The organism is Erythrobacter epiphyticus, assembly GCF_034653295.1.
Classification (GTDB): Bacteria; Pseudomonadota; Alphaproteobacteria; order Sphingomonadales; family Sphingomonadaceae; genus Erythrobacter.
Genome location: NZ_JAYEEU010000002.1, coordinates 57,058 through 171,856 on the forward strand (window position 1 = coordinate 57,058; position 114,799 = coordinate 171,856).

Consider the following 114,799-nt stretch of genomic DNA (forward strand, 5'->3'; position numbering starts at 1 on the left):
TGCGGGCGATCAGATCTTCGAGACCATCGATGATCAGCTCTGAAAGGATCAGATCCTTCGACGGGAAATAGTTGTAGAGCGAGGCGATGCTGACATCAGCCGCGTTGGCGATGGCCTCCATCGATGCCTTGTCGACGCCATGCGCCTCGAACAGCGCGCGGGCGCTGTTCATGATCGCCGTGCGGGTCATCCTGCGCTTGCGCGCACGCAGGCCTTCAACGGGTTGGTCTTTGGTGGTGCGGGCCATGGTTCCTGTGCCGAATTCGCTTGGCCTGCACCCGGCCCCGGGTGAGGCCGGTGGGACAAGCGTCCTGCTTGATATGCGGCGACACCCCGCAGCACAAGCCAGGCTGCGTCGCGCACTTGACATGATACCTGTCATTTGAAAGGCTTAGGCGCAGAGAGGAAGCCCATGAAACGTTCCGAGCAGAAGGCCGCGACACGCGCTGCGGTGCTCGATCTGGCGGCGAAGCGCCTGCGTGCCGAAGGGCTGGCGGGCAATGGCGTGCAGCGGTTGATGCGCGATTGCGGCCTCACCCACGGGGGGTTCTATGTCCACTTCCCGAGCAAGGCTGCGCTTGATGCCGCCGCGCTGGAGGCTGCGATGGCCGAGCATGCCGCGACCCTTGCCGCGCTTCCTGAAGGCCTGTCGCGCACGGAACGCCGCAGGCTGCGCGCGCGCGCCTATCTTTCGCGCAGCCACCGCGACAATCCGCAGAGCGGCTGCCCGCTTGCCGCGCTGCTGAGCGAGGCGCCGCGCGCCCCGGCCGCGGTGCGCGCGGCGTATCAGGCGATGCTCGCCCGGGCGGTGACCGAGGGGGATGATGCGCGAGACCCGGCCCCGCCATCGCAGGAGTTGGCGCTTGCCGCGCTCGCAATGGGCGGCCTCGCGCTCGCCCGCGCGGTGCCCGATGGCGCGCTCTCCGATGCGATCCTTGCCGCGTGCCGGGATGCGGCCGGCCTGCTCGCCGATGCCTATGCCCAGGCCGAGGGAGACGCCCCATGAGCGAATGGAAACCGACCGCGTGCCTGATCTGCTCCTTGAATTGCGGGATCGAGGTGCAGACCGAAGGCGGCCACATTACCCGCGTGCGCGCGGACAAGGCGCACCCCATAAGCCAGGGCTATCTGTGCGAAAAGGCGCAGCGGATGGACGCCTATCAACAGGGGCGTGATCGCTTGTCCTCGCCGATGCGACGCCGCCCCGATGGGACTTACGAGGCGATCGACTGGGATACGGCAATCGCCGAGATCGCGCAGAAACTCGCTGCGGTGCGCGATGAACATGGCGGCGCGAGCATCTTCTACTATGGCGGCGGCGCGCAGGGGAACCATCTGCCCGGCGTCTATGCGCAGAGCACGCTCGCCGCCTTGGGGGTGCGCTATCGCTCCAATGCGCTGGCGCAGGAGAAGACCGGCGAGGCCTTTGTTCAGGCGCGGATGTTCGGCTGCGGAATGCACCACGATTTCGAGCATGCCGAAGTCGCGCTCTTCATCGGCAAGAACCCCTGGCAATCGCACGGCTTCCCCCGTGCCCGACTGGTGCTGCGCGAGATAGCCGCCGATCCGGCCCGCGCGATGATCGTGATCGATCCGCGCACAAGCGAAACCGCGGCGATGGCGGATTATCACCTTGCGATCCGCCCGGGGACTGATGCCTGGTGCCTCGGTGCGCTCGCCGCAATTCTGGTGCAGGAAGGCCTTACCAACCGTGACTGGATGGCCGAACATGTCGCCAATGCCGAGCCGGTGCTGGAAGCACTCGCGCAAATCCCGGTCAGCCAGTTCGCCGCAGTCTGCGGGGTCGATGAAGCGCTGCTGCGCGCTGCTGCGCGGCGGATGGCGGCGGCCGAGACGCTGGCCTCGATGGAAGATCTGGGGATGCAGATGGGCGTGCACTCCACGCTCGGCTCCTACCTTCACCGCCTGATCATCGGCCTCACCGGAGCCTTCGGGCGCAAGGGCACCAGCTATGCCTTTGTCCCGTTCCGCCCGCTTGGCGCAGGCGGAGGCGGTTCATCGTCCAAGGCATCCGGTGCCAAGGACACGGGTGAACGCAATTTCCGCCGCGCTCCTGTGACGGGGTTGCCCGTGATCATGGGCCTCATCCCCTGCAACGCGATCACCGAGGAGATCCTCACCGATCACCCGCACCGGTTCCGTGCGATGATCATCGAGAGTTCGAACCCGGTGCATTCACTCGCGGACAGCGCGCGGATGCGCGCGGCATTGCGCGCGCTCGATATCAGCGTGGTGATCGACGTCGCCATGACCGAAACCGCGCGCGCCGCCGATTATGTGCTTCCCGCCAGCAGCCAGTTCGAAAAGGCCGAGGCCAGTTTCTTCAATTTCGAAGCCGAGGCCAATGCCTTCCATTTGCGCCGCCCGCTCTTCCCCCCGCGCGAAGGCACCCGCGAAGAAGGTGCGATCCACGCCGCCCTGTGCGAGGCACTCGGCGTGTTCGGCGAGGCCGAGGTCGCACCCTTGCGCGCCGCGGCGGACAAGGGGCTTGATACGCTCGCCATGGCCTTCATGCAGACCATGAGCGCCAATCCGGTCCTCATGCCCTTTGCCTCGGTGCTGCTCTACCGCGCGCTTGGGCCGCGTCTGCCCGAGGGCATGAGCAATGCCGCAGGCGTGTGGGGCGTCGCGCAGCTGTTCGTGCAATCCTTTCCCGAAGAAGCGGCGCGCGCCGGGTTTACCGGGCCGCTCGCCGGCAACCGGCTGTTCGAAGCAATCCTCGGCTCACCCTCCGGCGTGGTCTTCGCGAAGCAGAACGGCGCAGACAGTTGGCAAAGGCTGCGCACACCAGGACAGCAGATCAATCTCCACATCCCCGAGATGCTCGAAGCGCTGCTTGCCCTCGATCCGGCAGGCCCGCCGAAGGATCCCGACTATCCGTTCATCCTCTCGGCAGGCGAACGCCGCACCGAGACCAGCAACACCAGCATCCGCAACCCCGATTGGCTGCGCAAAGGCGCGCTTGTCAGCGCCTTGCGTATCCACCCTGACGATGCCGCAGGGCTGGGCCTCACCGACGGCGCGGCGGTGGACATCGTCACCGCCCGCAGCCGCGCGCGCACCGTGATCGAACTCCATGAAGGCAGCCGCCGCGGGCACGTCTCGCTGCCCAACGGACAAGGGCTCGACGTGGTGGGCGAGGATGGCACGGTGCGCCGCCACGGGATCGCGCTCAATGAACTCACCGATTACCGCTGGCGCGATCCGGTGGTGGGGATGCCGTGGCACAAATATGTCCCGGTGCGGCTTGAGCCTGTCGCCTGACGCCCCGGCTGCGATCCGAACTGCGGGCTAGGCTTCTCCGCGCGGCAGCAGCAGATCGAGCAAATCATCAAGGATCCGGACACGGCGATCAGTGTCATCCTCACCTTCGAGCCGGGTGCTCATGGTGCAGATGCCCTCGACACTGGCAACAATCGCATCGGCCCGGTCGCGCAGGTTGATCCCGTCAGCCAGTGCGCCACCCGCTTCGGCCTGTTGCAGCAAATCATGGACGAGATCGCGGATACGGCGCGCGCGATAGGCCCGAAGCTCGCCGATTTCGGCAACCCACTGCCCACGCGAAATAAAGCCAAGCCACGCCGACCATTCGAGAATTCGCTCCGGCGAGCGCGGCAACAGCGCATGGGCGATCTGGCGGATCGCGGCGAGTGGGTCGGTATCGACAATCTGCGCTTTCAGACCTGCCTCAAGCTCATCAAGCATGTGATTGATCGAGAACAGCAGCATTTCATCCTTGTCGCGGAAGTAATGCGACAGAGTCCCGGTGGTGCACCCCGCCTGCCGAGCCACCGCGCGTAGCGATGCGCCGTCGGGCCCGATGTCGCGCAGCACTGCCCATACCGCGGCGGCAACATCCTGCCGACGCTGGTCGTGATCGCCAGAAGGGCGTCCGGCGCGGCGTTCATGGGGCTGCGAACTCTCGTTCATGGCGCCGATATGGCAGATTTATCCCGCCTGCCAACCCTTGGAGTGTTCATCTTCGGCTCACTCCCTTGACCACTCATAATTTATATTACATCAGTTGTGTGAATTGATTCTTCAAGGGGTGGCTTATGAAAATTACCACGGTATCAGGGGTTTCGCTGATCGCCTTGCTTCACACAGTGGGGTTGTGTGCGCCCGGTGCCTCTGCACAATCGCAAGCCTTGCCGCCGGAACCGGAGGCCGCGCAGCGCGAAGACGCGGGCCTATCCACGATCATCGTCACCGCAACCCGGCGCGAGGCGTCATTGCAGGATGTCGCCGTCGCGACCACAGTGCTGAGCGGTGACGACGCCAGCCGGGCGGGTGTTACCCAGACCAACCAGCTTGCCTTGCTGGTCCCCAATCTGACCATCGGCGGCACGGCGGACAGCCAGCCCAAATTCACCCTGCGCGGCATCGGCACAGTCGATCAGTTCCAGAACCTCAACCCGGGCGTCGCGATTTACACTGATGATGTCTATAACGGGCTCGGCGTCGCGCAGACCTTTGCCATGTTCGATCTCGAACGGGTCGAAGTGTTGCGCGGCCCGCAAGGCACCCTCTACGGCAAGAACGCGACGGGCGGCGCGGTCAACATCATTTCGCGCAAACCCGCCTTTGAAAACGGCGCGGGCCTGATGGCGGCGGTGGGCGCCTATAACCTCGGCTTTGCCGAGGGTTTCGTCAACGTCGCCCCGAGCGATACGCTTGCCGCCAGAGTCTCGTTCACTTTGCTGAGCCGGGACGGGTTTTCGTTCAACACATTCCGCGGCCGCGACGAAGATCGCGCGGATCGCTGGGCCGTGCGCGGCCAGATCCGGTTTGCGCCTTCCGACACAGCGGAGTTCAACCTGCGCGCTGATATCGGCCGGAACCGCGGCGATGTGAAAACCCGGCGCTTTGCAGGCGGGCTGGTGCCCGATGCCACCAACCCGCGCGGCTTCCGCGAAACCGGACTGCTGGACGGGATAGACACCTCGGCGCAAGGCGTGGTGAGCAACATCAACAACAATCCTGCCGGAACTGTCATCGGCTATTTCGACACGCCACAGATGCGCCGCTTCGCCAGCGATCTGGATCAGATTGACCGCATCAACCAATGGGGCGTTTCCGGCACGGGCCGCATTGCCCTGAGCGATACCGTGACGCTGAACTTTGTCAGCGCCTACCGCGATGTGAGCCGCGATACCGTAACGGATTCCGATGTCAGCGGGCTTGATCTGTTTGCCACCGGCCTTTCGAATGATTCGCACTTCTGGTCGCAGGAAATCCGGCTCAATGGCCAATGGGGCGCGATCGACTGGATTCTTGGCGGGCACTACTACAACGAGGAACACACGGGGCGAAACTCGGCCCGGTTGTTCGGCTGCTTCTTCGCCGCCCAGCCATGCCGTGTGAATTATGTGCCGCCCGGCTTCACCGCCGCGCAGCTCACGGGGCTTGCGCTGGTTCCGCGCGCATCCACCGTGCTGCTGCCGCGCTACGAACAGCGCAACGAGAGCCTTGCCGGTTTCGCCGAAGCGAGCCTGCCGGTGACCGGGACGCTGACCGTTACGGCTGGCTTGCGCTACACCACCGAGCAGCGCGAAATCACCGCCTCGCTCACCAGCAACAACCCCTTCCTCGGGGCAGCGTTCGGCCCGGCATCTTTCGCCAAGCGGTTCAATGATCTGTGGGGCCGGGTGATGCTCGAATACCGCCCGAACGCCGATGTGCTGGCCTATGTCAGCTATGCCACGGCCTTCAAGGCGGGGAACTTCAACGGCGGCTTTTCGCGCAGCCTGGCAGAACTGCAAAGCCTGCCACCACCCAGAGCCGGCCAGACGACCCCTGCGGATTTTGACCCCACCAAGCCCTATACTGTTGATCCGGAGAAGTTACGGGCGCTTGAAGGCGGGTTGAAACTGCAACCCGCGGGCAATCTGCGTGCCAATCTCGCAGCCTTTCATTACTGGTACGAGGATTTGCAGGTCACAACGATTGTCAACGCAGTTGCCTCGCTCAGAAATGCCTCGCAGGCGCGGGTCTGGGGTGCCGAGCTTGAAGTGGATTGGCGGCCTGTCCCGCAATTGGCACTGCGCCTTGCCGGGGGCTATCTGAACAGCCGCTACGAGGATTTTCTCGATCTCGAACGCAATCCCGTAACCGGGCAATCTTTGCTGATTGACCGTTCGGGCAACCAGTTGGTCAACGCGCCCGAATGGTCGGTGGTGATGGGGGCCGAACACACATTGCCGCTCGGAAGCAGCTGGCAGATCCGTTCTTCCGCCGATGCACGGTACCAGAGCCGCGTCTTCTTTCAGCCGGACAACATCGAACGGCTGAGCCAACCGGGCTATGTCCTTGCCAATGCCCGGATCGGGATCGAACGCCGCGACGGCACGCTGGGCATCGCACTGATTGCCGAGAACCTGTTCGACAAGAGCTATGTCGTCGATGGCAACCGCAATGGCAGCCCGTTCTTCGTCGATGCCCTGACCTTCGGCACGCCCCGGCTCTGGTCGCTCCAGATCAGCACGAAGTTCTGAGCCTGCCCGCCGATGACAAAGGATACGACACGCCCCGGCGAGGGCAGGACCATACTCGTGATCGCAGCGACCGGCCGGCAAGGCCAAGCTGTCGTGCGCAACTTGCTGGCAGAGGGGTGGCAGGTGCGCGGCCTGACGCGCAATCCGGCTTCACCGGCGGCCTTGGCGCTCGCCGCAAAAGGGGTGGAAATGCTTGCGGGCGATCTCGATCAGCCCGACAGCCTGCTCCCCGCGATGGCCGGGGCGCATGGGGTCTATTCGCTGCAGGATTTCTGGGAGACCGGCCTTGCCCGGGAAATCGCCCAGGGCAAGGCCGTTGCTGATGCCGCGCTGTTCTGCGGGGTCAGCCATCTGGTCTATGCCTCGGTTGGCGGAGCAGAGCGGACGGCGGGTCTGGGGATCACGCATTTTGAAGGCAAAACCCAGATCGAAGCCCATATCCGGGCGATTGGGCTGCCTGCGACAGTGCTGCGCCCGGTCAGCTTTTTCGAGAATTTCATAACACCGCGCTACATCAAGGCGATGGTCGACAAGGGGGTGTTTCGCTTCCCCTTTCCCGGCGGACGCCCGTTCCAGATGGTGGCGCTGGATGACATCGGACGACTGGCAGCGCGCAGCTTTGCCGATCCCGACCGCTTCATCGGGCAGGCTATCGAAGTCGCCAGCGATGCCCCGACTATGGAAGAATTTGCCTCCGCTTGCGGGGCGGCCATCGGTCGGGCGGTGCAATTCCGCGAATTGCCGCTGCCATTGATGGATATGGTTTTCGGGCTGATCGCGCTGGCCGGGAAATCAGCCCATTACAAGGTCGGCCCCTCGATCGCGGCACAAGCCCGTTGGAGCCGCACATCGCCAACGGGCGGGTGGAATGCCGATTTCGCCTTGCTTGATGACATACTGCCCGATCGCATGACAGCGGCCAGCTGGGCGCGCAGCATTGATTGGCATGGTCTGCGAAAGGCACTGGACGCATGATGATGGCAAGCGACTGGCCATTGGCCTTGCTCAAGCCCGCTGCCGCCCTGGTGATCTGGTCGCTGGTGATGTGGGGCTGGATGATGGCAACCCGGATCCCTGCCCTGCTGCGCGCGGGCTTTGATGTCTGGCGCCATGTCGGCGGGACGGGGGCAGACGCTGCCAGCCTTGTGCCTGACAGGGTTCAGTGGAAAGCGGATAATCACAATCATCTGATGGAACAGCCCACCCTGTTCTACGCCGTGATTGCCATTCTTGCGCTCGCAACGCCCACGCCAAGCCATATGGCCGCCGCGGTCACGCTGGCATGGTGCTATGTTGGCCTGCGGGTGATGCACAGTCTGATACAGGCCATCAGCAACCGCATCCTCTATCGCTTCACGACATATCTGCTTGCAACGCTGGCGCTCGCCGCGCTGGCGGCCTTGTGCGTGCCGACGCTCTGGCATGTGACCTTGTAGATGCCCAAGCGGGATTATGTGCCGATCGGGCGGGTGGCAATGCTCGCGCGCTATCCGGTCAAATCCATGGCGGGGGAACAGGTCGTATGGTCACGGCTGGAGCCGGGCAGCGGGATGCCGGGCGATCGCAACTGGGTGGTGCGCGATGAGGAACAGGGCGGCTTTCTGACAGGCAAGAAACTCGCCGGACTGATGCAGCTTTCGGCCACGACCCGGCCGCCGGATCAGAGGGGAACAGCAGCGGCGGTCAGACTGACTTTCGCCGATGGCCGGCAGGTGGATTCGGATAGTCCGTGGGTTCACGCGGCGCTCACAGCCGCGCTTGGACGGCGGGTCACACTGCAACCGCGCCGGGCCGCAGTGGAGCGGGATTTCTACCGCCTCGCCCGCCCGATGCAGGGAGCAGAGATGAGATATCTCCTCGGGCTGCGCGATGATGAACCCCTGCCAGACCTGTCGCCCTATCCGCTTGGCATGCTGCTGTCCGTGACGCGCTATGCTACTCCGCCGGGGATGCTGGTGGACGCAGGCCCCTTGCACTGTGTCACGACCGCCAGTCTGGATGCGCTCGCTGCGAGCGATGCCGCCTGCGATCCCGATCCGCGGCGGTTTCGCCCCAACATCCTGCTGCGGACGCTGCCCGATCTGACAGGCTTCATCGAAGCGGAATGGACGGGATGCACGTTGAAGATCGGCACCGCGGTTCTGCGGATCACCGTGCCGACCTTGCGCTGCGCCATGCCCGGCCACGCCCAACCGGGTCTGGAACAGGACGCGGCGCTGCTGCGCGCCATCAAGCGTGAGGCTGCGCAGAAGGTTGGAGTCTATTGCGAAGTCATGCGCGGCGGGGTGATCAGTGTCGGTGATCCGGTGCTCCTCAAGCCGTTGCCCTCTGCTGGCCCCGTCCGCACCATGGTCAGACAGATCGTCTCGCGCGGCAAAGCGCGTCTGATTGATCGTGTCACCGCGTCTGCGCCCCGTCAGCCACCGCCTGCGGCTGACCCACCGGGATACCGCGCCTTCCGCATCACCGCGCAGCGCAGGGAAAGCAGCGATGTGGTGTCGCTGATGCTCGAGGCAGAACGGCCGGAGCCCACGCCCGTACCTGCGCTGCCCGGCCAGCATGTGGTGATCGCCATTCCGGCAGGGCCAGACGGGCGGACGGTCTATCGCGCCTACTCGCTATCGGGCAATCCGCAGGCCAGATCGATACGGATCAGCGTAAGGCGTCAAGGCGCGGGATCGACCTGGCTGCATGGCCCCGATGTCGTAGGCAAGCAGGTCATGGTGCTTGGGCCGCGCGGACCGATGGTGCTTTTCCCTGATGATGTGGAGCCGATCGTGCTCGCGGCAACCGGCATCGGAATTACACCATTCATGGCCTTCCTGCATGCTGTTGCCGCACACAACCCGCAGCGCGCGATCCACCTGCTGGTGGGCGCGCGCGATCCGCAGGATTTTCCCTTCGACGAAGAGCTTGCACTGCTGCGCAACTGCTTGCCGCGGCTGCACATCACCTTCTCCTTCAGCATGGAGGGGCGCAGGTTGTGCGACGACGACGTCGTGTCCGCAGTGCGCGGCATGCCCGGCGCTGCAATCGCCTTGTGCGGTCATGAGGATTTCATGGAGCGCACGCGCCGGGCGTTGCTTGAAGCGGGCATCCCCGATCAACGCATCATTCTTGAACATTTCTCCGCGCCCGGCGGTCGCCACGAGACGGCAGGAGGTGTTGTGGAATTCCGTCGCAGCGGCCAGCGCATCGCGTGGACCGACGATTGCGGCAGCATCCTGGAACTTGCCGAACGGTCTGGCGTCAACCTGGCCTCTGGCTGCCGCTATGGCGCGTGTCAGACCTGCGCGGTGACACTGATCGAAGGGAAAGTCACCTATCCCGCCGGGACGGACCCTGCGCTCAATCGCTCTGTGATCCTCGCCTGCTGTGCCCTTCCCGACGGGGACATCGTGCTTGATCTGTAGATCCCACTATCGGACACAGCATGGAGCATTGAAACCCCGGCGCATCGGTGGCAGGCCTTGTGCTCCACCATCAACGGGACCCACTGACCCGCCGTGTCGCACCCACCCGCCTATCACGCCCTGCACGAAGCGGCTTGCGCACGCGGGGAGAAGACCTATTGCGATCCCGAAACGGGCTATCTGGTCTTCACCCGGATCGCGCATCTGGCGCGCGGCAAATGCTGTGGTTCGGGTTGCAGGCACTGCCCCTTCCCCAAGGGCTAGGCACCCAGCCGCAGGAAGAATTCCTCACGCTCGCGCCGCAATTCCGCAGCGCTCATGGCAGAAAGACCATCGAGTTCATTCCGCAGCGCCAGCGCCAGCCGTTTGATCGTTTCGGGCCCATCGCGGTGCGCTCCGCCCTTGGGCTCGTAGACAATGCGGTGGATCACCCCCAGCTTGAGCAGGTCGCCCGCCGTCACCTTCATCGCCTCGGCGGCATCGGCGGCCTGCGCCGCGCTGCGCCACAGGATCGAGGCGCAGCCTTCGGGCGAAATCACCGAATAGATCGCATGTTCGAGCATCAGCACGCGGTTCGCTGCCGCCAGCGCCACCGCCCCGCCCGATCCGCCTTCGCCAATGATCACCGCGATCAGCGGGACCGACAGCGACAGGCATTTCTCAGTCGAGCGGGCAATCGCTTCGGCCTGCCCGCGCGCTTCGGCATCAATGCCGGGAAAGGCGCCCGGCGTATCGACCAGCGTGATCACCGGCAGACCGAACCGATCCGCCAAGTCCATCAACCGGATCGCCTTGCGATAGCCTTCAGGGCGCGCCATCCCGAAATTGTGCTTGATCCGGGTGGCGGTATCCTCGCCCTTCACATGGCCGATCACCATCACCCGGCGGCCCTGAAAGCGGGCAAAGCCGCCGATCACAGCTTTATCATCGCCAAACCGCCGGTCGCCCGCCAGCGGCAGGAAATCGATGAACAGCCCGGCGGTAAGCTTCTCGAAACGCGGGCGATCGGGATGGCGGGCCACCAGCGTGCGCTGCCAGGGGGTGAGCCGCGCATAGAGATCAGCCAGCAGCCGATCCGCGCGCTCATCCAGCATGGCCGCTTGCTCTGCCCCGTCAGGCCGCGCGCGCAAGGCGGCCGCCTGCGCCGCCAAAGCCTCAATCGGCTTTTCGAAGGGCAGATATTGCGTCACGCCCCCGCTGCTTACACCGTCATCGACATGCCGCGATAGATCCGCGCACGATAGCGCGAATCCTCGGCATCGGGGAGCGGCGCGCCAACCAGCAGCACCGCGCGGGCGAAGCGGCGCACCTCTTCGAGATGCTCGTCGAGATCGCGCGGCTCTTCGGAACGCACCCGGCGGGTGAGGTTGATCTGGTTGACCGGCACATCATGCACCAACCGCTCGTTCTCCACCGCCAAGGTGGCGGTGAAGGCGTGCAGCGTCGTCTTGATGAAATTGGCCAGCGCAAAGGCCGGGCTGGTATCACCCATCGGGACATCGGGCGAAGTCAACACCAACTGGCAATCATCATAGAGCGATGCGAGCCGCGACACGCGGAAATGATGCGTGAGATTATCCGCTACCACTTCGCGGAATTCCTCGGGCGTCAGCGGGTTATCACGTTCGAACAGCTTGGTCGGCAACGGGGTGAAGGGTGTCGAAAGGATCGTGGTTGGCTTGCCCCACTGGACGAGGGCGGCATCCATCGCCGCTTCCAGACCCGTCTCGCACACCAGCGAAACCAGTTTTTCAGCGACATCACCTTCCAGCTGCGCCTTGATCGCATCGAACCCGGCTGCCGTGCGGGTGATCATCACGCAGCGCGCGGCGTGGCAATCTTCGATGAATGCGCGCGCGGTTTCGGCGAGGTAATCATCGAGATGCTCGCCGATGATCCACACGGTCTTGCCGCGCATCTGGTCGAGCCGCTCCTGTTTGGGACTGCCGAACAATTCGCGTTCGGTGGTCGAGCGTTCGACGCTGAGGCCGCCCGAAGGCATGAAGGTTTCGCCGCTGACGGCGCGGTCGGCGAGGAAGAAGACGGTCGCCTGCGCCACATCATGCTCGGTCGGCATCTTGCCGAGATAGAGCTTGGAGAGCACCCCGCTGCCGACCTTCTTCGCTTCCACCGCGATCTTGTCGGCAGGCAGGAACGGCGCATCGGCAGGCGGCACGCGCAGCAGCCAATCGGCATCAGCCTCAGGCGTGGCCGGGCGATCATTCCATTCCGGCGCATCAAGGAAATACCCGCCCTGCCGCAGCCGCGCGATCAGCGCTGCGGCGATCGACGGCGTCAGCAGGTATTGATCCCAGGTGCAGGTGCCATCGCCTTCGCGCGCACAGGCCAGCGCCAATTCGCGCAATTCGTGCGGGTTGTTGGTGTCATGGCTCATCTTGACGGTGTCATTGCGCGCCAGCCGCGAGAGCAGCGCTTCGACCCGCACCCCGCGCCGCAGCGCCTTGATGCTGGCAGCGTGGACGGCATTCAACCGCTTGTTTTCAAGGATCAGCTTGCCGCGCCGCTCGAACAGGCCGGGCTTGCCACCCGTGCCGGACAGGCGATCGCCATCGACCGGCCCCGGCGCAATCGCGTTGAACTGCACTTCTGGCCCGAGATAGCGCGCCATGCTTTCCACCATCGCGCGCTGGCCGGCCTTCGACACGGCGTAATCGGCGCGGTTGGGATAGGCGACCGCGAGATATTTCTCGCCGCCGAAATAGGACGAGACGTTGAGGATATAGCCCGAGCCCTGCTTCTTCATCAGCGGCACCACGTGGTGCATCAGGAAGTAGTTCGAGACGAGGTTCGCATCGAGGGTGTAGTTCCAGGCCTCGACCCCCATGTCGATCACCATGTCCTCCGCCCCCGCGACGCCTGCGTTGTTGATGAGGTAATCGATCCGCCCGAAGGCCTTGAGCGTCGCGTCAACCGCGCCCTTGAGGCTCTCGAAATTGCTGACATCGACATTGGCGAGCGTCTGCACCCGGCGTTCGACCCCGGCAAAGCCGATATCTTCCAGCTCGGACACGATCTTGGCGCGCGCCACGGCGAGTTCGCTTTCGCGGCGGGCGACCATCATCACCTTGCCGCCCGCGAGCGCGAGCAGACGGGCAACCTGCCCGCCGATCCCGGCCGAACCGCCGGTGATCAGCGCCACCTTGCCAAGGTGCAAGCCCGTGATGTTTTCCGAGAAGCCGGGCATGGCCTTTCGCGCCCCGGTCGCCTCGCCGATATTGGCCGGGACATAGAGCGAGATTTCCGCGAGCTTGCTTTCCTTGAGCAGGATACGCGCGGCATGGCCTGCGGTGAAGCGGATATTCTCGGCCTCGGTGTTGGTGAAGCGCACGATCTGGTTGCCCCACTCGGCCTGACGGCGGCGACCATGGGCCGTGTCGATCTCGCTTTCATCGCGCCAGATGCGGATCAGCTGCTCATTGGCCGCACGCAGCAGGTGGCCATAGATATCCCCTGCACCATCGCTGGTGTTGGTGAGGAAGACAAAACGCGGCTCCTGCAAAAGGTTGTCGTGCCGCTTCCAATAGCGGCTGAACGTGCGCGCCAGCGCCATATTGCCCGCAATTTCGGTATCAAGCACGGCTTCGACCGTGGCATCGTCAGCCCCGGTCAAGGTGCCTTTCAATTCGCCGGCGGGCAGCATCGGCAGGAACACCGCGCCGCTGATCGCGCCGTGGGCCTTGGTATAGGCCTCGAGCGCTTCTTCCATCGCGGCCGGATCCTTCCGGTTGAAGCGGATGATGGTGAGGCCTTCGGTGATACCGAGCGCCTTGCAGCGCTTCTCCGCGATCGCCACGTCCGCCTGACGCGGCACGCCGAGCGCGACTGCCGCGCCGCATTGCAATTGCACCTGCGCGATTTCGAGCGCTTCGTCCCAATTGTCACCCGCGGCCACCAGCACGGCGAGCCCTGTCCCGTCCATCGAACGCATGGTCGGGCGCGCAAGGTAGGTCGAACGCTGTTCCTTTCGCACCGTCATCCCGTGGGTGACTTCGAAATCGTGGCCATTGTAAGCCGCGCTTTCGTCGCTGCCGAGGAACACGCAGGTCGTGGCGATATCGGTGGGCGTGGGGAAGGTCTTGGCCTTGGCATTGCCGCCGGTGGCGCGCTCAAGGCTCATCATGTCGAAGAATTGGGTGGCGGTGGTGCCCGCCTCATCCCCGCGCGCGGCATCCATCGCGGCAAACACCGAACGGATACGCTCGCTCTCGATCGGGCCGGGATAGACCAGATTGACGCGGATACCCTTGGGGCCAAGTTCAAGCGAAAGCTCACGGCTGAGCGCGTTCATCGCTGCCTTGGGCACGACATAGGCCGCGCGCGCATAGTACGGCGTGCGGCTGAAGATGGTCGAGACATTGATGATCGAGCCGCCTTCGGGGATATGGGGCGCGGCAGCGCGGGTCACATTCCACGCCACGGCGAGGATGTTGCGCAGCGCATCGCCGACTGTTTCGCTATCGCTCGCACCCTTTTTCTGGAGCGCGGCGAGCTCTTCCGCTGTCAGGGGGAGCTGCTCGATGGGCTGCTTCGGCCCGGCGCTGCCCGCATTGTTCACGAGGATATCGATGCGGCCGAATCTCCTGGCCACTTCGTCCATCGCCGCGCGCACCGATGCGGGATCGCCACCATCAAGCGCGACAGTCGCGACGCGCGCGGCATCCACGCCCGTTGCCTTGACCAGCGCGGCGGCGGCGGCCTCGGTCCGTTCGGGCGTGCGGCCCGTCATCACCACCGTTGCGCCTTCTGCAAGATAGTGCGTGACAATATGCCCGCCCAGATTGCCCGCCGCCCCGGTGACGACGGCGATCTTGCCTGCGAGGCGGCCGGTGGTGGATGTGGCTTGCGATTTGGCCATGGCACTCTCCTCATGAAATTACGCCGTGCGCGGCACGGACTTTCTGATCTGTTCAATCTTCCGGGGAGGAGAAGTGGGAACGTTTCAAAATTCGCAATGCGCAAGTCAGGTGTCGGGTTCCCCCACACTTGCATTTTGTGCAGCCTGCTGTGCCGCCCAGGCTTCGAGCAGCGCATCGCGGCTCATCAGCCCCAGTTCGGGCAAGGCGTGGTTCACCACATAGGTCGAACCCGTGTGGCGGTTGTCCCACATCGCCTGATGCGCCTCCGGCAGGCCATCCCACGGCACGACTTCGGGCATGGTCACTTCGAGCAGGCCCGCGGCAATCATGTCGTTCATCCGCGCAACTTCAAAGGCATTGCACAGGTGCGTGCCCAGAATGCTCGCCGTCGGCATGATGATCTTGCGCTGACGCGTCCAGACTTGCGGGGCGTAGAAGGTGAAACGGCTGCCTGCGAGATCTTCGGCGAAGATCACGCGGCCTGTGAAGGGCTTTACCAGCGAAGTTGAAATACCGAGCGTATCCTGCCCGACCCGCTCGAACACCAGATCGGGGCTGCCGCGCGGATTATCGGGCGAACGCAGGATCTTGCCCACGGCCGAGCCGAACGGCTTCATCACCCGGTCCTGATAATCGCGCACAGCCGCTTTGAAGACTTCGATGTCCGCCTTGGCATCGGGCAGGCGCGGCATGGTGTCGGGCCAGTAGAAATTCGCGCCCTCGCGCCGCTTGATCGTCTCGAGGCTGACGATCCCTTCGATCGCATCTTCAAGCCCGAGCGATTGCAGGAATTCGCGCTGGCCATCGGTGGTGGTGGCCACCACCGAACGCGCGTTGAACAAGCGCGCGGCTTCGATCATCTCAAGGCCCGTCTCGTCGAGCAGTTCGCTCGACCCCGGCCCGTAGAAGATCAGCACCGCCTCGCCCCCGCGCACCGCGCCACGGCGCAGCATTTCCTCAGGCGAGGCCGTCCCCGGCTTGCCCATGAAGCTGAAGTGATAGCCCGACGAAGCCCCGTAGAAGGCGAGCGTGCCGCCCTCTGCGAGCAGTTGGAAGCTGCGCGGGAAGGCGGTTTCACCCGCATGGCTCACCACGTAATCGGCCAGCTTGCCGCCGTTCAGCGCCTTGTATTCCTCGACCAGCGAAGTGCCTGTGGCTTCCCACGCGCGGGCCTGCGCAGCATCTTCGGGCACCACGCTGTAGAGATCGGCGAAGCGCGCATCCTTGCGGTTGATCGCGCCGACGGCGCCTTGCACCTGCGTGATGAACTGCGCGCGTTCCTCGGACGAAACGAGGCCCGTCACCTGCAAGCCGGTACGCACCGAAGACCGCAGCGCATCGAGCCCGGTGCCGGTGGCCGCACCTTCGACGAACAGGGTCCGCCCCGGCGCGATCTGGAGTGTGGTGAACAGGCAGCGCGCGATGGTGCCGAGGTTCAGCACATAGCTTCCCGCCTGTTCGAGCGTGAGATCAGGCGGGATCGCGTGCATCTGCGGGGCCTGCACCGTAAGGAACTGGGCATGGCTGCCCGTCTCTGTCTCGTAGCCCTGAATGGAGAAATCGGCATACATCGGATCATTGCCAACCTGCGGCGAGAGCAAATCATTGGTGCCGGAATAGACCGTCACCAGATCGCCGACCTTGACCCGGCCCTGCGCCCGCGTCTCGGAGCCAAGCGCCGCAACCAGCGCGATCCCGCCCGATCCGGTGATCTGCACATCTTCCTCATGCGCATCGAAGGGCGAAACCGGAATGCCGGTCAGCGCCCAGATGTCGTTGAAGTTGACCTCGCTCGTCAGCATGTAGAGCAGCGCTTCGTTGGGCGCAGGCTCGGGCACTTTGACGATCAGTTCCTTCTCGTGGCTTTCCGGCGGGCCGAAGCGCGGCGCGCCGGTGTCGGGATCGCGTGCGATGCCGAAAGCATATTGATAGGGCGGAATGGGGGTCACACCGGGGAAGAACGGCGCGCCAACGGGCAGCAGATCACCTGCGTCCTCCAGAGCCTGCGCCTGTTCCGCGTGGCGATCATAGTCCCACACGCCGTCGCGGCGGACGGGGAGTGGCGGCGCGACCTTGTCGATGAATTGGCGGATGCCGGTCTTGCCGCCTTCAGGATCGACAATCGCATCGGCAAACAGCGCGGCCTCTTTGGCAAGGCCCGCCGTGATCCCCTGTTCGAGCCCGACGCGCACCGCCTCGATGGCGCGCTCGCCCGCCTTGCCGCGCCCGGCCCAATCAAGCTGGCGGAGCACGCGCTGGAGAAAGGCATCCTCCATCACCGGCGCGAGCGCGACCGGCGCAGGCGTATCCCAGCGGCTGATCGCGGCCTGCCGCGCGGCAAAGGCCTTGCCGAGTGCCGAATGCTCACCATGCTTCACATAGGCGCGCACCGCGGCGTGGGCTTCGGCAAGCGCATCGCGCGCACCGTTTACCAGCACATCGACAAGCCCGATTTCGGCGGCTTTCTCGGCATCAATGCTGCGGCCGCCAAGGATCAGATCCATCGCATCGCGCAGGCCGGTCTCGCCGAAGCGATCCACCAGCAGGCGCGGCAGGCGCTGCGTCCCGCCATAACCGGGGAGCAGCCGCAGCCGGATTTCGGGCTGGCCGAAACGCGCCACTGGCTCGGCCACGCGGTAATCGCAGGCGAGCGCGAACTCCATGCCGCCGCCCAGCGCCACGCCCTGAACGGCGGCGACGCAGGGCTTGTTCATCCGCTCGATGATGCCGAACGCAAGCTGCGCATTGTTGGGCAGCACGAGCGCTTCTTCGCGGGTGTGGATTTCCTCGAGCATCTGGCGGATATCCGCCCCTGCCACGAAAGATGCCGTGCCCTGACCGGTGAACACCACCGCGACAACATCCTCGGCGCGCGCGAGGTGCTCCACCACCAGCACCAATTCATCAATCGCGCGTTCGTTAAGCGCATTGACCGGCGGATTGGTGACGGTGACCGTCGCAATCTGCTTGCCCGGCGCGACATCATTATACTGCACCAGGAAATAGCGGTGGCGATCGAACAGCGCCTGTTCATCGCTCATCCGCTGCTTGCGCTGCCAATCGGTGATGACGGTGCGCAGTTCGTCGAGCGCTTCGGGGTTACGGAGCGTCGTCACGTCGCCAACGTCCTCGCCCACCACCAGCGCGCGCACCATCCGGCGCATATATTTCCCGCTGCGGGTTTCGGGGAATTGCGAGACTTCGATAAAGTCCGCCGGCACCGCGACCGCGCCCTTTTCGGTGCGCACGAGATCGAACAGGCGGCGCTTGTCCTCGATCGTCAGCTTGCGGCCCGCCACCGGCACCACAAAGGCAAGCGGGGTCAGGCCCTTCTCGCGGTGCGGCGCGCCGACGACCAGCACATTGCCAACCGGCGAGTCCGGCGCGAGCGCCTTGTCGCGCAGCACCGCGCCTTCGATTTCCTCGGTCCCCATGCGGTGACCCGAGACATTGATCACATCATCCGACCGCCCGTGGAGCGAGAACGAGCCATCCTCATGGGCAATCGCGAAATCGCCCTGGGTGTAGGCCCAGACGCCCTTCCAGCGCTTCCAGTAGCCTTCTTCCCACCGCTTGGCATCGCCCTTCCACGCGCCGAGCACGCAGCCATTTTCGACACGGAAATTGTCCATGTCGCCCCAGATCGTGCGGGCGAGATAGGGATAAGGCGCGGTGATGACGATTTCGCCCTTTTCGCCCATGTCAGCGCGCCGCCAATTGACCCCGCCCGCGTCCGCTGCGCGCGCAAAGGGCGCATCGGCGCCGCCCGCATCGTCATCCTCGACCCAGACATCGCCCACCACCCAAGGCAGCGGGAAGGCATGGGCATCGGGTCGCAGCGGAAAATCGCGGTTGCCGTAAAAATGCGTCCAGGCGATGCCGCCATGCTCGGTAGCCCAATAGGAATTGATATATTGCGGCGTGACATGCTCCATCCCGAAGGCCTGCACGCTGGGGCTGACCGGCTCGGCACAGAAGGTCGCGACGCGCAGTCCGCTCATGTCGTAGCGCTGCACATCGGCGAGGTTCGAGGGATCGCTCATCACGCTCTTGAGGAAGGTCACCCCCGCCTTGAAGATCGTGACATTGTGCCGCTCGATCATCGAGGCAAAGCGGCCCGCATGCGGAAAGACGGGCGAACCTTCGAACACCACGCTCGTCACCCGCGTCATCAGCGGGGCGCAGATCAGATAGCTCTGCCCGGTGATCCAACCCGGATCGGCCACCACGAACAGCGTATCGCCGGGGCGCGCATCGAAGCTCGCCGCCATCGTCTCGGCGACGCCGGCGGCATAACCGTGCGAATGGACGATCCCCTTGGGCTTGCCGGTCGAACCCGAGGTGTAGATGAAGAACATCGGGTAATCGGCATCGACCGGCATCGGCGGTGACGCCGCCCAGATCGCGCGGACGAAATCGCCATCAGACAGCGCCATCAGATCGGCCTGCGAATTGACCGCGAAGCCGACGCCGCGCGCCTTTTCAAGGATGGTGTCGAGCGCCGCATCTGTGAGTTCGTGGCTCCACCGGTCGCGTTCCTCGCGCCAGATCATGTCGGCCGTGCCGGTGTGGCGGCACACGATCACCGCCTCGACGCGCGGCGGCAGGGTGACAAGGCTGGAAGCAATCGCGATCCGCACCCGCGCGGCATCCGCGCTGGATATGCGGCCCTCGTTGCCCAACTGTATCAGCGCCTTGCCGACGCCGCGCATCACATCGGAGCGATCGACCGTGATTTCTCCGGCGAGCGCCTCGCGCACCGTGTCGAGGATTGTCTGTTGATCGGCAGCTTGCAGTTCGAGTTCGAGCTTGCCGAGAATGGTGAGCGCCGTTGTCACCGGCACGAAATTGTCGAGCGCGGGATCGGTATAGGCGTTCTTGAACGGGGCAACCTGCGCGGTGCGAAAAGAGCCATCCGAGGTGACAATCACCTTGGCGCCGGTATCGGCGATGCGATCCGACAGGGTCTTGTCGGAAAAACCGCCGAACACCGCCGTATAGACCACGCCCATCCGCTTGGCGCCTTCGGTCCAATAGATTTGCGGCACGATGCTCGGCATGTTGAGCGCGATCCGGTCTCCCGGTTGCACCCCGAGCGCCTGCAAGGCGACCGCGCACTTCGCGCTTTCGAGCAGCAATTGGCGGCGCGAGACGGTGAAGCAATCGAGCGGCGCACCCTTGCCGCCCAATGCGGACATATCCCAGCGATCACCTTCAAAGATCAGCGCGGCTTCCTCGCCGTGGCCCGCCAGCACGTGGCGATCCATCTCGGAAAAGGCCGCATTGGTGCGCCCGCCGACAAACCAGCGCCAATGCGGCGGGTTCGAACCATCAAAGGCCTGCTCCCACGGCGCAAAATCGGCTGGAAGCGCGGGGCTGACAGGGGCACAGGTGGCCGCGTCCCAGCCGGTCCATGCGCCGTCTTCACCCTTGGCGAGCCACGCACCGCTTGGCCCGCAATCGGCCACGAACCAATGCATGTTGCGCGCGGCAATCTGCCCATGAAAGGCACCGGGATCAGCCAGCACGGCGGCGCGCATCGCGTCCCAGTCCGCGCGGTTGCCGATGGGATTGGTCAGACGGGCGGCAGCCACCACGCCGGTATCAGCTTCAGCCAAGAACTCTTCCTCCCCGAGACCGCTGCAAGCAGCAGCCATGCGCGCGCCGAAAGCTCATGAGTCTGAAGCAAAATTGCGCATAAGCGCGCAATCAGGCAACAAACTGCATGATCAGTTTCAGGTTTTGCAACGCCGCATTGCAAAAAGCGTTCCGCAACCCGATTCGCCCGGGGAGGAGATCAGGATAGTCTAACCCAATTCAGCCGCGACCGCGATAGGGGGCTACGCCCTGATCGGGCACCCACAGGCCTTCGGGTGCAGGGCCGGTCTGCCAGAAGACATCAATCGGGATCCCGCCGCGCGGATACCAGTATCCGCCGATGCGCAGCCAGCGCGGCTGCATTTCTTCGGAAAGCCGCTGGCCGATGCCGACGGTGACATCTTCGTGGAAGCCATTGTGATTGCGGAAAGACCCCAGAAACAGCTTGAGGCTTTTCGATTCCACAATCGTATCGCCCGGCGCGTAATCGATCACCAGATGGGCAAAATCGGGCTGGTCAGTGACCGGGCACAAGGAGGTGAATTCCGGCGCGACAAACCGCACCAGAAACAGCGCGCCCTTGCGCGGGTTGGGGACATAATCAAGCTGCGCTTCTTCGGGCGAGCGCGGCAGCGGGCTGTCCTTGCCGAGAAAGGCGGGATTGAGCGAAGGCGTGTCAGAGGGCGTGTTCATAGGCTGGGCTGTTGCCGCGAAACCGGGCATAGCGCAAGCAAGGAACTGGACGCAGGCGGCCCTGCCGTTATGGGAAGCGAACCGCTGTGCACTCTCAAGCGACCATGGCTTTGCGAATGACCTCATCCCGACCCCGGCTGCCTCGCGCCATGACAGCCACGATCCTGGCCGCGCTTGGCAGCACAGGCGCACAGGCCGTGCCGCCATCGGCACCTCTGCCCGAGGCGCAACCCTCTCCGCAAGCGAGCCCGCTCGCCCTGCCTCCGGCACCCGTGGCAACGGCATCGCCCCCGGCTGCTGCCCAGCCGCAACCACGCAGCACGCCAGCACCCGCGCCCATACCCGCGCCGCGCCCCTCGATTTCCACGGCGGTGCCAACATCCGACCCAGCGAGTGCCAGCACCCCCTCGCCCACCCCGGCAATGCCCTCCTCACCTGCCGGCCCCGGCTTTGGCGACAGCCTCATACCGCCTGAGGCCAATGCACCTGTCGCGCCATCCTCGGCGCTCGGAGCAAGCATCTGGCCCGGCCTGTGGCCGTGGCTGGCAGGCGCGCTGGCTGTCATCGTCGCCCTGATTGCTGCGCGCATCCTTCCGCGGCGGCGTCAGCCCAAGGTGCCGCGCCTCGCCGCGCCAGCCAAGCGCCCGGCCGCCGCCGCAGCGGAGCAGGCTGCCGCCACACCGCTGCGGCTGGATTGCCAGCTCGACATCACCGGCGCTGCGCGCAGCGTGATGATGTTCAGCATCGATTACCGCCTCGAAGTGGCCAATCGCGCCGATCGGGCGGTGCGCGATCTGGCGATCACCATCCGGCTCGACCAGCCGCGTCAGGACAGCACAGATGCGTCGCTGGCCGATACGGCAGAGGAGCATCAGACGATTCCCCGGATCGGCCCGCAGCAAAGCCGCAGCATCACCGGCACACTGCGTCTCCCGCTCGCCGCGATAGCCCCGCTGCGGCAGGGCTCGGCCCCGCTGCTGATCCCGCTGCTTCACGTGACGCTGGAGAGCCCGGACCGCGAGACGGAACAGCGCACCTTCGTGGTCGGCACGCCCAGCCCCGCCACCATGGGCAGGCTCCAGCCGATCCGGCTCGACGTGGCGCCGGGCGGGATCGCCGGGCTAAAGGCCCAGCCTGTCAATGCGCCCTGAGCGGATCAGACGGGCGCGGGCCTTGGCGGAAGGGCCCCGCGCCGCTAGGCTCGGCGCATGACCGAACACCTCCCCCCGCTCGTTTCGACCGCATGGCTGGCCGACCATCTGGATCAAGCTGATGTGGTGGTGCTTGATGCCTCGCATCACTTGCCCGCCGCCGCGCGCGATGCCCGCGCTGATTTTGCATCCGAGCACATTCCCGGCGCGCAGTTCCTCGATCTGGCGAGCCTGTTCGATGCCACCTCGCCTGTCCCCTATGCGCTGCCGCAGCCCGAACAGCTTGCCGAGCGGCTGGCGAGCCTCGGCGTGCCACCGGGCGCGCGCATCGTGCTTTATGATGACAGCGCGATCCGCAGCGCCGCCCGGGCATGGTTCATGCTCACGACCAGCGGCTGGGCGGAGGTTGCGATCCTCGATGGCGGGCTCGCCAAGTGGCGCAGCGAAGCGCGCCCGCTTGCGGGCGGCGCAACGGATATCACCGCCACCACGCCTGCCGCACTCCATGCCCCCCGCGCTGTCCGCAGCAAGGCCGACATGCTGGCCAATCTCGACACCCACGCCGAACAGGTGCTCGACGCGCGCAGCGCCGACCGGGTCTATGGCTCGGGGATCGATCCGGTGCATGGCGGACAGAACGGGCGGATTCCCGGCGCGCTCAACCTGCCTTTCACCGAAGTGCTCAACCCCGATGGCACTTACAAGGCGGTGCCCGAATTGCGCGCTGCCTTTGAACGCGCCGGGGTCGATCTCGCCCGCCCGCTTGTCGGCACCTGCGGCAGCGGTGTGACGGCAAGCGTGCTGCTGTTCGCGCTCCACCTTATCGGCAAGGATGATACCGCGCTGTATGATGGGAGCTGGAGCGAATGGGGCGCCGATCCCGCCACGCCCAAGACGCATGGGCCGGACGCATGAGCAGCGACGGGGATGACAGCAAGCGCCGCCCTGCAACACGGGTGGTGCGCGGTGGCCGGAAGAGCGCGTGGACTGGCCCGGTCGTCAACGTGCCGGTCTGGCGCGGTTCGACTCACCTTTACGACACAGACGCGGATCGGCAGGCCGCGGGGCGCAACAATGCTGACGGGCAGTTCTTCTACGGCAGGCGCGGTGCGCCGACCCAGTGGAGCCTCGCCGAAGCGCTGACCGCGATCGAGCCGGGTGCCCATGGCACCGTGCTCTATCCCAGCGGCGTTGCCGCGATTGCAGGGATCATGCTGGCGGTGCTCAAGCCGGGTGATCATCTGCTGATGAGCGACAATGCCTATGACCCCAGCCGCAGCATGGCCACCGGCCTCTTGGCGCGGATGGGGGTGACCACCACCTTTTTCGATCCGCTGGATATCTCCGCCTATCGCGCGCTCTTTGCCAAGCCGGTGCAAGCGGTGTGGCTCGAAAGCCCCGGCAGCCTGACCTTCGAGGTCTGCGATGTGCCGCAGCTCGCCGCGATGGCGCGCGAACACGGCGCGGTGAGCCTGATCGACAACACCTGGGCCAGCCCGCTTGGCTTTGCCGCGCTCGATCATGGCTGCGATATCGTGATGATGAGCCTGTCGAAGCATGTCGGCGGCCATTCCGATCTGATGATGGGCAGCGCGAGCGCGGGCGAGACATGGTATCGGGCGCTCCGCCGCACCGCGCAGGATCTGGGGCAGGTCGTCTCGCCTGATGATGCCGCGCTGGCCGCACGAGGCCTGCGCACGATGCAGGTGCGACTCGCCGCGCAAACGCAAAGCGCGCGGCGGATCGCCAGCTGGCTTGCCGCGCAGCCGCAAGTCGCGCGCGTGCTATGCCCGCTGCTGCCCGACGATCCAGGCCATGCGCTATGGGCCCGGGACTTCACCGGCGGCTGCGGCCTATTTTCTTTCGTGCTGGCCAGCAATGATCCCGCCGCAGCGGCGCGGGTTGCCGATAATCTCGACCTGTTCGGGATCGGCTATTCCTGGGGCGGTTATGAAAGCCTCGCCCTGCCGATCAAGCCAGCCGATTACCGCAGCGTCATGGCGGATCAGACCGGCGGGCGGCCGGCATTGCGAGTGTCCATCGGGCTTGAGGATACAGATGATCTCATCGCCGATCTCGCACAGGCGCTGGCGCAGGTCTGATCGCGAGCCGCAATAGCTTTGCTTCATCGCTGGCAAAGCATTCTCGCTGGAAGGCGCGCGGCGCATCGCCCAAGTGGGCAGCATGCAGCAGATCGGCACCATCTATCTCGTCGGCGCGGGGCCGGGTCCGGTGGACCTGCTGACCCTGCGCGCCGTCCGCCTGATCGAGCGGGCGGAAGTGATCGTCCATGACGGGCTGATCGGCCCGGACATTCTCGGCCTTGCCAGGCCCGATGCGCGGCTGATCTCAGTCGCCAAACAGCGCGCCCGCCACACCTTGCCGCAGGAGGCAATCAACGCCCTGCTGGTGCGCGAGGCGCTGGCCGGGCGTGATGTGGTGCGCCTCAAAGGCGGTGATCCCTTCATCTTCGGGCGCGGCGGCGAGGAAGCCGAAACTGCGCGCGCGGCGGGCGTTCCGGTCGAAGTCGTGCCCGGCATTTCAGCGGCCAATGGGGGTGCGGCCGCCAGCGGCATTCCGCTCACCCACCGCGACGCGGCCAGCATCGTCAGCTTTGTCGCGGGCCAGTGCAAAGGGCTTTCCGAGCAGAACTGGTCAGGCCTTGCCGGCAAGGGCCGCACGCTGGTGATCTACATGGGCGTTTCCACCGCCGCTGCCATCGCCGAAAAGCTGATGGCCGATGGCCTTGCGCCAGACATGCCCGTCGCCGTGATCGAGAACGCGGCGCGCCCCGAAATGCGGGTGTTGCGGGGCTTGCTCGCCGGGCTCCCCGATCTGGTCGAGCGGGAGGCGGTCAAAAGCCCCGCCCTCATCGTCATCGGCGAGGTTACGGCGCGCCTCAGCCGTCATCCTGACGCAAGTCAGGATCGGGTCGAGGTAAGCGCCTTGCTGGAAGCGATCCCCGGTCAAGCCCGGGATGACGGAGATATTGTATGAAGATCCTCACCGGCAATGATCTGCGCAGCGGTGCGGTGACGTGGTGGAACGGCACGGGCTGGTCGCTCCACGTCAATGACGCGGTCGATGTCGGCGACATGGCCGAGGAAATCATGGCCCGCGAAGTCGCCGCGCGCCGCGTCAATGTGCCTTACGCGATCGAGGCGACCCGCACCATCGACGGTTTGCGCCCCGCCCACATCAAGGACCGTATCCGCGCGCTCGGCCCGACCGTGCGGCCCGATCTCACATTGAAGCCGCAAGACCCGCAAGCCATCGACTGGGTGATCTGACATGTACCGTTACGATTCATACGATCAGGCGATGGTCGACGCCCGCGTGGAGGAATTCCGCGATCAGGCCCGCCGCCGCCTTGAGGGCAAGCTGACCGAAGACCAGTTCAAGCCGCTGCGGCTGATGAACGGGCTCTATCTCCAGCTCCACGCCTACATGCTGCGCGTCGCCATCCCCTATGGCACGCTCAACGCGCGGCAGATGGAGGCGCTGGCCGACATCGCGGAGAAGTATGACCGCGGCTACGGCCACTTCACCACCCGCCAGAATATCCAGTACAACTGGATCAAGCTGGAGGACGCTGCCGATATCCTCGCCGATCTGGCGAAGGTCGAAATGCACGCGATCCAGACCAGCGGCAATTGCATCCGCAACATCTCGGCGGATCACTTCGCAGGGGCCGCGGCGGACGAGGTGGTGGACCCCCGCCCCTATGCCGAGCTGATGCGCCAATGGTCGAGCTTCCACCCGGAGTTCACCTACCTGCCGCGCAAGTTCAAGATTGCGGTGATCGGCTCCGAAACCGACCGCGCAGCGATGCGCCTGCACGATATCGGCATCCGCATCGTCAAGCGTGACGGAGAGATCGGCGCGCAGTTCTACGCCGGTGGCGGCATGGGCCGCACGCCGATGATCGCGCCGCTGATCCGCGACTTCGTGCCGCTCGATCAGCTGATCACCTATGCCGAGGCATGCCTCAGGGTCTACAACCGCTACGGACGGCGCGACAACAAGTACAAGGCGCGGATCAAGATCCTCGTCCATGAACTCGGCGCAGCGGAGTACACCCGGCAGGTCGAGGAAGAATTCGCCCATATGCTGAGCGTGGGCGTCGAGCCGCCGCGCGAGGAGCTGGCGCGAATTGCGGCGCATTTCGAGCTGCCCGAACCCCTCCGCCGTCCCGGCCCCCGAGCCGGGACCCCGCTCACTCCCGAGCGGATCAGGGACATCGGGGCCCCGGATCAAGTCCGGGGCGGGGGGTTTGAGGCTTGGGCCTTGAACAACACCCACCCCCACCGCCACCCCGATTACGTTTCCGCCGTAATCAGCCTCAAGCCCGCAGGCGGTATCCCCGGCGATGCGACCGCCGAGCAGATGCGCGTCGTCGCACGGCTGGCGCGCGAATATTCGTTCGACGAGCTCAGGGTGATGCACACGCAGAACCTGCTGCTGCCCCATGTCGCCATCGCCGACCTTCCGGCGGTGTGGCAGGCGCTCGACGCCGCAGGCCTCGGTTCGCCCAATATGGACACGATCGAGGACATCATCGCCTGTCCCGGCCTTGATTACTGCTCGCTCGCCAACGCCCGTTCGATCCCGCTCGCGCAGCGCATTTCAGAGCGCTTCGCCGCTTCGGGCCGCACCGAAGTGGTGGGCGAATTGAAGCTGAAAATCTCCGGCTGCATCAACGCCTGCGGGCACCACCATGCGGGCCACATCGGCATCCTCGGCGTCGACAAGAAAGGGCGCGAGAATTACCAGCTTTCGCTCGGCGGTTCCGAGGCGGAGGATGTGAGCCTCGCCAAGATTACCGGCCCCGGCTTCGACGAGGATGGCGTGATCGCCGCGGTCGAGACAGTCACCGACGTCTACCTCGCACAGCGCGCCGAGGGCGAGCGTTTCCTCGATACCTACCGCCGCATCGGCATGGAGCCGTTCAAGGAGGCCTTGTATGGTTGATACCACCAACCTCGGCACCTCGCCCGACGAAGTGCAATTCCGCTTCCGCGACGATGAGCCCGTCGATCACGGTACGGTGACGGTGGACGCCTGCTGCGACCAGACCAACGCCGCCGCCGTCCGGATCGAGCCGGGCGACGATGCGCGGCTGCTCTTGCCCTTCCTTGATCGCCTCGCGCTGGTCGAGATCAACTTCCCGAGCTTTGGTGACGGGCGTGGCTATTCGGCGGCGCGCATCCTGCGCGAGGCGGGCTACACCGGAGAGCTGCGCGCGGTCGGCGATGTCCTGATCGATCAGCTTTCGCACATGCGCCGCTGCGGCTTCGACAGCTTCGCCCCCGACAAGCGGCTGGATGAAGAAGACGCCGCGCGTGCCTTTGCGACGTGGGACAACGTGTACCAGCGCGCGGCCGATCGCCGGTCCACCATTGCGGATAAGCGCCATGAAGCCTGAACTCGGACTCTCCCGCCAACCGCCGCGCACCCGCGACACGCTCGACCTCGCGCCGCGCTTTACCGAGCATGACGCCGTGCGCCTCAACCGCATGTTCCGCGGTGCCTCGACGCTGGACATGCTCGAAGCGGTGATCCGTGACGGGCTGGCGGGCGATCTTGCGGTGGTCTCCAGCTTCGGCGCGGAGAGCGCGGTCTTGCTGCACCTGATCGCCAGCGTCGACCCGACCGTGCCGGTGCTGTTCCTCGACACGGGCAAGCATTTCCCCGAGACGCTGGCCTATCGCGATGAACTGGTTGCGCGCCTCGGCCTCAATCTGGTGGTGCTGACGCCGGATGCCGAAGAACTGGCCAAGCGGGACGAAACCGGCCTCCGGTGGTCCTACGATCCCGATGGCTGCTGCGAGATCCGCAAGGTGAGGCCGCTGGAAAAGGCGCTGATCAATTTCGACGCCAGCTTCACCGGCAGGAAGGCCTTCCAGGCCGCGACCCGCGCCAATCTGCCGCGCTTTGAAGTGGACACCTCGGACGCGCAGGGGCGGCTCAAGATCAACCCGCTGATCGATTGGGACGCCGGGCAGATCGAAGGCTATTTCATCCAGCACGATCTCCCCCGCCACCCGCTGATCGCACAGGGCTACCCTTCGATCGGCTGCTCCCCCTGCACCTCGCAGGTCGCGCCGGGCGAAGACCCGCGCTCGGGTCGCTGGAAGGGCTGGGACAAGACCGAATGCGGCATCCACAAGCCGGGCGAGGAACCGTTTTTGTAAGCCACCCCCTCGTCATTGCGAGGAGCCGAAGGCGACGCGGCAATCCAGAGCGTTCCGCGCGCAGCTCTGGATTGGTTGGCCACGGCCAGCTTCGCTTCCGCTGCGCTCGCAATGACGAAGCGAAGGGCTACAACCACCCCTCGCGGGCGTACCATGCGGCGGTCGCCTTCAGACCTTCCTCGCCACTGATCCGCGGCTGCCATATGCCGGCGGGCGGCTTGCGATCCGAACGGGAAACCCAGTTGGGATGGCACATATAGCCCACACGGTCGGCGGTGAGTTTCGCGCGGTCGCCGCGCAGCAGCCGGTCGGCCGTGGCCGTGGCTTCCAGCACAGCGCGCGGCAAGTGCGGAGCGAAGACGGAACGCTTGCCCACGGCTTGGCCGATAGCTTGCGCCAGCTCCTTGTGGCTCCACCCGCCCTCGCGCCCGTCGTCAGGTTCGTAGGTCTGCTTCTTCGTCGCAGCGGCGTTGCTGGCCGCCAGCGCCACCAGCAGACGCGCGAGATCGTCGGCATGGATGATTGAGCTCGCCCCACCCGGCGGGAGGGGGACAAAGCCCCATTTGGCGGTGCGGAACATCTCCAGATAGTCGACATCGCGCGGACCATAGACCCCGGGCGGCCGCACCGTGGTCCAGTCGAGACCGGAGGCCTCCACCAGCGCCTCAGCCTTGGCCTTCGACGCGCCATAGGCCGACAGTTCGGGCTTGCGCGCCGATAGCGAGGAAACAAACACCAGCCGCCGGGCCTGCGCCTGCTTCATCGCGGCGATGACGTTGGCGGTGCCGGTGACGTTGGCCGCTTCGAAGGCGGCGGGGTCCGGCGTGTTGGTGAGGCCCGCGACATGGATCACCGCGTCCGCGCCCGCGACCAGCGCGGCGAGCGCGCCCGCGTCGCCCAGATCGCCGCGCACCCATTCCACGCCAGCGCGCGCCGTTTGATCGCGGCGGGCGAGCGCACGCACCTGATGGCCCTCGGCCAGCGCCGCGTCGAGCACCGCAGAGCCGACAAAGCCGGTCGCGCCGGTGATCGCCAGCAGCGTCACAGCAGCACCATGTGATCGCGGTGGATCACGCAGGAGCGCGGCGCGTAGCCCAGCCGCTCGGCCTGATCCTCGGCGCGCTTGCCCGCGATCAATTGCACTTCGGCGGCGTCATATTCCGCAAGACCCTGCGCCAGCCGCTCGCCCCGCAGCGACAGCACGCTGACGAGATCGCCGCGCCGGAACTGGCCCGAGACGCCGACCACCCCCGCCGCAAGCAGGCTCGCCCCGGCTTTCAAAGCCTCCGCGCAGCCCTTGTCGACGCGCAGCTCGCCCGCAGGGGCGAGCCGCCCGCCAAGCCACGCCTTGCGCGCGGAATCGCTGCGCACGGGCAGGAACAGCGTCCCCGTGCCCGCGCCGAGCGCATGGGCGATCGGCGCGTCATGCGTGCCGTTGAGGATCGCCAGCGCAATGCCTGCGCGCGTCGCGATCTGCGCGGCTTGCAGCTTCGACACCATCCCGCCCGAACCCAGCCCGGATGAAGACGCGCCGCTCGCCATGGCCATAATTTCGGGCGTGACCGCCTCGACCACGGGCACCAGCGCGGCACCGGCCTCGCGCGGGTCACGGTCATAGAGTCCGTCAACATCCGACAGCAGCAGCACCAGATCGGCATTGGCTGCCTGCGCCACCCGCGCGGCCAGGCGATCATTATCGCCAAAACGGATTTCCTCGGTGGCGACGCTGTCGTTCTCGTTGATGACCGGGATCGTCCCCGCGCTCAGCAGCCGATCCAGCGTGGCCGAGGCATTGAGATAGCGCCGCCGATCTTCCAGATCATCAAGTGTCAGCAGCATTTGTGCCGCGGTAATGCCATGCGCCCGGAGCGCTGCCGACCACAGATCGGCAAGCTGGATCTGCCCGACCGCCGCTGCCGCCTGCGCATCGGCAAGGCTCGCCCGGCCACCCTTGGGCAAGGCCAGCCGCGCCGCGCCGAGCGCGATGGCGCCCGAACTGACAACAATTACCTGTCCGCCGTTCTTGCGCAGCGTGACCAGATCACCCGCCAGCTTGCCGAGCCATTGGCTGCGCGGCTTGCCGCCTTCGATCAGCAACGCGCTGCCGATCTTGACGACTATGCGCTGCGCGCGTGCCATGTCGGCCGACCGCTCCAGCATCAGCGTCTCTAGATCGGGGACCATTCGTCAGACGCGCCGCTCGGCGCGTCCTCGATCTCGCTGCCCTTGGTCTCGGTGGCGGTGCGATCGGGCAGATAGGACAGCACGGCATCCATCAGTTCGGGGATGCCTTCACCCGTCGCGCCCGAGACGGCAAAGACCTGTGTGGCGCCTGCCGCCTGCAATTCCGCGGCAAAGCCTGCCACCAACTCGGCATCGGCAAGATCACGCTTGTTGAGCGCAATCAGGCGCGGCTTTTCAGCGAGCCCGCCGCCATAGGCCTCAAGCTCTTCCTCGACGATGCGCAAGGCTTCAGCCGGGTCGGCGTTATCCGTGCCGGTGATGTCGATGAGGTGGATCAGCACCCGGCAGCGTTCGATATGGCCGAGGAAACGATCCCCGATCCCCGCGCCATCGGCTGCGCCTTCAATCAGGCCGGGAATATCCGCCAGCACGAATTCGCGGCCCTTGTGGCGCACCACGCCGAGCTTGGGCACCAGCGTGGTGAAGGCGTAATCGCCGACCTTGGCCTGCGCGTTCGAGACCGCGTTGATGAAGGTCGATTTGCCCGCGTTTGGCAGGCCGACAAGGCCGACATCGGCGAGCAGCTTCAGCCGCAGCCACACCCACATTTCCTCGCCCGGCATGCCGGGCTGGTGCTGGCGCGGGGCGCGATTGGTGGAGGTCTTGTAGGAGGCATTGCCGCGTCCGCCCATGCCGCCATGGAGCAGCACAACGCGCTGGCCGACTTCGGTGAAATCGGCGAGCACTTCTTCCTGATCATCGGAAATGATCTGCGTGCCGACGGGCACCTTGATCACCAGCGGCTTGGCGCTGGCGCCAGTGCGGTCCCGGCCCATGCCGTGCCCGCCGCGCGGTGCCTTGAAATGCTGGGTGTAGCGGAAATCGATCAGGGTATTGAGCCCGGCGACCGCTTCGAACACGATGTCGCCGCCGCTCCCCCCGTTGCCACCATCGGGGCCACCATATTCGACATATTTCTCACGCCGGAAGCTGACAGCGCCCGGCCCGCCGCCGCCTGACTTGATATAGATTTTGGCCTGATCGAGAAAATGCATGGAACGCTCCTCTATGCATTTCTGCGGCGGATGGCGAGGGGGATGATAGCAGCGCTGGCAGAACCGGTTCGCGCGCGGATGATACACCTGGTGGAGCCGAGGGGGATCGAACCCCTGACCTCGTCATTGCGAACGACGCGCTCTCCCATCTGAGCTACGGCCCCGTTCAGGTGTGCTGACCGCGCAGGGGCGGCCACAGCAGGCGCGCGACTTAGCGGCAAGCGCGCGCGCTTGCAACGGCGATTTTCGGTGTGGGCCTCTCGCGCCTAGCGCCGCGCCTTGGGCGTGGCCGCGGGCTGCGGCACCGCGAGCGGTTCGACCACCGGCTGCGACACGAAGCCTTCCTGCACCGGCACCACCGGCACAGCTTCACCGGTTTGCGGATCGACCACGGTCTGCGTCACCGCGGCAGCGGCCACCGCCGTGTAGGTCGGGACGTCCTCACCATTGGCGCGGGCCTGCTGCACCGCAACCCAGCCTGGCTGCGAGGAACCATAGCGCGCGCCATACTTGGCATCCCACTCCGCCGAGGCGCGCTGGTAGGCTTCGTACTGATTGAAGAAGTCCTCCATCGGCACCATCATCACCTGGAAATTCTCCTTGGCGAAGGCGAGCGGGAGGCTCTTCGGCGCAGCGAGATAGCGGTTGGCGACATCCAGCGCGGCGAGGCAGAACCCGCTGCGCGCTGCCGGGTTGGCGAAGAAGTTATAGACCTGCGTCGATTCCGCATCGCGGGCGACAATCGCATCGCGGCGGGTGCGGAAGCGGCTCTGATAGGTTTTCTCGATCCGGTCATTCACCGCCTTCAGGCCGCGCACGTTGTTGCTGAGGAACGCGCGATAGCCTTGCAGGATCGGATCATATTCGGGCGCAAGACAATTGAGTGCGGCAACATTCCACGCCGAGCGCAGGTGCCACACCAGCCGATCATCGGTGAGATTGCTGTTGACCGTGATCCACTTCCCATCCGGACCACGCGGCGGCATCTTCATCACGTAGGACGCGCCCGAAGGCGGCAGCGGGCGATAGGGCACGACTTCGGCAGCCTGCGCCTGCGGTCGGGGCGCGGCGGGCGGCGGCGCGCTCGTCGGCGTGGTGCAGGCGGCGACCAGCGCCGTGCCGATGGCCAGTGCGGCAACGCCAAGGCGACGGAACGTGAGGGGCGCGGTGTGCGAGGATTGCGCTGGGGTGGTTGCGGGCGAAATCATGTCAGGTCAGCCTCATTGTCCGAGCATATTATCGCAGGCGGATGAACCATGCCTGCACATTTTCATAGGGTGCGGCGATAGCTTGCTTTGCCGCCAAAGCAAATGCCCGGAGCCTTTTGCAAGACTCCGGGCATCCGAGATTTCAACCGTCCGGTTGCAGCCTTTCGCAATTACTCGCGATTGCCGAGGAACTGCAGCAGGAACATGAACATGTTGATGAAGTCGAGGTAGAGGCTCAGCGCGCCCATGATCACGGCCTTGCCCATGAACTCGGTGCCGCGCAGCTGGTCGTACTGCATCTTGAGCCGCTGCGTGTCATAGGCGGTGAGGCCAGCAAACACGAGCACGCCGATCGCGCTGATCACGAAAGACATCGCGCTCGATTGCAGGAACAGGTTCACGAGGCTGGCGATGATCAGACCGATCACGCCCATCATCAGGAAGCTGCCGAGACCCGACAGGTTCTTCTTGGTGGTATAGCCGTAGAGGCTGAGGCCCGCAAAAGCGCCCGCCGTCGCGAAGAACGTCACCGCGATGCTTTCACCCGTGAACACGAGGAAAATCGTCGAGAGCGACAGGCCCATCACGATGGCATAGGACCAGAACAGGATGTTCAAGGTCGACTGGCTCATCTTGTGGAGGCCGAAGCTCATCGCCAGCACGAAGCCGAGCGGGGCGAGCGCCACCACCCACATCAGCGGGCTGCCAGCCAGCGCCAGCGTGATGCCGCTCGACGCAGCCACCATCGCCACTATGCCGGTGAGCAGCACGGCCGAGGCCATGTAGTTATAGATCGAGAGCATGTAGGAGCGCAGGCCCTCGTCATAGACCGCGCGACCCGCGACATCGCCGCCGGCGCGCGGCACGGAGCCAAGGCGCTGCCCGGTGCCGAGGTTGTTGTTCCAGTCTGCCATCGTCGTTTCCAATCTCCAAACGCAGCGCTCCGGGAAAGCCGGACGCTATCGATGCTGCGAATATCGGGGTTTCGGCCCGCCATTTCAAGCAAAACCGGAAAGTGTCGCGTGAATTTCGTTCAGATTAACAATCATTAATCTGAACTGTAAGATCAGGAGTCAGTTCGCGGCATTCTGCGAGAGCTGCGCGCCCTTGTCGCGGGTGGCGCGCAAGGTCGCGATCATCAGGGTAACCAGCGCGCGATCATGGTCGAGAATGTTGAGCCCTTCGCGGGTCATGCCGCCGGGGCTCGCCACCCGATCAGCGAGCGTTGCGGGCGGGGCATCGGCCCTGGCTGCGAGCGCTGCGGCGCCTTCCACCATGGCAAGCGCCAGCCGGTCGGCAAGGCCGCGTTCGAGCCCCAGCTCGGCAGCGGCCGAAGCCAGCGCATCGATAAAGCGATAGACAAACCCCGGCCCCGATCCGGCAAGCGCGGTGACAAGGTCAAATTGCGCCTCATCCGCCAGCCACAAGGCTGTCCCCAGCCGATCGAACAGCGCCAGAGCCTCAGCGCAGCCGGCATCATCAAGCCCGCGTTCCGCAAGGATCACGGGCGATTTGCCAATGGCTGCCGCCAGATTGGGCATCACCCGCACATGCGCTCGCGCTGCCGGAAAGGCACTGACGAGTTGCGCAAGCGTGATCCCGGCGAGCAGCGAATGCACCGTCACGCCCGCTCCGCAGAGGTCGGCAAGGCCGGGGGCGAGGCTGGCGAGTTGCTGCGGCTTGAACCCCAGCAGCACGGCGTCAAAACCACCCGCCGCGCGCGCTTCGGCGGGATTGCGATAAAGCCCAACCCCGCCCGGTGCAGCCGCCAGCGCGGGATCAAGCACGGCAAAGCGCGCCGGGTCTTCTCCGGCTGCGAGCCATCCGGCGAGCATCGCCCCGCCCATATTGCCGCAGCCGATGATGAGCAGGTGCGGTGCCATCACGCCTCGCCCGCAGCGTCCACCATCGCGGCCTCCAGCGCGGCACGCGGCGTGCGATCGCCCCACAGCACGAACTGGAACGCGGGATAGAAGCGATCGCATTCATCAATCGCACATTCGACCAGCGCCTGCGCCTGCGCGAGGCTGAGGGTGCCTTCATCGCCAAGCAGCACGCCATGGCGATAGAGGAGCACATCCCCGTTCGACCAGATATCGAAGTGGCCGAGCCACATCTGTTCGTTGATCAGGCCGAGCAATTCGAACGCTTGCGGCTTCTTGTCCGCCGTTACCCGGATATCGGGCAGGCAGAGGAATTGCAGCACCCGATCCTGCGCCCGCCAGATCGCGCGCAGCTGATAATTGGCCCAGCTGCCCTGCACTTCGCCGCTCATCTCGTCATCGCTGACCATTTCGCAGGGCCAGCCGCGCGCCTCGAACAGCGCCAACAGCATCTCGACCGGCGCGGTGTCGTCCTCATGCGAGAAGTCCTTCTCGCGCGGTTTCATGGGCGGAGCCTCGGATCGGGAAAGGGGCGCTTTGTCATCAGTGGCACGCATGCCTGCCATCGATGGCGGTTGGCAATCCGCAGAGGCAAGGCGCTTGGGGAGAACCGCACAAGCCTGTTCATAGCCTGTGCAAAGAAACGCGAAGCGAGGCGCCAAGCCTTATTTAAGAACCTGAATTTCCTCGCCTTCGGGGCTCGCATAGAAGAAGGAATCAACGCCTTTCTCCTTCAGCCGCTTCACCAGATCGCGCGCCTTTTCGGGGCTGGTGAGCGGGCCGACCAGCAGGCGGTTGGCTTCGCCCCAGCGGGTGGTGTGGGGCTGCATGCCCTTGAACAGATCACCGCCCTTGCGCTCGAACCGGCGCCAATCGAATTTGAGCGCGGCAAGCTGGCGCCCGGTCGCGATCTGCACCCAATTGCGCGCGGGATGGGCGGGCTTGGCCGGTTCCTTGGGCTTGGCTTCGGGCTTGGGCTCGGGCCGCGCGGCGACTTCGCGCGGGGGCTGGATGCGGGTGATGTCCACCCCGCCGCCGCTCGGCCCGCTCTGGGGCAGCGCGCCGCCCAGATCCGCAAAGGCATCCGCCACGCGCGCGAGCGGCGCGGGCGGCGGTGGCGAAGCCGGCAGCGGTGCCGGGGCAGACGGAGCAGGCTGCGCAACCTGCGCAGGCGCAGGGGCGGGAGCAGGCGCAGGTGTGGGCGGGTTGGGAACAACCGTCACCCGCGGCTCTGCCGCTGCGACACGGCGGGCGCTGCGCACGCTTGAGGGCACCACCCCCGGCTGTGAGGGCGATGGCTCTGATCCAGCCCGGGCACTGACGCGCGCGGGCCCTACACCAAGCGGCTTGCCCGAAGGTTGCAGCCGGCTATCAGACTGCCCCTCGCGCGCGAACCGCGCGAGCCGCGGATCATCGCGCCCGATATCCGCCGCGCGCGGGAAAATGCCGAGATTGGCGGCTGCCGCCTGTTGCGGCTTGGTCAGGCGCGGCATGAAAGCAAGGTAGGGGACGAGCCGGCTGGAAAGGTCGCGCGGCATGACCTGATCGACAATGGCCGCGGCCCGTTCCTGCTCGCCGAAAATCGCCAGGCCAAACGCGCGGGTCCGCAGCGCGGCGATATCGCGTTCATCGAGCAGAGGGCGCAGGGTATCTTCAAACCCGCCACGATTGCCCGCAATGGCAAAGCTGAGCGCGAGGCGGCGGCGCGCCTCATTGTCGCGCGGATCGACTTCAAGCGCGCGGCGATACGCCGCTTGTGCGGCGGCCTGATCGCCCGTCATGTCAAAAGCGAGACCCCGGTCTGTCAGCAGCGTCGCCTCAGGAGCACCGGCGCGCACGGCCTTTTCAAAGCGCTCCAGCGCACCCAACGCATCGCCTGATCGCAGCGCCACCCGCGCCAGCCCAAGCGCAGCGCGCTGGTTGGTCTGCTCCACCACCAAGGCCCGCGCGAAGAAGCCATTGGCGGCTTCAAAATCATCGACCGCCAGCGAGGCTTCGCCCGCCTCGAGCAAGGCGGGCAGATCGCGCGGATCGCGGGCGAGTTGTACGAGCGCGCGGTTGAGGCGCTGCACCTCGCCCGAAGGGAGCGGCTGCACCACCTCGCGCGAGGTTACCTCCTGTGCCTGAACCGGGTTCGCCAGCATCGCACAAGCACTGGCGAGCACACCACTGCCCAACGCACGGCGGAAAGAACGGGCAAAGGGAAAAGCTTTGGGGGACATGATCACGACCGGGGCAAGATTTGTTCTATCCTAGCCCCGTGATGCCACAATACCAGCCCCGCCCCGCGCCCAGCAAGCCGAGCGGGGCACGGCCTGCGCCGGGATGCGGACCAGAGGGACAGGCTTACTGGTTGTTCTGGCGACCAAGGAAGCGCGGGATGCTGAGCGCCGGGCCACCGCCGCCATCACCATCGCCGTCATCCTCATCGTCATCGGCGCTGCTGGTTGTGCTGCGCGAAAGATTGGCCATCCGTTCGAACAGCGTGCTGCCTGCGCCTGCCGCGCCGCCACCACCACCGCCGATCAGACCCCGACGGCGACCGCCACCAAGCTGGGCTTCGACCGGGCGATCATCCGAAGCGAGCCGATCGGCATCGGCGAGGAAATCATCCTGCACCGGCGGCGAGAACGCCCCAGCCGGGCCGCCACTCGGGCGCGATCCGTACCCGTCATCATAGGCTTCGCCGAGATCAAGCGTGTCATCATCCGCAACAGCCTGACCATAGGGATCAGGCTCGGCGCGGGTCAGGCCAAGCTCGACATCTTCCACGCCGCGCAGCCCGGCGAGCGGATCGACAATGCCATCGACATCGTCGTCATACTCATCGCCGTAATCATCATCGCCCAGCCCTTCGACCGCCTGCATCCCGGTGAGATCGAACGGTTCTGCCTCGGCGATTTCCTCCGGCAGGAAATCTTCGTCCAAGGAAACCGCAGCGGCAGCCGCCACGCCCACGCCTGCCAACGGGGCAGCCGCGAAACCGGGGGCTTCGGGGGCTTCATCGCCGAGTTCGAGCACCGGCCGCTTGGGCGCACGCGCGCCGCCGAGCGAAGTCGGCAAGGCCCGGTCCGCAGCACCGAGCGCGCCTTGCTCGATCCCGGTGGCGACCACCGAGACGCGGATCTTGCCCTTGAGATCGGGATTGAACGCCGAGCCCCAGATGATGTTGGCATCTTCGTCGACCAGCTCGCGGATGTGATTGGCCGCCTCGTCAACTTCGAGCAGGCGCATGTCTTCGCCGCCGATGATCGAGATAATCACGCCCTTGGCCCCGGCCATGCTCACGCCATCGAGCAGCGGGTTGGCAATCGCCTGCTCGGCCGCTTCGAGCGCGCGGTTCTCACCCTCGCCCTCGCCGGTGCCCATCATCGCCTTGCCCATCTCGCTCATGACGGAACGGACATCGGCAAAGTCGAGATTGATGAGGCCCGGCATCACCATCAGATCGGTGATCGAGCGCACGCCCTGCTGGAGCACTTCATCGGCGAGCTGGAAGGCTTCCTTGAAGGTGGTTTCGGCCTTGGCGACAAGGAACAGGTTCTGGTTGGGAATGACGATCAGGGTGTCGACATGCTTTTGCAGCTCTTCGATGCCCGCTTCGGCCGCGCGCATCCGGCGGGTGCCTTCGAACAGGAACGGCTTGGTTACCACGCCCACGGTGAGCACGCCCATGCGGCGCGCGGCTTCGGCGATCACCGGCGCGGCGCCGGTGCCCGTGCCGCCACCCATCCCGGCGGCGATGAAGCACATGTTGACGCCTTCCAGCGCCTGTTCGATCTCGGCAACGGTTTCCTCGGCCGCGGCCTTGCCCACTTCGGGACGCGCACCGGCACCAAGCCCGCCGGTGATGTCCGGGCCAAGCTGGATACGCTTTTCCGCCGGAGAGGTGCTGAGCGCCTGGGCATCCGTGTTGGCGACAATGAATTCGACGCCTTCGATCTCGGACGCGATCATGTTGGCAATGGCATTGCCCCCAGCCCCGCCAATGCCGATCACGGTTATCCGCGGGCGCATGTCGTCAATCGCTGCCGGTCCGATATTGATGCTCATCAGTGTTCCTCCAGCCGCAGATCGCGGGCCTGCGCCGCCCCCTTATCCGCACTACCATTCCTCTTTGACACAAACCCCGTATTGTTTTGATAGGGGGATAATCCTTATCCACAGCCCTCAGTTAACCCCGATCAGGCCGAAACTGAACCCGTTGCGGGCCGCAAGCAGGCTCAGAAATACTCCTTCATCGCCCGCATCAACCGCCCTACCGGAAACAGGCTGCGTCCGGCATTGCCCAGGCTGGCGCGCATGGCGCGCGGCGCATTGACCGAGCGGATGTCGACCGGATCCTCGGCCGCGTAAAGACACAGGCCCGCCAAGGTCGCAAAGCCGGGTGTCGCATGGGCTTCGGGCAGGCCTTTAAGCTCAGGCGTGCGCCCCAGCCGCACCGGCACGCCCAGCGCACTCTGCACGAATTCGGCCATGCCAGCAAGTTCCGCACCGCCGCCGGTCAGCACCACTTGCCCGGCGCGGGTGCCGGAAAAGCCCATATCCTTAAGCGCCTTGCCGATTTCCGTGGTCAGCAGCGAAAGGTGCTGGGTGACAACCGAGACCAGTTGCGCGCGCGAGATGCGGTTTTTCTCATCCGCGCCGCGCGCCACGGGCTGCGCGCCGGGCGCAGGCTGCGCGTCTTCACCGGCAGCATCATTGGGGCCGGTCACCGGGATCATCTCGCGGTGATCGGAACGGCTCGCAATCGCCGAGCCATAGACACATTTGAGCCGTTCGGCCTGAAAGCGGCGAATGCCGAAAGCCGACGCAATCGCATCGGTGATGTCGCCCGAACCCATCGGCACCGCCCGCAGCCCCAGCAACATGCCCGCCGCGAACACGGCGATATTGGTGACATCGGCCCCGATCTCGACCAGCGCGACCCCGAGATCGCGTTCCTCATCGGTAAGGCAGGCATAGCCCGCCGCGAGCGGCGCTGCGACCACCCCTTCGACATCGAGATGCGCGCTTTGCACCGCTTCCATGAGATTGCGCACCGGCGCGCCATCGGCCAGCATCACATGGATATCGACCCCGAGCCGTTCAGCGTGCAGGCCGCGCGGATTGGCCACGCCATGCGCGCCATCAAGCGTGTAATGCGCCGGCTGGGCATGCAGCACCGTGCGTCCGTCAGGCTGGATCATGCCGCGCGCCTGATAGAGCAGCAGTTCGACATCCTCTTCCTCGATCCGCCGCCCGCCGATCTCGATGTCAACACTCGCGACATGGCTGCCAAGCCCTGCGCCCGCGCAGGCGATCCACACGCTTTGCACGGTCAGGCCCGCGCTCTTTTCGGCGCGCTCCACCGCATCGCGGATCGCATAAGTGGCCGCGCGCATATCGGTGACATAGCCGCGCTTGATGCCCGCGCTCGCCCGGTGGCCCGAGCCGAGCACGATCAACTCACCCGTTTCGGTCTCGCCCATGATCATCGCCGAGATGCGGAACGATCCGATATTGACCGCGCCCAGCACCCGCGTCAGCCGCGCCTTGGCGATCTGCTGATTGCGTGCGGCCGCCTTGCCCGCTGCCCGTGATGCCATCACTGACTGCTCCCTTTCTCAAGATTGGCGAGCGCTTTGGCCCGTTCGCTCTGACCGGGCACACGCATGTAGATGCGCGGCGGGGTGCGCATGTCGAAAGCGGCAACCTTGCCGCCAATCAGCCGGTTCTGCCCGTCGAGCCGGGCAAATTGCACCAGGGCCGTGGCCGCTTCGACTTCGCCTTCGGGCAGCGCCAGCAATTGATCGCTGCGGAACACAAGGTTCCAGCGGCGATTGCCGACCCATTCCGCCGCCTTGACCTGCGGCTGCAAGGCGGGCGCAGCGGCCAGCAATTGTTCGAGCTGTGCAACCTGCATCGCCGCGCCAGAGCCGGAAATCCGCAGCATTCCCTTGGCCTTGGCCTCGGCAATCGGGGCGAGTTCAACCCCCGAACGGTCAATCAGCATGAGCCGATCAGGCCGCGCGAGCACGGCATGGGGCTCCCGTTCGACGATGTCGATTGCCAGCGTATCGGGCAGCTGACGCGAGACCCGCGCATCGCGGACCCACGGCAATGTCAGCAATTGGGTGCGCAGCGCGGCGATATCGACATCGGGCATGGCGCGGCTGCGCTGGGCCAGCGCGAGCGCATAGACCTCGCGCTCGTCCATCCGGTTGGTGCCGGTGACCTTGACATGGCGCACCGCAAACCCCGCATCAGTCGCGGCCTTGGCGATCTGCGCTTCGGCGAGCGCGGGGACGCCGGCAAGGCTTGCAATCACCACGGCGAGCGCGACGCCGCCGCCAATGATGATCGTCAGCCAGATCCGGCTCCATTGGTCTTCGGTGAAGGGCAAAAGCCCCATCGCGCCATCGATCAGCCCGCTCGCCTGCCCGCGCGCGCGGCGCGCGGTAACCGCGCGGTTTTCAGCGCGCACGGCGCGGCGCACACCGCGGGTATCGCTACGCTTGATCTGCGCCATGGCGACCTCGCTTGTTCGCTTTGGCAGCATGAACCCTGAGCGCTTCGTGCACCAACAGCTCGACCAGCTCGCCATAGCTGATGCCCGCCTGCGCGGCCTGTTCGGGTACGAGGCTGAGCGGCGTCATGCCCGGCTGGGTGTTGGTTTCGAGCACGAACAGGCCTGCTGCGCCCAGTTCATCGTCCCAACGGAAATCCGTGCGGCTGGTGCCGTGGCAGCCAAGCACCTGATGCGCGCGGATCGCGTAATCTTCGCACAGCTTGGTGATGTCAGCCGGGATCTGCGCCGGGCAGACATGAACCGTGCGCCCTTCGGTATATTTGTGCTCGTAATCGTAGAAGCCGTTTTCGATCACCAATTCGGTGACCCCGAGCGCGCGCGGGCCATCAGGGCCATCGAGCACGGCCGCAGTCAGCTCGCGGCCCTTGATGAAAGGCTCGGCCAGCAGTTCGGCAAATTCCTGCCACGGGCCAGTCGCCTGCGGGTTGATCGGATTGCCCACGTTGCTGTCGGCTGTAACGATCGCGACGCCGACCGAAGAACCTTCGTTCACCGGCTTCAAGACAAAGGGGCGCGGCAAGGGATCGCCCTGATAAAGCTCTTCCCGCGTGACAATGCGCCCGCCCGGCATCGGAATGCCGTGCGGCACCAGCGCTTGTTTGGTGAGCTGCTTGTCGATCGCGATCACCGAGGTGGCGAGACCCGAATGGGTATAGGCCAGCCCCATCAGATCGAGCAGCCCCTGCACCGAGCCATCTTCGCCCGGCACGCCGTGGAGCGCGTTGAACACCACGTCGGGCGCGGCCTCGTGCAGGCGCAGCGCCACATCGCGGCCCATGTCGATACGCGTCACGCGAAAGCCGCGCGCTTCGAGCGCATCGGCGACACCATGGCCACTCATCAGCGAAACCGGGCGCTCATTGGCCCAACCGCCCATCAGGACAGCAACGTGGAGAGGCTTGTCAAACATCATTCAAATCCGTTCGGGCTGAGCTTGTCGAAGCCCTGCACTTCACTTTTGCTGCGGCGAAAAAGAAGGACGGCCCTTCGACAAGCTCAGGGTGAACGGAAGTGGTTGCCTCGTCCATCACGGCCGTCCCACCCGCTGGATTTCCCATTCGAGCATCACGCCCGCATGCTCATAGACTTTCTGGCGCACCAGTTCGCCCAGCCCTTCGATGTCAGCGCTGGTGGCATCGCCGGTGTTGATCAGGAAATTGGTGTGCTTCTCGCTCACCTGCGCCCCGCCGAGAGTGAGGCCACGGCAGCCCGCCGCATCGACGAGTTGCCACGCCTTGTGGCCTTCGGGGTTCTTGAAGGTCGATCCGCCGGTCTTGGTGCGGAGCGGCTGGCTCGCCTCGCGCGCGGCAGCGATGCGGTCCATCTCCGCACCGATTGCCGCCGGATCGCCGGGATGCCCCTTGAACCGGGCCGAGACCACAATCGCGCCTTCGGGCAGCACCGAATGGCGATAGGTATAGGCCAGATCGGCGGCGGGCAGCGTGACAAAGGTGCCATCGGGCAGGATAACCGCGCAATCGACCAGCACATCGGCGACTTCGCGGCCATAGGCCCCGCCATTCATCCGCACGAAACCGCCGACCGTGCCGGGAATGCCGCGCAGGAATTCCAGCCCGGCAATGCCCAGATCGCGCGCAGTCGAAGCGACGAGGATGCCGCTTGCCCCGCCCCCGCAGGTGAGTTCGTTTTCGCCGCTATGCTCGACCCCGGCAAAGGCCTTGCCGAGCCGCACCACCACGCCGGGGACACCGCCATCGCGTACGATGAGGTTTGATCCGAGCCCCAGCGCCATCACCGGAATATCGCCGCCCAGCCGTTCGAGAAAGGCGCGCAGATCGTTGAGATCCGCGGGTTCGAACAGCCAGTCGGCAGGCCCGCCGGTCTTGAACCAGGTGTAGGGCGCAAGCGGCGCCTTGCAGGTCAGCTTGCCGCGAATACCCTCAAGCGAGACCGGCGCAGCGACCGCGCCTTCGACGGCACAGGTCGGCGCCCCACCATCGTCCCAGATGGGTGCCTCGCCGGGCTGGATGCTCATCATCATGCCGCGGCCTTGCCTTGGGCGGCAATCGCGCTGGCCACACCTGCGGCCCAGCGGGTGATATCGCCCGCGCCCATGCAGACGACCAGATCGCCCGCCGCCAACTCGCCCGCGAGTGCGCTGGCCAGCGCATCGGCGCCCTCAATCAGCCGCGCCGCGCGGTGCCCGCGCGCCTTGATCCCGGCCACCAGCGCCGCCGCATCCACCCCCGGCAGAGGTTCTTCCCCTGCGGCATAGACCGGCGCGACATAGACGATATCGGCATCATTGGCGCAGGATTGGAAATCCTCCATCAGATCATGGAGGCGCGTGAAGCGGTGCGGCTGGATCACCGCGATTACGCGGCCATCGCTCTCGCCCACGGCCTCGCGCGCTGCCGCCAGCACGGCGCGGATTTCAACCGGGTGGTGCGCGTAATCATCGATCACGCCTGCCTCGCCGCCACCTGCGAGCGCCACCGTGCCGACACGGGTGAAGCGGCGCCGCACCCCGCCAAACTTGGCAAAGCCCGCGCGGATCACTGCGTCCGAACAGCCCATCTCGATCGCCACGGCAATCGCGGCGAGCGCGTTCTGGACATTGTGCCGCCCCGGCATGGGCAGATGCACGCCTTCGATGCGGCGATCCTCTGCCCCGCGCTGCCGCACGATCACATCAAAGGTGCTGCCTCCGCGCGCGGGGACAACATTGACCCCGCAGATATCGGCTTGGAGCGAAAAGCCATAAGTCACGACCTTGCGATCGCGCACTTCGCCGATCACCGCCTGCACCTGCGGGTGATCAACGCACAGCACCGCCGCGCCATAGAAGGGCACGTTGTGGATGAATTCCACAAAGGCCCGCTTCACCCCTTCGAAGTCGCCATAGTGATCGAGGTGTTCAGGATCGATATTGGTGACGACCGCGATCGTGCCGTCCAGCCGCAGGAAGCTGCCGTCGCTTTCGTCCGCTTCGACCACCATCCAGTCGCTATCGCCGAGCCGCGCGTTCGAGCCATATTGCTCGATAATGCCGCCGTTGATCACCGTGGGATCGATGCCGCCGGTATCGAGCAGGCTGGCGATCATGCTGGTTGTCGTCGTCTTGCCGTGGGTGCCTGCCACTGCGACAGTTGATTTGAGCCGCATCAGTTCGGCCAGCATTTCGGCGCGGCGCACCACCGGCACCCGCGCTTCGAGCGCGGCGGCGACTTCGGGATTGGTGCGGCGCACCGCGGTAGAGGTGACCACCACCGCCACGCCTGCGACGTTTTCCTTGGCATGGCCGATATGCACGGTGATGCCGCGCGCGCGCAGCCGCTCGACACTCGGCCCCTCGGCAATGTCCGAGCCTTGGACCGCATAGCCGAGATTGTGCATCACCTCGGCAATGCCGGACATGCCGATCCCGCCGATGCCGACGAAGTGGATGATCCCGATATCCGTGCCGACACCCTTCATGCGTCGGCTCCGTGCTGGACCGCATCCTTGGCGGCCTTGCGGCTTGCCGTCTGCGGACGAGCCGCCGTTTGCGCGGCGCGGGGTGCATTTTCGCCGACGCGGATCACATCCATCAGATCAAGCCCGCCCATGCTCGTCACCAGATCGGCCAAGTCCTTGGCCGCATCGGGCCGCCCGCAATTGAACGCGCAATGCGCGGCATTGGCGAGGCTTTGCGGGTTCTGCGCCATCGCCTGAATCTGCTTGGCGAGTTCCTTGGGCTGGAAAGCCTCCTGCCGGATCATCCGCGCCCCGCCGGCTTTGACCATCTCGCGGGTGTTGACCGCCTGATGATCATCGGTCGCAATCGGTAACGGCACGAGGATCGCCGGGCGGCCCACGGCGGTAAGTTCGGCAATGGTCGAAGCGCCCGCGCGCCCGATGAACAGGTGTGCACCCGCCAGACGTTCGTGCATGTCTTCAAAATAGGTGCCGAGCTCGGCAGGGATATCATGCGCGGCGTAGCGCGCGCGCACCGCTTCGAGATCTTCGGCGCGGCATTGCTGGGTCACCTGCAAGCGCTGGCGCAAGGCGGGCGGCAGCATCGCGAGCCCGTCAGGCACCACTTCCGACAGCACCCGGGCACCTTGCGAACCGCCGGTCACCAGCACCCGGAACAGGCTTTCACCGGTCAGCTGCGGGAAATCCTGCTCGCGCAGCGCGAGCACTTCGGGCCGGACCGGATTGCCGGTGAGATGCACCTTGCCGCGATGCTTAGGCTTGAGCCGGTCAACCGCCGCATACGAGGTTGCGATGGCATCGACGCGGCCCGCCAGCAGCCGGTTGACCCGGCCGAGCACCGCGTTCTGTTCATGGATGATGCTGGGAATGCCTGCCGCGGTCGAGGCCAGCAAGCCGGGCAAGGCGGGATAGCCGCCAAAGCCGACCACTGCCGTCGGTTCGAAGGTTTCGAACAGCCGCAGCGCCATGCTGCGTCCTGCCAGCACGGCGCGCAGCCCCCCGATCCAGCCGAGCGGGTTCTTGCCGAACCGGCCCGCCGGGATGATATGCGAGGTCAGATAGGCGGGCTTGCCGGGCAGTGCGGCGCCGCGCTCGTCCGTCAGCAGCGCGACATGATGGCCGCGCGCGTGCAGTTCCTCTGCCAGCGCAAAGGCCGGGATCAGGTGCCCGCCGGTTCCGCCTGCGGCAAGAACGAAGTGGCGGCTCGCCCCACCGGGCGCGGGATGTGCATTGGCGCCGGTCATGGGCGCTCCTCCTTGCTGTCCAACAATCCGCGCAGACCCCGCCCCTCTTTCGCGAGGAACGGATTGCGCCGGGTGATCGCCAGCAATAGCCCAAGCGTGAAGCACACCGCCAGTGCAGATGAACCGCCATAGCTGATCAGCGGCAAGGTCATGCCCTTCGACGGGAAGAGCTGGAGGTTCACGAGGATGTTGATGAAGGCCTGTCCGCCGAACTGGGTGATGAGGCCCGCCCCCGCGAGCAGGGCAAACAGGTTTTCTTCGTCCACCAGCCGCATCAGCACGCGCACCACGATGCCGCAATAGATCAGCACGATCATGCCGCAGGCGATCAGGCCAAATTCCTCGCCAATCACCGAGAAGATGTAATCGGTGTGGGCTTCGGGCAGGTTCATCTTGCGGATACCAAGCCACAGCCCGCTGCCGGTCCACCCGCCTGCCATCAGGGTGCGCTGGGCGAGATCGACCTGATCAAAGGCCGTCCCGCCGCCGAGGAAGGAATCAATGCGGTGGCGGGCATTGTCGTAGAGGAAATAGGCCAGTGTGAGGCCCGCGACGCCGACGCCCATCAGCGCACCGATGCGCTGCACCGAAACCCCCGCGAGCAGCACCATCACAAACCAGATGCCCGCAAACAGGATGGTGTCGCCAAGATTGGGCTGCGCCATCAGCAAGGCCGCGATCACGCCGAGCATCACAGTGGCAAAGGTGATAACCGGCAGGCCCGGATCGCGCAGCCGCCAGCTCAACACCCAGGCAAGGATGATCGCGAAGGCCGGCTTCATGAATTCGCTCGGCTGCACCGAAATGCCCACCTCGATCCAGCGCCGCGCCCCGTTCTTGACGGGGCCGATGATCGGCACCAGCACCAGCAACACCAGCATGATCGCGCCGACAATGATCCCGAGCCGCCGCGCATCATCGCGCGAGGCAAAGGAAATCCCGATCATCCCGACAATCCCGGCGAGCTGGAACAGGATATGCCGCTTGAGGAACATGAATTCATCCAGCCGGACGCTGCGCGTCGAAAGCTGTTCGGCGCTGGCAGGCGAGGCCGCTGCCACCGCCACCACACCCAGCGCCATCAGCAGCAGGATCAGCGCCAGCAAGACCTTGTCGATCTCGCGCCACCAGATACGCAACCCATCGCTCCAGCTGCGCTGCACCGGAACGGGTGCGGCCAAGCGTCCGCCGCGCGTGGGAGCATAGCCGCGCGAGGTGCCGAGCGTGCTCATGGCGCATCTCCCTGCGGCTCACAGCCGGTCATCGCCAACACCATCTGGCGGAAATAGGCGCCGCGCTTTTCATAATCGCGGAATTGGTCATAGCTGGCACACGCGGGGGACAGCAGCACCACATCGCCCGGCAGCGCCGCGTCCCGCGCGCGGCACACCGCCTCGCTGATCAGCTCGCAGCGTACAACCTTGATTAGCCCTTCAAGCAGGTTGGCAAACATCGGCCCCGCTTCACCCACGGTGTAGGCAGCCGCCACATTGCCGAGATGCGCGGCGCAGGCACCAAGCCCGTCTTCCTTGGGCAGGCCGCCCACGATCCAATGAATCCGCGGCGTGCCGCCATGGATCGCGGGATCAGGCGGAAAAGCGGCGAGCGCAGGCGCGGCCGAGGCGGCGTTGGTGGCCTTGCTGTCATTGATGTAGGTGACACCCCCGGCATCGCAGACCCGCTCCATCCGGTGGGGCAGGCCACGATAGGTGGCAAGGCCATGCGCGATCTGCGTATCCGTCAGCCCAAGCTCGCGGCAGATGGCCTGCGCGACGCTCGCGTTCTGCGCATTGTGCGGCCCGGCGAGCGAGGGCGAAACCGGCACCGTCACATCCGCGCTGCGCACCCGGATCGGCGGATGGCCCGCCGCCTCAAGACTGGCGGCGATCGCATGGGTCGGCGCGTCCTCGTCGCAAATGATCGCGGTGCCGTGCTGCTGCATCGCGAAGAGCCGCGCCTTGGAAGCGGTGTAGGCCGCGAAATCAGCATAGCGATCGAGATGATCGGGGGTGATGTTGGTGAGCGCGGCAATATCGCAATCGAGTGTGAAGGTCAGATCGATCTGGAAGCTCGACAATTCGAGCACATAGACGCCCCCCTCGGGCAGCGGCTCCTGCGCCATGATCGGCTCGCCGATATTGCCGCCCATCACGCTCGGCACGCCCGCCTCGTGCAGAATATGATGCACCAACGCGGTGGTGGTCGATTTGCCATTGGTGCCGGTGATGCCCACCACCTTGTGCGGCGGCAGGCTGGGCCGTGCGAGCACAAACAGCTCGATATCGCCGATGACGGGCAGGCCATATTGCCACACATGCGGCCCGATCGGATGGGTGTTGAGCGGCACGCCCGGCGAGATCACCACACCGGCAAAGCCCGTGAGATCAAGCTCGAGCGGATCGATCAACCGGCAGCGCCCTTCAAACGGCGCACGGGCCACATCCTGCCGATCCCATGCGATCACCTCTGCCCCGCTGGCAATCAGCGCTTCGGCGGCCGCCGCGCCCGAACGGGCTAGGCCAAGCACCGCAAACCGCTTGCCGGCAAAGAGAGGCGAGGTGATCACGGGCCGGCGCGCTCCCTCTTACCTGAGCTTCAAGGTGGCAAGGCCGATCAGCGCCAGCACGATCGAGATGATCCAGAACCGGATCACGACCTTGCTTTCGCTCCAGCCGAGCTGTTCGAAATGGTGATGGATCGGAGCCATGCGGAACACCCGCTTGCCGGTGCGCTTGAACCAGAAGACCTGCACGATCACGCTGACCGCTTCGAGCACGAACAGGCCGCCGACGATCGCGAGCACGACTTCGTGATGCGAGGCGACCGCAATCGCGCCCAGCGCACCGCCAAGAGCCAGACTGCCGGTATCACCCATGAACACCGCCGCCGGTGGGGCATTGAACCACAGGAAGGCGAGCCCCGCGCCCATGATCGCCGCGCAGAAAATCGCCAACTCGCCCGCCCCCGCCACATGGGGGATGCCAAGATAGGCGCTGAAATCCGCGCGCCCCACCAGATAGGCGATGATCGCAAAGGTGCCCGCAGCGATAATCACCGGCATGATCGCCAGGCCATCAAGCCCGTCAGTCAGGTTCACGGCATTGCCCGCCCCCACGATCACGATCGCGGCGAACACATAGTAGAAGGGGCCGAGCGGGATGCTGAAATCCGAGAAGAAGGGCACGTAAAGATTGGTGTTGATCTGGCTGACGATCAGCCACGCGGCAAGGCCCGCCACCACGAATTCGCCTAGCAAGCGCACCCGCGCCGGCACCCCGGCATGGCTGTTCTTCGAGACCTTGTCGTAATCATCCAGAAAGCCGATCAGCCCGAAGCCGATGGTCACGGCCAGACACGCCCAGACAAACGGGCTCGACAGGTTCATCCACAAGAGCAGCGCCAAGGTGAGCGAAGTCAGGATCATCAACCCGCCCATTGTCGGCGTGCCGCGCTTGGCAAGATGGCTTTGCGGGCCATCCTCGCGGATCGGCTGGCCTTTGCCCTGCCGCACGCGCAGCAGGTTGATGAAGCGCGGGCCGATCACCAGCCCTATCGCCAGCGCCGTCACGAGCGTCGCCCCGGCGCGGAAGCTCTGGTAACGCACCAGATTGAAAATGCCTTCAAACCCGAACAGTTCGGCAAGCCAGTAGAACATTCATCCGTCCTTTGTGCCCCGTGAACGCCCTGCCCGATGACCGCTCGCTGCGGCGGGTTCAGGCGCCTTGGGTCAAGCGAGCCACGAGCTTGCCAAGACCCACCGAATTGGAGCCTTTGACCAGCACCGCGTCCCCATGGCCGAGGCCAAATTCTGCGAGGGCGGCTATCGCCTCGTCTGCGCCTTGGCAATGCGCGAAGCTGATGGGCTTGCCAAGCGAATTGCCGAGGCCTTTCCCCAGTTCCGCAGCGAGCGCGCGCATCTCCTCGCCAACGAGGATCGCGTGGGTCACGCCCGCATCGCCCAGCGGCTCGGCCAGCTGGCGGTGGAACCCTTCGGAAAAGTCCCCCAGCTCCTTCATGCTGCCCAGCACCGCGACGCGCCGTTGCGCGGGGGTCTGCGCCAGCGCCTTGAGCGTCGCGCGCATCGAAGCGGGGTTGGCATTGTAACTTTCATCGATCAGCAGCGCGGTACCACCGGCGACCTTGAGCACATGGCGCTGCCCGCGCCCTTTGAGCCCGCCCAGCTCGGCGAGGGCGAGCCCCGCGCTTGCCAGATCGCCGCCTGCGGCCCGCACGGCTGCGATCACGCCGAGGGAGTTCACGATCCAGTGTTCGCCCGGCTCGGCAATGGTGTAGCACAGGCGGATGTCGCCCAGATCGGCGGTGATCAGGGATCCGCCGCCTTGGACAGGAATGGCATCAAGCAGGCGCACATCAGCCCCGGCCTTGCGCCCGAAGGTGATCACCTTCGCGCCAGTGACCTCGGCGTGGCGCACCATGCGATCTGCCCAGTCGCTATCGGCCGGGATGATCGCGGTGCCGCCCGGCATCAGCCCGGTGAAGATCTGCGCCTTCTCATCGGCAATCGCCTCAAGGCTGCCGAGGTTTTCGATATGCGCCGGCGCAATCGTGGTGATCAGCGCGATGTGGGGGCGGACATGGCCTGTCAGCGGAGCAATTTCGCCCGCGTGGTTCATCCCCATTTCGAAGACGCCGAACCTCGCGCGCGCGGGCAAGCGCGCCAGCGACAGCGGCACGCCGACATGGTTGTTGTAACTGCGCACCGAACGATGCGCCGCCCCGCGGCTCGCGCGGTCAAGGCAGGCGAAAATGGCTTCTTTGACGCCGGTCTTGCCGACCGAACCGGTCACCGCGATGCGCACCGCTTCGCTGCGTTCGCGCGCGGCGTGGGCCAGCGCGTGCAGCGCTGCGGTGGTATCGGCCACCAGCACATGCGGGTAATCGACCGGGCGATCGACAATCGCCGCCACCGCGCCCTTGGCGAAGGCGGCTTCGAGGAAGCGATGGCCATCCATGCTCTCGCCCTTGAGCGCCACGAACAGATCGCCGGGGCGCACATCGCGCGAGTCCATCTCGACGCCTGCGGCCTCAAATTCCGCGCTCGCGGTGCCCCCGCAAGCCGCAGCGATGGCATCGCTTGACCACAGCGCGAGCGGCAAGGCATCGCGCACATCCTGCGGCCATGCTTTCAGCAGCGGATGCCGGGCGAGCTTTGCGATAGGCATTATCCGACGCTCCCGGCACCGGCGCATTGCCGCGCCACTTCGACATCGTCGAAAGTTTCAATCCGCATAGTGTCTCCAGACCCGAATATTTGTCCTTGCTCGTGGCCTTTGCCCGCGATCAGCACAATGTCCTGCGCACCGGCATCCCCAATTGCCGCAGCGATCGCGGCGCGGCGGTCACCGATTTCGCGAGCCTTGGCGCCCGCACCCGCCATGATCGCAGCGCGGATCGCGGCAGGATCTTCGCTGCGCGGGTTATCATCGGTGACAATCACCCGATCAGCGCCAAGGGCTGCGGCTGCACCCATCAACGCGCGCTTGCCCGCATCGCGATCACCGCCTGCCCCGAACACCACGATCAGCCGCCCGCCTTGGCCGACATGCGGACGCAGCGCCGCCATCGCGGCTTCGAGCGCATCGGGGGTGTGGGCATAATCGACATAGGCCGGCGCGCCCGCCATATTGATCGCCGCCCGTTCGAGCCGCCCGCGCACCGGCTGAAGCCGGGTGAGCGCATCGAATACCGCCGCAGGCGCCATCCCGGTCGAAAGCGCAAACCCCGCGGCGACCAGCGCATTGGCGGCCTGATAGGCCCCGATCAGCGGCAGGTTCACCTTGCGCTCGGCACCCGCAAAGGCAATCGTCAGGGTCTGACCCAGTTGGGTCGGCGCGCGGGCGATCAGCTTGAGAAAACTGCCACCCTCGCCCACGGTGCGGACATCAAGACCGCGCGCGTTGGCAAAGGCGACGGCCTGCTCCATCCAGACGGTATCCTCAGCCCCGATATGGATGATCGCGGGCGAGCCTGCGGTGACAACCTCGGAAAACAGCCGCAGCTTGGCCGCGAAATAGTCCTCCATCGTGCCGTGGTAATCGAGATGATCGCGGCTGAAATTGGTGAAAGCGCTGGCCGCAACCGGCAAGCCTTCGCTGCGATACTGGGCCAGCCCGTGGCTCGATGCTTCATAGGCGACATGGGTGACGCCTTCCCGCGCGAGGCCCGCCATATTGCCCAGAAAGGTCACGATATCCGGCGTCGTCAGCCCGGTCGCCACACTGCCATCGGGCGTGGTGACCCCGAGCGTGCCGATGCTGGCCGCGCGCTCACCGCACATGCGCCAGATCTGACGGGTCATCTCGACGGTCGAGGTCTTGCCGTTGGTGCCCGTCACCGCCACCAGCACAGCCGGCACTGGCTGGAAGAACCCGGCGGCAAGGCGGGCGAAGGCCCGGCGCGGCTCCGGGTCTGCAATGTGGAGCGCGCCAGCAACCGCCGCTTCCGGGCGGGCCACTACTGCCACCGCGCCCGCTTCGACTGCGGCGGGGATGAACGCCTCGCCATCAAACTTTGCGCCTTGGAAGGCGCCGAACACGGTGCCGGGCGCAACCTTGCGGTGATCGATGGCAAAGCCCGTCACCACCACGCCATCGGCGCCAGCAGGGGCAGGCAGCGCCGCCTGATCGAGCAGATCGGCCAGTGTCACTTGGGCCCCTCCACCAGATAGCGCAGATCGGAAATATCCACGTCGCGGCGGGCATCAGGCAGCACGTCGAGCATCGGCCCGATCCGCGGCACGAGCTTGCCCACCACCGGCGCAGCGGTATAGGCCGCCGTGCGCTGGAACGAGCTCGCCGCGGTGCCGCGCGGTTCGTCCATCACCACCACCACGACATAGCGCGGGCGATCCAGCGGAAAGGCCGCGGCAAAGGACGAAACCAGCGAGGTCTTGTTATAGACCCCGCCGCTGTTCTTTTCCGCCGAACCGGTCTTGCCGCCGATCCGGTAACCGGCGGCATCGGCGCTCCGCCCGGTGCCATACATCGCGATCATCCGCAGCATCTGGCGCATGCGCGAGGAGGTTGATTCCTTGAACACCCGGCGTCCGCGCGGGGCATCCTTGGCATCGATCTTCATCAGCGTGGCCGGACGCCAGATCCCGCCATTGACCAGCGCGGCATAGGCGCTGGCAAGATGCAGCGGGGTGACAGCAATGCCGTGGCCATAGCCCACCGTCATATTGGTGATCCGCGCCCAATTCCCACGGGGAAACAGCGGCTTGCCGCGCGCAGGCAATTCGATGAAGGGGCGCTGATCCATGCCGAGATCAATCAGCGTGCGGCGCAAACGTTCCGCCCCCAGTTCGTCAGCGACGCGGGCGGTGACAGTGTTCGAGGAATAGACCAGCGCCTGCGGGACATTGAGCCCATTGCCCTTGGGCTTCAGGTCCTTGAGCGTGCGCCTGCCGACCTGCACCGGGGTGGCATCCCACGTCCGCGACAGATCGCGCACCACACCTGCATCAATTGCGGCGGCCACCGTGATCGGCTTGAAGGTCGAGCCGAGCTCATAGACCCCGTTGGTGACGCGGTTGAAGACATTGTCCGCGCCGCTTGCCCCTGCGGTGTTGGGATCGAATTCGGGTAGCGAGGCCATCGCCATCACTTCGCCGCTGTCGACATCAAGCACGATGCCCGCTGCGCCAATGGCATTGGTGGCAAGCATCCCCTTGCGCAATTCGTCCTCAAGCGCGCCTTGCACGCGGACATCGATCGAGAGGGCCACCGGCTGGCTGCGCAGATCGGGGTGCGTCAGGCGCTCTTCGAGCACCTGCTCCATGCCGAGCTTGCCACCCTCGTTCTCGACGACATAGCCCAGAATATGCGCGCCAAGCGTGCCTTGCGGATAGTGGCGATCGCTCTCGCGCGGGATTTCGAGCGCGACTTCGCCCAGTCGGAACACCGCATTGGCCTCTTCCGGCAGGAGGCGGCGGCGCAGATAGCCCGAACGGCCCGAGGCCAGCCGTTCAGCAAGGCGCGATTCGTCCATGTCGGGGAAGATGCGGACCAGCGCGCGGGCGACCTCCTGCGGGGATCGCACCAGCGGCGCACCGCTATCGCCCATCGCGGCGGGGTTGAACCACAGCGCATAGGCCGGAAAGGCGCGTGCCAGCGGCACGCCGTGGCGATCAGTGATCTCGCCGCGCGGCGGAAGCAGGGCTTCTTCAAGACTGGTGCGGCGCGGCGCATCACCCGCAAAGCCGAGCCAGACGATGCGCACCAGCGCCGCAAAGGCGACGACGCTGAAAATCCCGGCGATCCACAGCACGCGCCAGCGCGCTGTCAGAACCGCCCGGTAACGCAAGTGGACAAGTTCGATCCGGCCCGCCGGAATTGCCGGCTGCGCGGCAAAAAGGCTCATTCGCCGGTTCCTGCGACGCTCGCCTGAACGCTGGCGGCAGCGCTTTGCGCCCTTGCGGGCCGGATCGGCGAGGCTTCGATCAGGAAATCACCAAAGGCATCGGCGAACATCGCCCCGGCATCGGCATCAGCCCGGGCTGCGGCCAACGTGACCTTCTCGCCCGAAAGCGGCGACACCATCGCGGTTTGCTGACGCCCGGCAGAGGCGGCACTCTCGTCGCTTTCGGTGGTCGCGCGGGCAAGACGGATTTGCGCCGGCGCGCCCGGGCCAAGCGGCTGGCCGAGGCTGGCAAGCTGGCGCTCGCCTTCAAGGAACTGATCAGCGCGCGGTGCCACAAACCCGAATTCGACCGCGTTCCACTCGACCAGCTGGCGTTGGCTCGCGCGGGTCTCGAACTCGGTTTCGAGCAACATGCTTTCCCGCTTGAGCGCAATGATCTTGCGCTCGGCGAGCAAGACCTCGCTTTTGACGGCGTGCACCCGCACGCTCAGCACGGCAAACACGCCAAGGCACATCGCCAGCACGGCGGCCCAGCCCAGCGAGTGCATCTGTCCGCGACCGACGCTCATGCTGCCAACTCCAGCGCCGGGGCGGCGGTGCGACGGGCGTAACGCAAGGTCGAAGAGCGGGCGCGCGGGTTGCGCGCGATTTCGGCTTCGGACGGACGGATCGCCTTGGACACCTGCGCGAAGGTCGGCTGCGGACCGATCGGCTCGCCCGGCAGGTGGCGCGATACAGCGCGGCCTGCGCCGCTGGTGGTGCGCAGGAACTGCTTGACGATGCGATCTTCAAGGCTGTGGAAGCTGACCACGGCCAGCACCCCGCCTTCGCGCAGCAGCGCTTCGGCGGCGGCGAGGCCGGCGCGCAGCTCGCCCAGTTCGTCATTCACATGAATGCGCACGGCCTGAAAGGTGCGGGTGGCAGGGTCTTTCTTGTCATGCGGCTTGTGACCGAGCGCGCGGCGCACCACGCGGGCAAGTTCACCCGTGGTTGCCAGCGGCCGTGCCGCGACAATCGCACGGGCGACGCGGCGCGATTGCCGCTCTTCGCCATAGTGATAGAGCACATCGGCAATTGCGGCTTCATCGGCGGAATTGAGGAAATCCGCCGCGCTTTCACCATCCTGGCTCATCCGCATGTCAAGCGGGCCGTCATGCATGAAGGCAAAGCCGCGGCTGCCCTGATCGAGCTGCATCGAGGAGACGCCAATATCCATTACCACCGCATCGACCTGCGGGACGCCGATGCGGGTCATCGCTTCGCGCATCGCGGAAAAGCGCTGGGGATGGAGCGTCAGGCGATCGGGGTAACCCGACACCATCGCCTCGCCTGCTGCGATGGCGTCGGGGTCCCTGTCAAAGGCGTGGACGCAAGCGCCCGCCTCAAGCAGCGCGCGGGTGTATCCCCCCGCGCCGAAAGTCGCATCAATAATAGTCATGCCCGGCGCGGGCGCAACCGCCGCCAGGACTTCATTCAACAGCACGGGGATGTGAGGCGCGTCCTGCATCATGCGCCCTTTCGTGCTGCGGCAAGCAGTTTGGCGCAGGCGGCCTGCGCGCTCTTCCATTCGGGGCCCATGCGATCGAGCTCGGCCGGGTTCCACACGAAGAAGAATTCACCCGCCGCCTGAAAAAACAGGCCATCATCGACCTTGCCAAGATCGCGCAGGTGTTCGGGCATCACGAACCGGCCGCTGTCATCGAAGGGGAGCTGTTCAAAGCCGAAGAGTTGCGCGGCGCGCACATCGCGATCGAAGCTGGCGTCGGCCATGCGGATCGCGCGCTCTTCCTCGCGTTCGAGCTGGGCGTTGAGTTTTTCGGTGCGCGAGAGGCCAAACCCGATCAGGCAATCGAAGCGGTCATGCGCGGCAAGACACAGGATGCGATTGCCGCCCGAGCTTTCCTTGACAGCCTTGCGGAAGGCGGGCGGCAGGACAAAGCGGCCCTTGTCGCCGGCGGGCGAATAGGCTTGACCAGAATATCCTGCAAAGCCCGACACGCGCGCGCAACCTCCCCAATTACCCCGCCGTTGCCGCGCCCTCCCGCACGCAAACGGCCTTGAACCCCGCCAAGCCTTCCCCGCCACCGCCCTCGCTGGCTGATGAGCGAGCGCGGCCGGTGCGCTCATGCCTCGGGCACACGCGCAGCAAACAGGAATGCTTGATGGATTGAGGTCATATCGAGGAAGAGGCCGGGATGGAAGGGAATTTTACGGGAAATCGCGGGATTACTTGTCAAAATACTGAATCTACGTAATTTTCTATCCCGGGATCAGAGACAGTCCGTGCCAGCTTCATCCCGGAAGCGCCCGAAATCAGAGGCAAAAAAGGCTGATTCCCGTGATGTCCCGCCTGAAAGACGCTGCGAGTCCCCCGCCGAGTCCCGGCTCGGTTGCGCCTTTCCCGCATTTTCCCCGATGCTGATCAATCGAAGGCAAAAGCCAGCAATGCCGCGATGCCGGATGACGCTGCTCCCTCTAGCGCGGCCTGTTCGAACACAGCCGCATCGGCCAGGACGGTCACCCGGCCCTTGCCCACATCACAGCGCGCAGCCGCGCCTTCAGCCACGCGCATGCAGCGGCGCGTGGCTGCCGGATCGAGCGCAATGCCCCCCGCCAGCGCGAGCGGGATCAGCCCCTCACCCAGCGGCACCATCCGGAGTGTGGGATCCTGCGTCTCGTCAAAAGTGATCGCCAGCCCCCAGCGCGCCACCACCGGCGGGATCAGCGCCACATCCGATGGCCGCCGTGCATCGCCCAATGGCAGATCATAATCGCCGGTCAGCAGCGGATCGAGCACCAGCAGCAAATGCCCGCCCGCCTGCACCCAGGCATCCAACGCGACATTATCAGCCGGGGCCAAGCCGCGCGGCTGGATGATCGCAAGACGGGTGAGGCCGCTGAGCGGATCGGCTTCCGCTCCGCCGTCGGTCAGCGCCGCGATGGGCGAGAGCGTATCGAGCAGCACCAGCCGGTGATCCTGTTCGAGCGCCGCGCGCTGCCATGGCGGCGCCACGGTTCCGCCCGCCAGATCGGCAAGCTCGGCGCCAAGCGGCCAGTAAAGCGGCAGGCTGGTCATCAGCCCGAGCGCGGGGCGATCGGGCGCGGTAGCCTCAGCTGGCGCCTCGCGGGACGGCGCTTCCCCGGCTCCACACGCTGTCAGCAAGAGCGCGAGCAGGGCAGCGCGCAAGGCCTCAAGTCTAGGGATTGCCACTGGGATTGGCGGCGGGTGACGAGGTCGGCGGCGGCAGGACCAGCGGATCGAGCAAAGGCGCAGGGCTCGGTTCGGCCGGGATATCCGGCACCACGGCGCCATTGGTGGCAGGGCCGCCGCCCGCTTCGGCAGGGCTCGGCTCGGTGGTCGGAGCAGCATCGGGCACCGCCGCTTCCTCCGCCCGATCAGCCTGACTGCCGATGATGCTTGCGAGCCCGACCAGCAGCACGGTCACCGCGATGCCGAACAGCCCGACTTGCAGGCGCTGGATGCCCTCCGCGCGGGTCGCGGGGGCGGGATCGCGCACGGCATCATTCTCGCCGGTGACGGGGTTGATTTCAACGCTGAGACCAAACAGCTTGCGCCCGGTGCGGCTCATGACGCGTCCTCATCGGCCAGCCAATCAAACACCGGCAGGCCTTTGCTTGTCAGCCACGCCGGGTTGTACAAGGTGGAAAGATAGCGGAAGCCCGTGTCGCACAGGATGGTGGCGACTTGCGGCTGCTTGCGCCCTTCGGCGACCAATTGCTTGCCCAGCATCACCGCGCCCGCCACGTTGATGCCCGAAGACAGGCCAAGGCACAGCCCTTCCTCGCGCAGCAGGCGAGCGACCCAATCGAGCCCTTCCTCGTCGGAAATGCGGAACTGGGTGTCGATCGGCGCGCCTTCGAGATTGGCGGTGATGCGCCCCTGCCCGATGCCTTCGGCCACCGACGACCCTTCGGCGGCCAGTTCGCCGTGGGCGTAGTAATTGTAAAGCGCAGCGCCGTGCGGATCGGTCAGCGCGATGCGGATGTTCTCGTCAAAGGCCTTGAGACCAAGCCCCACGCCCGCAATCGTCCCGCCCGTTCCGGCCGCGCAGGTAAAGCCATCGATCCGGCCCGCCATCTGCTCCCACAATTCGGGCGCGGTGCCTTCGATATGGGCGCGGCGGTTGGCGATATTGTCGAACTGGTTGGCCCAGACCGCGCCGGGGGTTTCTTCCGCCAGGCGGCGCGAGGTGTGGACGAAGTGCCCCGGGTTGGAAAACTTGGTGGGCGGCACCAGCACCAGTTTCGCACTCAGCGCGCGCAGCGTGTCCATTTTTTCCTTGGACTGGTTGTCGGGCATCACGATGATCGTCTTGTAACCGCGCGCATTGGCGACAAGCGCGATCCCGATCCCGGTGTTGCCCGCCGTGCCTTCGACCACGGTGCCGCCGGGCTGCAATTCGCCGCGGCTTTCCGCATCGCGGATAATGGCGAGCGCAGCACGATCCTTGACCGAGCCACCGGGGTTGGCAAATTCGCACTTGCCCCAGATGTCGCAGCCTGCGGCCGCGCTCGGGCCAGCGAGCCGCACCAGCGGCGTGTTACCGATCAGGCCGAGCGTATCGGCAAACGGACGCGTAATGTTCATGCAGGTGAATTAGGCGCTGATAGCGTGCAGGGCAATGTCGAAGGCGCCAAAGCCGCTCATGAAGCGAGGCGCAAGGTGGCTTCGACCTCGCAGCCCTCGGTGATTTTCTCTGCCTTGCGCACCGCGGCCTTGAGCGGCAGCAGCCAGCCGCCTGCGGCTTTCGAAGGGAACAGCGAGGTGCGCCATGTGGTGGCACCGATGGTCGCCTCGACATGGACCGAACCCCACGCCGCGGCATTGGCCGCATGCATGCGGATCGCCTGCGCCGTCGCGCCGTCCACAGTCAGGAAATACCACGCGCCTTTGGTGGGCGCGCCGTCGCTGCCTTGCCACTGCCAGACCGATCCACGCACCTGCCACGGCCCGCCGGGGCTTTCGGGCGCGTGCCCCAATTCATCGCGCAGAAAACGGGCCAGATCGGCGTCCACCGGCCCGTTCCTGCCCGCCTTGGATCAATCTTCCGGGGCAATCGTGACGTGCAGGCCGTCCAGCGCATCGGTGAACGGAATCTGACACGACAGGCGCGAGGTCGGGGCGCGGTGATCGGAGGATTCCAGCAGATCATCCTCGTCCTCGCTGATCGGCGGGAGCTTGTCCGCGAAGGCCGGATCGACATGGACATGGCAGGTCGCGCAGGAGCAGCAGCCGCCGCACAGCGCCAGCAGTTCGTCGAAGCCATTGTCGCGGATCGCTTCCATCACGGTCAGACCATCCTCGACGGAAATCTCGCTGGTGGCGCCTTCGCGGTTGGTGACGACCAGTCTGGGCATGGGTTCGGCTTCCTTTTCGGGCTAGGGCGCAAGGCTTGCGCACTGTGAGAGTGGTTGCCGCGCTGCTAAGACACTCTCGGAGCCAAGGCAAGTAAAGGAAAGTGACAGTGGGGCTGACAGGCGAAAAATTGCGCGCTGATCTCGATGCCCTCGCCGCGCGTGAGCCGCGGCTGGCGGCAGAGCTGGCGCGCATCGGCTATCCCGAAGCGCGCATCCGCGCGCGCGGCACCAAGACGCTGCTGCGCACCATCGTCGGCCAGCAGGTTTCGGTCGCGGCCGCGGCCTCGATGTGGCGCAAGCTGGAGGCAGAGCTGGGCGAGGACTTCACGCCCGCCTGCCTGCTGCAACGTGATTTCGAGACGCTGCGTGCCTGCGGCCTGTCGCGCCAGAAGCAAGGCTATGCCCGGAGCCTGTGCGAACTGGTCGAGGCAGGCGAACTGGATTTCGACCGCCTGCCCGCTGATGACGAGGAAGCGATTGCACTGCTCACCCGGATCAAGGGGATCGGCCGCTGGTCGGCGGAAATCTATCTGCTCTTTGCCGAAGGCCGCCCCGATATCTGGCCGGCGGGGGATCTCGCGGTGCAGGAAGGCGTGAAGCGCCTGCTCGCCCTGCCCGAACGTCCTGCCGAAAAGGCCACCCGCGCGCTTGCCGCGAACTGGTCACCGCAGCGCGGCAGCATGGCGATTTTTACGTGGCATTACTATGCCGCAAGCCGCGAACCGGTTTGAGGGTCAAAGCATCCTTTCCCGCTGCGTCGCCCCGGACTTGATCCGGGGCTTGGCTTTTCCTCTGACCCGATGAGGCAACAGAAGTAGCCCAGCCCCGTGTCAAGCAAGGGGCGACGGGGAGGTGCACAGCATTGCCCCACTCGCCCACGGCCAGCTCGTGCGCACGTGTCGGCGCCACTCCGGCGCTGTGGTGCCCGCATCGGATCTGCACGCATCGGCGTTGGCAGATTGCCCGGCTTGCAGTATGGCCGCAGCTGTCTTGAGGGGATGGCCTGACAGGGCATGTCGGGCCTTTGAGGAGAATCACGATGCGCGCCATCACCCGGCTGCTTGCCACCACGGCTGCCGTCGTCACGCTTGCCCTGCCGGGCGTGGCTGCGGCTGATGCGGGCGAAACACCGCCCGCCGCTTTTCAGGGAACCACCATGACCACTGCTGCTACCACTGCGACGGCCACCCCCCTGATCCCGCGTCAGGCCCTGTTCGGCAATCCGACCCGGGCACAAGGGCGCATCAGCCCGGACGGCCAGTGGCTGAGCTGGACCGCCCCGCACAATGGCGTGATGAATGTCTGGATCGCACCGGCCAGCGATCCGTCAGCCGCGAAGGTCATCACCAACGCGACATCCCGGCCGATCCCGCAGCATTTCTGGGCACCGGATTCGCGCAGCATTCTCTATGTGCAGGACAAGGCCGGGGACGAGAATTTCCTGCTCTACAAGATCGACGTTGCAACCGGCGCGGAAACCACACTGACCCCCTTTACCAACACCCGGGTCGAGATCATCGGCGGTTCCTACGCGATCAAGGACAAGCTGCTGATCGGGCTCAACAACCGCGATCCGCAGTGGCACGATGTGCATCTGCTCGATCTCGCCACCGGTAAGCTGACGCTGGTGCTCGAAAACAACGCCTATGCCAGCTTCATGGCGGATGACAGCCTGACCTTGCGCATGGCGTTCCGCCAGAACGCGGCGGGCGGCACGGATTATTTCCGTGTCACCAACAACACGGTCGACGCAGCGCCCTTCGAAAGCACGGCGATGGAGGATTCGCTCACCACCGCGCCTGCGGGCTACACCCATGATGGCACCGTGCTCTACTGGCTCGACAGCCGCGGCCGCAACACCGCGGCGCTGTTTGCGCAGGATACGGCAAGCGGCACCAAGACCTTGCTCGCCGAGGATGCCCGCGCTGATCTCGGGGACACCCTGCGCAATCCGGCAACCGGCACGGTTGAAGCCTATGCGGTCAATTATCTCGTCAACCAGTGGGTCGCGATGGACCCTGCGGTGAAGGCCTCGCTCGATTGGCTGGATAGCCAGCTCGACGGCAGTTTCGGCATCAACGCGCGCACCGATGATGATGCCACCTGGATCGTCTGGAATGATCCGATCACGGCGCCGACCAGCGTCTATATCTATGATCGCAAGGCGAGCACGCTCACCCCGTTCTATGTCAGCCGCCCGGAACTTGCCGGCATGCCGCTGCAAAAGATGCACCCGGTCGAAATCACCAGCCGCGACGGGCTGACCCTGCCGTCCTACCTGACCTTGCCCGCGGGCAGCGATCCCGACGGCACCGGCATCCCTGCCAAACCCGTGCCGCTGGTGCTGCTGGTGCATGGCGGGCCGTGGGCGCGCGATGGCTATGGCTTCAACCGCGAACACCAGATGCTCGCCAACCGCGGCTATGCGGTGCTGGCGGTGAACTTCCGCGGCTCGGCCGGCTTCGGCAAGGACTTCCTCAACGCAGGCAACAAGCAATGGGGCCTTGCGATGCATGATGATCTGATCGACGCGGTGAAATGGGCTGTCGGCAAGGGCATCACCAGTGCTGACAAGGTGGCGATCATGGGCGGCTCCTACGGCGGCTATGCGACGCTCGCCGGCCTGACTTTCACGCCCGATACCTTTGCCTGCGGGGTTGATATTGTCGGGCCGTCCAACCTTGAAACCCTGCTGGCCACGATCCCGCCCTATTGGGCACCGCTGGTCAAACTGTTCCACGAACGCATGGGCGATCCGGGCACGCCCGAAGGTCTGGCTCTGCTCAAGGCAGCCAGCCCGCTCTACAAGGCCGACCGGATCAAGAAGCCGCTGCTGATCGCGCAAGGCGCCAATGATCCGCGCGTCAAGCAGGCGGAAAGCGATCAGATCGTCAGCGCGATGAAGGCAGCGGGCATTCCCGTCACTTACGTGCTCTACCCCGATGAAGGCCACGGCTTTGCCCGGCCGGAAAACAACATCGCCTTCTATGCACTGGCCGAGAATTTCCTCGCGTCATGCCTCGGCGGGCGGGCCGAGCCTGTGGGCGATGCGCTGAAGCCTTCGACCGCGCAGATCATCGAAGGTGCAGCCTATGTGAAGGGGCTGGACACCGCGTCGGGCAAGTAGGGGCTGACAAGGGCGATCCGCCTCTTTAATGCGTTGCAAAACGCAATTGAGAGGGGGATCACCATGGCTGAACGGCGCTGCATTTTCATCACCGGAGGAGCATCGGGCATTGGCCGCGCCACCGCGCGGCTGTTTGCCGAGCGCGGCTGGTTTGTTGCGATTGCCGATGTCAATGTGCCCGGCATGGAGGACACGCTGGGCCTGCTCGACGGCGGGTTCAAATATATGCACCGCCTCGATGTGCGCGACCGCGCGGCGTGGGATGACGCGCTGCAAGCCGCCTGGACCGCCGCTGGCCAGCGTATTGATGTGGTGGTGAACAATGCCGGTGTCGGTGCGGGCGGATCGCTCAGCGAAATGGCGCCCGACGAAATTGATCGCTGCCTCGATATCAACCTCAAGGGCGTGCTGTACGGCGCGCAGGCCGCCTATCCCTATCTCCAGAAGACCGCGCCGGGATCCGCGCTCATCAACATGGCGAGCGCGGCGGGGATTGCCGGATCAGGCGGGATGAGCGTCTATTGCGCCACCAAGTTCGGGGTGCGCGCCGTGTCGGAAAGCCTCGATGCCGAATGGGCGGCAGAGGGCATCACCGTCGCCTCGATCTGCCCGAGCTTCATCGAAACCCCGCTGCTTGATGGCACCGGCAACCGCAATTCGAACGAACCGATCCGCGAACGGGTGCGCGCCGCCGGGCTGGAAATCACCCCGGTCGAGGAAGTCGCCAAGGCCGTGTGGGACGCCGTCCACGGCGACAAGCTGGATTACTTTGTCGGCAAGACTTCCAAACGCATGGCCTTTGCCAAGCGCTGGATGCCCGGCAAGGTGCGCAAGCAGCTGCGCAACAGTGTGCGGCCGCTGGGGAGATAATCTGAAATAGCTGTCAGCAGCAGAACCGAAACGGTCGTGTCAGCGACCGCAAGGCCGACCGGCCGCCCGCAGCGACGCGGCCTTCAGGCCGCATGAGCAAGGATACCGCACGCCGGACGGCGTGCGAAACTAAACAATCCCGTCAATGCTGCGGGCCAGCCGCGCATCGCGCGCGGACAGCCCGCCGACATCGCCCGCATCATGCGTCGTCAGCGTCACTTCGACCTTGGCATAGACGTTGAACCATTCAGGATGGTGATCCTGCGCCTCGGCGAGCAGGGCAACCCGGCTCATGAAGCCCCAGGCTTCGGAGAAATCGCGGAACTGGAACGTGCGGGTGATCGCCTTGCCTTCCCGCGCGAGGCTCCATTGCGGGTGATCCGCCAGCAATTGCGCGATTTCGGCAGCGTCGAGTTCGGGAACAGGCATGGGAAGACTCTCCGGTTGGGGTGCTGGCTTGTTCGGACGCGCCTTTTTCCCTAACGCGAAGGCCAATGCAAGCACCCGCCAGCCCTGTACTTGAAGCCCGCGACCTCGCTTGCCAGCGGGGGGATCGGCTGCTGTTCCGGCGGCTGTCCTTCGCGCTCGGCCCGGGCGCGGCGTGCCATGTCACCGGGGCGAACGGCGCGGGGAAGACAACGCTGCTGCGCGCGCTCGCCGGGCTGACAACGCCCTTCGCCGGTGAGGTGGTGCGCAGCGGCACGCTCGGCCTGCTCGATGAAGGCTCTGGGCTCGATCCCGAATTGCCGCTGGCGCGCGCGCTGGCGTTCTGGTTTACCGTTGATAACGCCCCTGATCCTGCCGCCATCATGGCGCGCCTGCGGCTGGCACCGCTTGCCGAAGTTCCGGTGCGCTATCTTTCGACCGGGCAGAAGAAACGCGCCGCACTGGCCCGACTGATCGGCCAGCAGGCCGCGATCTGGCTGCTCGACGAGCCGCTATCAGGCCTCGACACCGCCTCGCAAGCCATCGTCAGCGCGCTGGTGCGCGCGCATTGCGCCGGCGGCGGGATCGCGCTGATCGCCTCGCACCAGCCGCTTGATGTGCCGGGGATGGGCAGCTTCGCGATCGAGGATTTCGCGCCCGCGCCTGAACCGGCTGACGCGGACGGGGGGGAGGCAGCACCATGATCCTTGCGCTCCTGCGCCGCGATCTCGCGCAATTCTTCCCCTTTGCTGGCGGCGGCGCAGCCCTGCCGGTGGTGTTCTTTGTCGCGGTGGCGATGCTCTATCCCTTTGCGGTGGGGCCGGATGCCAATGTGCTGGCACGCACCGGCGGCGGGGTGGTGTGGATCGCGGCGCTGCTTGCCGCCATTCTCCCGCTCGAAAAGCTGGTGGCGCGCGATATTGCGCTCGGCTTTTTCGATCAGCTGCGGCTGCGCGGCCTTGCCGAGGAAACCATGATGGCGGTGCGGCTGATTGCCCACTGGCTGAGCTTTGGCCCGGTGCTGGTGGCCGCAACCTTCCCGGCCGCTGCCCTGCTCAACATCGAAGGCGAAACCTTCCGCCTGCTGGTGCTTGGCCTGCTGGCCGGGACGCCGGGGCTCGCCGCCATCGGCCTGATCATCGCCGCGCTCACCGCCTCGCTGCGGGCAGGTGCCGCGCTTTCGGGGCTGCTGCTGATCCCGCTGGCCCTGCCGATCCTGATTTTCGGGGCGGGTGCGCTCGCCCGGCAGGATCAATCGAGCCTTGGTTTCGTTACCGCCCTGAGCCTTGCGCTGGTGGCAATCGCGCCATTTGCCGCCGGGGCTGCGGTCAGGGCAGCACGGGAGAATTGATGCGCGCGCCGGAAAGCCATGTCAGAGCCAATCTGCTGATGGGGCGCATTGCGGCGGGGCTGCTGGGCTTCACGCTGCTGGCTTTCGCGGCCAAGGCTGCGGTGCACCCGGCAGTGCAGGCCCGCTACACTCCGCTGGTGGTGTTTCACGCGGTGACGATGATCGGCTGGCTGGGCCTGCTCACAAGCCAGAGCCTGCTCGCCGCGCGCTACAAGCTGTCCACCCACCGCGCGATGGGGCGCGCCTCGCTGGTGCTGGTCGCGGCGATGCTTGCCAGCGGCAGCGTGATTTCGTGGCGGATCGGGCTGGAGCTGGGCCGCCCCGAGGTGACGATTGTGAACCTCGCCGCTTTCGTGACTTTCGTGCCGCTTTATGGCGCAGCGCTGTGGTTTGCCCGCAGGCGCGACTTGAAGGTGCATCGACAGGCCATGCTGATTGCGACGCTGGCACTGATGACGCCGGCCTATGCCCGCGTGGTGCAAGTGCTGAGCCTGCCCGATCCGGTGGCGATCGGGGTGCAAGTGCCGATCACGCTGGCGATTGCAGCGGGGTATGATTGGGTGCTGCACGGACGCATCACCCGCGCGACCCTGGCGATGCTGGGTTATTCGCTGGCCGTGGTGGCGGTGATGGTCGCGGTGCTGGCGGTGTGGTTTCTTTAGGCCTCGACAAACATCGTCTCCCCGGCCTTGAGCCGGGGGCCCGCTTTTTCAGTTCATGATTTGGTCATAGAGATCACGCCAATCCGGATTGGCCTTCTCGATCAGCGCGAATTTCCACTCGCGCCGCCAGCGCTTGATCCGCTTTTCCTGATCCATTGCCTCCTGCATGGTCGGCAGCAATTCCGCCAAGACCAGTCGGGTCAGGCCATACTCGGCACAAAAATTCGAGCCTTGCCCTTGGCGATGTTGGAAGACGCGGGCTGCAAAATCGGCGGTCGATCCGACATACATCGTGCCGCGATAGCGGTCCGCCATGATGTAGACCCAGCCGCCCTGTTGTTCGCGATCCATAGGTCGACAAAAAAGGAAGCGGGGCCCCGGGTCAAGCCCGGGGAGACGCTATTTCAATGCCATAGCTTAAAAGTAAGGCGGGCAGTCCCGCCCGGTCGGGCTCTTGGTGAAGATCTCGTTCCCCGTCTCGGTGATCGCGATCGAATGTTCGAACTGCGCCGAAAGCGACTTGTCGCGCGTCACCGCAGTCCAGCCATCGCCCAGCACCTTCGCCCACGGCTTGCCGAGGTTGATCATCGGTTCGATGGTAAAGAACATCCCCGGCTTCAATTCCGGCCCGGTCCCAGCCTTCCCGGCATGCACCACTTCAGGCGCATCGTGGAACAGGCGGCCGAGGCCATGCCCGCAGAATTCGCGCACCACGCCATAGCGGAACTGGTTGGCATGGGCTTCAATCGCCGCGCCGATATCGCCGAGCCGCGCGCCGGGCTGCGCCGCCGCAATGCCCAGCATCAGGCATTCATAGGTCACTTCGACCAGCTTCTTGGCCTTGAGCGAGGGTTCGCCCGCATAGAACATCCGGCTGCTGTCCCCGTGCCAGCCGTCAACCAGCGGGGTTACATCGATGTTGAGGATGTCGCCATCCTTCAACACCTTGTCGCCCGGAATGCCGTGACAGATCACATGGTTGATCGAGATGCAGGAGCTGTGCGCATAGCCGTGGTAGCCGAGCGTCGCGGGGATCGCGCCCGCATCAAGCATCATGTGCCGGATCGCGGTATCAATTCTTTCGGTCGTCACCCCCGGCCTGACCAGTTCGGCGCAGGCATCGAGGATGTCGGCGGCAAGGCGGCCAGCCTTGCGCATCCCGGCAAAGCCTTCCGGCCCGTGGAGCTTGATAGTGCCGTCGCGGTAGACGGTCTGGTTGCCGTCAACGATCTGATATTCGTGCATCGCCATCATATAGCGAGACCGGGGGCGAAAAGCTACTCGGCGGTTTGGCCGCCCGGCCCGCATCTTTCGCGTGACAAGCAGTCCTGCGCGATTATGAAACCTGCATGACTGATCCCACCGCTCTCATCCAGCCTGATCGCGGGCAGGACGCGATTGCCATTCACCTTGTCACCAAAGACGGCTTTGCCGATTTTGCCAAAGGCCTTGCCGAACCCCTGCGCGCCAGTCTCGCTGCGCAGAAGTTCGAAGGCGGCGCAGGACAAGTCGCGATTGTGCCCGATGGCACGGGGTGGTTCGCCGCCGCAGGCGTGGCCAAGCCCGAGGCGCTCGGCAGTTGGTGCCTCGCCAAGCTGGCCGAAGAATTGCCCGAAGGCCATTATCGCCTGTCCAACGGCGAAGCGGGCGCGGCAATGTTTGGCTGGGCGCTCGCGCAGTATCGCTTCACCCGCTACCTTTCCGAACCCAAGCCGCCTGCCCCGCGCGTGCTGCTGACCGGGCAAGTCGGGCGGATCGATCCGGTTCTGGCCGAAGTCGCCGCCGAAACGCTGGTGCGTGATCTCGTCAATACGCCCGCCGAGGATATGGGGCCCGAAGCGCTCGAAGCGGAATGCGCCCGGCTCGCCAAGGCGCATGGCGGGGAATTGCAGGTCACGCGCGGCGACACGCTGGAGCATGACTTTCCGATGGTCCACGCGGTGGGCCGTGCCGCCGCGCGCCACCACGCGCCGCGGATGATGCATCTGACATGGGGCGATCCGGCGCACCCGGTGCTGGCGGTGGTCGGCAAGGGCGTGACCTTCGATTCGGGCGGGCTCGATATCAAGCCTTCCTCCGGAATGCGGCTGATGAAGAAGGACATGGGCGGGGCCGCGCACGCCATCGCGCTGGCCGGTCTGATCATGGAGGCGCGGCTCAAGGTGCGGCTCCATCTGCTGGTGCCTGCTGCCGAGAACGCGATTTCCGGCCCCGCCTTCCGGCCCGGTGATGTGCTGAAAAGCCGCAAGGGGCTTTCGGTCGAGATCCACAACACCGATGCCGAAGGCCGCTTGCTGCTGGGCGATGCGCTGACCCGTGCGAGCGAGGAAAACCCCGATCTGATCGTTGATTTCGCCACCTTGACGGGTGCCGCGCGGGTGGCGCTCGGCCCCGATTATCCGGCGATGATGGCCCGGATCGATGCGACCGCAGACGCCTTTCTTGAAGCGGGCAAGGCCCATGATGACGAGCCGTGGCGCTTGCCCCTGCCCGAAGCCTATCGCGAATACCTTGCGTCCGACATTGCCGATATCGCCAATTCGCACACCAACGGCTTTGCCGGGGCCAGCGTGGCAGGCCTGTTTCTCGATCGCTTTGTCGGCAACAAGGACGACGGGACACCGCTCGACTGGGTGCATTTCGATACCTTTGCCTGGCAGCCCGCGTCCAAGCCGGGCCGCCCGCGCGGCGGTCGCGCTTACGGCCTGCGCGCATCGTGGCACGCGATTGCCAAGCGCTATGGAGCCTGAGCTTGCCGCGAGGGCAGCAAACGTCTAGTGGCGCATCCCACGCACGGCCTGGCAGCAGCACAGGCCGCCACGGGACAACAAGGGCACTAAGGCGAGAATGAGCAAGGCTGGGGGCAATCCGCAAGGCTATACCGTGCCGGAGGGCGTGCTCGGCCTCAAAGGCCCGGTGGACAAGCCTGCTCCCGGAACGCTGCCCTTGCGCGGCGATCTGGCGCATATGGCGCTCGCCGCCAGCCACCTTGCGGCCCATTATGTCATTCCCCATCCGCGCATGGTTGGCGATGAAGGGGCCGCCCTGCATCTTGCCCCGCGCAGCGATGCCGAAGTGCACCACCACCTCGCCCCTGCTACCGCGGTCGAACTGCTCGATATCGCCGGCGATTGGGCGTGGGTATGCCTCGGCCCGCAGGGCCCCTCGGGCTATTGCCTGACAGCGCAGCTCGCCCCGGCTGAGGCTTAGGCCCGGTGACGACCCGGCTGTTCATCGATGGTGCGGTCGGCACCACCGGGCTGGAAATCCGCGCGCGGCTGCAAGGGCGCAGCGAATTTGATCTGATCATCCTCGATGATGCCCAGCGCAAGGACGAAAGCGCGCGGCGCGATGCGCTGCATGCCGCCGATATCGCGATCCTGTGCCTGCCCGACGAGGCCGCGAAAGAAGCGGTGAAGCTGGCGAAAGGGTCGGGCACCCGCATGATCGATGCCTCCAGCGCGCACCGCGTCGCGGAGGGGTGGACCTATGGCTTCCCCGAGCTGATCGGTCACGAAGCCATCGCCAATGCCCAATTTGTGAGCAATCCGGGGTGCTATCCGACCGGGTTTCTCGGACTGGTCGCGCCGCTGGTGCGCGCTGGCCTGCTGCCTGCCGACTGGCCCTACACCGTCAACGCGGTGAGCGGCTATTCGGGCGGCGGCAATGCGCTGATTGATCGGTTCGAACATGATCCCGCGATCGCCTTCAGGGCCTATGGCCTGACGCTGGGGCACAAGCATCTGCCCGAGATGCAGACCTATGCGGGCCTGACCCACGCACCGGTGTTCTCCCCGGCGGTTGTCCCGGCGCATCGCGGGATGGTGGTGGATGTGCCGCTGCCGCTGGCGGCGATGCAGGCAACCGGCGGCGCGGATGATCTGCGCGCGGCGCTGGCTGCGTTTTATGCGGGCAGCGCCGTGGTGCGTGTCGCGGATGATACGCCTGCCGAAGTGCTGTTGCGGCAAGGCACAGCGCCGGGCGATGGCATGGCGCTGCATGTTTTCGGCAGCGCGGATGGCACGCAGGCGCGCCTCGTCGCGGTGCTCGATAATCTCGGCAAGGGCGCATCGGGCGCAGCGATCCAGAACCTCAATCTGATGTGCGGCCTGCCCGAGGAAACGGGGCTCACGCTCGGCGTGACGCCCGAATAAGCAGCAGCCTTGCACAAAAATTAGACAAAGGGCTTGGCCACCCACCTGCGCCATTGCGCAGTGCATCATAATGTTGCACGGTCCCGCGCGAGCAAGACAGGGAAATGCTCTCGGGAATCGCCACGCGGCAAGGATTGTTCGCACCACTTGGCACGTTTCTTGTTAGCCTTTCCTTGAAGGGATCCACTCGGCGCGTAGCGGGCCACGCGAGCGGGGCCAATCGAACGGGGACAATGTGAAAAAGATCGAAGCGATCATCAAACCCTTCAAGCTCGATGAGGTGAAGGAAGCACTGCACGAAATCGGCGTGTCGGGCATCACGGTCACCGAAGCGCGCGGCTTCGGCCGCCAGAAAGGCCATACCGAGCTGTATCGCGGTGCGGAATATGTGGTTGATTTCCTTCCCAAGGTGAAGCTTGAGGTGGTAGTCTCCGACGACCAGGCCGAGCGCGTCGTCGAAGCGATGGCCGCCGCCGCCCGCACCGGCCGGATCGGCGATGGCAAGATCTTTGTCACCGCCATCGAAAGCGCCCTGCGCATCCGCACCGGTGAGACCGACGAGGATGCGGTCTGACCAGCCTTCTGATTCACCGCAGCAGCCGACTTTCAGCCCGCCACTGCGCAAAATTTAGCCATTACCCAGACTGGAGACACAAGACATGTCACGCGTGAAAGAGGTTCTGAAGCAAATCAAGGACGAGGAAATCGAGTGGGTCGACCTGCGCTTCACCGATCCCAAGGGCAAGTGGCAGCACCTCACCATGGTTGCCGGCGTGATGGATGAAGATGCGCTGGAAGATGGCCTGATGTTCGATGGCTCGTCGATCGCGGGCTGGAAGGCGATCAACGAAAGCGACATGATCCTCAAGCCCGACCTCACCGAAGTGTGGGTCGATCCCTTCAGCGCCACGCCGATGATGATCATCAACTGCGATATCGTCGAACCGTCGACGGGTGATTGGTATGCGCGCGATCCGCGCACCACCGCCAAGCGCGCCGAGGCCTATCTCAAGTCCACCGGGATTGGCGACACCGTCTATGTCGGCCCCGAAGCCGAATTCTTCATGTTCGACGACGTGCGCTTCGAAGACGGCTACGCCGGTTCGGGCTTTGCCATCGACGACATCGAATTGCCGGGCAACACCTCGAAGGAATATGACAACGGCAACATGGGGCACCGCCCGCGCGCCAAGGGCGGTTACTTCCCGGTCGCGCCGGTCGACAGCGCCGTGGATATCCGCGCCGAGATGGTCACCACCATGCTTGAAATGGGCCTGCCCTGCGACAAGCACCACCACGAAGTCGCCGCGGCCCAGCACGAACTCGGCCTGACCTTCGGCACGCTGGTGCAAACTGCTGACCGCATGCAGATCTACAAGTATGTCGTGCACCAGGTCGCCCATGCCTATGGCAAGACCGCGACCTTCATGCCCAAGCCGATCAAGGCCGATAATGGCTCGGGGATGCACACCCACATCTCGATCTGGAAAGATGGCAAGCCGATGTTTGCCGGCAATGAATATGCCGGCCTGTCGGAGATGTGCCTCTACTTCATCGGCGGCGTGATCAAGCATGCCAAGGCCTTGAACGCCTTCACCAACCCGACCACCAACAGCTACAAGCGGCTGGTGCCGGGCTTCGAAGCGCCGGTGCTGCTCGCCTATTCGGCGCGCAACCGTTCGGCTTCGTGCCGCATCCCCTATGGCAGCGGCGACAAGGCGAAGCGCGTCGAGTTCCGCTTCCCCGATGCGATGGCCAACCCCTATCTGTGCTATGCGGCGCTGCTGATGGCGGGCCTCGACGGGATCGAGAACAAGATCCACCCGGGCGAGGCGATGGACAAGAACCTCTATGATCTGCCGCCGGCCGAGCTCGCCGAAGTGCCGACCGTGTGCGGTTCGCTCCGTGAGGCGCTCGACTCACTGGCTGCCGATCACGAATTCCTGCTGAAGGGCGATGTCTTCACCAAGGATCAGATCGAAGCCTATGCCGAGCTCAAGTGGGAAGAGGTGATCCGCACCGAAACCACCCCGTGCCCGGTCGAATTCGACATGTATTACTCGATGTAATCACGCCGGATGCAAAAAGCGCCCCTTGCCCGGACCGGCAAGGGGCGCTTTTTTGTGCGCGGCTGCTATCAGCGCGGCATCAGCATCCCGCGCCGCCCTGCCGAAATGAAGGTGGCCAGCAGCGCCAGCACATAACAGGCGGTGAGCAGGTCGAGCGGCTGCGGCCCGGTGACATAATCGAGATGCGCCAGCATCCCCCAGCCACCCAGCACCACCAGCATCAACCCGTACGTCAGCGCGCCTGCTTCGAGATTGATCGCCAACAGCAATTCATCCGAACTGCGATAGGTTTTCCAGGCGAACCACAGCCCCGACACCAGCCCCACGGCGGCAATCACCAGCGCCGCCGGGGTCGGCAGCGGGCCGACCGGCGCTGCAAGCGCCAAGGCCATCAAGGCCAAGCCCCACAACACCATGCCGAGACCGGAATTGAGCAGCTGCGATTGCAGCTCGCGCACCTCGGCCTCGTCTTCGACATTGAGGAGCATCGCCCCGATCCTGGGGCTGAGCGAACCGGCCAGAACAATCACGGCCATGACGATATAGATCATCGCCACGGCGCCCGCGATCGCAACCGAGAACGACGGCCCTTCCGATTGCGCGGCATCAAGATAGCGGTCTGCAAGATAGCCGAAGCCGAAGCCGACCAGGCCGCCAAACACCATGCCCGCAGCAAATTGCAGCAGCAGTTTACGCCATTTTGGCGCAGCATTTGGGGCAACTACTTTGCTTGGCTGGGTTTCAATCTCGCTCGTCATGCTTCGGGTTCCCAGTTGTCGATGAACAGCTCCGGCACTGCCACTGCAAACAGCCGCGCCATGCGCAGTGCGAGCGGAAGCGAAGGATCATATTTGTCAGTCTCGACCGCGTTGATCGTCTGGCGCGAGACACCGAGCCGCCGGGCCAATTCGCCCTGACTCCAGCCTTGCGCCTCGCGATACTGCCTTACGCGGTTTTCCACCGGCCATTCCTCTGGTTGCGGTTTGCGCCAGACCCGAACGGCGATGCGGGGTAAGAACCTCGCCGATTCGGGCCTGACAAGCATTCTTTACTGTAAAGAGCTCTTGTCAGTCAAGAGCTCTTGTCAGGCACGGCGTGCGAACGCGCAGCGCAGCATTTTCCTACCCGGCATTTTTGTGCCTAATTCCCGCACCTTGTCCCCTGCGTCCACAAGGTGCCCCTTATGAATGATATCCCTTCACCCACCCCTGATCGTCCGCTGCTGGTGCTGCTCAAGCGCCTGTGGGCATGGCTCTTTGACGAACGCGGCGATCCCGCCACGCCCACGCCGTCGCCCCCGCCCCCGCCATCGCCATCGCCTGCCCACAAAGAGGCCGGTTTTCCTGTTCATGACAGTGTCTCAATTGTCTCCAACAGCAAGGAAACCGGCACCCAATCTGAACACATGCCCCGCAGCATCGGCCCGCGCGGGATCGCGCTGATCAAGCGGTTTGAAGGTTGCGCGAGGATCCGGGCTGATGGTCTGATCGAAGCCTATCCCGATCCCGGCAGCGGCGGTGAACCATGGACCATTGGCTGGGGCGCGACCGGCGCGGATCATGGCCATGGCGGGCGGATCGGCCCTGACACCGTGTGGACACAGGCCCAATGTGATGAACGGCTGGCCCGTGATCTGCGGCGCTATGCCTCGGAGGTGGCGCAAGCCCTCAAAGGCGCGCCCGCGACGCAAGGCCAGTTCGATGCGCTCGTCAGCTTCCATTACAACACCGGCGCGATTGCGCGTGCGACCCTGACAAAGAAACACATCGCGCGCGATTATGCCGGGGCTGCGGCGGAGTTCGCGCGCTGGAACAAGGCAGGAGGCCGCGTGCTGCGCGGTCTCACCCGGCGGCGCGCGGCGGAAGCGGCGCTTTACCAGTCTTGAGCGGGGTGGGCGGGGGGTCCGAAAGGCACCCCCCTGCTCAATAATCCTTGCGAACCTGTGCGAGGATCGAGTCGCGCCCGATGGTCGAGACCAGACCCAGCAACACCAGCCAGTTGGTGATGCGATATTCGACCTGGGTCGCGTTGTAATCGCGCCCGTCGGTGATGAGCTCGACATAGATCTTGCGAGTCAGGTTCTTGCCGAGCGCCACGCTGGTCTCGCGCCCGATGATCGGATCAGCCGCGATGATCCGCAATTGATCGAGCCCGATCGAGTTGCGCAGCGAACCGATCGGATCAAGCCCGCCGCCGCCGCCCTGCAACGAAGCGAGCGCAGCGGCCAGTTGCAGCGCATCGGTTGCCGAAAGCGACGTGACCGGCCCGCCGAACAGCAAGCGCGAGAGGATTTCCTCATCCGGCAGCGCGGGGGAGGAGGAAAAGGCGATCTGCGGCGCCATCGCATTGCCGGTGATCCCGATATCGACCTGCGTGCCCGAACGGGTCGTTTCCGCGAGGATATCGAGCTGCGGATCAATGGGCCCCTTCTGGTCGAACACGATCCGGCCCCGGGTGAGTTCAAAGGCGCTGCCCGCAAAGGTATATTCGCCGCGCACGAGACTGGCCGTGCCGCCGATGCGCGGATCATCCACCGTGCCTCGCAGCGCGATATCAATGCCCCATTCGCTCTCAAGTCCCATGCCCTCGACCAGGACGCGCGATGGCGCCGTGGCGTTGATCAGATAGCGCCAGCTATCGGTGCGGCTGGCGCGCTGCGCGCTGGGTGGCCCGTTGAGCCGGTTGATCTCGCGCGTGGCGATCTGCGGCAGGGCATAGTCCTCCGCCGCGGTGCCAAGCTGCCAGCTTGCCCGGTCAATCCGCACGCGGCCGGCAATCGTGCCGCCAACCCCGTCCGAAACGATGCGCAGCGGGCCGGTGACGCGCGCATCGAGCCCCGCGGCGTTGACGAGCCGCGCATTGGTAGCGGCGGCGCGCAGATCGATGCGCGGGCCGCGCTGCGCGCTCATCCCGGCCAGATCAATCGTGCCCGAACCGATGATCGAACCATTGCCCGCCGTGGTTCCGGCAAAGCGGGTGATCGCCAGCCGCGATCCGGAAAAGCGGCCCTGCGCTGCGGCCTTAGTGATATCGGTGCCCGACACCGCGCTCTGCACGCGCAGATCATCGCTTGCAATGCTGCCTGTCAGCAGCGGATCGGCCAGCGTCCCGCGCGCCGTGGCGGTCACCGCCAGTGGCCCGGTGATATCAAAGACCTCGATCCCGGAAAGCCGCCACAAGGCCTCGGCCGGGCCATTATAAGTCAGATCGGCCTGCAAAGCGCCCCGCATCAGCCGGGTTGCAAAATCGCCGGTGCCCGCCAGCTTGGTGATACGTGCCTTGACCTGCCCCAGCCGCTTGCCATCGTCGAGCAGGCGTGCCCCTGCGCTCAGCCCAGCGCGGGTGAGATCGGCCACCGCGACGACATTGACCGGCTGCGACGACAGCACCAGCCCGGCGCGGCTGAACCCGTCGATCCGCACCCGCGCGGTACCTGTCGGCGGTGCGCGCCCGGTCTGGGCAAAGGTGATGATCCCCGACAGCCGCCCGCCAAAGCCCAGCTCGCTGCCCGCAAGATCAAGCAGGCGCAGCGGCATCCGCGCGACATTGGCCGTCAGCCGCGTCTCCGCGCCGCCAAAAGCGCCGGACAGGATGACATAGCCGCGGGCATAACCGATCTGCGCGGGCGCGAGGCTCCACCCGCCGTCGGCCTCCTGCGTCAGCACCGCGCGGCGCGGCATCCGGATCGCACCACCGGCATACTCCCCCCGCACCAGAGGCGCGATCCGGCCCGGCGCAACATCGGCATCGAGCTTGATCGCAAAGCGTTCCGAACGGCGTCCGGCGAGCGTTGCGGTAACCTTGCCCGCACCATTGGCAATGGCAGCACGGGCATCAAGATTGGCCACCCGCAGCGCGCCATATTCGAGGCCCGCGCCGGTGAGCTGGCCGTCAATATAGCTGCCCCTTTCATCGAACCGCCCGCTCGCGGTGATATCGGCACGGGCAAGCGCGATCGGAACCGCCCCGCCAAAGCGCGCTTGCCGCGCGGCCAGCGTCAGACCGAAGCCTTGCGACCCGCCAGCGGCGGGCGCGAGCGTCAGCGTGCCGTTCACCCCGCCGCCCGCCACCGCAAGTTCGCCCGCGATCCCGGCTTCATCAAGCGCGAGTGCCCCCGTCAGCCGGGTGCGGAAGATGTTGAGTTCGTCCACAGCGATTCGGGTCGGCCCGCCTTCGGGCAAGACCAGCCCGATACGGCCGGTGAAGTCACCAAGCAGCGAGCCGCCCGACAGATCAATCGCAAAGCCATCCCCCGCCGGCGCGAGCGCGACACGCACATCGGCCAGCCCTGCGGCGGGCAGCGGATCGGCCAGCACCAGCACCGCACGCGGGCCGTCATTCGCCAACTCGGCCTCAAGCGTAAAGGGGCCATAGTCCGCCTGTTGCCCACGCCCGGCGATGGTGGTGCGCGCGCCGCCGCTTCCCGGCACGAGCTTGCTATCAAAGCGCGCTGTCAGCCGCGCACTGTCGAGCGCGCCGTCGCGCAGGATAATCGGTTGGCCCGCCCCCATGCCAAGCGCGCCCCTGAAGCGAATATCCGGCCCGGCGAGGTTGGCGATCGAGGCATTGCTGATCCGGGTAAGCCGCCCGGCGACGTTGGCGCGCAGGCTCCACGGGATGCTGGGGCCGAACTTGGCGAGGATCTTGGCATCACCTGCCACCACGCCCACACTGGCGAGTTTGAAGCCTGCCAGATTGACGGGCCCGGCGACAGCATAGGTTCCTGCGGGCACATCGCCGCGCAGCGACAGGTTGGCCGCCAGCCCGGGGAAGGCGACGCGGGCCTCGTCGGCGGCGAGTTTGCGCCCGTCAAAAGTCACGCGGGCGTTGAGCTTGCCCTTGATCAGTCGCGGATCGATCTGCGGATTGCCGGTGGTGATCCGCTCGGCAGTGGCGGCCACCGGCAGCGTGAGCTTGCCGCGAGTGTAGCGCGCCATGCCCGCCTGCCGCAGCTCCGTCACGCTGATACCATTGGCTTCAAGCCGGCCCACCGCAAGTTGATGATCAAGCGCGAGATCGCTGAAGCGCCCGGTGATCGCCGTGGCAAAGCGGGCCTGCTCCAGCCGCACCTCCGGCCCGAACAGCGCCGGATCGCGCAGCCGTGCCCGCAGCAGCAGCCGTTCGATCGTGCTTGCCCGGATATCGACCCCGCCTGCCAGTCGGACATCAAGCGCCGGGCTGATCACTGTCGCCCTGCCCGTCACCAGCCGATCTTCCAGCATGAACGAGACAGCCAGCGCGGTCTTGCGGCCCAAGGCATCCGCGACCAGGCCCGAGCCGGGATCAAGCGGTGCGCGCACCTCGCCGAGAATACCGAAGCGGCCGGCATCATTGGTCAGCCTGAGCGCGGCGACCGGCCGCTGGCGCACCGCTGGAGAAGCGGTTTCCGGCCAGCGTGTCGCCAAGATCTGGCCGCGCCAGCGCTGCCATGTCCCCTCGCCCGCCAACCGCGCGGCATAGCCATTCCGGAGCCCGGTCAGCCCCGCCAGCACGCCGCCTTCAGGCGCGAGATAATCCAGCCCCATATCGAAGCGATCGCCATCGGGCTCGGCATCGAGCATCAGCGCCAACCGATCCTCCTTGCCGAGACTGGCGGTGGCATTGATGAATGCCCGCCGTTCGAGGATCAGCGCCGAGGCCGTCAGATTGACTTTCTCGGGCTGCGCCGTCGCCACGCCCTCGGCCAGCACCCAATCGCGGATGGTGAGACGATCAACCCGGATATCGAAATCGGGGAGCAGCGGCGCATCGGGATCGCCCGGGTTCAGTTCGGGAAGTCGCATCAACTGTCCGCGCGATGCGGTCACCTCGCGGATATCCAGCCCGCTCCACAGGAAGGCAAGCGGACGCCAGTCGAGCGTGATTTCGGGAATCTTGAGGAATGCGCCCTTGGGATCGCTGATCACGACATTGCGCAGCCGCGCGGCGCCGTAGATATCGCCCTCGATCCGCCCGATGCGGAAGCGCAAGCCGTTTTCGGGCTGAAGCAGCGCGATCTGATCGGCCACGAACCGCTTGCCAATCGGCGAGCTGAGAAACGCCGCGCCCAGCACCAGCGGGGCCAGCAACAGCGCCAGAAGCCAGCCAAGCCGCTTGAACCAGCGGCGACGGCGGCCTTCGGCGTCGCGCATTGCAGCAGGCTCGGGGGCGATCGTGTCCGCCATCAGAATGCCTGTCCCAGACCCACGAAGACCACCACCGGCGCATCGAACTCGCTGCGGTTGAGCGGCACGCCCACATCGATGCGGATCGGGCCAAAGCTTGTCTTGTAACGCACGCCGAGCCCGGCGGCGTAGCGGATGAAATCGAAATTGGGCACCGAACGGCGGCTCACGCTGCCAATGTCGAAGAAAGGCACGACTTGCACCGCACCACCCAACAGGCCGGTATTGATGCGCGCTTCGATGGAGGCTTCGAGCAACGCCGCACCGCCGGTGGCCTCGCCGCGCTCATCGCGCGGGCCAACGCCCTGGAAGCCATAGCCGCGCACCGATGCGCCGCCGCCGCCATAGAGCCGCCGCGACGGCGCCACATTGGCCAGGTCCGCGCCCTGGATGGTGGCCGCGCGCACCCGGCCCGCCAGCACCGTCGCGTCGCCGATCGATTTGTAGGCCGCCGCATCCAATTGGGCACGCAGATAGAAATCCTGCACGCCTTCGCTGCGCGAGGATTCCGGAGCGAGAAACAGGGTGGCGCGATAGCCGCTCGTCGGATCGAGCAGATCATCGCTCTGATCGATCGTGGCGCTGCCGAACAGCCCGGCGATGGTGAAGCTGCGGCGCGGCGTGGCCGCATCGGGCGCAATCCGCACGGTGCGGTTGCGCTCTTCGGTGAACAAGGCTTCGGCCCCGATCTGCCAGCTGAATTCCTTCTGGAACAGGAAGTTGGACAGCCGCTCGAAGGTGCCGCGCACCCCGAGCGTGCGCGACTCCACCGCCACCGTGTTGATATCGCTGGCGAACAGATCGAAGAACAGCACCTGATCGCGGCCGCGGAAATTGTTGCGCTTGAAGCCGATATTGGCGAGCAGTTCGCGCGTGCCGACAATGCCGCGCAGCCGCAAAGCGCCTTCGGGCGGGAACAGGTTGCGATGCTCCCACGTCGCCTCGGCCTTGATCCCGTCCTCGGTACCATAGCCGATACCGGCGGTCACCGTGCGCAGCGGCGCCCGTTCGAACGCGACATCGATCGCGACCTCGCCCGGTTCCTCGCCGCGGGGAGGCACGCTTTCGCGCGGGGTGATGGTGACGCTGGAAACAAGGCCGGTTGCGAGGATCGCCCGCCGCAGATCGGTTTCGAGGCTTTCGCGGTAGAGATCACCCGGCTCAAAGCGCGCAATCCGTGCTAGATGCCGCCCGCTCAGGAAATCGGGATCGCTGCTCGTCACCCCGGCAAAGACATAGCGGCCGCGTGGGTCGACCGGCAGGGTCAGATCGCCTTCTTCGCGATCATGATCGATCAGCAGATCGGGCTCACCCAGCGTGGCAAAGGGATAGCCATTCTCTCCCAGCGCAAGATCAAGCGCTTCTCTTCCCGCAATGATGCGGTCCGCCAGCACCGGATCGCCGACCTTCAACCCGAGGGCGTCGCGCAGCGGGGCCAGCTCGTCGGCAGGCAGGCGTTCAAGCTTGCCCAGATCAATCGCACCAAAGCGGAATTGCGGGCCGGGATAGATATCGAACCGCACCGCGCCGCGCACCGCATCATCGCGATTTTCGGTGCCATTATCGCGCGATCCGCGTCCGCCTGAAAGCTGGCGCACCACCTCGCTGCCGTAATAGCCGTAGGCGGCAAGGATCTCGTCGAGCAAATCGGCATCGGCGCGCGCACGGGCGATGATCTGCGGGATCGTGTCAGCCTCGCGCTGAAGCTGGGCCAGCGCGGACAATTGCCGGAAGCGCGCGGTAATCGCCTCACGCTCGGGCAGGGCGGCCGGATCGGCCGGGAACGCCAGCGTCACGGTTTCGGTGAGCGGGAACTCCGCCAGATCAACCGCTTGCTCAAGCTCGGGCAAAGCAAGTTGGGCGAAAGCCTCGCCCTCGGCATCCGCCTCCAGCGGCTCGGGGAGCGCCAGCGCGAAATCATCCAATTGCTGGGCAATGGCATCGGCAGAGGCAACCAGCTCGGGCGCCTCGAGCGCAGCGAGTGCGGCATCGGTCGGATCGCCACCCTGCGCCAGCGCGTCAAGCGCCGGAGGCACTGCCGGCGGCGGCTCGGGGCCAAGCGGCGCACCGGCAAGCGCCCAGCTATCCGGGCTCCGCACCGCGTCATCAGGGATCAGATCATCGAGCGTGCGCGGCACCGGTTGGGGGGGCGCAGGCTCTTGCGCCGGGCGTGTCTCATCGGGCTCGTCGCCCGGTTCCGCAGCGGCAGCGGTGCCGGCCTCTTCGACCTGATCGGTTTCGGCCCCGGTATCATCTGGCGGATCATCACCGGCAGCAGGCGGTTCCTGCACCTGCGTTTGCGGCGAAAGCGGGACTTGCGCAGCGAGACAGGCGCTTCCCGAAAGCCCTGCGCCCACTGACGTCGCAAGGCAAAAGGAGAGCGTCAGCAGGTGAAGACGATCAACTTTCCGGGAACTTGGCAGGCTGGCCATCCTTGCCCCGAATACCGGCGAGCGATGCAGCCGAGGCGCGGCGCGGCGCGATCGCTTCGGCAATCAAGGCGCGCTGTTCGTCTGTATCCATCACTTGCCAGCCATCACGGGTGAGCTTTTCAAGCGGGCGATAGCGCACCTTGTACTGCATCCGCGGACTGCCTTCCACCCAATAGCCGAGATAGACATAGGGCAGGCCCTCGGCCGCCGCACGGCGGATATGATCGAGGATGATGAAGTTGCCAAGCCCCATGCGCTCGGGCCGGTCGGGCTCGTAGAAGGAATAGATCATCGACAGGCCATCGCTCTGCCGGTCAGTGAGACACGCGCCGACCAGCCGGCCGGGCTCGCCATCCACACCCGGTTCGCGATATTCTGTCACCACCGTGGTGACGGGGGTGTGCTCGATCATGTCGGCGTAATCGAGCTCGTCCATCTGGCTCATCCCGCCATCGGGATGGCGCGCGGCGAGATAGCGCGCGAGCAGGGCGAATTGCTCTTCGGTGGCCCAAGGGCGGCATTCGCTGACCACCAGATCGCCATTGCGCTTCAAATCGCGCTTCTGGGTGCCCGAGGCCCGGAACTGATCCGCCACCACCCGCACCGAGACACAGGCCTGACAATCAAGGCAGCTCGGGCGGTAGGCGACCGTCTGGCTGCGTCGGAAGCCGATGCGGCCCAGCGCTTCGTTGAGTTGATCGGCGTGCGGGCCTTTGAGCTCGGTGAAAACCTTCCGCTCACTCCGCCCCGGCAAGTACGGGCACGGCGCCGGGCTTGTCACAAAGAAGCGGGGGAAGCGGATCGGTGCGGTCACAGGCTTGTGCTCAATCCCAGTGCTGAATCAGCGCGACGTTATAGGTTAAGAAAATCTTATGCCTGCACAGGTTCCCGCGTTAAAGTCCCTTAACCATAAATCGACACAAATAATGGCGCAGCCTGCACAGGCTGACGCAAAATCATGCACAATAGCGTCGAAATGGGGCAGTTCAGCCCAGCTCGACAAGCTGGACCGAGTAGCCTTTGTCGCGCAGCGCTTCGACCAGATCATCAACCTGCTGCGCATCGCGCGCTTCGCACTCGATATCGGTGATCAGCCCCTTGGCGGGCAAGGTGGTGAAGATCCGCTGGTGATAGATCTCGATGATGTTGACGTTGTGTTCGTCAAACAGACGCATCACCCGGAACAGCGCGCCGGGGCGATCTTGTAGCGTGATCCGAAGCCGCGCCAGCCGCCCCTGCCGCGCCAGATCGCGCAGCAGCACATTGGCGAGCAGGCGGGTGTCGATATTGCCGCCGCACAGCACGAGGCCGATGGTCTTGCCCGCGAACCTTTCAGGGTTGGCCAGCACCGCGGCAAGCCCAGCCGCACCGGCTCCTTCCACCACGGTCTTTTCGATCTGGAGCAGCAGCGCGACGGCTTTTTCCAGCGCCGGTTCGTCCACCAGCAAAATGTCATCGACTCGCTCGGCGATCACCTGTGCGGTGAAGTCGCCCGGATATTTGACCGCGATGCCTTCGGCCAGGGTATCGCCGCCGCACTCGTGCGTCTCGCCCTTGATCCGGGCATACATCGAGGGGAACAGCGCGGCCTGCACGCCCACCACTTCGATCGCCGGGTTCAGGGCCTTCGCCACGGTGGACATGCCCGAAATCAGCCCGCCGCCGCCAATCGGGGTGACGATGCAATCGAAATCCTGCTTTTCCTCCAGCATTTCCAGCGCGACAGTCCCCGCCCCTGCGGCGACGCGCGGATCATCAAAGGGGTGCACAAAGGTCAGCCCAAGCTCGCCTTCGAGCTTGCGCGCATGGGCATAGGCTTCATCGAAGGTCTCGCCATGCAGCACGACCTTGCCGCCGACGCTTTCGGTTTGCATCACCTTCACCGTCGGCGTGGTGCGCGGCATGACGATGGTGACCGGCACGCCAAGCCGCGTGCCATGATAGGACAGGCCCTGCGAATGGTTTCCCGCCGAAGCGGCAATCACGCCGCGGGCGCGCTGTTCGTCGGTCAGTTGGAGCAGCGCATTGAGCGCGCCGCGCTCCTTGTAGGCAGCGGTGAACTGGAGGTTTTCGAACTTCAGCCAGATATCCGCGCCAGTGATCTGCGACAGGGTGATCGAATGCATCAGCGGCGTCTTGACCACCGCATCGCCAATCCGTGCCGCTGCGGCGCGCACGGTATCGAGAGTGAGATCGGCCGGCGTGGCGACCGGGAGGCCCGAAGGCGCAAGAGTAGGGGCTGTCGCTGACATAATGCGCGCGCGTTAAGCCCTTACGCGGCGTGAGGCAACTTTCCTCTTGGCCGACACGCGCGCATCATTGGCAAGCGCGCCGATCCGCGATAGGCCGTCGCCCGACATGACCACCAAGACAGCCCACGCCTTGCCCGACACCGCTGCGAAAAGCGCACGGATGGCGGGGCAGTGGCCGCGCGCGGCAAGCGCCTGTCCCGCCATCTTTGCGCCAAAGGATTCCTGATGCTCCGCCACCATTTTGCTGCCGCCGCCGTCAGCGCACTTGCTCTCGCCCTGACCGCCAGCCCGGCGCTCGCCGACACGCTGATTGATAATGTCGACGGCATCACGCTCGACGAAAAGGGTGAAGTGGTGCGCTTCACCGGGCTGATGTTCGATGATGAAGGGCGCGTCACCCAATTGCTGGCACGCAAGGACAAGCGCCCTGCCAAGGTCGACTATCTGCTCGACGGCAAGGGGCAGGTGCTGCTGCCCGGCATGATTGATGCCCATGTCCATGTCATGGGAATCGGCTTTGCCGCGCTGACGCTCGACCTCTCGGACACGACCTCGCTTGAAGATGCGCTCGCCAGGATCAAGACTTTTGCCGAGGAAAATCCGGGTCGACCGTGGATTCTGGGGCGCGGTTGGAACCAGGAAAAGTGGGGCCTCGGGCGTTTTCCCACCGCCGCCGAACTCGACAGTGTGGTGTCGGATCGTCCGGTCTGGCTCGACCGCGCGGATAACCACGCCGCATGGGCCAACTCCCTCGCGATCGAGCGGGCCGGGATCACCGTCAAAACCGCTGATCCGGCGGGCGGGCGGATCATCCGCGATGCCGCCGGCAAGCCACAGGGCGTGTTTGTCGACCGGGCGGGCGACCTTGTCACCAAAGTCATCCCCGCGCCGCGCCCCAAGGACCGCGATCTCGCCTTTGCCGAATTCCAGAAAGCTCTCATCGCGCGCGGCGTGACGGCGGTGGCGGATATGGGCACCAGCCCGGCCGACTGGGAAACCTTCCGGCGCGCGGGCGATGCCGGGCGCTTGCAGGTGCGGATCATGTCCTATGCCGACAGCATCGAGACGCTCGAACTGATGGCCGGACAAGGGCCGGGCCCGTGGCTCTATGAGGATCGGCTGCGGATGGGGGGCGTCAAGCTTTACCTCGATGGCGCGCTGGGATCGCGCGGCGCGGCGCTCAAGCAGCCCTATGCCGATGAACCGGGCACGCGCGGGTTGCCGCTGCTCACCCCGGCGCAGCTCCGCAACCTGATGAGCCGTGCGGCGATGGATGGCTTCCAGACCGCGGTGCACGCCATTGGCGATGCCGCCAATGCCGACGTGCTCACCGCTATCGAAGAACTCTCGGAAAGCTATCAGGGTGATCGCCGCTGGCGGATTGAACACGCCCAGATCATTGATCCGGCCGATCTGCCGCTGATGGGCAAGCATGGCGTGATCGCCTCGGTCCAGCCGCTCCACCAGACCTCCGACCGGCTGATGGCCGAAGCCCGGCTTGGCCCGGATCGGCTGACCGGGGCCTATCCGTGGCGCAGCATCCTTGCCGCCGGTGGGCGGCTGGCCTTCGGATCGGATGCGCCGGTCGAACCCGCCGATCCTTTCGCCGGGATGGCCGCCGCGATCAGCCGCACCGATGCCAAGGGCGAACCCTTTGGCGGGTGGTTCCCGCAGCAAACAGTCAGCCGTGAAGTCGCGCTCGCGGGCTTCACCAAGGACGCGGCCTTTGCCGGCTTTGCCGACGGGCGGTTCGGGCGGCTGGCCGTTGGCGAGCGCGCGGACTTCATCTTCGTCGATCGCGACCCCCTGATCGCCTCGCTCGAGGAATTGCGCCAGACCCGCGTGCTGCAAGTATGGATCGGCGGCGTGCGGGTGGACGCACGCGGCGAGTAATTACTCCGCCGCGGCTTTCTCCGCCGCCAACTCGGCCTCGCGCGCCGCCTTGTCGGCGGCAACGGCGCCTTCCTGCAAGCGCATCAGCAACAGCGAGGCTTCGAACAGCATCCAGAGCGGGATCGCGAGGATGATCTGCGAACCGGGATCGGGGGGCGTGACAATCGCGGCAATCACGAAGATGCCGACGATGACGTAACGCCGCGCGGTGATCATCTGCGCCCGGGTGATGATCCCGGCGCGGTGCAACAGCAACAGCAGCACCGGCAGCAGGAACGTTACCCCGAAGCCGAGAATGAACTGCATCACCAGATTGAGATATTCACCCGCGCTCGGCAAGGCCTGCACTGCAAGCCCGCCCGCTTCCCCGCCAAAACCAAGGAAGAAGGTGAAGGCGACCGGCATCACCACGAAATAGGCGAGCGCCGCCCCCGCGCCGAACAGCACCGGGGTGGCCAGCAGGAACGGCAGAAAGGCCTTCTTCTCGCGCGCATAGAGCCCCGGCGCGACAAAGGCCCAGAGCTGGTTGGCGATTACCGGGAAGCTCAGCATGAAGCCTGCAAACAGCGCAACCTTGAGCTCGACAAAGAAGACTTCGGGAAGCTTGGTGAAAATCAACTGGCCCTCGCCCGCCGGAAAGGCCTGCTTGAGCGGCCAGATCAGGATGCCGAGGATCGCGTCCGCAAAATAGAGGCACACCGCAAAGCCTGCCGCCAGTGCAAGCAGCGCGCGGATGATCCGGGTGCGCAGCTCGATCAGATGATCGAGCAGCGGGGCGCGGGTCTCATCAAGGTCTTTGATGTCAAACATCGCTTTCGCCCTTGGCCGCAGGCGATGGCGCCGCGTCTTGCGGCGATGTATCAGGCTTGGCCGCTTCGGCTGGCGGCGGCGGCCCGGTCATCACCGGCGCGCCCGCTTCCAGCTCGGTCAGGGCAGCGGAACGGCGCATGATTTCCTCGTTCTGTGCCTTCCACTTCTTTTCCATCTCTTCCAGTTCGGCCTCGCGCACCATGGCATCGATCCCGGAGCGGAAATGCGCCGAGACCCGGCGCAGCTTGCCGATCCAGCGACCGGCAGTGCGCATGGCCAGGGGCAAGTCCTTTGGCCCGATCACCACGACGGCGACGACCAGGATGACGAGCAGTTCTGCGGCGCCGATATCGAACATGGGGGTGCGGCTGCGCCGCCTCCTTCAGCGAAAGGTCAGGCGCCGGTGGTGTCGGACTTGTCCGCAGGCGCGGGCGTTTCGGTCGGCGCGGGGGTCGCGGCCGGCGGCTCGATCCGCGCGGCCTTGGCGGCGGTTTCCTCGGTCTCGTTGAGACCTTTCTTGAAGCTCGAAATGCCCTTGCCGAAATCGCCCATCATCTCGGAGATGCGGCCGCGCCCGAACAGCACCAGCACGATCACCAGCACAATCAGCCAGTGCCAGATGGAAAAGCTACCCATGATTCAACTCCTGAAATGCAGCGAGGGCCAAGGCATGCTGCATGGCCGGATAAGGTCCGGCGGTCACCTGCCATGCATTTAGGACAAGCCCACGGGAATTGCGAGTCAGTCCGCCAAATTTGCGTCACCGTCGTCGCGGTCGCCGGCATCCTCGGGTTCGAAATGCATCGCCGCATTGAAGGCATCATCGACCGGGTCGAGCAGGCCCGCTGCACGCAATTCGTCGATCCCCGGCAGATCGCGGCGCGAGCTCAGGCCGAAATGATCGAGGAAGGCAGATGTGGTGGCATAGATCACCGGGCGGCCCGGCACCTCGCGGCGGCCCGCCAGCCGGATCCAGCCCGCTTCCATTAGCACATCAAGCGTGCCCGCGCTGGTCTGCACCCCGCGGATCGATTCGATCTCCGCCCGGCTGACCGGCTCATGATAGGCGATGATCGCCAGAACCTCGGTGGCGGCACGGCTCAGGCGGCGCACCTGTTCCTTCTCGCGGCGCAGCAGATGCGCCAGATCAGGCGCAGTTTCGAAATGCCAGCGCCCGCCGCGCTCCACCAGATGGACACCGCGCTGCGCATAATGGGTGGCAAGCAGCGCCAGCCCGTCTTTCACCGCGGCGAGTTCCAGCCCGCCAAGGTGGCTCGAAAGCGCTTCGGGGGTCATCGGCTCTTCGGCGGCAAACAGCGTCGCCTCGATCGCGCGGGTGACGGCATCCGCGCCCGGAACCGCCGCCTCGCTCATGCCGCTTGCCCTTCGCGCAGGCGACGGATGCGCAAGGGTGCAAAGGCGCTGTCCTGCTCAAGCTCCGCCCGGCCGCGTTTGGTCAGTTCGAGCGCCGCGACAAAGCTTGAGGCCAGCGCCGAGCGCCGCAATTCGGGCGAAGCATGCGGCGGCAGAAAATCGCGGATTTCCATCCATTCAAGCGTGACACCCAGCATCGCCGAAACCCGTTCGAGCGCGGAATCCAGCGTCATCACCGGGCGGTTGGCGACATGATAGATGTGCGGGGCGGTGCGCGCCTTGACCTGTCCATAGGCCTGGATCAGCGAAAACATGTCGCTGCGCCACACGGCCTTGCGATCAGTCCGCAGACCTTCGGGGCGCCCGCGCAGGAACACATCGCGGCCGATCCGGTCGCGCGCCATCAGCCGGGCCGCGGCCTCGCGCATCGCGCCGAGGCGTTGCAGGCGCAATTGCAGCCGCAGCGCGAGCTCTTCGGGCGAAGGGTCTTCCTGCTCCTCCTTGGGGAGCAGCAGCGCGGATTTGAGATAGGCGAGCCAGGCCGCCATCACGAGGTAATCGGCAGCCAGTTCGAGCCGCATCGCGCCCGCGCGCTCGATATAGGTCAGGTATTGATCGACCAGCGCGAGGATCGAAATCTGGCGCAGATCGACCTTCTGCCGCCGCGCCAGATCGAGCAAGAGATCGAGTGGGCCTTCCCAGCCATCAACCTCGATGTAAAGCGCGTCTTCGGACTGGAACGCCGCGCCGCTGAACAGCAGGGGCTGGTCTTCAGCGGCGCTCACGCGGCCTGCCCCTCCAGCGCGAGCAGCGCATCGCGCTTGGCCAGCAATTCGGCATGGGCAGGCGCGATGGCGGGCGCGACCTGCGTCGCAGCCAGCGCACGATCAAGCCGTGCAGCCGTCACCTCCGACATCGGGCCGAGCGCCTCGCAAATCCCGACCATGTCGTCCATCCTGCCCCAGCAATTGAGCACGATGTCGCAGCCCGCAGCCTGGGCACGCGCGGCGCGTTCGGGGATCGGGCCGCCGAGCGCTTCCATGTCGATATCATCGGTCAACAGCAGCCCGTCAAAGCCGATCCGCCCGCGGATCACGTCCCTGATGATAGCAGCAGAAAGGGTGGCGGGATTTTCGGCGTCCCACACCGGGAACATCAGATGCCCTGTCATCCCGATGGGCGCATGGGCGAGGCTGCGGAACGGGGCGAGATCTGCCTCCAGCTCCTGCGCGCTGGCATGGACGAGCGGCATGTCCTTGTGGCTATCCACCATCGCGCGGCCATGGCCCGGCATATGCTTGATGCAGCCCGCGACGCCGCCTGCCGCCAACCCTTCGAGGATGGCCCGGCCGAGCGCTGCCACCTGCATCGGATCGCTGCCCAGCGAACGATCGCCGACCACATCATGCATGCCGGCAAAGCGCAAATCGAGCGGCGGGTGGTAATCAACCGTGATGCCCATCGCCGCCAGTTCGAGCCCCATCGCATGGGCATTGGCGCGCGCGGCCTCGATCGCACTGGGCGGTGCCAGCGCATAGAGCCGATCAAACGCCTCGCCCGGCGGATAGGGCGACCACAGCGGCGGACGCAGTCGCGCCACGCGGCCGCCTTCCTGATCGATCGAGACCAGCAGCCGGTCTCGCCCGTGCAGCGCCCGCAGATCATCTGTCAGCGCGCGAAGCTGCTGCGGATCGATGCAATTGCGGCCGAACAGGATGTAGCCCGCAGGATCAGCCTCGCGGAAGAAGGCGCGCTCGTCAGCCGTTAGGGTCGGGCCGCTCAGTCCGAAGATCGCCGGAATCATGCGCGGATGCTCGCAGGCCGGGGCGAAACGCGCAAGTCAGGGGCTGCGCTCATGCACAGGCCTGCCTGGCGTCTCAGCGCTTGACCTGACAATCAAGCCCCTCGCGCTTGATCGCGGCACACAGCGCATCGGCGCGGGTGCGATCAGCAGCAACGGCTTGCAGGCGATAGACCGTGCCGCCATCAACCCGGCCTTCAACGACGCGGTGCGGCACGCCTTGCAGCGCCTCGGATCGGCGGCTGAGATCGGCCCATCCCTGCTCGGCCCGCTCGCGCGAGGCATAGGCAGCCAATTGCACGCCGACCCCGCTTGCCACAGGTGCGGCTGACGGTGCAGCCTGCGGGCGCGCTGCGGGTGACGCCGTAGGTGAAGGGGCCGGGGCAGCCACCGGCTGGGACGGGCTCGCCACCACCGATTGCGGTGTCCCGCCTTCCCCGACGAGCGGGGCCACATTGCCGGTTCCGGCGAATTCCTTGCCGCCGGGATTTTCCGGGCGTTCGCGGATCGGGCCTTCGGGCGCGGCAATCACGCTGCCATCGGGTTCCAGCGCGGCGCTGGTAAAGCGGCTCGCGGCATACCACACCAGCCCGACAAGGGCTGCGCCAAGGATCAGCAGGCCCGCGGCGAACAGAATGATCTGGCGGGTATCAAACGCACCCGCCTCACTATCATCCTCTTCGGATTCGAGCCACGGCAGGCTGCTTTCAGGCGCCAGATCGAGTTCGGAGACACCGTCATCGAACTCTTCATATTCCGCATTGATGATCGCCGTCATGGCGCACCCCGTCTGTCACTGATGATGGAGAGCCGGTTCGCGGCTCTCCGCCTCACATCGATTCCACCGCCTCGACACCGAGGACGGCCAGCCCATTGGCAATGACTTGCCCGATTGCTTGGCCGAGGAAAAGCCTTGCCCCGGTCAGGGCCGCATCCTGTTCCACGATAAAGCGCTTGTCCGGCCGCTCATTGCCGAGATTCCAGTAAGAATGGAGGTCGGCGGCGAGATCGTAAAGGTAGAAGGCAATGCGATGCGGTTCGCGGGCGCGGGCGGCGGCCTCGATCTCGCGCGGGAACTGCGCGGCGCGGGCGACCAGCGCCAGCTCCTCGGCACCCAGCTTGTCGAGCGCGGCATCGGACGGGGCAAAGCCGGCCTCAGCCGCCTTCCTCAGCGTCGAGCGGATCCGGGCATGGGCATATTGCACATAGAACACCGGATTGTCCTTCGAGGCTTCGACCACCTTGTCGAAATCGAAATCCATCTGTGCATCGGGCTTGCGGGTGAGCATGGTGAAGCGCACCACATCCTTGCCGACCATCTCAACCACGTCCGCCAGCGTCACGAAATTGCCCGCGCGCTTGGACATCTTGAACGGCTGGCCGCCCTTCATCAGCTGCACCATCTGGACGAGCTTGACCTCGAAGGGCTTGGGGCTTGCGCCATCGGCGCTGGTCAGCGCAGCAACCGCTGCCTTGATCCGCTTCACCGTCCCTGCATGGTCCGCACCCCAGATGTCGACCAGCGCATCGGCGGTCTGGGCTTTCTGAAAGTGGTAGGCCAAGTCCGCGCCGAAATAGGTCCACGCGCCGGAGGATTTCTTGATCGGGCGATCCTGATCGTCGCCGAACTTGGTCGAACGGAACAGCGGCAGCGAGACCGGTTCCCAATCCTCGGGCGGGGCCTTGCCCTTGGGCGCTTCGAGCACGCCGTCATAGATGAGGTCATGGTCGCGCAGCCATTGCTCGGCCGCATCGACCTTGCCCGAGGCTTGCAACTCGGCCTCGGAAGAGAACAGGTCGTGCTGGATGCCGAGCGTAGCCAAGTCTGCGCGGATCATGTCCATCATCGCGGCAACCGCGCGGGTGCGGAACAGGATCAGCCAGTCGGCCTCCGGCGCCGCCACATACTTGTCGCCGAACTCGGCGGCGAGCGCTTCGCCCACCGGCTTCAGATATTCTCCGGGGTAGAGGCCTTCGGGGATGGTGATCGCTTCCCCCAGCGCCTCGCGATACCGCAGGTGCACCGAACGGGCGAGCACATCGACCTGCGCGCCCGCATCATTGACGTAATATTCGCGGATGACCTTGTGACCCGCGAATTCGAGCAATCCGGCGAGCGCATCGCCCACCACCGCGCCGCGGCAATGGCCCATGTGCATCGGGCCGGTGGGGTTGGCCGAGACATATTCGACATTGACCACCCGCCCCTCGCCCATCTGCGAGCGGCCATAGGCGCCGCCGAGCGTCGCAATGGCACCCAGCTCATGCAGCCATGCCGCGGGCGCAAGACGCAAGTTGATGAAACCCGGCCCGGCGATCTCCGCGCTGGTGATGCCGGGATGCTGGCCGAGCTTGGCGGTGATCGCCTCGGCAAGCGCGCGCGGATTGAGCCCGGCGGGCTTGGCGAGCACCATCGCGGCATTGGTCGCCAGATCGCCATGCGCAGCATCGCGCGGCGGCTCCAGCGTCACATTGGCAAAGCTGGTGCCCGCAGGCAGCACGCCCTCGCCCACCAGTTCGGCAAGGGCCGTTTCGATTACCTCGGCATAGGTCGAATAAAGAGTGGTCGGACGGGTCATGATTATCTCGTGCGGTCAGCGCAGGTCTTGCGCGTGCAAAATAGGAAGCGGGGTCCCGGGTCAAGCCCGGGAAGACGATAGATTGATGGCGACGATGGCCGCCGCAGGCGTCGCAAGGCCGACCGGCCGCCCGAAGGTGCTCCAAAGCGAGGCGAAGGAACCCTCCCCTCAAGTAGCGAAGCGGCGGGACTACAAGAACTCGCCGAGGCGCCTTCGTACCAAAATCAGCGCGTCGCGTTATACTTCAACTGGTCTTCGGTCAGTTGGAAGCCCACCAGTATTTCAAAGCGGGTGCGGGTGATGGCGGCGCGCACTTCGGGCAGGGTCAACGGATCAAGCGCCGCTTCAGGATCGCCGGGACGTCGGCGCTTGGTGATCTGCGTCTTGATATCCTCGGGCAAGGTGGCATCCGCCTTGGTGACATAGGCGCCCGCACGGCCGTTGCCGCTGGCGCGTTCCTGCCCGTCGGCGAAACTGAGTGTCACACTGCCCACCCGCTTGCTGACGACCGAACTGCCACCGCGCAGCACCGTCACGAAGTAAGGCAAGGTCACCGTGCGGGCACCGCGCGTATCGGCGCGGCGCGCCTGCACGGTAAAGGTCGCCTCGGTGTAGACCCGCTCGCCCGTCTCGTTACAGGTCGAGCGCAGATTGGTGAGCGTCGCGGTGAGATCAAGATTGGCAAGGCTGGTGTCGCCGGGATTGCGGAACTGGGTGATGTCGCCGGTGTAATCGGGAATGCCGACCGCCGGACACGCGCTCAGCACCGAAGTCACGCCGACGCCCTGATCCACCACCAGTTCGCCCGACTTGGCGCAGCCGGCAAGCGCCAGCGCGGTAGCCAGAGCTGTCACGACGCGGGTGCGAGAAATCATCAAAAGCCGTCCTTGTCCATGCGATCCAAAACGCGGTCCCTTGCGGAGCCTGACGCTTTCTTGCCCTAGCGATGCGCGCATGAAAGCGCTAGAGCGGGATTCATGAACGCGCCCTTTCCCGAAGCCGCCCCCGCCGACGAAGCGGCCCTCGCCGCCCGCCCCCCGCTCAATCTGCTTATCGCCGCACCGCGTGGTTTCTGCGCCGGGGTCGACCGCGCGATCGAGATCGTCGAAAAGGCGCTCGAACGCTATGGCTCGCCCGTCTATGTGCGCCACGAAATCGTCCACAACAAATATGTCGTCGAAGGGCTGCGCGAAAAGGGTGCGATTTTCGTCGAGGAACTCGATGAAGTGCCCGATGATGCGCCGGTGGTGTTCAGCGCGCACGGGGTGCCCAAGGCGGTTCCCGCCGAGGCGCGCCGCCGCAAGCTGCTTTATGTCGATGCCACCTGCCCGCTGGTGTCCAAGGTTCACCGTCAGGCCGAACGCCAGATCGAAAAAGGCCGCCACATCATTTTCATCGGCCACGAAGGCCATCCGGAAGTCATCGGCACCATGGGGCAGGTCGAGCCGGGCCAGATGACCTTGGTCGAGACCATCGAGGACGTGGATAAGCTGCCCTTCGATCCCGATGAAGAGCTGGCCTACCTCACCCAGACCACGCTTTCGGTGGATGATACCCGCGAAGTGATCGAAGCGCTCGAATGGCGCTATCCCAACATCAAGGGGCCGCGCGCCGAGGACATCTGCTACGCCACTTCGAACCGGCAGGCTGCGGTCAAGGAGCTCGCGCATGATTGCGAGCTGGTGCTGGTGATCGGCTCGCCCAATTCCTCGAATGCGCTGCGCCTGGTCGAAGTGTCAGAGCGGCTTGGCACGCCGGCCAAGCTGATCCAGCGTGCGGCCGAGATTGATTTTGCCTGGCTCGAAGGCGTCAAGACTTTGGGCCTGACCGCTGGTGCCTCCGCCCCTGAAATCCTCGTGCGCGAGGTGGTCGATGCGCTGCGCCAGCACCGCACGATCCAAGAGCGTGAAATCACCGCCACGGTCGAAAAGATGGTGTTCAAGCTGCCGCGCCAGCTGACCGAATAGGCAAGGCGGCAACGCGGGGGGCAAGCGCGTGGCGGTTTACACCCATCTTGGGGCAGAGGCGCTGGCTGCGCTGATCGCGCAATATGATGTCGGCGATCTGATCTCGGCCAAAGGCATTGCCGAAGGCGTCTCCAATTCGAACTGGCTGATCGAAACCAGCGGCGCGGGCGCAGCGGGCCCGCAACGCTTCATCCTCACCATGTATGAACGGCGGATCGCGCTCAGTGATCTGCCCTATTTCCTCGGCCTGCTCGATCACCTCGCTGCCAAAGGCTGCCCGGTGCCACACACCATCCATGATCGCAGCGGGGCCTCGTTCCGGATGGAGCGCGACAAGGCTGTGGCGCTGATCGAATTTCTCCCCGGCGTGTCGCCCACCCAGCCGACCCCGGCGCAGGCCCATGCGGTGGGCGAAGTGCTCGCGCGGATGCATCTGGCGAGCCATGATTTCGCGCTGAACCGCGCCAACGCGATGAATTTTGCCGCCAATGCCGCAACCCTTGCAAGCTGCGGGGCACAGCGGCTCGCCGCGATCCATCCCGATCTGCCCGCGATGCTCGGCCCGGCCGAGGCAGCCGCCGCGCTCGATCTGGATGAGCTCCCGCAGGCGCAGATCCATTCCGATCTCTTTCCCGATAATGTCCTGATGCTGGGCGCACGCGTGACAGGGCTGATCGATTTCTATTTTGCCTGCACCGGGGCGATGGCGCTGGATCTGGCGGTAACCCACGCCGCCTGGTGCTTTGACAGCGCCAATCACTATCGCCCCGAACTGGGCGCAGCCTTGATCACAGGCTATACAGGTGTGCGCCCCCTCGATCCGGCGGAGCACGCGCTGCTGCCGGAGATCGCCAAGGGGGCCTGCCTGCGGTTCGTCGCCAGCCGCGCCGAGGACTGGCTCGACACCCCCGATGATGCGCTCGTCACCCGCAAGAACCCGATGCAATTTTTGGAACGCTGGCAGTTTTACGACCGCGAAGGCGCGCGTGCGCTTGCCTGAACCGGCCCGCGACGCCTAGGCACGCGAGCGATGAAACAGGTCGACATGTTCACCGATGGCGCCTGCAAGGGCAATCCCGGCCCCGGTGGCTGGGCGGCGCTGTTGCGGATGGGCGCGCACGAGAAGGAGTTGGTCGGTGGCACGGCGCACACCACCAACAACCGGATGGAAATGACCGCGATCCTCGAAGGGCTGAAAGCGCTCAAACAGCCCTGCGCCGTTACGATCCACACCGACAGCCGCTATGTCATCGACGGGATGACCCAGTGGATCTTCGGCTGGCAGAAGCGCGGCTGGCTCAATGCAGCCAAGAAGCCGGTGATCAACGAAGACTTGTGGCGCGCGCTCATCGCTGCGGCGCAGCCGCACAAGATCACGTGGCAATGGGTCAAAGGCCACAATGGCCACCCGGAAAACGAGCGGGTCGATAGTCTGGCCAGCGCCGAAGCCGCGCGACAGGCGGGGGCTTAGGCTTTTACCCGCACATCATTGCAAGAGCCGCGAAGCCCGGCAATCCAGGGCAAGACGCAAGCCGCCCCGGATTGCCACATAGCCTTCGGTTCCTTGCAATCAGCTATTATCTTCGACCGGCGCGTCGGGGCCATTCTTCTTGATCGAATCAATGGCGTTCTGCGCACTGGCCTTGCTCGAATAGCCCTGCGTCGAAAACATCACTTCGGAATTATACTTGAACCGCACGCGAAACTCGCCGGCGTTGTCCTTGTAGATTTCGAACTTGTGCGCCATCGGATACTTCCTCTCTCAGGTTGTGATTGGCGCAAGGAAGCTGCCAGATCGCGGAGGATTTGGCTAGGGCGAAGGCTTTACACGCTGGCGGCGGTGCCAAGCCGGTCCGGCGCGTAGAGCGTCGCATCGAGCCGCGCGATCATCGCATCGCGCGCCTGCCCCAGCAGCAATTGCGCCGCCAGCCGTGCCGCGGCGGGCGCTGTCTGGATGCCGAAGCCGCCCTGCCCCGCAAACCAGAAGAAGCCCGGCGAGGCCGGATCAGCCCCATAGACCGGCGCGCGATCCGGCGCGAAGCTTCGGAGGCCCGCCCAACGCCGCTCGACCGCCACGATTGGCCAGTCGGTCACCTGCTGAAAACGGTCGATCGCGATCGCCACGTCGATCTCTTCGGGTGCGGCATCGCACGGGTCGGACGGGATTTCGTCATGCGGCGAGAGCCACAGGCGGCCATTATCCGGCTTGAAGTAGAAACTGCCCGCGATATCGATGGTGAGCGGCAGGTCAGCCGGGGCCTCGGGGGCGACGCGCAATTGGGCGACAGTGCGCCGCTTGGGGGCGATGCCGAGCGGACGCACGCCCGCTATGCTGGCGATGGTATCAGCCCACGCCCCCGCGGCATTGACGAGGGTTGCAGCCCGCCATGCGCTCCCTTGTTCTGTCATGAGTTGCCACACACCCGCCACCCGTGTGGCCTCGGCCAGCCGGGCGCGGCAGACAATCTGCACCCCATGGCGGCGCGCTGTGCCAAGATAATGCTGGTGGAGCCCGGCCACATCAATATCCGCGCAGAACGGCGCAGCGACCGCTTCGCCCGCCCAATCGGGGCGCAGATGCGGCACGCGCGCGGCCAGCGCTGCGGTATCGAGCCGCTCGATCCGCGCGCCCGTCGGCGCGAAGCGCGCGATGAAAGCATCGATCTCGGCGCGGTGATCGGCATGGGAAAGGTAAACCGCGCCGCGCGGGCTGAGCACGCCCTGCTGCGTCAGGTAATCGAGCGATGCGAGCGTCAGCGGGACGATTTCCGGCCCGCCATAGCATTCGTCCCAGAACGCTGCCGAACGCCCGGTCGCGTGATAGCCGGGTGCGTCTTCCGCCTCGAGCAGCAAGACGCGGGCATGGGGCGCGAGTTCGGCAGCAAGGCTTGCTCCGGCCATGCCAGCGCCGATGATGGCGAAATCAAAAAGTTCAGCGTCGCTCATGCCGGCGGATTAGCATGCGGGGCACACCGATCAAGGAATTCGCGGATCGCTGCCATCGCGCGATCGCGCACCGGGTCAACTTCGCGCAGGATTTCGTGACGCGCTTCCGGCCCGAAGGCCACCAGTTCGCCCTTGGGCAAGCGCTGCGCCGCGCGGAGATTGGCGGGATGGCTCACCAGCGCATCCGCGCTGGTCGAAAGGATCAGCACCGGGATCGTCACCGCTTCCAATGCGCCCGGTGCCTCCAATTGCGGCCACGAGGCATAGGCACGTTCGACCCAGCGCCAGCTCGCCGGGCCCATCACCAGTTCGGGCCGCGTCTCGCGCCAGAATTCCTCGTCGCCATAGCGCGCGGCATCATGCGTGAGCAAATCGGCGCGGCCCGCGGGAAGCTCCCCCGGCTTCTCGCTCCACTTCCATGCCGGGCGGGTCGGCTCACCCAGCGCGCACATCAAGCGAGCCACGCCGTGAAGCAGTGCCAGCGGCAGAGCAGGCCCTTTGACGCCGACCATCGGCGCGCTCAGCACCAAGGCATCGGGTGCGACACGGCCTTCCATGACACCGCGCAGCACCAGATGGCCGCCCATCGAATGGCCCGCCAGCACATGCGGGCCGGGCGTGGTGGAGACCCAATCGGCCCAGAAGGCGGCGAGATCGGCAATCCACATGGCAAAATCCGCGATATGGCCGGTGACGGGATCCTTGCCGAGCCGGCCTGAACCCGCCTGTCCGCGCCAGTCGGCAGCGGTCACCCGCCAGCCATCCTGATGCCATTGTTCGAGCGTTTCGAGATACTTCTCGTAGAAATCCCCGCGCCCGGGAAAGAACAGGATCGCGCCGCGCAGCGCGCCGCTCGCATCCGGCACGCCCGGCCAGTCGATCCGCCGCAGGGCATGGCCATCGCGCGCGTACCAATGACTTTCGGTCACCGCAGCCGGGATTGTGCGACGATCAATCGGCGACGAGGTCGTTAGGGTCCTGATCTTTCGCTCCCCGCGTGGTTACTTTTTGGTAAGCACTGTTCTGTAGCACGTGTCCCAATACAGGACTGCCAAGCAGCTTGGCGGCCCGGTTTCAGGGGGCTTACAGTGCAAGAAACCATCCAGTACGGCCTGCTCATTGCCTTGGCAATCGCGCTCGTCTTTGCTGCCTTCACCGATATCCGGCGGCGTCAGATCGACAACTGGCTGAACCTTGCCATTGCCTTGGGGGCACCTGCGTTCTGGTGGGCTAGCGGGCTGACCTTGTGGCCCGGTGTGGCGCTGCAACTCGGTATCGCGCTCGCTGTCTTCGTGGTGCTGGCCGGGCTGTTCGCGCTGCGCATGATGGGCGGCGGCGATGTCAAGCTGCTCACCGTGCTCGCGCTCTGGATCGAACCTACAAGTTTTCTGCAATTGCTGGTGGTGATGGCGCTTGCCGGAGGCGTGCTGACGCTCGTCATGGGGGCATGGCATGTCACTCGCCGCCAGCGACACAAACTGGCGATTCCCTATGGCGTGGCGATCGCTTTCGGCGGCCTTTGGGTGTTGGCTGCCAACTACATGCCCGCCGCCGCAATGGCGGCTGTCGGGCAGTCAACCTGATTTTAACCACTCTGGACTTACACCGATAAACCATACTCGCCCGGTAACCAATCGGGCCGTCATGAGGGGGCTTGACCGCCATGGATAGGAAGAAACTGGTTCTGTTGCTCGGCGCATTGATCATTGCGATCGGGACAGCCTTTGCCGCACGCACCATGCTGACAGGCGGCAGTGCACCGGCCGCTGAAGCCGCCGCGCAGCCCACCGGGCCGCGCGTGCTTGTTGCCAAGCGGGCCTTGCCGGTCGGCACGATCATTACCGCTGACTCGGTCGGGTTTCAGCCTTGGCCGAATGAACTGGTGCAAGATGCCTATTTCATCGATGGTGAAGCCGATCTCACCAAGCTGATGGGCACCGTGGTGCGCTTCCCCGTCACGGCGGGCGAGCCGGTGACTCAGGGCGCGCTGGTTTCGCCGGGCGACCGCGGGTTCCTGGCAGCGGCTCTCGGGCCGGGCATGCGCGCCGTGACGGTGCCGGTGTCGGCGCAGACCGGGGTGGCCGGGTTCGTCTTTCCGGGCGACCGTATCGATCTCGTCCTGACCCAGACGGTGGAAGGCGAAGGCACGCCGCTCAAGGCAGCGGAGACCGTGCTGAGCAATCTGCGCGTGCTGGCAACCGACCAGACCACCGAGCAGACCACTGACGAAGCGGGCAAGACGGTGGTCAACACCTTCCAGACGGTCACGCTCGAAGTCACGCCCAAGATAGCCGAGAAGATTGCCGTGGCCCAGACGATTGGTCAGCTCAGCCTCGTGCTGCGTTCGATCCGCGACGGCTCGGACGAGTTGGAGCGCGCGCTGGCCGCAGGTGACATCACCATTCCGGCCAACGCCACCCGCGAGCAGGAAGAACGCCTTATCAAAAACGCGATGTCGCGTCCGGTCGAGAAAGGCACCAGCTATGCCACCGGCGGTGATGTCTCGCGCTTCCAGCGCTCGACTCCTCCGCCTCAGCAGGCCCGCGCCGGTGATGCCAGTGGCGCACCGGCGGCACCCGCCGCTCCTGCAGCTGCGGCGCCGGCAGGCTATGGCATGCAGGTTCGCACCGGCCCGGTCGTTCGGATCAGCCGCGGCAAGGCCGTTGAGGAAGTGGTTATCCAGAAGGGCGCAGCGAAATGATCCGTCAGATGCAACGATCCCGGCGATCCACACCCGTTCACGTGCAAGCAGCTAGACCCGAAGGGGGGCGAGCAATGAAACAGAATTCCAAGGCAAAGTGGCTGGTGGCCGCGCTGATGGCCGCGCCGCTGGCAGGAGTGCCGCTGGTTACCGCCACTGCGCAACAGGTTATCCGGCCGAGCCAGGACATTGTCCTCTCGATTGGCAAGGGCCAGCTGGTCGCCGTGCCGGGCACGATGGCGGATGTCTTCGTCGCCAACGAAGCGGTCGCCGATGTGCAGGTCAAGTCGCAAAGCCAGCTCTATGTCTTCGGCAAGGCAGGCGGCGAAACCACCATCTACGCCAGCAACACCCGCGGCGATGTGATCTTCTCGGCCAATATCCGGGTCGGATCGAACATCGGCAGTATTGATCAGATGATGGCGCTGGCGATGCCTGATGCCAAGATCAGCGTCTCGACCATGGGCACCAACACCGTGCTCCTGACCGGGACCGTGGCTGCCCCGGAAGATGCGGCCGAAGCGGAACGGCTGGTGCAGGCTTTCCTCGGCGAGGATGCCAATGTCATCACCCGGTTGAAGACCGCAACACCCTTGCAGGTCAACCTTCAGGTCAAGTTTGCCGAAGTCAGCCGCAGCTTGCTGCGGGAGGTTGGCGGCAATCTCCAGATGGCTGACGCGACCAGCGGCTTCCGCTTTGGTGTCGGCACGGGCCGGGCCATTGGCGGACAGGAATTCAGCTATGGCGGCCCGCTGGGTGTCGGCAATGGCGCGGCGCAGACCTCGATCCGTTTGCCCGATGGTACCGAATTGGTCGGCCCTTCGGTCGATTCGCAAGGGGGGACCTCGCTTGCGGGCCTCGGGCGTCTGTTTGGTCTGAACATGTTGGGCGCGATGGATCTGTCCGAACGCCTAGGTCTTGTTACAACACTTTCGCAGCCGAACCTCACGGCGCTTTCGGGCGAAACCGCAACCTTCCTTGCTGGCGGCGAATTCCCGATCCCGATTTCGCAAGGGCTTGGGCAGGTCGCCATCCAGTTCCGCGAATTCGGCGTCAGCCTCGCCTACACCCCGACGGTGCTGTCGAATGGCCGCATCTCCTTGCGGGTTCGCCCCGAAGTGTCGGAGCTTTCGACCCAGGGGTCGATCACGCTCAACGGCTTCCAGGTGCCTGCGCTCACCACCCGCCGCACCGAAACCACGGTGGAACTGGGCTCGGGCCAGAGCTTCATGATCGCTGGCCTGATGAGCGCCAATTCGCAGCGCTCGCTCGACAAGGCGCCGGGTCTCGGCGACGTGCCGATCCTCGGCAACCTGTTCCGCAGCCGCGAATTCCGTCGCGGCGAAACCGAGCTGGTGATCGTGGTTACGCCTTATCTGGTGAAGCCGGTGGACGCGAGCGACATCAAGCTGCCGACCGATGGCTATGCCTCGTCGAGCGAGCTCGATCAGCTGCTCGGCTTCAAGGACCACGCAGGGGTTTCGGGCGAAGAACGTCCCGGCCCGATGGCGGCGCCCGGTGAGGGCGCACCGGTCGCACCGCAAGTCGGCGATGCCACCGGGGCCCCGCTGATCCCGAGCCAGCCGCAGCAGCCGCGCCGTTCGGAAAAGAAGGGTGGCAAGGCACAGCGTGAAGCAAACGCCGCCACCCCCGGCTTCAGCTTCTAAGCGAGAAAGGTGAGACAGATGACCTTCACCCAAACATCAAGAATGCGCCAGGCCTCGGCCCTCGCGCTTGGCCTCGCTTTGAGCCTCGGCCTTGCGGGTTGCGGCGGGATGCCGACCAACACCACACTCTACAGCACCAAGCAGCCGGTAATCGAACGCACCAACTTCACCTTTGACGTGACCACCACGCCCGGCGGGCTGGCAATCAGCGAACAACAGCGCCTCAGCGGCTGGTTCGAAACCATGGATCTGCGTTACGGCGATCGCATTACGGTGGACGATCCCACGCTCAATCCGGCTGTCGCCAATGCGGTGAATGATCTGGCGGCGCGTTATGGCCTGATCGTCAAGGGCACCGCGCCCACCACGGGCGGCGCGCTCAATCCCGGAATGGCCCGCATTGTGATCACCCGGTCAAGCGCGAGCGTGCCGGGCTGCCCTGATTGGTCGGCCCGATCCGATATGAACTACACCAATGGCATGAGCCCCAACCACGGCTGCGCGGTCAACAGCAACATGGCCGCGATGGTCGCTGATCCGCAGGACCTGCTGGAAGGTCGCAAGGGATCGAGCGAAACGCTGATCAACACGTCGAACAAGGCCATCAACACCCTGCGTGAGGCCACGCCCACCGGGGCTGGCGGCCTGCAGGATGCAAGCGCCGGTGGCGGCAATGGCGGAGGAAACTAAGCGATGAATGCTCCTTGGAAATCGGGTCTGCCCGGCAATCGCGATCCGTTCGCGGCCTTCATTTGCGATGATGCCGCGCTGGATGTCCTGCGCCCGGTCGTGATCGAACTCGGCTGGCAGCCGGAAAAGTGCAACCGCGGCGGCCTGCGCAATGCCGTGCAGTCACTTTCGGTGAGCGCGAGCCCGGCGATCCTGATCGTCGATCTGTCTGAAAGCGGCGATCCGCTCAATGATATCAACGCGCTTGCCGAAGTGTGCGAACCGGGCACGGTGGTGATTGCGATGGGCCAAGTCAATGACGTGCGCCTCTACCGCGATCTGCTGGCGAGCGGGATCCATGATTATCTGCTCAAGCCGCTCTCGGCGCAGCAGGTGCATGATGCCATCAATCAGGCGCTGGCCGTTTTCACGACCCCGAAGATGGGCGACGGCGATGCCAGCAAGCGGCACATCTCGACTGCTGTCGTGGGCACGCGCGGCGGGGTTGGGGCATCGACACTCGCCACCTCGCTCGGCTGGCTGTTCAGCGATACCCACAAGCTCTCGACCGCTCTGCTCGACCTCGACGTGCATTTTGGCACGGACGCGCTCGCGCTTGATCTTGAGCCGGGGCGCGGCCTGACCGATGCCATCGAAAACCCCAGCCGTATTGACGGGCTGTTCATTGAGCGCGCGATGGTGCGCGCCAATGACAACCTCTCGATCCTCTCGGCCGAAGCGCCGATCCACCATCCGCTGATGACCGATGGTTCGGCCTTTGTGCAGTTGGAGGACGAATTCCGTCAGGCCTTCGAGATGACGGTCATCGACATGCCGCGCAACATGCTGATCAATTTCCCGCAACTCATGGGCGATGTGAATCTGGTGCTGCTGGTGTGCGAAATGACCCTCGCCTCGGCGCGCGATACCATCCGGCTGCTGTCGTGGCTCAAGAGCAATGCGAGCCACGCGCATCCGATGATCGTCGCCAACAAGGTGCAGCCCGGCATCAGCGAAATCAGCCGGGGCGACTTCGAAAGCTCGATCGAACGTAAGATCGATTTCGTGGTGCCTTATGACTACAAGGCCGCCTGCAACGCCGCCAAGCTTGGGCAGGTGTTCGTCGACGCCAACCGTTCGAGCAAGGCGACCGCGGCAATCCGTCAGATCGCTGAGCGCGTAATGGGCGCAAGCGAAGAAGATCCGGGCGCAATCCCAGAAGAAAAGAAGTCGCTGCTCGGCAATTTCGATCTCAAGGCACTGCTGCCCAAAAAGAACAAGAGCGAAACCGAGACCGCGGCATGAGGCGATGCCGGATAAATGGCCCGCAACTGAGCGCGGCACATTTGTCCGGCCTGCCTGCTGCGCGTGACCTGCGCCTCATGTGTCCCACGTCGATTTCTGCCTGAGCAGGAGCCAGTCCGATGACCTTCATTGATACCCTGCTTGCCACGCTGGTGCTTTTTACGGTCGTGCTCGGCGGCTATATACTGCTGACCGGTCCAAACGCCGCCTCGGCAACCAAGCGGCGGCTGGAAACGCTGCGCCTCCGTCACGCCGAAAGCGCTGACTCCAAGGTCGAAGCGCAGTTCAAGCGTGCTTTGGCTGCCCGCAAACCCGCCCGCTACACCAAGGCTGGCTCGGGATCGCGGCTCGAAGCACTTGCCCTGCGGCTCGATCGTACCGGCATGCCATGGACGATCTCGCAATATACCTACACCTCGCTCGGCATCGGCCTTTTCGTGGCGGTGCCGACATTCATCCAGAGCGGAGCGCCGTTGCTGGCGCTTGGTGTTGGCGTGCTGATCGGCGCAGGCCTGCCGCACATGTATGTCAACAGACTGATCAAGAAGCGCACCAACCAGTTCAATGCCAAGTTCCCGGATGCCATCGAACTGCTGGTGCGCGGGCTTCGTTCCGGTCTGCCCGTGACCGAAACCCTCGCGGTGGTTGCACAGGAAGTAGCGGGCCCGGTGGGGGTCGAATTCAAGGGGATCATTGATCGCATCAAGGTCGGCAAGACGATGGAAGATGCGTTGCAGGATACCGCCAACCGGCTCAACATCGCTGAATTCAACTTCTTCTGCATCACTTTGGCCATCCAGCGCGAAACTGGTGGCAACCTTGCAGAAACGTTGTCGAACCTGGCCGATGTGCTGCGCAAGCGCGCCCAGATGAAGCTCAAAATCAAGGCGATGAGTTCCGAAGCCAAGGCCTCGGCCTATATCGTCGGCTCGCTGCCCTTCATCGTGTTCCTGCTGATCACCTGGGCCAATGCCGAATACATCGGTGCCTTCTTTGTCGATGAACGCCTGATGGTGGCGGGGATCGGCGGGTTGCTATGGATGGGGATCGGTGTCTTCATCATGGCCAAGATGGTCAATTTCGAAATCTGAGTTGTGGGAGCGTAAGCCATGATCAACCAACCTCCCGGACCCACCTTGCTCGGTTTCGACGTGATGCTGGTGGGGACCATATTGTCGGGTCTCGCCGCCTTCGCGATGGTGCTGGCGATCTATGCCGCGGTCACCATCCGCGATCCGATGGCCAAGCGCGTCAAAGCCCTCGAAGGGCGCCGCGAACAGCTCAAGGCGGGGATCGTCACGGCATCAGCCAAGAAGCGAAACTCGCTGCGGCGCGCCTCGCAAGGCACCGAAAAAGTGCGCGAGCGGCTGGACCAGATGAAAGTGCTCCAGCAGAGCCAGCTTGAGGCGATCCAGCAGAAGCTCGCCCATGCCGGTTTTCGCAACAAAGAACTGGCGGTCTATGTGATCGGTGCCCGCGCAGTGCTGCCGCTGGTGCTCGGCGGGATCGCCGCAGTGCTGGTCTATCTTGTCGAATACTTCCCCGACTGGGGCGATTTCCAGCGCTTCATGTTCTTCGCTGCGGCGGTCATCATCGGCTACAAAGGGCCGGAAATCTACCTGAGCAACGAAGCGACCAAGCGCACCAAGGAAATCCAGAAGGGCTTGCCTGATGCGCTCGATCTGCTGGTGATCTGCGCCGAAGCCGGCTTGACTGTCGATGCGGCGTTCAACCGCGTCGCGCGCGAACTGGGCCGCGCCTATCCCGAACTGGGCGATGAATTCGCCCTGACAGCGATCGAACTGAGCTTTCTCAATGAACGGCGCACCGCCTTCAACAACCTCGCCTACCGCGTGAACCTTGAATCGGTGAAGGGCGTGGTCACCACCATGATCCAGACCGAGAAATACGGCACGCCGCTGGCCAGCGCGCTGCGTGTGCTCTCGGCAGAGTTCCGCAACGAGCGCATGATGCGGGCCGAGGAAAAGGCTGCGCGCCTCCCCGCGATCATGACCGTCCCGCTGATCCTGTTCATTCTGCCGTGCCTGTTCGTCGTCATTCTTGGCCCGGCAGCCTGTGCAATCTCCGATGCGCTGATCAAATAAGCACTGATTGATCAATGCACCATGCGGGCCGGCCCTCGAAAGGGTCGGCCCGTTTCGTTTCAGTCCTGCTCTCCCAGCATCGCCTGCGCCTGTGCGCGCACCTGTTCGAGCATCGCGCGCAGCAAGGCCTGCTCCGCCGGTGCGAAGCGCGCCAGCAGATCGCGCTCGGTCGCCAGCGCCAGCGGCATCACCTCGGCATGGATCGCCCGGCCCTCCGCGGTCAGTTCAAGCAATTGCGAACGGCCATCAACCGGATTGGGCAGGCGCGCGATCAAGCCGCGCTCTTCCAGCACCCGCACCGCCCGGTTGACGGCAACCTTGTCCATCAGGGTTGCCCGCGTCAGCGCGCGCTGGGTGAGCCCGTGGTCTGAGACAGCATCGCCCAGCACCGCGATCACCCGCCATTCGGGGATCTTGAGCCCGAACCGCTTGCGATAGCGTTCGGCGATCAGGCTGCTGACCGCGTTCGAGGCAATCGAGAGCTGATAGGGCAGAAATCCGGCGAGTTGGCCCGCATCTTCACGCATAGGGGCGCGCGTCCCACCACGGGTAGAAATCGGGCATATCCGCGCTGACCTTGCCCGGATAGGCGGGGGCGCGCTTTTCTAGGAAGCTGGCAATGCCTTCCTTGGCATCGGCCCCGCGGCTGAGGCGATAGATCGCGCGGCTATCGATCTTGTGTGCCTCCATCGGGTGATCGGCGCTCATCAGGCGCCACATCATCGCCCGCGTCAGCGCCACCGAAATCGCCGAGGTGTTATCGGCAATCTCGCGGGCGAGCGCGCGGGCAGCAGGCATGAGATCGCCCGGAGCATGGACCGAACGCACCAGCCCGCCGGTCTTGGCCTCGGCCGCATCGAACACCCGGCCGGTGTAGCACCATTCGAGCGCCTGCTGGATGCCGACGATGCGCGGCAGGAACCAGCTTGAGGCGGCCTCGGGCACGATCCCGCGCCGCGCGAAGACAAAGCCATAGCGCGCCGTATCGCTCGCAAGCCGGATATCCATGGCGAGCTGCATCGTCGCGCCAACCCCCACTGCCACGCCGTTGCAGGCCGAGATCAGCGGCTTCTTGCTCTCGAACAGCCGCAGTGTCAGCAGGCCCCCGCCATCGCGCACGCGCGGATCGGACAGGCTTTCAACCTGATCTCCGCTGGCAAATACCTGCCCGCCACCCTTGGGCGTCAGATCAGCCCCGGCGCAGAAGGCCCGCTCACCGCTGCCCGTGAAGATCACCGCGCGCACCGCATCATCGGCGTCAATATCGTCCATCGCCGCGATGATCTCCTCACCCATGGTGCGGGCATAGGCGTTCATCTTCTCGGGCCGGTTGAGCGTGATGGTGGCGATCCCGTCAGCCTTGTCGACGATGATCTGGGTGTATGCGCTCATGGGTTCCTCTCCTCGCCGTTCATCTTCGGGCCTGTTGGAGACACATGAGACACTGTCCAGAACATGAAAACAAGCCTCAGGCAGGCGTGCAATTTTGACAGGGGAAGAAAGCTATCAAGGCAAAGCAAGGCGCGCGGCATGGGGGCAAGCTTAGGGATGCGCTGGGATGTAGGAAACCGCGTCCGCCGCACGGCTAACGCCGGAAACGAAACCGCCCCCGCGCCAGTCGGCGCGGGGGCGGCAATTCGCAGGATGCGACTGAGACTTAGCGCGGCGCCATGCGGCCACCCCTCGCGATCAGCGAGGGGCCATCCGGATACCGCCGTCGAGACGCACGTCTTCGCCGTTGAAGTAGCCGGTCTCGATCATGGTCATGGCGAGCTTGGCATATTCCACCGGCATGCCGAGACGCTTGGGGAACGGCACGGATGCGGCGAGCGCATCGCGCACATTCTGCGGCGCGGCGGCGAGCAGCGGGGTGTCGAAGATGCCCGGCAGGATGGTGTTCACCCGGATGCCTTCGTTCATCAGGTCGCGCGCGATGGGGAGCGTCATGCCGATCACGCCCGCCTTCGAAGCCGAGTACGCCGCCTGACCGATCTGGCCATCTTCACCCGCCACCGAGGCGGTGTTGACGATCGCGCCGCGCTCACCGAATTCGTCGATCGGGTCGAGCGTCATCATGCCGGCCGCCGACTTGGCGATGCAGCGGAAGGTGCCGATCAGGTTGACCTGAATGACGAAATCGAAAGCCGAAATCGGGAAGTGCTTGATCGAGCCATCTTCCTTGCTGCGGCTGGCGGTCTTGATCGCGTTGCCGATCCCGGCGCAGTTGACGAGGATACGCTCCTGCCCGTGGGCAGCGCGGGCCTTGGCGAAACCGGCATCGACATCTTCATCGCTGGTCACGTTGACCTTGCAGAACACGCCGCCGATTTCGGCAGCGAGGGCCTCGCCCTTTTCCTCGTTCATGTCGAAGATCGCGACCTTGGCGCCCTTGGCGGCCAAAGCGCGCGCGGTGGCCGCGCCGAGGCCCGAAGCACCGCCAGTGACGACGGCGGGGGTGTTGGCTGAAACTTCCATCTTGATTCTCTCCTGATCCAATTTCCGTTCGGGCTGAGCTTGTCGAAGCCCTGCACTTTCTTCTGCCCCGTGTCCTCTAAAGGAGGACGGCCCTTCGACAAGCTCAGAGCGAACGGGTTTGAGTGATTGAGGTCAAAGCGCCTCGATAATCGTCACGTTGGCGACGCCGCCGCCTTCGCACATCGTTTGCAGGCCATACTTCTTGCCGTGGCGCTTCAGCGCGTGAACCAGCGTCGCCATCAGCTTGGTGCCCGAGGCACCGAGCGGGTGGCCCAGCGCAATCGCGCCGCCATGGACATTGAGCCGCTCGGGATCGGCGCCGGTGTGCTTGAGCCATGCGAGCGGCACCGAAGCGAAAGCTTCGTTGACTTCGAACAGATCAATATCGTCGATGGTCAGGCCCGCACGCTGCAAGGCGCGGTCGGTCGCGAACAGCGGCTCTTCGAGCATGATCACGGGATCGCCCGCAGTCACCGTCAGGTTGTGGATGCGCGCCAGCGGGGTGAGGCCGTGGGCCTTCAGCGCCGCTTCGGACACCACCAGCACCGCCGATGAGCCATCGCAAATCTGGCTCGACGAGGCCGCCGTGATCGCGCCATCGGGCGAGAGCAGCTTGACCCCGGCAATGCCTTCCAGCGTCGCATCGAAGCGGATGCCTTCATCAATGGTGTGCAACTGCGGACCTTCGGGGGTTTCCACTTCCACAGCGACAATCTCACGCTCGAAGGCCCCGGCCTTAGTCGCGGCAATCGCCTTTTCATGGCTCGAGAGGGCAAAACGATCGAGCTCGTCCTTGGTGAAGCCATGCTTCTTGACGATCATCTCCGCGCCCATGAACTGGCTGAAATTGATGCCGGGGAACTTTTCCTCAAGGCCCGCGGCCTTGGCATAGAGCCCTTCCTTCATGTGCAGCGTGACGTTGGAGCCCATCGGCACGCGGGTCATGCTTTCAACGCCGCTCGCGATTACCACATCCTGCGTCCCGCTCATCACGGCCTGCGCAGCGAACTGGATCGCCTGCTGCGAGGAGCCGCACTGGCGGTCGATGGTAACAGCCGGGGTCGACTGCGGCAGCAGCTTCGAGGCGAGCACGCCCATGCGCCCGACCTGCAAAGCCTGTTCACCAGCCTGCGACACACAGCCTGTCACCACATCGTCGATCGCCTTGGGATCAATGCCCGAGCGCTCGACAATCGCATCCAGCGACTTGGCCAACAGATCAACCGGATGAACCCCGGCCAGACGCCCGCCGCGGCGGCCACCAGCCGAGCGCACGGCTTCGACAATATAAGCTGTGGTCATGCTTCTCTCTCCTCCGGGTAATCAGTTGCTGATCGCCACTTGCTTCGCGCGGAGTCGCCTATGGGAGCCGCGCGCGGGAATCAAGCGGGTAAGATGCGCGCGCCGCGCAATCTTAGCGCGTGCGGCCCTGATCGCGATCAAGCAGCAATTGCCACAGGATCGCGGCCACCTCGCCATCGGGCACGCCGGTGATGCGTTCGGGCCGCCAGCGGCGTTCGAACGCCTCGACCGCCTTCACCTGATCGGTGATGTCATAGCCGAACCGCTCGAGAGCGAGAAAGAACGCCCCGTTATTGTGGAACGGATTGCCCGCCGCAAGGCATCCGGGACGCGGCAGGCACAGCCGGTAATCGGCGAGGCGATCCCACGGGAACAGCTCGCCCGGATCGATCTTGCGCATCGGCGCGACGCAGGAATGGCCAACCACATTGGCGCGGGGAATGTCATATTGCTTCACGATCCGCGCGAGCAGCGGGATCAGCGCATCGATCTGCGCATCGGCAAAGCCGCGATAGCCTCCGTTCTCGCTCGCATGGCCCGGATGGTCCAGCTCGATGCCGATACTCGCCGAATTCACATCCGGAATGCCGCGCCAGTAGGATGCACCCGCGTGCCATGCGCGGCGCTCTTCCGGCACCAGCCGAATCACGCCGCCTTCTTCGGTGATGCAATAATGCGCGCTGACCTTGGCCTCAGGATCGGTCATCCGATCAAGCGCCGCGCCGACCGGCTTCATCTCGGTGTAGTGCAGCACCACCATCGAGATCGGCAGGGTGCGGTCATCATGATTGGGCGAAAGGCGTTCCTCGTGAATCAATTCATCGCCGCCCATCGCCCTGCCTCCCTCAGCCAATCAGACCTTCAGGTTCGGGGAGCACCGCTCCCAGAACCAGCACGCCATCACCCAGCTTGTATTGCAACCCGCCGCCCAGTTCCTCGGCCACCAGCGCAATCATATGCGCTGCCGCAGTGCGGCTGGTGATTTCATGGGCCGCCAGATCGCCTTGCAGCGCGCGGCCGATCGTCTCGTCAAAGGCGATCCGATCGCCCTTGGCGCGCGCCACGATCTCGACCGCGCCCTCGCGCCGCTCGGCACCAATATCCAGCGTCCCGCCGCGCACCAGCGTATCCAGCGCGATCTGCGCGAGGTTGAGCAGCACCTTGATCGCGGGCTTGGGCAGGCTCGGATCGTTGATCGCCCAGTTGATCGTCACCCGCTTGTTATCGGCGGCGAGCGCATTGATGATCGTTTGCGCTTCGATGATTGGGATCGCCTCGCCAAAGCCACCCGCAGCGCCAAAGGCAAGACGGAAGAACTTGAGCTTGTCAGCGCTGATCCGCGCCGAATGTTCGAGCAGTTCGACACACTTGGCGCGCATGTCAGGGTCTTGCTCGTCGGCCAGCAATTCGAGCCCGTTGGCGAGCGCCCCTACCGGCGAGAGCATATCATGGCACAGCCGCGAACACAGCATCGCGGCAAGATCGGTTTGCGAAGTCATGCCCTGCGTCCTAGCTTTCGATTATGGTAAAGGAAAGAGCAGCAAAGCCTCCCGCGCCATCACGCCACAAGGCCACGGCATCGCCTGCAATGATCGCCCAGATAGCGCCATCACGCGCCGCTTGTGCCTGATCGGTCGCGGAAGGTGCAACAAGGCCCGAGGGATGCGCATGAAAATAGCCAAGCACCTGCGGCGCGCCCGGCGTCCGGGCGGCGCGGTGCGCATCGATCAGCGCCTGGGGATCGATCTCGAAATGCGTGCGCGGCGCAGGGTGGACATTGCGCGCCGCCACGGCAGCAGTGATGCGGTCCCCCTCTCCCAGCAATATCCCGCAAGCCTCTTGGGGATGCGCGGCAAAAGCGGCGGCACGCATCTGGACTAAAGCCTGAGCAGCAACCTCAATCCCCGTTTGCCCTGAGCTTGTCGAAGGGCCGCTTTTCCCCTTGGCGTGACGTGATACCGCATCCCAATCGCCCCGGATCAGTGCCAGCTTTTTCGCCCGCGACCAGCCCTTGATCTGCCGCTCGGCGGCGATCGCCTCATAACGGCTGGGAAATTCTTGCGACCATACCAGTACGACGGGCAGTTTATCGCTGGTAAAGCCTTTGTGTATTCCCGACTGATGTTGTGCCAACCGCCGCTCCAGATCATCGGTGTGACCTGTATAGAACTTGCCCCCTCGGCAATGCAGCATGTAGGCCCAGAACGCCATACGAAACGGCTAGGTGAAAGACGGCCCTTCGACAAGCTCAGGGCGAATGGAGAAAGAGGCCGGTGGTGACTCATCAAGATCGGGCTGTAGTGCTGGAGGGCACCATTGCTGCGCCCGCCCGCCTCGACAAGGCCTTGGCCGAGGCCACGGGTCTATCGCGCGCGCGCATCCAGGCGCTGATCGAGGAAGGGCGGGTCGAAGTCGCGGGCAAGCCGGCCAGCACCGCCTCGCTCAAAGTGGCGCAAGGCACGGCTTTCGCGATCTCTGTCCCGCCCGCTGCCGAGGCAATCGCTGCGCCCGAGGATATCCCGCTTGCGATCGCCTATGAGGACGCACACCTGATCGTGATCGAGAAGCCCGCGGGCATGGTCGTCCACCCTGCGGCGGGGAACCCGGCGGGCACGCTCGTCAATGCGCTGCTGCACCATTGTCAGGGCCAGCTTTCGGGGATTGGCGGGGTGGCGCGGCCTGGCATTGTCCACCGGATCGACAAGGACACTTCTGGCCTGCTGGTTGTCGCCAAAAGCGATGCCGCGCACGAAGGCCTCGCCAGACAATTTGCCGCCCACACCGTCCATCGCCGCTATCTGGCGGTGTGCGCCGGACACCCTGCACCGCCCGCCGGCACCATCAATGCCCGGCTCGGGCGCTCCGACAGCGACCGCAAGAAAATGTCTGTGCTGCCCAACAATTCCTCGCGCGGGAAACATGCCATCACGCATTATACGACGCTTGAGACACTGGATGGGTCGGCGCTGATCGAATGCCGGCTGGAGACCGGACGAACCCATCAGGTGCGCGTTCACTGTGCGTCAATCGGTCACCCGTTATTGGGCGATCCGCTTTATGGGCGAACCCCCAAGCCGCTGCGCCCCGTGCTGGAGCGACTCGGATTTGCCCGGCAAGCGCTTCACGCGGCGGAACTGGGCTTCATCCACCCCGTCACCGGCGAGGCGCTGCGGTTTGCCAGCCCCCTGCCCGAAGATATGCGGGAACTGATCGACGAACTTGGCAGTAGTTATCGATGAAATAAGCAGCACAGCACGAAAATTGCGTCTATATGCGATTCCAGTGGCCCAAGCCGCCGGATGCTCCTCAGAGGTCCTGCGCAGAGCGGTCGACTATAGAAAGGTCAGGTTACCCATGAACAAGCCCAAGACCCAGTCGCTCCCGGCGTTGAGCGGAGAGCAAAGCCTCAACCGCTATCTTGCGGAAATCCGCAAATACCCGGTGCTGACAGCCGAGCAGGAATATATGCTCGCCAAGCGTTATCAGGAACATGAAGACCCCGAAGCTGCCGCGCAGCTTGTGTCGAGCCACCTGCGGCTCGTCGCCAAGATCGCGATGGGCTATCGCGGCTATGGCTTGCCGCTCGCGGATCTCATTTCCGAAGGCAATGTCGGCCTGATGCAGGGCGTCAAGAAATTCGAACCCGATCGTGGCTTCCGCCTCGCGACCTACGCGATGTGGTGGATCAAGGCTTCGATGCAGGAATTCATCCTGCGCTCGTGGAGCTTGGTGAAGATGGGCACCACTTCGGCGCAGAAGAAGCTGTTCTTCAACCTGCGCCGCATGAAGAAGCAGCTCGAAGCCTACGAAGACAGCGATCTGTCAGCCGAGGATGTCGCCAAGATCGCGACCGATCTCGGCGTGCCCGAGCAAGAAGTCATCAACATGAACCGGCGCATGATGATGGGCGGCGATGCCTCGCTCAACGTCTCGATGCGCGCCGACGAAGATGGCGCGGGCCAATGGCAGGATTGGTTGGTGGATGATCGCCCGTTGCAGGACGAAACCGTCGCCGATGCCGAAGAATCGCAGATGCGCATGGAAATGCTCTCGCAGGCGATGGAAAGCCTCAACGAGCGGGAACGGCATATCCTCACCGAACGCCGGTTGACGGAAAAGCCGCAGACGCTCGAAGAATTGTCGCAGGCCTATGATGTCAGCCGCGAGCGTATTCGCCAGATCGAAGTGCGCGCCTTCGAAAAGCTGCAAAAGGCGATGCAGCGGATCGCGGGCGAAAGGCTGCTGCCCGGCGTCGCGTAACACGCGCTTCCAAGATTGAGCGGCGCGCCGCTCGAATACAAGCAAGCCCCCGCCGATCAGTTCGGCGGGGGTTTTGCTTTGTGGAGGTCTTACTTCGCCGGAGCGAGATCAAGCACCGCGGCGACCATCGCCCTAGTGCCAAGCACGATGCTCTCCCTCGGGGCGATCTGGAACAGCGGGGAGTGATGCCCGGCAATCGGCGGGCCGCCCGCCTTGGCCGCGGCGATGCGTTCCGGCGTCGTCCCGCCCACCGCGAAATAATAGCCCGGCACGCCGGTGTCGGCGGCGACGAAATAGGTGAAATCTTCCGCCCCCATGTTCTTCTGCTGGAAGGGCACCACCGCGTCAGCGCCCAGCTCGCGCTGCATCACCGCGTTGAGGCGGCGCGCCAGCGCGGGATCATTATTGGTGGTGGGCGTGCCTGACAGCCGCTTGACCTCGACCGGCAGATTATCCGGCAGGCCATGCGCCTTGCCGATATTGACCGCGATCCGCGAAATCGTCGCAATCACCTGCTCACGCGTCTCTTCGTCATTGGCGCGCACCGTCACCTGAAGCATCGCCTCGTCGGAGATGATGTTGTGCTTTGATCCGGCATGGAACGAGCCGACCGTGACCACCACCGGGGTGAGCGGCCCGATCTCGCGGCTGTCGATCGATTGCAGCGCGGTCACGATCTGCGAGGCGATGTAAACCGGATCGCGCCCGAGATGCGGCGCCGCGCCATGCGTGCCAATGCCGGGGACGCGGATATCGAGCGAATCCGAGGACGCATACTGGATGCCTTCCGAGGCCGAGACCTTGCCCGTCTCCAGCTCGGCGGCGACATGGAAAGCGAGCGCATAGTCCGGCTTGCCGAAGCGCTGGTAGAGCCCGTCCTCCATCATCGCCTTGGCCCCGCGCACGCCTTCTTCGGCGGGCTGGACGACAAACATCAGCGTGCCGCTCCACTTGTCCTTCATCGCCGCCAGCCGCCGCACGGTGCCCACCATCGAAGTGATGTGGGTGTCATGCCCGCAGGCATGCATCGTGGGATATTCCTTGCCGTCCTCGCCGATCTGCTTGGCCTTGGACGCGTAAGCGAGCCCGGTCTTCTCTTCGACCGGCAGCCCGTCCATATCGGCGCGCAGCAGGATCAGCGGGCCATCGCCGTTCTTGAGAATGCCGACCACGCCGGTCTTGCCGACGCCTGTCGTCACCTCCAGCCCGGCCGCGCGCAATTCAGCCGCCATCTTCGCGGCGGTGCGGTTTTCGAGGAAGCCCATCTCGGGGTTCTGGTGGAAATCGAGAAACAGCGGCGCAAGGTAGGTGTCATACTCCACCTCGATCGCCTTGCGGGTTGCGGCGTCCTCTGCCGCAACGGATTGCGCGGCAAGAGCAAGCGTCAGAACGCTGGCGGCGGCATGGAAAAAGCGCATCGGTGTATCATTCCCCCTGTTGTGCTCCATCGCTAGCCCACGCCTGATCCACCCGCAAGCGCGCGGGCGCATGCGCCCGATTGCGCCGGTTGTGGCGCTCGCCTACAGCGCAGGAATGATCCGCACCGCCGCCCGCATGCTTGCCAAGATTATCATCGGCTGGATCGCGATTACGGCGGTGCTGGTGGTGGGCTATCGCTTCGTGCCGGTGCCCGTCACCGCGACCATGCTGCTT

The 114,799-nt window shown here is 65.2% G+C and carries 105 protein-coding genes and 1 tRNA gene (2 of these 106 running past the window's edge); 41 read left to right on the forward strand and 65 right to left on the reverse strand.

Annotated elements, in window-relative coordinates; all coding sequences use genetic code 11:
• A protein-coding gene (locus SOQ14_RS00765) for a TetR/AcrR family transcriptional regulator (protein ID WP_322895876.1) crosses the window boundary here: on the reverse strand, positions 1–247 show its start. It extends 410 nt beyond the left edge of the window; the window shows 247 of its 657 coding nt (coding positions 1–247); its start codon is at positions 245–247; its stop codon lies off the left edge, out of view.
• 165 nt (positions 248–412) lie between these two features.
• Here SOQ14_RS00765 and SOQ14_RS00770 point away from each other — a divergent pair, with 165 nt between their 5' ends.
• Positions 413–1,006 (forward strand): TetR/AcrR family transcriptional regulator, encoded by a 594-nt coding sequence (locus tag SOQ14_RS00770; RefSeq protein WP_322895878.1) that lies wholly within the window; start codon positions 413–415, stop codon positions 1,004–1,006.
• Complete coding sequence (locus SOQ14_RS00775; protein WP_322895880.1) at positions 1,003–3,285, forward strand: molybdopterin-dependent oxidoreductase; 2,283 nt, start codon at positions 1,003–1,005, stop codon at positions 3,283–3,285. Before SOQ14_RS00770 ends, SOQ14_RS00775 begins: the two co-directional genes overlap by 4 nt.
• 27 nt (positions 3,286–3,312) lie before the next feature.
• On the opposite strand, the gene SOQ14_RS00780 is transcribed toward SOQ14_RS00775, so the two are convergent.
• The gene (locus tag SOQ14_RS00780; RefSeq protein WP_322895882.1) at positions 3,313–3,951 is read right to left on the reverse strand and encodes a TetR/AcrR family transcriptional regulator; all 639 of its coding nucleotides are present in this window, start codon (positions 3,949–3,951) and stop codon (positions 3,313–3,315) included.
• Positions 3,952–4,076: 125 nt separating this feature from the next.
• On the opposite strand from SOQ14_RS00780, the gene SOQ14_RS00785 reads away from it, so the two are divergent.
• The 5 genes from SOQ14_RS00785 to SOQ14_RS00805 all read left to right on the forward strand — a co-directional run bounded on the left by SOQ14_RS00785 (position 4,077) and on the right by SOQ14_RS00805 (position 10,192).
• Positions 4,077–6,515: a TonB-dependent receptor gene (locus tag SOQ14_RS00785; RefSeq protein WP_322895884.1), complete on the forward strand. Its 2,439-nt coding sequence runs from the start codon at positions 4,077–4,079 to the stop codon at positions 6,513–6,515.
• A 57-nt stretch (positions 6,516–6,572) separates the two neighbouring features.
• Entirely contained in the window at positions 6,573–7,490 is a 918-nt protein-coding gene (locus SOQ14_RS00790) for an NmrA/HSCARG family protein (protein ID WP_322895886.1), read from the forward strand.
• A complete protein-coding gene (locus SOQ14_RS00795; protein ID WP_322895888.1) occupies positions 7,487–7,951 on the forward strand; it encodes an MAPEG family protein in 465 nt (154 codons plus the stop codon). The genes SOQ14_RS00790 and SOQ14_RS00795 overlap by 4 nt, the downstream gene beginning before the upstream one ends.
• Entirely contained in the window at positions 7,952–9,928 is a 1,977-nt protein-coding gene (locus tag SOQ14_RS00800) for an MOSC domain-containing protein (protein ID WP_322895890.1), read from the forward strand.
• A 93-nt stretch (positions 9,929–10,021) separates the two neighbouring features.
• Positions 10,022–10,192, forward strand: coding sequence for a C1orf53 family protein (locus SOQ14_RS00805; protein ID WP_322895892.1), 171 nt, complete (start codon positions 10,022–10,024; stop codon positions 10,190–10,192).
• Here the strand turns inward: SOQ14_RS00805 and SOQ14_RS00810 are convergent.
• The 4 genes from SOQ14_RS00810 to queF form a co-directional block, all read right to left on the reverse strand.
• Positions 10,189–11,118, reverse strand: a complete 930-nt coding sequence (locus SOQ14_RS00810) for an acetyl-CoA carboxylase carboxyltransferase subunit alpha (protein ID WP_322895894.1) — start codon at positions 11,116–11,118, stop codon at positions 10,189–10,191. The genes SOQ14_RS00805 and SOQ14_RS00810 overlap by 4 nt on opposite strands.
• Before the next feature lie 11 nt (positions 11,119–11,129).
• Positions 11,130–14,804 carry an SDR family NAD(P)-dependent oxidoreductase gene (locus SOQ14_RS00815; protein WP_322895896.1) on the reverse strand — a complete coding sequence of 1,225 codons (3,675 nt, stop codon included), beginning with the start codon at positions 14,802–14,804 and terminating at the stop codon, positions 11,130–11,132.
• Positions 14,805–14,909: 105 nt separating this feature from the next.
• Positions 14,910–20,423: an AMP-binding protein gene (locus SOQ14_RS00820; RefSeq protein WP_322895898.1), complete on the reverse strand. Its 5,514-nt coding sequence runs from the start codon at positions 20,421–20,423 to the stop codon at positions 14,910–14,912.
• Positions 20,424–20,622: 199 nt separating this feature from the next.
• Positions 20,623–21,096 (reverse strand): preQ(1) synthase, encoded by a 474-nt coding sequence (queF, locus tag SOQ14_RS00825; RefSeq protein WP_322895900.1) that lies wholly within the window; start codon positions 21,094–21,096, stop codon positions 20,623–20,625.
• A 149-nt stretch (positions 21,097–21,245) separates the two neighbouring features.
• On the opposite strand from queF, the gene SOQ14_RS00830 reads away from it, so the two are divergent.
• The 8 genes from SOQ14_RS00830 to SOQ14_RS00865 all read left to right on the forward strand — a co-directional run bounded on the left by SOQ14_RS00830 (position 21,246) and on the right by SOQ14_RS00865 (position 28,441).
• Positions 21,246–22,247: a hypothetical protein gene (locus tag SOQ14_RS00830; protein WP_322895902.1), complete on the forward strand. Its 1,002-nt coding sequence runs from the start codon at positions 21,246–21,248 to the stop codon at positions 22,245–22,247.
• Between the two features lie 57 nt (positions 22,248–22,304).
• Positions 22,305–23,162: a sulfurtransferase gene (locus SOQ14_RS00835; protein ID WP_322895904.1), complete on the forward strand. Its 858-nt coding sequence runs from the start codon at positions 22,305–22,307 to the stop codon at positions 23,160–23,162.
• The gene (metC, locus tag SOQ14_RS00840) at positions 23,159–24,349 is read left to right on the forward strand and encodes a cystathionine beta-lyase (protein ID WP_322895906.1); all 1,191 of its coding nucleotides are present in this window, start codon (positions 23,159–23,161) and stop codon (positions 24,347–24,349) included. Before SOQ14_RS00835 ends, metC begins: the two co-directional genes overlap by 4 nt.
• Before the next feature lie 82 nt (positions 24,350–24,431).
• Complete coding sequence (gene cobA, locus SOQ14_RS00845) at positions 24,432–25,244, forward strand: uroporphyrinogen-III C-methyltransferase (RefSeq protein WP_322895908.1); 813 nt, start codon at positions 24,432–24,434, stop codon at positions 25,242–25,244.
• Entirely contained in the window at positions 25,241–25,537 is a 297-nt protein-coding gene (locus SOQ14_RS00850; RefSeq protein WP_322895910.1) for a DUF2849 domain-containing protein, read from the forward strand. Before cobA ends, SOQ14_RS00850 begins: the two co-directional genes overlap by 4 nt.
• 1 nt (position 25,538) lies before the next feature.
• Entirely contained in the window at positions 25,539–27,218 is a 1,680-nt protein-coding gene (locus SOQ14_RS00855; protein ID WP_322895912.1) for a nitrite/sulfite reductase, read from the forward strand.
• The gene (locus SOQ14_RS00860) at positions 27,211–27,672 is read left to right on the forward strand and encodes a DUF934 domain-containing protein (RefSeq protein ID WP_322895914.1); all 462 of its coding nucleotides are present in this window, start codon (positions 27,211–27,213) and stop codon (positions 27,670–27,672) included. Before SOQ14_RS00855 ends, SOQ14_RS00860 begins: the two co-directional genes overlap by 8 nt.
• The gene (locus tag SOQ14_RS00865) at positions 27,662–28,441 is read left to right on the forward strand and encodes a phosphoadenylyl-sulfate reductase (protein ID WP_322895916.1); all 780 of its coding nucleotides are present in this window, start codon (positions 27,662–27,664) and stop codon (positions 28,439–28,441) included. The genes SOQ14_RS00860 and SOQ14_RS00865 overlap by 11 nt, the downstream gene beginning before the upstream one ends.
• 127 nt (positions 28,442–28,568) lie before the next feature.
• Here the strand turns inward: SOQ14_RS00865 and SOQ14_RS00870 are convergent, their stop codons facing one another.
• The 30 genes from SOQ14_RS00870 to SOQ14_RS01015 all read right to left on the reverse strand — a co-directional run bounded on the left by SOQ14_RS00870 (position 28,569) and on the right by SOQ14_RS01015 (position 59,785).
• Complete coding sequence (locus SOQ14_RS00870) at positions 28,569–29,486, reverse strand: NAD-dependent epimerase/dehydratase family protein (RefSeq protein WP_322895918.1); 918 nt, start codon at positions 29,484–29,486, stop codon at positions 28,569–28,571.
• On the reverse strand, positions 29,483–30,625 hold the full coding sequence (gene proB / locus SOQ14_RS00875) for a glutamate 5-kinase (RefSeq protein ID WP_322895920.1): 1,143 nt from the start codon (positions 30,623–30,625) through the stop codon (positions 29,483–29,485). The genes SOQ14_RS00870 and proB overlap by 4 nt, the downstream gene beginning before the upstream one ends.
• Positions 30,610–31,680, reverse strand: a complete 1,071-nt coding sequence (gene cgtA / locus SOQ14_RS00880) for an Obg family GTPase CgtA (protein WP_322895923.1) — start codon at positions 31,678–31,680, stop codon at positions 30,610–30,612. The genes proB and cgtA overlap by 16 nt, the downstream gene beginning before the upstream one ends.
• An 88-nt stretch (positions 31,681–31,768) precedes the next feature.
• Positions 31,769–31,844, reverse strand: a tRNA-Ala gene (locus tag SOQ14_RS00885).
• A gap of 102 nt (positions 31,845–31,946) precedes the next feature.
• Positions 31,947–32,888 (reverse strand): hypothetical protein, encoded by a 942-nt coding sequence (locus SOQ14_RS00890; protein ID WP_322895925.1) that lies wholly within the window; start codon positions 32,886–32,888, stop codon positions 31,947–31,949.
• 170 nt (positions 32,889–33,058) lie between these two features.
• Positions 33,059–33,802, reverse strand: coding sequence for a Bax inhibitor-1/YccA family protein (locus SOQ14_RS00895; RefSeq protein ID WP_322895927.1), 744 nt, complete (start codon positions 33,800–33,802; stop codon positions 33,059–33,061).
• A 159-nt stretch (positions 33,803–33,961) separates the two neighbouring features.
• On the reverse strand, positions 33,962–34,771 hold the full coding sequence (locus tag SOQ14_RS00900; protein WP_322895929.1) for a pyrroline-5-carboxylate reductase family protein: 810 nt from the start codon (positions 34,769–34,771) through the stop codon (positions 33,962–33,964).
• The gene (locus SOQ14_RS00905; protein WP_322895932.1) at positions 34,771–35,277 is read right to left on the reverse strand and encodes a type III secretion system chaperone family protein; all 507 of its coding nucleotides are present in this window, start codon (positions 35,275–35,277) and stop codon (positions 34,771–34,773) included. Before SOQ14_RS00905 ends, SOQ14_RS00900 begins: the two co-directional genes overlap by 1 nt.
• A 159-nt stretch (positions 35,278–35,436) precedes the next feature.
• On the reverse strand, positions 35,437–36,993 hold the full coding sequence (locus tag SOQ14_RS00910) for an SPOR domain-containing protein (protein WP_322895934.1): 1,557 nt from the start codon (positions 36,991–36,993) through the stop codon (positions 35,437–35,439).
• Between the two features lie 124 nt (positions 36,994–37,117).
• The gene (gene ftsZ, locus SOQ14_RS00915; protein WP_322895936.1) at positions 37,118–38,824 is read right to left on the reverse strand and encodes a cell division protein FtsZ; all 1,707 of its coding nucleotides are present in this window, start codon (positions 38,822–38,824) and stop codon (positions 37,118–37,120) included.
• Positions 38,825–38,994: 170 nt separating this feature from the next.
• Positions 38,995–40,314, reverse strand: a complete 1,320-nt coding sequence (gene ftsA, locus SOQ14_RS00920; protein ID WP_322896247.1) for a cell division protein FtsA — start codon at positions 40,312–40,314, stop codon at positions 38,995–38,997.
• A gap of 44 nt (positions 40,315–40,358) precedes the next feature.
• Complete coding sequence (locus tag SOQ14_RS00925) at positions 40,359–41,282, reverse strand: cell division protein FtsQ/DivIB (protein WP_322895939.1); 924 nt, start codon at positions 41,280–41,282, stop codon at positions 40,359–40,361.
• Positions 41,263–42,255, reverse strand: coding sequence for a D-alanine--D-alanine ligase (locus SOQ14_RS00930; protein WP_322895941.1), 993 nt, complete (start codon positions 42,253–42,255; stop codon positions 41,263–41,265). The genes SOQ14_RS00925 and SOQ14_RS00930 overlap by 20 nt, the downstream gene beginning before the upstream one ends.
• Before the next feature lie 114 nt (positions 42,256–42,369).
• The gene (gene murB / locus SOQ14_RS00935) at positions 42,370–43,341 is read right to left on the reverse strand and encodes a UDP-N-acetylmuramate dehydrogenase (protein WP_322896250.1); all 972 of its coding nucleotides are present in this window, start codon (positions 43,339–43,341) and stop codon (positions 42,370–42,372) included.
• Complete coding sequence (gene murC / locus SOQ14_RS00940) at positions 43,341–44,780, reverse strand: UDP-N-acetylmuramate--L-alanine ligase (RefSeq protein ID WP_322895942.1); 1,440 nt, start codon at positions 44,778–44,780, stop codon at positions 43,341–43,343. The genes murB and murC overlap by 1 nt, the downstream gene beginning before the upstream one ends.
• Positions 44,777–46,024 (reverse strand): undecaprenyldiphospho-muramoylpentapeptide beta-N-acetylglucosaminyltransferase, encoded by a 1,248-nt coding sequence (gene murG / locus SOQ14_RS00945; protein WP_322895943.1) that lies wholly within the window; start codon positions 46,022–46,024, stop codon positions 44,777–44,779. Before murG ends, murC begins: the two co-directional genes overlap by 4 nt.
• Positions 46,021–47,256 carry an FtsW/RodA/SpoVE family cell cycle protein gene (locus SOQ14_RS00950; protein ID WP_322895948.1) on the reverse strand — a complete coding sequence of 412 codons (1,236 nt, stop codon included), beginning with the start codon at positions 47,254–47,256 and terminating at the stop codon, positions 46,021–46,023. Before SOQ14_RS00950 ends, murG begins: the two co-directional genes overlap by 4 nt.
• Positions 47,253–48,590, reverse strand: a complete 1,338-nt coding sequence (murD, locus tag SOQ14_RS00955) for a UDP-N-acetylmuramoyl-L-alanine--D-glutamate ligase (protein WP_322895950.1) — start codon at positions 48,588–48,590, stop codon at positions 47,253–47,255. The genes SOQ14_RS00950 and murD overlap by 4 nt, the downstream gene beginning before the upstream one ends.
• An 18-nt stretch (positions 48,591–48,608) precedes the next feature.
• A complete protein-coding gene (mraY, locus tag SOQ14_RS00960) occupies positions 48,609–49,679 on the reverse strand; it encodes a phospho-N-acetylmuramoyl-pentapeptide-transferase (protein WP_322895952.1) in 1,071 nt (356 codons plus the stop codon).
• 58 nt (positions 49,680–49,737) lie between these two features.
• Positions 49,738–51,207 (reverse strand): UDP-N-acetylmuramoyl-tripeptide--D-alanyl-D-alanine ligase, encoded by a 1,470-nt coding sequence (locus tag SOQ14_RS00965; protein WP_322895955.1) that lies wholly within the window; start codon positions 51,205–51,207, stop codon positions 49,738–49,740.
• Positions 51,207–52,691: a UDP-N-acetylmuramoyl-L-alanyl-D-glutamate--2,6-diaminopimelate ligase gene (locus SOQ14_RS00970; RefSeq protein WP_416232710.1), complete on the reverse strand. Its 1,485-nt coding sequence runs from the start codon at positions 52,689–52,691 to the stop codon at positions 51,207–51,209. The genes SOQ14_RS00965 and SOQ14_RS00970 overlap by 1 nt, the downstream gene beginning before the upstream one ends.
• Positions 52,688–54,406 carry a peptidoglycan D,D-transpeptidase FtsI family protein gene (locus SOQ14_RS00975; protein ID WP_322895957.1) on the reverse strand — a complete coding sequence of 573 codons (1,719 nt, stop codon included), beginning with the start codon at positions 54,404–54,406 and terminating at the stop codon, positions 52,688–52,690. Before SOQ14_RS00975 ends, SOQ14_RS00970 begins: the two co-directional genes overlap by 4 nt.
• Complete coding sequence (locus SOQ14_RS00980; RefSeq protein WP_322895960.1) at positions 54,403–54,975, reverse strand: hypothetical protein; 573 nt, start codon at positions 54,973–54,975, stop codon at positions 54,403–54,405. The genes SOQ14_RS00975 and SOQ14_RS00980 overlap by 4 nt, the downstream gene beginning before the upstream one ends.
• Entirely contained in the window at positions 54,972–55,916 is a 945-nt protein-coding gene (gene rsmH, locus SOQ14_RS00985; protein ID WP_322895963.1) for a 16S rRNA (cytosine(1402)-N(4))-methyltransferase RsmH, read from the reverse strand. The genes SOQ14_RS00980 and rsmH overlap by 4 nt, the downstream gene beginning before the upstream one ends.
• Positions 55,913–56,404 (reverse strand): division/cell wall cluster transcriptional repressor MraZ, encoded by a 492-nt coding sequence (locus SOQ14_RS00990; RefSeq protein WP_322895965.1) that lies wholly within the window; start codon positions 56,402–56,404, stop codon positions 55,913–55,915. The genes rsmH and SOQ14_RS00990 overlap by 4 nt, the downstream gene beginning before the upstream one ends.
• Before the next feature lie 424 nt (positions 56,405–56,828).
• A complete protein-coding gene (locus SOQ14_RS00995) occupies positions 56,829–57,617 on the reverse strand; it encodes a hypothetical protein (protein WP_322895967.1) in 789 nt (262 codons plus the stop codon).
• On the reverse strand, positions 57,604–57,996 hold the full coding sequence (locus tag SOQ14_RS01000; RefSeq protein ID WP_322895969.1) for a hypothetical protein: 393 nt from the start codon (positions 57,994–57,996) through the stop codon (positions 57,604–57,606). The genes SOQ14_RS00995 and SOQ14_RS01000 overlap by 14 nt, the downstream gene beginning before the upstream one ends.
• Positions 57,993–59,015: a cysteine synthase A gene (locus SOQ14_RS01005; RefSeq protein WP_322895971.1), complete on the reverse strand. Its 1,023-nt coding sequence runs from the start codon at positions 59,013–59,015 to the stop codon at positions 57,993–57,995. The genes SOQ14_RS01000 and SOQ14_RS01005 overlap by 4 nt, the downstream gene beginning before the upstream one ends.
• Positions 59,016–59,071: 56 nt before the next feature.
• Positions 59,072–59,443: a DUF1905 domain-containing protein gene (locus SOQ14_RS01010; RefSeq protein ID WP_322895973.1), complete on the reverse strand. Its 372-nt coding sequence runs from the start codon at positions 59,441–59,443 to the stop codon at positions 59,072–59,074.
• A 24-nt stretch (positions 59,444–59,467) separates the two neighbouring features.
• Complete coding sequence (locus SOQ14_RS01015; RefSeq protein ID WP_322895975.1) at positions 59,468–59,785, reverse strand: 2Fe-2S iron-sulfur cluster-binding protein; 318 nt, start codon at positions 59,783–59,785, stop codon at positions 59,468–59,470.
• Positions 59,786–59,892: 107 nt separating this feature from the next.
• On the opposite strand from SOQ14_RS01015, the gene SOQ14_RS01020 reads away from it, so the two are divergent.
• From SOQ14_RS01020 to SOQ14_RS01030, 3 genes are all read left to right on the forward strand, one after another.
• Positions 59,893–60,516 carry a DNA-3-methyladenine glycosylase family protein gene (locus tag SOQ14_RS01020; protein ID WP_322895977.1) on the forward strand — a complete coding sequence of 208 codons (624 nt, stop codon included), beginning with the start codon at positions 59,893–59,895 and terminating at the stop codon, positions 60,514–60,516.
• A 308-nt stretch (positions 60,517–60,824) separates the two neighbouring features.
• Complete coding sequence (locus tag SOQ14_RS01025; RefSeq protein WP_322895979.1) at positions 60,825–62,912, forward strand: S9 family peptidase; 2,088 nt, start codon at positions 60,825–60,827, stop codon at positions 62,910–62,912.
• 63 nt (positions 62,913–62,975) lie between these two features.
• The gene (locus SOQ14_RS01030) at positions 62,976–63,782 is read left to right on the forward strand and encodes an SDR family oxidoreductase (protein ID WP_322895981.1); all 807 of its coding nucleotides are present in this window, start codon (positions 62,976–62,978) and stop codon (positions 63,780–63,782) included.
• A 129-nt stretch (positions 63,783–63,911) separates the two neighbouring features.
• Here SOQ14_RS01030 and SOQ14_RS01035 read toward each other — a convergent pair whose 3' ends face one another.
• On the reverse strand, positions 63,912–64,211 hold the full coding sequence (locus SOQ14_RS01035) for a 4a-hydroxytetrahydrobiopterin dehydratase (protein ID WP_322895983.1): 300 nt from the start codon (positions 64,209–64,211) through the stop codon (positions 63,912–63,914).
• 65 nt (positions 64,212–64,276) lie between these two features.
• Between SOQ14_RS01035 and ccmA the strand changes: the two genes are divergently transcribed.
• The 3 genes from ccmA to SOQ14_RS01050 are packed head-to-tail and all read left to right on the forward strand — an operon-like array spanning position 64,277 to position 66,221.
• Entirely contained in the window at positions 64,277–64,912 is a 636-nt protein-coding gene (gene ccmA, locus SOQ14_RS01040) for a heme ABC exporter ATP-binding protein CcmA (protein WP_322895985.1), read from the forward strand.
• Positions 64,909–65,559 (forward strand): heme exporter protein CcmB, encoded by a 651-nt coding sequence (locus SOQ14_RS01045; protein ID WP_322895987.1) that lies wholly within the window; start codon positions 64,909–64,911, stop codon positions 65,557–65,559. Before ccmA ends, SOQ14_RS01045 begins: the two co-directional genes overlap by 4 nt.
• Positions 65,559–66,221: a hypothetical protein gene (locus tag SOQ14_RS01050; protein ID WP_322895989.1), complete on the forward strand. Its 663-nt coding sequence runs from the start codon at positions 65,559–65,561 to the stop codon at positions 66,219–66,221. Before SOQ14_RS01045 ends, SOQ14_RS01050 begins: the two co-directional genes overlap by 1 nt.
• A 48-nt stretch (positions 66,222–66,269) precedes the next feature.
• On the opposite strand, the gene SOQ14_RS01055 is transcribed toward SOQ14_RS01050, so the two are convergent.
• On the reverse strand, positions 66,270–66,572 hold the full coding sequence (locus SOQ14_RS01055; RefSeq protein WP_322895991.1) for a GIY-YIG nuclease family protein: 303 nt from the start codon (positions 66,570–66,572) through the stop codon (positions 66,270–66,272).
• A gap of 66 nt (positions 66,573–66,638) precedes the next feature.
• On the reverse strand, positions 66,639–67,466 hold the full coding sequence (gene map, locus SOQ14_RS01060) for a type I methionyl aminopeptidase (protein ID WP_322896254.1): 828 nt from the start codon (positions 67,464–67,466) through the stop codon (positions 66,639–66,641).
• A 104-nt stretch (positions 67,467–67,570) separates the two neighbouring features.
• On the opposite strand from map, the gene SOQ14_RS01065 reads away from it, so the two are divergent.
• The 5 genes from SOQ14_RS01065 to glnA all read left to right on the forward strand — a co-directional run bounded on the left by SOQ14_RS01065 (position 67,571) and on the right by glnA (position 72,444).
• Positions 67,571–68,971, forward strand: a complete 1,401-nt coding sequence (locus SOQ14_RS01065; RefSeq protein WP_322895993.1) for a leucyl aminopeptidase family protein — start codon at positions 67,571–67,573, stop codon at positions 68,969–68,971.
• A 97-nt stretch (positions 68,972–69,068) separates the two neighbouring features.
• A complete protein-coding gene (locus SOQ14_RS01070; protein WP_322895995.1) occupies positions 69,069–69,431 on the forward strand; it encodes a hypothetical protein in 363 nt (120 codons plus the stop codon).
• 5 nt (positions 69,432–69,436) lie between these two features.
• Positions 69,437–70,375: an N-acetyl-gamma-glutamyl-phosphate reductase gene (gene argC, locus SOQ14_RS01075; RefSeq protein WP_322895997.1), complete on the forward strand. Its 939-nt coding sequence runs from the start codon at positions 69,437–69,439 to the stop codon at positions 70,373–70,375.
• 235 nt (positions 70,376–70,610) lie between these two features.
• The gene (locus SOQ14_RS01080) at positions 70,611–70,949 is read left to right on the forward strand and encodes a P-II family nitrogen regulator (protein ID WP_322896000.1); all 339 of its coding nucleotides are present in this window, start codon (positions 70,611–70,613) and stop codon (positions 70,947–70,949) included.
• 85 nt (positions 70,950–71,034) lie between these two features.
• Positions 71,035–72,444, forward strand: coding sequence for a type I glutamate--ammonia ligase (gene glnA / locus SOQ14_RS01085; protein ID WP_322896002.1), 1,410 nt, complete (start codon positions 71,035–71,037; stop codon positions 72,442–72,444).
• Positions 72,445–72,512: 68 nt separating this feature from the next.
• Here glnA and SOQ14_RS01090 read toward each other — a convergent pair whose 3' ends face one another.
• Positions 72,513–73,109 (reverse strand): hypothetical protein, encoded by a 597-nt coding sequence (locus SOQ14_RS01090; protein WP_322896004.1) that lies wholly within the window; start codon positions 73,107–73,109, stop codon positions 72,513–72,515.
• Positions 73,110–73,198: 89 nt separating this feature from the next.
• Positions 73,199–73,405: a helix-turn-helix transcriptional regulator gene (locus tag SOQ14_RS01095; protein WP_322896007.1), complete on the reverse strand. Its 207-nt coding sequence runs from the start codon at positions 73,403–73,405 to the stop codon at positions 73,199–73,201.
• Between the two features lie 222 nt (positions 73,406–73,627).
• On the opposite strand from SOQ14_RS01095, the gene SOQ14_RS01100 reads away from it, so the two are divergent.
• A complete protein-coding gene (locus SOQ14_RS01100) occupies positions 73,628–74,329 on the forward strand; it encodes a lysozyme (RefSeq protein WP_322896009.1) in 702 nt (233 codons plus the stop codon).
• A gap of 37 nt (positions 74,330–74,366) precedes the next feature.
• Here the strand turns inward: SOQ14_RS01100 and SOQ14_RS01105 are convergent, their stop codons facing one another.
• The 4 genes from SOQ14_RS01105 to SOQ14_RS01120 all read right to left on the reverse strand — a co-directional run bounded on the left by SOQ14_RS01105 (position 74,367) and on the right by SOQ14_RS01120 (position 83,292).
• Entirely contained in the window at positions 74,367–78,608 is a 4,242-nt protein-coding gene (locus SOQ14_RS01105; RefSeq protein ID WP_322896011.1) for a translocation/assembly module TamB domain-containing protein, read from the reverse strand.
• Complete coding sequence (locus SOQ14_RS01110) at positions 78,608–80,965, reverse strand: autotransporter assembly complex protein TamA (protein WP_322896013.1); 2,358 nt, start codon at positions 80,963–80,965, stop codon at positions 78,608–78,610. Before SOQ14_RS01110 ends, SOQ14_RS01105 begins: the two co-directional genes overlap by 1 nt.
• A gap of 43 nt (positions 80,966–81,008) precedes the next feature.
• Entirely contained in the window at positions 81,009–81,854 is an 846-nt protein-coding gene (locus SOQ14_RS01115) for an arginyltransferase (protein ID WP_322896015.1), read from the reverse strand.
• Positions 81,855–82,026: 172 nt separating this feature from the next.
• Positions 82,027–83,292, reverse strand: coding sequence for a threonine ammonia-lyase (locus tag SOQ14_RS01120; protein WP_322896017.1), 1,266 nt, complete (start codon positions 83,290–83,292; stop codon positions 82,027–82,029).
• Between the two features lie 225 nt (positions 83,293–83,517).
• Between SOQ14_RS01120 and SOQ14_RS01125 the strand changes: the two genes are divergently transcribed.
• The gene (locus tag SOQ14_RS01125) at positions 83,518–85,185 is read left to right on the forward strand and encodes an amidohydrolase (protein WP_322896020.1); all 1,668 of its coding nucleotides are present in this window, start codon (positions 83,518–83,520) and stop codon (positions 85,183–85,185) included.
• Here the strand turns inward: SOQ14_RS01125 and tatC are convergent, their stop codons facing one another.
• From tatC to SOQ14_RS01170, 9 genes are all read right to left on the reverse strand, one after another.
• Positions 85,186–85,995 (reverse strand): twin-arginine translocase subunit TatC, encoded by an 810-nt coding sequence (tatC, locus tag SOQ14_RS01130; protein WP_322896022.1) that lies wholly within the window; start codon positions 85,993–85,995, stop codon positions 85,186–85,188.
• Positions 85,988–86,353 carry a Sec-independent protein translocase protein TatB gene (tatB, locus tag SOQ14_RS01135; RefSeq protein WP_322896024.1) on the reverse strand — a complete coding sequence of 122 codons (366 nt, stop codon included), beginning with the start codon at positions 86,351–86,353 and terminating at the stop codon, positions 85,988–85,990. The genes tatC and tatB overlap by 8 nt, the downstream gene beginning before the upstream one ends.
• A 35-nt stretch (positions 86,354–86,388) precedes the next feature.
• Positions 86,389–86,631 carry a twin-arginine translocase TatA/TatE family subunit gene (locus tag SOQ14_RS01140; protein WP_322896026.1) on the reverse strand — a complete coding sequence of 81 codons (243 nt, stop codon included), beginning with the start codon at positions 86,629–86,631 and terminating at the stop codon, positions 86,389–86,391.
• Between the two features lie 105 nt (positions 86,632–86,736).
• Positions 86,737–87,369: an SMC-Scp complex subunit ScpB gene (scpB, locus tag SOQ14_RS01145; protein ID WP_322896028.1), complete on the reverse strand. Its 633-nt coding sequence runs from the start codon at positions 87,367–87,369 to the stop codon at positions 86,737–86,739.
• A complete protein-coding gene (locus SOQ14_RS01150) occupies positions 87,366–88,154 on the reverse strand; it encodes a segregation and condensation protein A (protein ID WP_322896030.1) in 789 nt (262 codons plus the stop codon). The genes scpB and SOQ14_RS01150 overlap by 4 nt, the downstream gene beginning before the upstream one ends.
• Complete coding sequence (gene nagZ, locus SOQ14_RS01155) at positions 88,151–89,173, reverse strand: beta-N-acetylhexosaminidase (RefSeq protein ID WP_322896032.1); 1,023 nt, start codon at positions 89,171–89,173, stop codon at positions 88,151–88,153. The genes SOQ14_RS01150 and nagZ overlap by 4 nt, the downstream gene beginning before the upstream one ends.
• A 73-nt stretch (positions 89,174–89,246) precedes the next feature.
• Positions 89,247–89,948 (reverse strand): SPOR domain-containing protein, encoded by a 702-nt coding sequence (locus tag SOQ14_RS01160; protein ID WP_322896035.1) that lies wholly within the window; start codon positions 89,946–89,948, stop codon positions 89,247–89,249.
• Positions 89,949–90,000: 52 nt separating this feature from the next.
• A complete protein-coding gene (argS, locus tag SOQ14_RS01165) occupies positions 90,001–91,749 on the reverse strand; it encodes an arginine--tRNA ligase (RefSeq protein WP_322896037.1) in 1,749 nt (582 codons plus the stop codon).
• Positions 91,750–91,973: 224 nt separating this feature from the next.
• Entirely contained in the window at positions 91,974–92,624 is a 651-nt protein-coding gene (locus SOQ14_RS01170; RefSeq protein ID WP_322896038.1) for a hypothetical protein, read from the reverse strand.
• 102 nt (positions 92,625–92,726) lie between these two features.
• Here SOQ14_RS01170 and ispH point away from each other — a divergent pair, with 102 nt between their 5' ends.
• Genes ispH through rnhA form a run of 3 tightly spaced genes read left to right on the forward strand, consistent with a single transcriptional unit; the run spans position 92,727 to position 95,187 of the window.
• Positions 92,727–93,716 (forward strand): 4-hydroxy-3-methylbut-2-enyl diphosphate reductase, encoded by a 990-nt coding sequence (ispH, locus tag SOQ14_RS01175; RefSeq protein WP_322896040.1) that lies wholly within the window; start codon positions 92,727–92,729, stop codon positions 93,714–93,716.
• Between the two features lie 28 nt (positions 93,717–93,744).
• Positions 93,745–94,716 carry a homoserine kinase gene (locus SOQ14_RS01180; protein ID WP_322896042.1) on the forward strand — a complete coding sequence of 324 codons (972 nt, stop codon included), beginning with the start codon at positions 93,745–93,747 and terminating at the stop codon, positions 94,714–94,716.
• A 30-nt stretch (positions 94,717–94,746) separates the two neighbouring features.
• Positions 94,747–95,187: a ribonuclease HI gene (gene rnhA / locus SOQ14_RS01185; protein ID WP_322896044.1), complete on the forward strand. Its 441-nt coding sequence runs from the start codon at positions 94,747–94,749 to the stop codon at positions 95,185–95,187.
• Between the two features lie 99 nt (positions 95,188–95,286).
• Here the strand turns inward: rnhA and SOQ14_RS01190 are convergent, their stop codons facing one another.
• The 3 genes from SOQ14_RS01190 to SOQ14_RS01200 form a co-directional block, all read right to left on the reverse strand.
• Positions 95,287–95,463, reverse strand: a complete 177-nt coding sequence (locus SOQ14_RS01190) for a YegP family protein (RefSeq protein WP_322896046.1) — start codon at positions 95,461–95,463, stop codon at positions 95,287–95,289.
• Between the two features lie 77 nt (positions 95,464–95,540).
• The gene (locus SOQ14_RS01195) at positions 95,541–96,662 is read right to left on the reverse strand and encodes an NAD(P)/FAD-dependent oxidoreductase (protein ID WP_322896048.1); all 1,122 of its coding nucleotides are present in this window, start codon (positions 96,660–96,662) and stop codon (positions 95,541–95,543) included.
• Positions 96,659–97,591 (reverse strand): alpha/beta fold hydrolase, encoded by a 933-nt coding sequence (locus SOQ14_RS01200; protein WP_322896051.1) that lies wholly within the window; start codon positions 97,589–97,591, stop codon positions 96,659–96,661. Before SOQ14_RS01200 ends, SOQ14_RS01195 begins: the two co-directional genes overlap by 4 nt.
• A 159-nt stretch (positions 97,592–97,750) precedes the next feature.
• On the opposite strand from SOQ14_RS01200, the gene SOQ14_RS01205 reads away from it, so the two are divergent.
• From SOQ14_RS01205 to SOQ14_RS01235, 7 genes are all read left to right on the forward strand, one after another.
• Complete coding sequence (locus tag SOQ14_RS01205; RefSeq protein ID WP_322896053.1) at positions 97,751–98,245, forward strand: A24 family peptidase; 495 nt, start codon at positions 97,751–97,753, stop codon at positions 98,243–98,245.
• 80 nt (positions 98,246–98,325) lie between these two features.
• A complete protein-coding gene (gene cpaB, locus SOQ14_RS01210; RefSeq protein WP_322896055.1) occupies positions 98,326–99,363 on the forward strand; it encodes a Flp pilus assembly protein CpaB in 1,038 nt (345 codons plus the stop codon).
• A 74-nt stretch (positions 99,364–99,437) separates the two neighbouring features.
• Positions 99,438–101,030: a type II and III secretion system protein family protein gene (locus SOQ14_RS01215; protein WP_322896056.1), complete on the forward strand. Its 1,593-nt coding sequence runs from the start codon at positions 99,438–99,440 to the stop codon at positions 101,028–101,030.
• A gap of 18 nt (positions 101,031–101,048) precedes the next feature.
• Positions 101,049–101,720, forward strand: a complete 672-nt coding sequence (locus SOQ14_RS01220) for a CpaD family pilus assembly protein (RefSeq protein ID WP_322896059.1) — start codon at positions 101,049–101,051, stop codon at positions 101,718–101,720.
• Positions 101,721–101,723: 3 nt separating this feature from the next.
• Complete coding sequence (locus tag SOQ14_RS01225) at positions 101,724–103,004, forward strand: pilus assembly protein CpaE (RefSeq protein WP_322896061.1); 1,281 nt, start codon at positions 101,724–101,726, stop codon at positions 103,002–103,004.
• Positions 103,005–103,123: 119 nt separating this feature from the next.
• A complete protein-coding gene (locus SOQ14_RS01230) occupies positions 103,124–104,095 on the forward strand; it encodes a type II secretion system F family protein (RefSeq protein WP_322896063.1) in 972 nt (323 codons plus the stop codon).
• Positions 104,096–104,113: 18 nt separating this feature from the next.
• On the forward strand, positions 104,114–105,109 hold the full coding sequence (locus SOQ14_RS01235; RefSeq protein ID WP_322896065.1) for a type II secretion system F family protein: 996 nt from the start codon (positions 104,114–104,116) through the stop codon (positions 105,107–105,109).
• 59 nt (positions 105,110–105,168) lie between these two features.
• On the opposite strand, the gene SOQ14_RS01240 is transcribed toward SOQ14_RS01235, so the two are convergent.
• From SOQ14_RS01240 to SOQ14_RS01270, 7 genes are all read right to left on the reverse strand, one after another.
• On the reverse strand, positions 105,169–105,636 hold the full coding sequence (locus tag SOQ14_RS01240; protein ID WP_322896067.1) for a MarR family winged helix-turn-helix transcriptional regulator: 468 nt from the start codon (positions 105,634–105,636) through the stop codon (positions 105,169–105,171).
• Positions 105,629–106,501: a crotonase/enoyl-CoA hydratase family protein gene (locus tag SOQ14_RS01245; RefSeq protein ID WP_322896069.1), complete on the reverse strand. Its 873-nt coding sequence runs from the start codon at positions 106,499–106,501 to the stop codon at positions 105,629–105,631. The genes SOQ14_RS01240 and SOQ14_RS01245 overlap by 8 nt, the downstream gene beginning before the upstream one ends.
• 297 nt (positions 106,502–106,798) lie before the next feature.
• Positions 106,799–107,584 carry an SDR family NAD(P)-dependent oxidoreductase gene (locus SOQ14_RS01250; RefSeq protein WP_322896071.1) on the reverse strand — a complete coding sequence of 262 codons (786 nt, stop codon included), beginning with the start codon at positions 107,582–107,584 and terminating at the stop codon, positions 106,799–106,801.
• A 132-nt stretch (positions 107,585–107,716) separates the two neighbouring features.
• A complete protein-coding gene (locus SOQ14_RS01255) occupies positions 107,717–108,886 on the reverse strand; it encodes an acetyl-CoA C-acetyltransferase (protein WP_322896073.1) in 1,170 nt (389 codons plus the stop codon).
• A 112-nt stretch (positions 108,887–108,998) separates the two neighbouring features.
• Positions 108,999–109,718: an N-acetylmuramoyl-L-alanine amidase gene (locus SOQ14_RS01260; RefSeq protein WP_322896075.1), complete on the reverse strand. Its 720-nt coding sequence runs from the start codon at positions 109,716–109,718 to the stop codon at positions 108,999–109,001.
• Between the two features lie 13 nt (positions 109,719–109,731).
• Complete coding sequence (locus SOQ14_RS01265; RefSeq protein ID WP_322896077.1) at positions 109,732–110,385, reverse strand: histidine phosphotransferase family protein; 654 nt, start codon at positions 110,383–110,385, stop codon at positions 109,732–109,734.
• Between the two features lie 10 nt (positions 110,386–110,395).
• A complete protein-coding gene (locus SOQ14_RS01270) occupies positions 110,396–111,097 on the reverse strand; it encodes a Mov34/MPN/PAD-1 family protein (protein ID WP_322896080.1) in 702 nt (233 codons plus the stop codon).
• 65 nt (positions 111,098–111,162) lie between these two features.
• Between SOQ14_RS01270 and SOQ14_RS01275 the strand changes: the two genes are divergently transcribed.
• The gene (locus SOQ14_RS01275) at positions 111,163–112,125 is read left to right on the forward strand and encodes an RluA family pseudouridine synthase (protein WP_322896082.1); all 963 of its coding nucleotides are present in this window, start codon (positions 111,163–111,165) and stop codon (positions 112,123–112,125) included.
• A gap of 115 nt (positions 112,126–112,240) precedes the next feature.
• Entirely contained in the window at positions 112,241–113,146 is a 906-nt protein-coding gene (gene rpoH, locus SOQ14_RS01280; RefSeq protein WP_322896084.1) for an RNA polymerase sigma factor RpoH, read from the forward strand.
• 89 nt (positions 113,147–113,235) lie between these two features.
• On the opposite strand, the gene SOQ14_RS01285 is transcribed toward rpoH, so the two are convergent.
• Entirely contained in the window at positions 113,236–114,564 is a 1,329-nt protein-coding gene (locus tag SOQ14_RS01285; protein WP_322896086.1) for an amidohydrolase, read from the reverse strand.
• Between the two features lie 136 nt (positions 114,565–114,700).
• On the opposite strand from SOQ14_RS01285, the gene mtgA reads away from it, so the two are divergent.
• Positions 114,701–114,799, forward strand: partial view of a monofunctional biosynthetic peptidoglycan transglycosylase gene (gene mtgA, locus SOQ14_RS01290; RefSeq protein WP_416232712.1) — the 5' portion only. It continues 552 nt past the right edge of the window; only the first 99 of its 651 coding nucleotides appear in the window; its start codon is at positions 114,701–114,703; its stop codon lies beyond the right edge, outside the window.

What these genes read in the sequence shown, in the direction of transcription:
- rsmH (WP_322895963.1), bottom strand. Translation starts at nt 55,916, where the DNA reads ATGATGCAGGACGCGCCTCACATCCCCGTGCTGTTGAATGAAGTCCTG.
- murC (WP_322895942.1), bottom strand. Translation starts at nt 44,780, where the DNA reads ATGAAGGGTGTCGGCACGGATATCGGGATCATCCACTTCGTCGGCATC.
- mraY (WP_322895952.1), bottom strand. Translation starts at nt 49,679, where the DNA reads ATGTTCTACTGGCTTGCCGAACTGTTCGGGTTTGAAGGCATTTTCAAT.
- SOQ14_RS01025 (WP_322895979.1), top strand. Translation starts at nt 60,825, where the DNA reads ATGCGCGCCATCACCCGGCTGCTTGCCACCACGGCTGCCGTCGTCACG.
- SOQ14_RS01030 (WP_322895981.1), top strand. Translation starts at nt 62,976, where the DNA reads ATGGCTGAACGGCGCTGCATTTTCATCACCGGAGGAGCATCGGGCATT.
- murG (WP_322895943.1), bottom strand. Translation starts at nt 46,024, where the DNA reads ATGACCGGCGCCAATGCACATCCCGCGCCCGGTGGGGCGAGCCGCCAC.
- SOQ14_RS01070 (WP_322895995.1), top strand. Translation starts at nt 69,069, where the DNA reads ATGAGCAAGGCTGGGGGCAATCCGCAAGGCTATACCGTGCCGGAGGGC.
- SOQ14_RS01045 (WP_322895987.1), top strand. Translation starts at nt 64,909, where the DNA reads ATGATCCTTGCGCTCCTGCGCCGCGATCTCGCGCAATTCTTCCCCTTT.
- SOQ14_RS00800 (WP_322895890.1), top strand. Translation starts at nt 7,952, where the DNA reads ATGCCCAAGCGGGATTATGTGCCGATCGGGCGGGTGGCAATGCTCGCG.
- SOQ14_RS01265 (WP_322896077.1), bottom strand. Translation starts at nt 110,385, where the DNA reads ATGACTTCGCAAACCGATCTTGCCGCGATGCTGTGTTCGCGGCTGTGC.
- SOQ14_RS00890 (WP_322895925.1), bottom strand. Translation starts at nt 32,888, where the DNA reads ATGATTTCGCCCGCAACCACCCCAGCGCAATCCTCGCACACCGCGCCC.
- SOQ14_RS00780 (WP_322895882.1), bottom strand. Translation starts at nt 3,951, where the DNA reads ATGAACGAGAGTTCGCAGCCCCATGAACGCCGCGCCGGACGCCCTTCT.
- SOQ14_RS00975 (WP_322895957.1), bottom strand. Translation starts at nt 54,406, where the DNA reads ATGAGCCTTTTTGCCGCGCAGCCGGCAATTCCGGCGGGCCGGATCGAA.
- SOQ14_RS00860 (WP_322895914.1), top strand. Translation starts at nt 27,211, where the DNA reads ATGGTTGATACCACCAACCTCGGCACCTCGCCCGACGAAGTGCAATTC.
- SOQ14_RS01270 (WP_322896080.1), bottom strand. Translation starts at nt 111,097, where the DNA reads ATGGCGTTCTGGGCCTACATGCTGCATTGCCGAGGGGGCAAGTTCTAT.
- scpB (WP_322896028.1), bottom strand. Translation starts at nt 87,369, where the DNA reads ATGAGCGAGGCGGCGGTTCCGGGCGCGGATGCCGTCACCCGCGCGATC.
- SOQ14_RS01190 (WP_322896046.1), bottom strand. Translation starts at nt 95,463, where the DNA reads ATGGCGCACAAGTTCGAAATCTACAAGGACAACGCCGGCGAGTTTCGC.
- glnA (WP_322896002.1), top strand. Translation starts at nt 71,035, where the DNA reads ATGTCACGCGTGAAAGAGGTTCTGAAGCAAATCAAGGACGAGGAAATC.
- SOQ14_RS01035 (WP_322895983.1), bottom strand. Translation starts at nt 64,211, where the DNA reads ATGCCTGTTCCCGAACTCGACGCTGCCGAAATCGCGCAATTGCTGGCG.
- metC (WP_322895906.1), top strand. Translation starts at nt 23,159, where the DNA reads ATGAGCAGCGACGGGGATGACAGCAAGCGCCGCCCTGCAACACGGGTG.
- SOQ14_RS00965 (WP_322895955.1), bottom strand. Translation starts at nt 51,207, where the DNA reads ATGCCTATCGCAAAGCTCGCCCGGCATCCGCTGCTGAAAGCATGGCCG.
- SOQ14_RS00815 (WP_322895896.1), bottom strand. Translation starts at nt 14,804, where the DNA reads ATGGCCAAATCGCAAGCCACATCCACCACCGGCCGCCTCGCAGGCAAG.
- SOQ14_RS00910 (WP_322895934.1), bottom strand. Translation starts at nt 36,993, where the DNA reads ATGTCCCCCAAAGCTTTTCCCTTTGCCCGTTCTTTCCGCCGTGCGTTG.
- rpoH (WP_322896084.1), top strand. Translation starts at nt 112,241, where the DNA reads ATGAACAAGCCCAAGACCCAGTCGCTCCCGGCGTTGAGCGGAGAGCAA.
- SOQ14_RS01285 (WP_322896086.1), bottom strand. Translation starts at nt 114,564, where the DNA reads ATGCGCTTTTTCCATGCCGCCGCCAGCGTTCTGACGCTTGCTCTTGCC.
- nagZ (WP_322896032.1), bottom strand. Translation starts at nt 89,173, where the DNA reads ATGATTCCGGCGATCTTCGGACTGAGCGGCCCGACCCTAACGGCTGAC.
- SOQ14_RS01235 (WP_322896065.1), top strand. Translation starts at nt 104,114, where the DNA reads ATGATCAACCAACCTCCCGGACCCACCTTGCTCGGTTTCGACGTGATG.
- map (WP_322896254.1), bottom strand. Translation starts at nt 67,466, where the DNA reads ATGCACGAATATCAGATCGTTGACGGCAACCAGACCGTCTACCGCGAC.
- ftsZ (WP_322895936.1), bottom strand. Translation starts at nt 38,824, where the DNA reads ATGAGCATCAATATCGGACCGGCAGCGATTGACGACATGCGCCCGCGG.
- SOQ14_RS00905 (WP_322895932.1), bottom strand. Translation starts at nt 35,277, where the DNA reads ATGAAACCGCGCGAGAAGGACTTCTCGCATGAGGACGACACCGCGCCG.
- SOQ14_RS01245 (WP_322896069.1), bottom strand. Translation starts at nt 106,501, where the DNA reads ATGAGCGCATACACCCAGATCATCGTCGACAAGGCTGACGGGATCGCC.
- argS (WP_322896037.1), bottom strand. Translation starts at nt 91,749, where the DNA reads ATGACCCGTCCGACCACTCTTTATTCGACCTATGCCGAGGTAATCGAA.
- SOQ14_RS00950 (WP_322895948.1), bottom strand. Translation starts at nt 47,256, where the DNA reads ATGAGCACGCTCGGCACCTCGCGCGGCTATGCTCCCACGCGCGGCGGA.
- cobA (WP_322895908.1), top strand. Translation starts at nt 24,432, where the DNA reads ATGCAGCAGATCGGCACCATCTATCTCGTCGGCGCGGGGCCGGGTCCG.
- SOQ14_RS00785 (WP_322895884.1), top strand. Translation starts at nt 4,077, where the DNA reads ATGAAAATTACCACGGTATCAGGGGTTTCGCTGATCGCCTTGCTTCAC.
- SOQ14_RS01125 (WP_322896020.1), top strand. Translation starts at nt 83,518, where the DNA reads ATGCTCCGCCACCATTTTGCTGCCGCCGCCGTCAGCGCACTTGCTCTC.
- SOQ14_RS01225 (WP_322896061.1), top strand. Translation starts at nt 101,724, where the DNA reads ATGAATGCTCCTTGGAAATCGGGTCTGCCCGGCAATCGCGATCCGTTC.
- tatB (WP_322896024.1), bottom strand. Translation starts at nt 86,353, where the DNA reads ATGTTCGATATCGGCGCCGCAGAACTGCTCGTCATCCTGGTCGTCGCC.
- SOQ14_RS01105 (WP_322896011.1), bottom strand. Translation starts at nt 78,608, where the DNA reads ATGGCGGACACGATCGCCCCCGAGCCTGCTGCAATGCGCGACGCCGAA.
- ispH (WP_322896040.1), top strand. Translation starts at nt 92,727, where the DNA reads ATGAACGCGCCCTTTCCCGAAGCCGCCCCCGCCGACGAAGCGGCCCTC.
- SOQ14_RS01250 (WP_322896071.1), bottom strand. Translation starts at nt 107,584, where the DNA reads ATGGAAGTTTCAGCCAACACCCCCGCCGTCGTCACTGGCGGTGCTTCG.
- SOQ14_RS00835 (WP_322895904.1), top strand. Translation starts at nt 22,305, where the DNA reads ATGACCGAACACCTCCCCCCGCTCGTTTCGACCGCATGGCTGGCCGAC.
- SOQ14_RS01090 (WP_322896004.1), bottom strand. Translation starts at nt 73,109, where the DNA reads ATGGTGTTTGGCGGCCTGGTCGGCTTCGGCTTCGGCTATCTTGCAGAC.
- SOQ14_RS00770 (WP_322895878.1), top strand. Translation starts at nt 413, where the DNA reads ATGAAACGTTCCGAGCAGAAGGCCGCGACACGCGCTGCGGTGCTCGAT.
- tatC (WP_322896022.1), bottom strand. Translation starts at nt 85,995, where the DNA reads ATGTTTGACATCAAAGACCTTGATGAGACCCGCGCCCCGCTGCTCGAT.
- SOQ14_RS01255 (WP_322896073.1), bottom strand. Translation starts at nt 108,886, where the DNA reads ATGACCACAGCTTATATTGTCGAAGCCGTGCGCTCGGCTGGTGGCCGC.
- SOQ14_RS00795 (WP_322895888.1), top strand. Translation starts at nt 7,487, where the DNA reads ATGATGATGGCAAGCGACTGGCCATTGGCCTTGCTCAAGCCCGCTGCC.
- SOQ14_RS01215 (WP_322896056.1), top strand. Translation starts at nt 99,438, where the DNA reads ATGAAACAGAATTCCAAGGCAAAGTGGCTGGTGGCCGCGCTGATGGCC.
- SOQ14_RS00850 (WP_322895910.1), top strand. Translation starts at nt 25,241, where the DNA reads ATGAAGATCCTCACCGGCAATGATCTGCGCAGCGGTGCGGTGACGTGG.
- queF (WP_322895900.1), bottom strand. Translation starts at nt 21,096, where the DNA reads ATGAACACGCCCTCTGACACGCCTTCGCTCAATCCCGCCTTTCTCGGC.
- SOQ14_RS01005 (WP_322895971.1), bottom strand. Translation starts at nt 59,015, where the DNA reads ATGAACATTACGCGTCCGTTTGCCGATACGCTCGGCCTGATCGGTAAC.
- SOQ14_RS00925 (WP_322895939.1), bottom strand. Translation starts at nt 41,282, where the DNA reads ATGGCGCAGATCAAGCGTAGCGATACCCGCGGTGTGCGCCGCGCCGTG.
- SOQ14_RS01000 (WP_322895969.1), bottom strand. Translation starts at nt 57,996, where the DNA reads ATGAGCCGCACCGGGCGCAAGCTGTTTGGTCTCAGCGTTGAAATCAAC.
- SOQ14_RS00855 (WP_322895912.1), top strand. Translation starts at nt 25,539, where the DNA reads ATGTACCGTTACGATTCATACGATCAGGCGATGGTCGACGCCCGCGTG.
- SOQ14_RS01100 (WP_322896009.1), top strand. Translation starts at nt 73,628, where the DNA reads ATGAATGATATCCCTTCACCCACCCCTGATCGTCCGCTGCTGGTGCTG.
- SOQ14_RS01260 (WP_322896075.1), bottom strand. Translation starts at nt 109,718, where the DNA reads ATGGGCGGCGATGAATTGATTCACGAGGAACGCCTTTCGCCCAATCAT.
- SOQ14_RS01015 (WP_322895975.1), bottom strand. Translation starts at nt 59,785, where the DNA reads ATGCCCAGACTGGTCGTCACCAACCGCGAAGGCGCCACCAGCGAGATT.
- SOQ14_RS01220 (WP_322896059.1), top strand. Translation starts at nt 101,049, where the DNA reads ATGACCTTCACCCAAACATCAAGAATGCGCCAGGCCTCGGCCCTCGCG.
- SOQ14_RS00865 (WP_322895916.1), top strand. Translation starts at nt 27,662, where the DNA reads ATGAAGCCTGAACTCGGACTCTCCCGCCAACCGCCGCGCACCCGCGAC.
- SOQ14_RS01160 (WP_322896035.1), bottom strand. Translation starts at nt 89,948, where the DNA reads ATGACGGCGATCATCAATGCGGAATATGAAGAGTTCGATGACGGTGTC.
- SOQ14_RS00895 (WP_322895927.1), bottom strand. Translation starts at nt 33,802, where the DNA reads ATGGCAGACTGGAACAACAACCTCGGCACCGGGCAGCGCCTTGGCTCC.
- SOQ14_RS01055 (WP_322895991.1), bottom strand. Translation starts at nt 66,572, where the DNA reads ATGGATCGCGAACAACAGGGCGGCTGGGTCTACATCATGGCGGACCGC.
- murB (WP_322896250.1), bottom strand. Translation starts at nt 43,341, where the DNA reads ATGATGAGCATCCAGCCCGGCGAGGCACCCATCTGGGACGATGGTGGG.
- SOQ14_RS00980 (WP_322895960.1), bottom strand. Translation starts at nt 54,975, where the DNA reads ATGAGCGTCGGTCGCGGACAGATGCACTCGCTGGGCTGGGCCGCCGTG.
- SOQ14_RS01065 (WP_322895993.1), top strand. Translation starts at nt 67,571, where the DNA reads ATGACTGATCCCACCGCTCTCATCCAGCCTGATCGCGGGCAGGACGCG.
- SOQ14_RS01240 (WP_322896067.1), bottom strand. Translation starts at nt 105,636, where the DNA reads ATGCGTGAAGATGCGGGCCAACTCGCCGGATTTCTGCCCTATCAGCTC.
- SOQ14_RS01120 (WP_322896017.1), bottom strand. Translation starts at nt 83,292, where the DNA reads ATGTCAGCGACAGCCCCTACTCTTGCGCCTTCGGGCCTCCCGGTCGCC.
- SOQ14_RS00900 (WP_322895929.1), bottom strand. Translation starts at nt 34,771, where the DNA reads ATGGCACCGCACCTGCTCATCATCGGCTGCGGCAATATGGGCGGGGCG.
- cgtA (WP_322895923.1), bottom strand. Translation starts at nt 31,680, where the DNA reads ATGCATTTTCTCGATCAGGCCAAAATCTATATCAAGTCAGGCGGCGGC.
- rnhA (WP_322896044.1), top strand. Translation starts at nt 94,747, where the DNA reads ATGAAACAGGTCGACATGTTCACCGATGGCGCCTGCAAGGGCAATCCC.
- SOQ14_RS00830 (WP_322895902.1), top strand. Translation starts at nt 21,246, where the DNA reads ATGACAGCCACGATCCTGGCCGCGCTTGGCAGCACAGGCGCACAGGCC.
- SOQ14_RS00775 (WP_322895880.1), top strand. Translation starts at nt 1,003, where the DNA reads ATGAGCGAATGGAAACCGACCGCGTGCCTGATCTGCTCCTTGAATTGC.
- cpaB (WP_322896055.1), top strand. Translation starts at nt 98,326, where the DNA reads ATGGATAGGAAGAAACTGGTTCTGTTGCTCGGCGCATTGATCATTGCG.
- SOQ14_RS01140 (WP_322896026.1), bottom strand. Translation starts at nt 86,631, where the DNA reads ATGGGTAGCTTTTCCATCTGGCACTGGCTGATTGTGCTGGTGATCGTG.
- SOQ14_RS00930 (WP_322895941.1), bottom strand. Translation starts at nt 42,255, where the DNA reads ATGATGTTTGACAAGCCTCTCCACGTTGCTGTCCTGATGGGCGGTTGG.
- SOQ14_RS01195 (WP_322896048.1), bottom strand. Translation starts at nt 96,662, where the DNA reads ATGAGCGACGCTGAACTTTTTGATTTCGCCATCATCGGCGCTGGCATG.
- proB (WP_322895920.1), bottom strand. Translation starts at nt 30,625, where the DNA reads ATGGTCCCCGATCTAGAGACGCTGATGCTGGAGCGGTCGGCCGACATG.
- ccmA (WP_322895985.1), top strand. Translation starts at nt 64,277, where the DNA reads ATGCAAGCACCCGCCAGCCCTGTACTTGAAGCCCGCGACCTCGCTTGC.
- SOQ14_RS01170 (WP_322896038.1), bottom strand. Translation starts at nt 92,624, where the DNA reads ATGATTTCTCGCACCCGCGTCGTGACAGCTCTGGCTACCGCGCTGGCG.
- SOQ14_RS01050 (WP_322895989.1), top strand. Translation starts at nt 65,559, where the DNA reads ATGCGCGCGCCGGAAAGCCATGTCAGAGCCAATCTGCTGATGGGGCGC.
- SOQ14_RS01230 (WP_322896063.1), top strand. Translation starts at nt 103,124, where the DNA reads ATGACCTTCATTGATACCCTGCTTGCCACGCTGGTGCTTTTTACGGTC.